Origin of the sequence: Sphingomonas sp. Leaf4, assembly GCF_920939515.1 — a bacterium.
GTDB lineage: Bacteria > Pseudomonadota > Alphaproteobacteria > Sphingomonadales > Sphingomonadaceae > Sphingomonas.
In genome coordinates this window covers 1-113349 of sequence record NZ_CAKLBB010000005.1, presented here as the reverse complement: position 1 = coordinate 113349, position 113349 = coordinate 1, and the positions used below count along the sequence as shown (strand labels likewise).

Below are 113349 nucleotides of genomic sequence, written 5' to 3'. Positions count from 1 at the left end.
ACCCCCAACCCCTCCCTTCCAGGGAGGGGAGCATCTTGGAGTGGCATTTCGCTGACTGTCGGTCCGGCCCCCGGGTTCAGGCGACCGCCGGCCGCCAGATCGCATAGACCTTCTTTACGTCCACCTTGCTGTCCCACGAACACTGCGCGCCATGTTCGAGCAGGAAGATGTCGCCCGTCGAAAAGGTCGCGCTCGCCCCGCTCTCGTCGACGAAGGTGACGCCGCCTTGCAGCAGGTGCATCAGTTCGTGATGACGATAGCGCATCGTCGTGCGGTGATAGGGGGTCGAATCCCACGTGCCGCAGATGAACACGCCGTCGCTCGACAGATAATCGGTATGGTTGCGGCACGACGGCGTCGGCCCGACCAGCAACTCGGCGAGCGGCGGGTTGGAGGGGATGAGCGCCGCCGCCGTATCGATCGGCACGACCGTGTCAGCGGCGGCGGTGCCGATCGCATGGCGCATCGTCAGCGCACGGGTTCCGGGCGCGGCCTGCCAGCCGAAGGCGATCCCGGCGGGAACCACCGCGCAGGCATCCGCCGCCAGCGTCACCCCGCCCAGCCGCAGCGATCCCGCCAGCACGATCACGAACTCGTCGCCCGGCAGCCCGTCGACCGTTCCCGTGCCACCGTCGAGCGCGAGCAGATCGACGCCGCACGGTCCCCCGGCCAGCGGCAGTGCTGCGCGGGCGGTGCGGTAGTCGCCGGTGGCGGGGGGTTGCGCGGTATCGGCGAAGGCGCGCAGGTCGACGAACGACCGGACCCGGGTGTCGCCCTCCACGCTCACAGCCCGACCAGTCCCGGCAGTCCGGCGATGCTCGGAATGTCGTTCACCTGATAATAGCTGTTGAGCGGTTCGTGGCCGCGGTTGACGAACGCCTTGTCCTTGATCCCCAGGTCGTACGCGGTCATCAGGTCGTAGCGAAAGCTGGACGAGACATGCAGGATGTCCTCGGGTCCACAGCCGAGCCGGTCGAACATATATTCGAACGCCTGCATCCGCGGCTTGTACGCCTGTGCTTCCTCGGCGGTGTAGACCGCGTGGAACGGCGCCTCCAGCCGCTCTACGCTGGCCGGGATCAGGTCGACCATCGAATTGGACAGGATGACCAGCGGATATTCGGCGGCGACGCGCTTGAGCGGTTCGATCACGTCCGGGTGCGGACCCCATGTCGGCACGGCGGCATAGACGTCGGCCGTGTCCGTATCGCGATATTCGATGCCCCAGCGTTTGCAGGTCCGGCGCAGCGACCCTTCGACGACGTCGCGATACGGCTTCCATGCGCCCAGCACCTCGTCGAGCCGATAGGCGGAGAAATCGGCGCAGAACTGGTCCATCGCTTCCGGCGCGATACGATCGGCGTAGAGTCGCCGGGCGACCGGCGCCATCTCAAAATAGATCAGCGTGCCGTAGCAATCGAAAGTGATGTATTTTGGACGAAGCACCGTCGGCCCCCTTGCCATGATGTTGAACAACGACCGCGATATTGGCGCCGTCCGGGCGGCAGAAGCACTTGATTCGCCGGAATCGAAAGCGTGGTCGCCACGACGATCCGCCCGCTCCGGCATAATCTGCCGTGCGATGCCGCGCCGGGCGGCGATATAACAGTGCCGTCCGGAATGTCGGATGTGACCGGCCGCGTCGCTGCGAACCGATTGCACCGTGCCGGGCCGTGCGGCGTGGCAGGAATGCCGTTTGCCCCGGCCATTTCGGAAGCGTCTGCCGGATATTGCGCATAGACTGAAGCGGACAATGGACCCGTTGCCGTCGGTGGGGCGGCACGGTTCCGGGTGGGGTGGGCATGACCGAGGACAGGACCGGATACTTCTACATCGGCGGCGACTGGCGGGAGCCTATCGCGCCGGCCACGCCGATCGCGGTGGTCGATCCGGCGACCGAAACGTCGATCGGCGCGATCGCCGCCGGGTCCGCCGCCGATGTCGACCGCGCGGTCGCCGCCGGGGTGCGTGCCTTTCCCGCCTTCGCCGCATCGCCGGTTGCCGACCGGATCGCGCTGCTTGGCCGGATCGCCGCCTTGCTGGAGGAACGCGCCGAGAGTTTCGCACGCGCGATCGCGACCGAGATGGGCGCGGCAATCAGCTTCGCCCGCGCGTCGCAGGTGCCCTTCGCCATCGCGCATGTCCGCGCGCAGATCGAGGTGCTGGAGCAGTATCACTTCGAACGGCCGGACACGGGGTTCACGACGGTCAAGGAAGCGATCGGCGTCGCCGCGCTCATCACCCCGTGGAACTGGCCACTGTACCAGATCACCGCGAAGGTCGCCCCCGCGCTTGCCGCCGGGTGCCCGGTGGTCCTGAAACCCAGCGAGGTATCGCCCTACAGCGCGCTGTTGTTCGCGCAGGTGATGCACGATGCGGGGTGCCCGGCGGGCGTGTTCAATCTGGTCAACGGCACCGGCGAGGTCGTCGGTGCGGCGCTGTCGGCGCATCCCGATGTCGCGATGATCTCGATCACCGGATCGACCCGCGCGGGCGTGCTGGTGGCGCAGGCGGCGGCGGTCAGCGTCAAGCGCGTGGTGCAGGAACTGGGCGGCAAGTCGCCCAACCTCTTCCTCGACGATGCCGATTTCGCCGCCGCCGTGCCGCGCGGGGTGATGGCGGGGATGCGCAACGTCGGCCAGTCGTGCAGTGCGCCGACCCGGCTGCTGGTGCCCGCCCACCGGCTGGCCGAGGTCGAGGCACTGGCGATCGAAGCGGCGGGGCAATGGCGCGTCGGCGCGCCGCTTGACGATACGACGACGATGGGACCGATCGCCAACGCCGCCCAGCATCGCCGGGTTCAGGCGATGATCGAAACCGGCATGGCCGAAGGCGCACGGCTGATCTGCGGCGGTCCCGGCCGCCCCGCCGATCTCAACCGCGGCTATTATGCCCGGCCGACGATCTTTTCCAACGTGACCCCTACGATGACGATCGCGCGCGAGGAGATTTTCGGACCCGTCCTGTGCATCCTGCCCTATGCCGACGAGGAAGCAGCGATCGGGATCGCGAACGACACCGTCTATGGCCTTGGCGCGCACGTCCAGTCGGGCGACCCGGCGCGCGCGCAGGCGGTGGCCCGGCGCATCCGCGCGGGACAGGTACATATCAATTCCCCCGCATGGACCGCGCACGCGCCGTTCGGCGGCTACAAGCAATCGGGCAACGGCCGTGAATACGGCGTCCACGGGTTCGAGGAATATCTCGAAACCAAGGCGATCCTTGCCTGATCCGACGAAGGAAAGAGACCGCGTGATACAGGACGAACCCATGGTTGCCCCCGCCCCCACCACCGATACCGGCCCGACGCTGGCGACGGTCGAGACGCCGTATCTCGTCCTCGACAGCGATCGCATGGACCGAAACATCGCCCGGCTGAAGGCGCATCTGGCGACGCTGTGCGTGACGTTGCGCCCGCACCTCAAGACCGGCAAGTCGGTCGAGGTCGCAGGCCGGGTGATGGAGACGCCCGAGGGACCGGCCACCGTCTCGACGCTCAAAGAGGCAGAGCAGTTCGCCGACGCCGGGGTGCGCGACCTGATCTATGCGGTCGGCATCGCCCCTGACAAACTGCCGCGCGTGCTGGCGCTGCGCGCGCGCGGCGTCGATGTCGCGGTGGTGCTCGACACGGTCGAACAGGGCCGCGCCGTCGCGGCGGCATCGCGCGCGGCGGGCGTGGCGATCCCCGCGCTGATCGAGATCGACTGCGACGGGCATCGCTCGGGCGTGTTGCCGGGCGATGGCGGCGCGCTGCTGGCGATCGCGGGCGCGCTGGTCGAGGGCGGCGACCTGCGCGGGGTGATGACCCATGCCGGCGGCAGCTATGCCGCGCGCGGCCATGACGAGCTGCGCCGCCTTGCCGAAGCGGAGCGCCGGAGCGTGGTCGATGCGGCGGCGACGCTGCGCGCGGCCGGCTTTTCCTGCCCGGTCGTCAGCATCGGATCGACCCCGACCGCGCATTTCGCCACCGACCTGACCGGCGTGACCGAGGTGCGCGCGGGCGTGTTCGTGTTCTTCGACCTCGTGATGCACGGCATCGGCGTGTGCGCGATCGACGACATCGCGCTGTCGGTGCTCGGCACGGTCATCGGCTTCCAGAAGGAAAAGGGCTGGATCCTGATCGACGCGGGCTGGATGGCGATGTCGCGCGATCGCGGCACCGCGAAACAGCCGGTCGATCAGGGCTATGGCGTCGTCTGCAAGGTGGACGGCACCCCCTTTCCCGACCTGATCCTCGCCGATGCGAACCAGGAACACGGCATCATCACCGTGCGCCCGGGATCGAACGGCACCCTGCCGCCGCTGGCGATCGGCGACCGGGTGCGGGTGTTGCCCAACCACGCCTGTTCAACCGCTGCGCAACATCCCGCCTATCATGTCGTCCATGGCGACGATCCGGCGGTCGTCGCGACATGGTCGCGCTTCGGAGGATGGTGATGGCCGATCGCATGATCCATCCGGTGCTGACCGCCGACGCCCCGTTGCCCGCCGGCCATTATGCGCAGGCCGTCCGCGCGGGCGATCTGCTCCATATCTCGGGCCAGTTGCCGATCCGCGCCGACGGAGCGCCGCTGGACGACATGACGTTCGAGGCCCAGGCGGCGCAGGCGATCGACAACCTGCTGGCGATCCTGACCGCCGCCGGGGGGACGCCCGCGCATCTGGTCCGCGTCACCGCCTATATCGTCGGCGTCGAGCATTGGCCGCGGTTCAACGCGGTCTATGCCGCGCGATTGGGCGATGCCCGCCCGGCGCGGAGCGTCGTGCCGGTGCCCGAACTCCACTATGGCTATCTGGTCGAGGTCGACGCGGTCGCGTGGCTGGCCGACGCCTGAATGCCAACTCTTGTAACGATGGACCCCGCCATGGCGAGCATCCCGACCGACGGTACTCTCTCTTCCGGCACCACCGGCCACCACGTCGCGACCGCGAAGCCGGCGGCGGGAGCCCGGCTGCTCAGCATCGACGCGCTGCGCGGGTTCGTCATGGTGCTGATGCTGCTCGACCATGTGCGCGAGGGGTTTTTCCTGTGGGTGCCGATCGGCGATCCGGTCGACGCGCTGACCGTCTCGCCCGCCAGCTTCTTCAGCCGCCTGACCAGCCAGATCTGTGCGCCGGTCTTTGTCGCACTCACCGGGCTGGGCGCCTATCTCTACGCGCAGAAGCACAGCACGTCGGAGACGACCGCCTTCCTGCTCAAGCGTGGGTTCTTCCTCGTCCTGCTCGAACTGACCGTCGTTAATTTTCAGTGGCGCGCGGAATTTCCGCCGACGATCGTCTATTTGCAGGTCATCTGGGCGATCGGCCTCAGCATGATCGTGCTGGCCGGGCTGATCCGCCTGCCGCATAGCGTGATCGCCGCGATCGGCGTGGCGATCGTCGCCGGGCACAACCTGCTCGATCCGATCGTGCTGCCGCCCGAACATCCCTTCTACGCCATCTGGTCGTTGCTGCACGAACGCGGCACGATCACCACCGGCGGACTGCCGATCCGGTTCAGCTATCCGGTGCTGCCGTGGATCGGTGTCATCTGCCTCGGCTGGACCGCCGGGCCATGGTTCGCGCGCCGCGACGTCGCGGCACGGGGGCGGACGCTGGCGCGCGCCGGCTTCGCCATGCTGGCGGCCTGCGTCGCGCTGCGCTTCGCCAATGTCTATGGCGACACGCCGTGGTTCGTGGTGCCGGATTCGTCACTGCGCACCGTGATGAGCTTCCTTGCGCTGACCAAATATCCGCCGTCGCTGCTGTACGTTCTGGCAACGCTCGGCTTCGGCCTGTTGCTGCTCGCGCTGTTCGACCGGATCGCCGATGCGCGGGTGACCGGATGGCTGGCGGTACTGGGCGGCGCGCCGATGTTCTTCTACCTGTTCCACCTCTATGTCCTGCGCGCGATGTATCTGGGCGCGCGCGCGATATGGGGCACGAACCACGGCGAGGTTTTCGGCCTGCCGTCGCTCGGGTGGGTCTGGCTGTTGTGGATCGCGATGATCGTGCCGCTCTATTTCCCGACGCGCTGGTTCGCGAACCTCAAGAAGCGTCGCAAGGACATTCGCTGGCTCAAATATCTCTGAGCCTGCCCCCCATCCCCGTTCTCTGCCGCTGGAGCCCGTTCGAATGCCCGCACCGCTGACGTTCGTCGATTCGACCCCCGACCTGCCCAACACCGCCGATGTGGTGGTGATCGGCGGGGGCATCGTCGGCAGCTTCACCGCTTATTATCTGGCCAAACGCGGGTTGAAGGTCGCGCTGGTCGAAAAGGGCCGGATCGGCGCCGAACAGTCGAGCCGCAACTGGGGCTGGTGCCGCCAGCAGAACCGCGACGCGCGCGAACTGCCGATGGCGACCAAGGCGCTCGACCTCTGGGAGCAGTTCGCCGCCGACTCCGGCGAGGCGACGGGGTTCAGCCGCTGCGGCCTCCTGTATCTCAGCGACAACGAGGCGGAGATCGAGGGCTGGGCGCGGTGGCGCGATTTCGCGCAGACCGTCGGCGTCGCCACCCACATGCTGTCGTCGGCGGAAGCGAGCGAACGCGGGCGCTTCGGCAACAAGCCGTGGAAAGGCGGGGTCTTCTCCCCCACCGACGGCACCGCCGATCCGTCGCGCGCCGCTCCGGCGGTCGCGCGTGCGATCATGGCGCTGGGCGGGACGGTGCATCAGAGGTGCGCGGTGCGCGGGCTGGAGACCGAGGGCGGACGACTGTCGGGCGTCGTCACCGAACGCGGGGTGATCCGCACCAAGGTCGCGGTCCTGTCGGCGGGCGCATGGGCATCGTCGTTCTGCTATCAATATGGCATCCGCTTTCCGCAGGCGACGATCCGCCAGACGGTGATGGCGGTCGGCCCGGGCGAGGACGTGTTTCCGCCCGCGATGCACAGCGACTTCGTGTCGATGACCAGGCGGGGCGACGGCGGCTATACGCTGTCGATCAGCGGCAGCGGCAAGGTCGATCCGACGCCGCAGTTCCTGCGCTTCTCGACCCAGTTCGTGCCGATGTTCCTGCGACGCTGGCGCAAGCTGTCGCCCGGCGGGCTGGAGGGGATGCGGTCGGGCCACGAGCGGGTCGCGCGCTGGAAGCTCGACCGGCCGACGCCGATGGAGGCGATGCGCATCCTCGATCCCGCGCCCGACAAGGCGACGGTGGCGCGCACCCATGCACGCGCGCTGGCGGTGATGCCGCGCCTTGCCGACCGTGCGGTGACGGGGGCGTGGGCGGGCTATGTCGACAGCACGCCCGATGGCGTGCCGGGCATCGGCGAGGTCGATACGCTGCCCGGACTGGTGCTGGCCGCCGGGTTCAGCGGGCACGGCTTCGGCATCGGTCCGGGGGCGGGGCATCTGATCGCCGATATTGTGAGCGGCGCCACCCCGATCGTCGATCCGCGCCCCTATCACCCCGACCGCTTCCGCGCGTCGGCATGGGGCAAGGTCGCGGATTTTTGAACGGTCTGAAAATGCGTTGAGACGCATTTCCGGACCGGCGCTATGCTCCGCGCAACCCGTGCTTCAGCCGCACCTCGCCCTCGCTCCACGACGAGGTCCATGTCGCGACGTCGCGTCCGCTGCCCAGCGAGCGCAGCCAGCCGTCGTACACGCCCTCCAGCACCGGGCGCATCACCGCTTCGGTCGCATGGCCCAGCACCGGCGCGAGGTTGCGGACCGCGCCGCTGTGGGTGATGAGGATGCCGTCCGCCGCCATGTCGAACTGCGCCTGCCCGCAATTGTATTCGAGCCATACCCGGTTCACGACCGTCGCCAGCCCCGACAGGTCGTCGACCATGTCGACCGGATGGATCGCGGCGATGCGCGCGCCGACCGCGCGGTAGAAGGCGGCCTGCTGTCCGCGCGGCGCGGTGGCGCCGATCTCGGCGGCGATCCCGCCGAGCAGCAGCGCGGAAGCACAGGTTTCGGTGGCGGTTTCGGTCGCCCACAGCGGCATGGCGGTCATCTGTCCCTTCCCAGCGACTGACGCAGCTCGAAGGTCGAGCGATATTCGTCATAGGTTCCGAACGTATTGACGCTGGCGGTGGCCCCCACCCGCGTGTTCGGCGTGATACGGTAATAGAGCGAACCGTCCGCTGCAAAGGCGAAACCGGTGACGCTCAGGCTGTCGTAATAGGATCGCACGTCGCTGTTGCTCGCCTTCAGCGCATCGAGTGCCGCCTGCGCCGTCGGATCGGTCGGATAGATCGGCGCCCGGTCCTGCTCGAAGCTCTGATAGCCCGGCGCGCCGCCCAGCCGCGCCTCCCAGCGATTGTCCGAATAGGTGTAGCGCAGCGGCAGGCTCATGCTCAGGAAACTCTGCGGGCTGAAATAGCCGCCATGGCCGAAGGTGAAGAAATTCTGGTTGTTGTCGAATGCCTGCCAGTTGATGTTGACGCCGCCGGTGAACGTCGAACTGCCGTCGCGGTAGAGCGGGAGATAGCCGCCGACATTCGCCTGATAGCCGCGATTGCCGCGCACATTGTCGCCGGCATAGCGAAAGCCCGAGATGTCGCCGTAGATGCCGGTGCCCTCGCGGTCCCACGACAGCGACGCGCCGCCGCCGGTGCGCATCACCTGCCCCCAGCGCGCGCCCGTCACCGGATCGCGCGTGCCGGCATAGGAGACGATACTGTCGCCCACCGCCTCGCTGCGGACCCAGCCTTGCGCCGACACGGTGTTCGACAGGCGCGGGCGGGCGGTGAAACCCCATGTCACCTTGGTATCGTCGAAGCCGAGCGGGGTCGTGCCAATCTCGATGCGGATGGCGGGGCTGTCGTAGCTCGCCTGCACCGCCACGCCCGAGGCATGTTGCGTCTCCGCCTGCGCGAGCCGCGAGGGTTCCTCGGCGACGATCGCCTCGGCCTCGGCGGTGGCGTTGCGGCCGAAGCGGGCCAGCGCCGATCCGGTCGGCCGCCCCGAATCGATCACCACCGGCGTGGCCGACAGGGCGATGCGCCCGCCGCCGACGCTGGTCGACACCCGCGCCGTACCCGACAGTTCGCGCAGGCCGCTCAGCCCCGTCTCGCCCGATCGTTCGCGGTAGCCGAGCGTCATTTCCGCACGCGGACCGCTGTCTCCGACCTGGCTAGCGATCTGTGCGCGCAGCCGGGCCAGTTCGGGATCGCCGATCGCCGCCGCCGGAACCGTGGCGGCGGGCGTCGCCATCACGCCACGCGGGGCGGCGGGGATCCTGCCGCCGCTCAGCGCGAACGGATTGGTCGCGACCGCCGGGGCCGCCGCTGCTTCCATCGCCCGGAACGGGTTGCTGCTGGCCGGGCCGCCCGCGAACGGATTGCCCCCGCTCACCGCCTGCCCCGCCCCGCCGCGCGCGGCATAGGCCGCCTCGCCGCGCCGCAGATAACGCCGCGCCGCGCCGCTGTCGCCGCGCGCCTGTTCCATCTGGCCCGCCGCCGCATAGATTTGCGGATCGTCGGGATAGGTCTGCAATGCCCGCTCGACCGTCGCGACCGCGAGATCGTGATCGCCCGCCGCCCCGGCCGCGCCGATCAGCCCGGTGAGCGCACCCTTGTCGCGCGGATTGCGCGCCAGCACCAGTTGATAGGTCTGTGCCGCCTGCGATGCCATGTTGCCCGACTGGTACAGTCGGGCGAGCGCTCCGAGCACCTCCGGTTCGTTGGGGGCGGCGGTCCATGCCTGCTGCAACAGGTCGAACGCCGGGGCATATTGCCCGGCGAGGCGCAGCCGGTCGGCCTGTCCCGCCGCCGCGATCGCCTGTAGCCGGGCGACTTCCGCCTCGCCGCCGGCCGATCCGGTGGCGGCGCTGCGCGCGCGGGCGATGGCGTCGGCGACCGAGGCATCCGCCCCACCACGCGCGAAGATACGGACGATCGGTTCATATTCGGCGGGACTGGCGGGCGTGGCGGCCAGCGCGCGCTGCGCCAGCGGCATCGCCCCCGCGCTGTCGCCTAGTTCGTCGAGTGCGCCCGCCACCCCGGAGAGCGATGCCGCCGACAGCCCCGGCGTCTCGCCGATGCCGCGCAGCGCCGCCACCGCCTCGCCATTCCGTCCCTGGCCTGCGATCGTGCGGGCGCGGGCGATGGCGGCGTCGACGGTCAACTGCCCCGCGAACCGGCGGATCGCGGCGGTGCGCTGCCCTTCGGGAATGCGGGCGAGCAGCGCGTTCGCCTGGGTCTGGCGGCCCAGTTGCGCGTGGAGCATCGCCGCCGCGTAATTGGCATCGCCCGACCCGATCGTCTGGAGCGACTGGATCAGCGAATCGGCCTCGGGTACGCGGCCGCGCGCCAGCAGGTAGCGGGCGAATTCATAGCGGATCCACGGATCGCTCTGGTCGACCTGCAGCCCGCGCTGGAACTGCGCCTCCGCCTGCTGCGTGTCGCCGCGCTGTGCCGCCTGCAACGCCTGATCGCGGGCGACGCGCACCTGCAACTGCGTCTCGCTGCCGCCGGCTGCACCCGCCTGGCGCGCGAGGTCGGCGGCATCGGCATAGCGCCCCTGCCGTTCGTAGATGTCGGCGAGCAGCGCCAGCGCCGGCCCCCGGTCGCGCACCGGCAGGCGGGCGAGCTGTTCGGCATCGGCCTGCGCGCCGGTCACATCGCCACGTTCCAGCTTGCCGCGCGCCTCGGCCAGCCCGGCGAAGAATCGCGCCGAATCAAGCGCCTCCGACCAGCGCGCCGCGTTGCCGCGCGACGATGCGCGCCCCAGCAACCGCGCGGCATCGGCGAAGCGCGACTGGCGCAGCCGGACGATGCCCAGCCCGCCCGACGCATCGCCGTCGTTGCCATTGGCCGCCAGCGCGCGTTCGAACAGCCGTTCGGCCTGCCCCAATTGCCCGGCGTCGAGCGCGCGGAACCCGGCAGCGCGCGCATCGCCGCCGCGATCGACGGGAGCCGGCGCGGCCCGGCGCGGCCCGGGTTCGGACACGGCGACCGGCGCGGTGGCCGGTTGCGGGCGGACCTGTGGTACGACGACGTTCTGCACCGGTGCCGGCGCAGGTGTGGGTGTCGTCGGCCCGCGCAGCGCGCGGCGTGCCTCCTCATTGCCCGGATCGAGCGCCAGCACCCGGCGATAGGCGGTGCGCGCGAGATCGGCGCGCCCCTTGCCCTGCCAATAGCGGCCCTGCTGCAACAGCGGGGCGACGCCGGGCTGGGCGATGGCGGGCATGCACAGCGCCGCCTGCGCCAGCAGCAGGCCGATGATCGCGCGGCGGATCATGCCTTGTCCTCCCCCAGTCGCTTGGCCTGTTGCCGCTTGAGCAGCAGGTAGAGCGGCCCGGCGAGCAGGATCGCGACCAGCAATCCGCTCAGCCCCATCAGCAGCGGCCGTTCGCTGAACCACCATGCGACACGCATCCATGCCGGCAGCGATCCGCTCCAGTAGCTCTGGCCGACCGCGAAGCTGCGCATCGTATCCCCCGTCGCGATCGACAGGTCGCCCTGCACCTGCGCATTGACGCGCTGATCGGCCAGCCCCTGCACCAGACCGGGCAGATCGGTCGGATCGGTCGCGAGCATTGCCACCACCGTCCGCCCCGCATCATAGGGCGAGCGGAAGCTGACGAAGCCGGTGAAGCGGTCGGCGGTCGTCAGATAGGCGTTGGTCGCATCGACATCGGCATCGCCATAGGGCGAGATCAGCCCGAAGATCCGTTCGACCAGATTGCGTTCGGTCACGCGGATGCGGCCGTTCTGCAAGCCGACCGGCGCACCGGCGAACAGGTCCGACAAATTGTTGCCGGGCGTGCCCACGACCAGTACGTCGCGCCCGGCCAGCGTATCGGCCGAGCCGGCACGCGCGACCGACACCGCCGTCGTCGCCGCGCCGGTCGCATCGCCGAACCGGCCCATCAGTACCAGATAGGCCTCGACCGTCGCCGCATCGACATTGGCGGGCAGCAGCACCGTCGTCTCCGCCAGATCAGGGCTGACTGTGAACGGATAGCCCGCATTGGCGAAGGTCGCGAGCGAGGGCATCCGCGCCGCATGATAGGCATGGGTCAGGTCGATCGCGCTGTCGGGGTCGATCGCCACCCGGACATTGTCGGGCAGCGTCCCCTCGCAACGCTTCTTGTTGGCGAGGATCAGATTATAGTCGAAAATCAGTTCGTTCTGGCCGAACAGATTGTAGCTCGGCAGGTCGACTTGCGCGCGGGTGACGTTGCTCGTCGCACCATCGCCCTGCCCCAGCAGCCGCTGCCACCAGCCCGCCCCGCCGAGCGGGAGGGTGCGCAGATACTGGTTGTTGATCGACACGTCGAGCCGCGAGCCGCGCCGGTCGAGCCACGACGCCGACGGATAGCGATAGTTGAGGTCCAGCCGTGCGCCCGATCGCGGCCAGAAGAACAGGTCGGGCGCGGCGCGGAATCCCGCCGTCAGTGGCCCCGGCGGCAGGCCCACGCCCTGAAGCGTCCGCGGATCGACCAATTCGCCCAGCTTCACCGGCCGGTCGGAGCGCAGCCAGCGCGGCGCGCCGTACCGCTCCCACGTCGGGATGCGCACGCCGTCGAACCGCGCGGTCGCGCCGCCGATCGTGCCACGCCCCACCGCCAGCGCGGCGGCGGCCTGTTTCAGCTCGCGCGCGTCGCGGCCCATCACCAGCAACAGCTCGCCGAACGGATCATATGGGTTGCGGATGACGATCGCCGAGGGTCCGGCGATGGTCGGCACGAAGCCGCCGATCCGCATCCCCGGTCGCATGAACACGATCGCATTGCCGCGCGGCACGCTGCCGAAGCTGGGCTTGAAGGTGAAGCCGCGATAGCTGGCAAGGCGACCGAACCACGACGCCATGCTCGCCGCCGCTTCCAGTTCGCCGTCGGTCGGTTGCCCGGCGAACACGAACGGCAGGCTGAGCGGCAGATTGTCCGCCCGGTCGAAGAACGGGGCGGGCAGCCGCGCCAGATCGGGGGCGAGCGGCAGCGTCTGGATCGTCAGGTCGAAGGCCGATCGCGTATTGCTGACGTTCGCCCACAGCGAACTGTGGAACGGGTCCTCGCAATCGCGCGCATAATGGCCGAGCATCCGCAAGTTCAACTGGTTGTCGCCGGGCAGGAACAGCGCGGGGTTGACCGGGATCGTCACCTGCTGTCCGCCGGCACCATCGGGTGACAGGCGGAAGGTCCGCACGACCTCGCCGTTCAGGATCACGACCAACTGGCTGAGATCGGCGAGCAGCGCGGGCGACCATGCGAAGGTCAGCGTCAGATTGGCGCCGGTCACGACCTCGTTGGCGCGCAGGCCGAACGGGATGGCGATCTCGCCGCGCGTGCCCGCCAGCCGGATCGCGCTGCGCACGCGCAGGTCGCGGAAGGTCAGCCGCTCCTGCCGCACGCCGCGCACGCCGGGCTGTGCCTCGGTCGTCTCCACCGTCTGCGCGATCGCCGCGCGCGGCGTAGCGATCGTCGCGCCGAGCGCGAGCAGCGCGGCGATCGCCGCCGCCTTCGCCGACGTGGCCAGCCGAGTACGCTCGCGCCGCCGTTCGGCACGGTTGAAGCCCAGCAGGCGCTTGAGCGTCAGCAGATCGACCTTCACAATATCCCCCAGCGATTGGAGCGTGGACACGGGTGCCCGTGGCGCGGCTTCGGCCCAGGCATCGCTGCGCCCCATCACCGCGCGGACCAGTTGGCGTTGCTGGAGCATGTCGAGTCCCTGGAATTGCAGGTTGGCCACCTGCCCGCCGATCCGCTGCAACCGGACCGGCAGCGTCAGCATCTCGTCACCCATCGGCAGCGCGACATGGGTGACTTCGCGTTCGCGCAGCGCCACGCCCTCGGGCGCGGCGATGGCGATGCCGCCCATCGACAGGTCGATGGTCTGCGCCTCGACGACATGCCCGTCGGCGAAGTACAGCGTGCCCGGCAGTTCCACCGGGATGCGGATGTGTTCGCGCACCTGCCGCGTCTCGCGCGCGACCGACACCGCCGCCAGCAGGATGACGAGGCTGAAAACCGCCCAGACGGTGTTGAGCAGCAGCGTATCGCCCTGGATGTTGAAGAGGTGCGGGAAGAACCACCATTTTACCACCCCGAAGGCGATGCCGAACAGGACGAGGCCGATGCAGATCAGATGCGGCCGGACCGTCGCGGTGTCGAAATGGGTGCGGTCGAGCAGCGACCCCTTGTCGGTCACGTTGAACTTGCCGCCGCGCGGTTTGAACATCGTCCACACCGTCGGCTTGGCGAGGTGGAAGGCGAGGATCGTCTCATACACCTCGCCCCACAGCGGCCGGCGATCGCCGCCCTGCAACCGCGCGCCCGACACCTGCGAGCAATAGAGATGCGCGGCGGCATAGGCGAAGATCATCGAGGCTGACGCATGGATGATGTTCTCGCCGAGGATCAGATAGGCGAGCGGGCTGGTGAGGAAGGCGATGCGCGGCAGCGGAAACTGGAAATGCAGCATTGCGTTCAGGTAGCAAAGCCGCTGCGCCACGCTCAGTCCCGGCCCGAACAGCGGATTGTCGATGCGTAGGATCTGGGTCATGCCGCGCGCCCAGCGGATGCGCTGGCCGATGTGCAGCACCAGCCGTTCGGTCGCGAGCCCCGCCGACAGCCGCAGGCCGAGATAGGCGGTCGACCAGCCCTTGCGCTGCAATTTCAGCGCGGTGTGCGCGTCTTCCGTCACCGTTTCGAACGCGAAGCCGCCGGTATCGGCCAGCGCCGCGCGGCGGATGATCGCGCAGGAACCGCAGAAGAAGGCGGCGTTCCACAGGTCGTTGCCGCGCTGCACCGCGCCGTAGAACAGGTCGCCCTCGCCCGGCAGGTTCTTCACCGACCCCAGGTTGCGCTGCACCGGATCGGGCGAATAGAAATGATGCGGCGTCTGGACGAGCGCCAGCTTGGCCTCTCGCTGGAACCAGCCGACCGTCATCTGGAGAAAGGCGCGCGTCGGCACATGGTCGCAATCGAAGATCGCGATCAGCGACCCGTCGGTGCGCGACATCGCGGCATTCAGGTTGCCCGCCTTGGCATGGTTGTTGTCCGACCGGGTGATGTAGCCGCAGCCGACCGACCGGGCGAAGGCACGAAACTCGGCCCGCCGCCCGTCGTCGAGGAGATAGACGCGGAACCGGTCGCGCGGATAATCCATGTCCATCGCCGCCAGCACCGTGTTGCGCACGATGTCGAGGCCCTCGTTATAGGTCGGGACATAGACGTCGACGGTCGGCCATTCGTCCGGGGCGCCCTGTAGTTCCACCGCCTGGCGTTCCATCGGCCATGCGGTCTGGGCGATGCCGATCGCGAGGATGACCCAGGCGTACAGCTCGGCAAGATACAGGCCGATGCCCAGCACCGCGCCGATCGGATCGTCGAACGACAGCGTCGTCGTCGTCCGCCAGAACAGATAGCGGGTGGACGCGATCAGCGACAGCAGCGCCAGCACCAATGTCGCGCGGCGCGACCGCATCCGCCCCAGCACGATCGCGCCGACGATGGTGACGCCGGCGAACATCCATTGCGACTGCAGGTCGAGCGGCACCGTCACCACGATCAGCGCCAGCAGGGCGACGAGCGCGAACAGCAACAGGTGCGGGATCGCCGCGAGCTTCACGCCGCGTCCTCCCGCGCCTGCAATCCGCACCGCGCCTCGACCGCGATCGCCAGTGCCGCGAGATCGGGCAGCACGACGCTCTGCGGCGCATAGCGGGCGATCGGCTGGAACGATGCCAGCGCCTCGTTCACCGCCTCGTCGCGGCGGATCGCGCCGATCATCCGGTCGCCGAACAATTCGCGCAGGAAAAGCTGGCTGTGGCGCGACAATTTGCGGGTATCGTCGACGCCGTTGAGCACGAAACCGGTCGATTCGACGTCGATCGCCGCCGTTCCCGGCCGCACCTGCGCCAGTCCGGCGAGCGATACCGGCTGCGGCATCAGCACGCACAGGTGCAACGCCGCCAGCGGCAGCAGCGCGTCGCGCGCCGTCAGATCGGCGGCGGCGACATCGGCCACCACCACCCGGTCGCCCAGCAGCGCCCCCTCGCCGCGCCCGCCGTGCCGCATCCGCCCGCCATGGACGAAGCCATGGCCCTGGAGCAGTTCGACGCCGTCGACGATGATGCCTTCGTCGTCGGCCTCGCCGATGTCGGGCACCGGCTGGGTCGGCAACATGCCGAAGAACAGCTTGAGCGCATCGGCATGGGTGAAGTCCACCGCCGCGACCGGATGCCCCCGCGCGGCAAGAGCAAGTGCGAGATGCGCGGCGACGAAGCTCGTCCCCACGCCGCCGGTGGGCGCATGGCACAGGATCAGCGGCATATCAGCGGCTACCCCGGTGATCGTCGGACAGGCCCGACAGGAAGGCGCGAAGATTGCGCGACGCCGCCGGTTCGTCCGGCGTCGCCCCGCGTTCGGACGGAGTCGCTCCCCCGTAGCGCGCGAACAGCGGCGCGCCCGGCGGCGGGGCCGCGCGCTCGGGAATTCGCTGCGGCCGGCCGACGACCCGCGGGTCCTCGAGCAGCGCCGCGAACAGCGGCCACGGTTCGAGGTCCGAGATCGGATCGGCAAAGGCCTCGTAGCGGAAATCCCGCCGGCCCAGCTTTTCGAGAAGCGCGGTAACGTCGCGTCGCATATCGGATCCTTCCGGGGACATGCTATGCACCGGATAGCGCTTACAGATGGTTAACGCGCTTCTGTTCCAGCAAAAACAGTCCCTTACCCCGCCGAATACCGGGCAACCGCCCAGCGGGGCAGCGCGATCAGTCAGGCAAGACCGTTGGCACCGGTCTTGGGGCTACAGGCCGAGGATGCCGGCCACCGCCTTGTTGCTGTGCCCCATGACCAGCAGGTCGAAGACCGTCCGCGCGCGGACGGCGCGCTGCCGTCGCGACCATGCGCCGCCCTCGGCCGCCCCCGCGACGATTGAGCCAGCCCCCTCTCCCGCATCCGTCACCGCTGCGCTATTGCCGGGCGATGGCGAGGAAGAAACGCTACCTGACCGCGACGATGGCCGATGGCTATGTGAAGACGATCGGCCCCACCGCCGCGCCGTTCACCCATTACTGGCGCATCGTCGCCCATCTGCACAACGGCAAGACCGAGGTGTTCTGGGGGCATGCCACCTCCGCGAAGGACGCCGTGGCCAAGGAAGCGCTGACCCGACAGACGGCGAAGCGGCACGGATGGAAAGGATTCGATTTCGAGGTGGTCGAACTCACCGAAGGCTGAGCGCGCACCGCTTCGTCGCTGGTACGGACGACGCTCCCATCGACCGTTGGCAGTATCATTCGGCACGAGCCCCCGGTCATCGATCGGCAAGCGCAACTGGCGGAACGCCGGTGCCGCTCCCGGCGGTCGAGGACGGCCGTACCGCAGTCGACCCGCTGTCGCTCCCCGCCTGCCGGTCGCGCGAAACGCCCGTCGGTACGCAGCAGCAGTTCCGATCCCGTCTCCATCGCTCCGACCGAGGATAATGACCGGCCAGACCGCGACGCTCGCCGGCCTCCGGCTCAGTCCGGTATCGCGCGGCGAATCGCTGCTCACGCATGTCCCTGGATGACAGGTACAGGCACGACGTCATCATCCGTCGAACGTCGTATCGGTGCGGGCCGGCGGCTTGAACAGGTCCGTCGCCGGCCTGTATGCGCTGTCGCCATGTCGTTGTCCCCCAAGAAGCACGGTGTCGGCGTTGATCGGATCGCGGACGCGCCCGACTTCGTCGTCATCGACGTCGAAACCGCCTGCTCGCGGGTCAGCAGCATCTGCCAGATCGGCATCGTCGGTTTTCGCGACGGGAGGATCGCGTTTGAATATGAAACGCTGGTCGATCCGCAGGAGCAGTTCAGCAGCTTCAACACGCGGATTCACGGCATCACCGCAGAGCATGTGCGGGGGAAACCGAGTTTCGCGGATGTGCATGACGTCGTCAGCCGCCACCTGGGCGGGCGGATCACCGTCGCGCATTCCTATTTCGACAAGGGCGCGATGGCCGCCGCGTGTCGCGTTCACGACCGGACGATGGTCGATACCACATGGCTCGACAGCGTGGGGGTGGCGAAACGGGCGTGGCCGGACCTGCCGAGCCACAAGCTCAATATCGTGTCCCGCCACCTCGGCATCCCGCTGAAGCACCACGACGCGCTCAGCGATGCGCGCGCCGCCGGCATGATCGTCGTGAAGGCCATCGAACATACCGGAGTGTCGCTGGCGGACTGGATGGCGCCGCCGGTGCGGTCGCGCGTTCCCGCTGCCCCGCCGCCGGCCGCGACGGGACCGCTCGCGGGCGAGCGGGTGGCGATCCTCGGCCAGCCCCGCAACGGTCCGCTCGCCCGGCGGATCGCGGCGAGCGGCGGTCGCGTCATGTCCGGGGTGGGCACCACGACCACGATCCTCGTCGTGACCGGGGACGAGCCGTTCGGCTATATTCGCTTCGACGCGCACTATCGCAAGGCGGAGGCGCTGCGGCAGTCCGGCGGCGCGATCAGAATCCTGTCCGAACGCCAGCTCCTCGATTTCCTCGGCACCTGACCGCCCCGTGGTTACGAGGCCGGGCGCGATGTCCAAGCGGATTGCGCCCGGACCATGGCGCGCCCTATCGAGGATTCCGTCGAACCGGTCAAAGGCGAGATAACGGGCGGCGCGTCGAGCCGAAGCCGATCGCCCCGGAAAACTGCCGGAAGACCGGCCGTCCTTACGATGGGCCTGCCGGGACGTGCCGGGGCTCATCGGATGGCTGACCGCACCCGTTGACGACCTGGATCGCGCCGATTTCAGAATATGCGGTATGATACCACGGACAAAGAAAACCCCGCCAAGTCACTGACTTAGCGGGGCTTTCCATGGTGCACCCAGAGCGATTCGAACGCCCGACCCTCAGATTCGTAGTCTGATGCTCTATCCAGCTGAGCTATGGGTGCCCGGTGGAGGCCGCCTGTTAGATGGGGAAATTCATGCTGGCAACCCCGTTGTGTCATTTTTTTATGCTGACTATCGAATATCCATGACCCGAGCCCGCATCCTGTCCGCCTTTCTTGCCCTCAGCGCCTGCGCCGCGCCATCGGGGGACTATCCCTCGCTATTGCCGCGCCCGATCGAGCGGATCAGCCTCGCTGAACCGGTCCGCCCGGTCGCGGTCGCCACGCCCGATGCGGCGCTCGATTCCCGGATCGCCGCGCTCACCGCAGCGGTCGCCACCGCCAGCGGCAGGTTCGACACCGCCGTCGCCCGCGCCCGCCCGGCGGTACGCAGCGGCACCGGCAAGGCCGAAGGCAGCGAGCCATGGCTCGGCGCACAGGTCGCGCTGGCCGGGCTAGACGTGGCGCGTACCGGGATCGATGCGCCGGTCGCCGATCTCGAACGCCTCGCGATTGATCGTGCCGCCGCCGGGCAGCCGCCCTATCCCGCGCTCGACGCCGCGCTGGAGCGCGCGACCCGCACCGCCACCGCCCAGCGCGCAACGATCGCAGCACTGACGGCCGCCCTGCGCTGACGCCGTGAGGTCTGGTCCAACGGGGTTGGATCAGTACGGCATCCGCCTGAGCGGATCGGACGTTACTGCAACGCCCGCAGGACGGGCAGGATCGACGCATAATCGTCGGTCCATGGCGAGGCATCGGACGGCGGCAGCGGCACCCAGTCGCCACCGCTCGCCAGCAATTCGGCAAGCACCTCCGGGTCGGGGGTGAGCGCGATCCATTCGGACCCGGTTTCGCCGTTCGCCTCGCTCGCCGGCTGGTACGACAATCCAGCCGCCATCCACCCGCCCGCCGTCGCCGCGACCACAGGTCCCAGATCGAGGTAGCGGTTGGAGATATGCACCAGCAGCAACCCCTTGGGTCCCAGTACCCGGCGATAGGTCGCGAACGCCTCGCGCGTCATCAGGTGCATCGGCACCGCGTCCGACGAAAAGGCATCGAGCACGAGCAGGTCGAGGCTGTTCGCCGGCTGATCGGTCAGCGACAGCCGCGCATCGCCCATCACGATCCGCGCGTCGGGCAGGCAGTTGCGCAGGAACGTGAACGCCCCCGAATCACGCGCGATCCGCACCACCGTCGGGTCGATCTCGTAGAAGCGCCATTGCTGCCCCGGCCGCGCGTAGCACGACAGCGTCCCCGTCCCCAGTCCGACGACGCCGATGCGCGCTTTCGGACCATAGATCATGGGGGCAGCGCGCAGCGCCTCGCCGACGCCCGATTGCGGCACGTAATAGGTCGTCGGCGTCCGTTCGCGTGCCGGCGATCCGGTCAACTGGATGCCGTGCAGCGTCGTGCCATGCTGCAACTCGCGCACGCCATTGCCGTGGGCCACGGTATAGACGCCGAAATAGCTGCGGGTCCTCGCCCCCGGCTCCAGCGACAGTTCGATCGCGCGATAGCCACCGAACAGATACAGCGCCCCGGCCAGCGCCACGACATAGGGCAGCCGCGCGCCGATCGCGAACAGCCCGATCGCGACGATCCCGAAGAAGGCGACGGCATCGGCCTTTGCGCCCAGCATCCCGGCCGGATTGGTCAGCCCCAGCACCACCAGCACGAAGACTCCGCCGATCGCCACGACCGACAGCACCGTCGCCCGCGCGCGCCACAGCCGCTCGGTTATCGGCAGCAGAAACGGCAGCGGCGCGAGCAACCCGGCGGAGAGGATCAGCAGCGGATATTCGTAGGTCCAGTCGAACACCACCGGCGCGACCAGCCCGGCGAACACCCCGCCCAGCGCGCCGCCGACCGACATCGCCAGATAAAAGCCGGTCAACCGCGCCGGGGCGGGGCGCAGCGCGTGCATCCGGGTATGCAGCGACACCGACACCGCGAACAGCAGCAGCAGCGCCGCCAGTGCGTTCAGCAGCGGAAAATCATGATGCCCGGCGATCATCATGCCGCCGAACACGAGGATCGTGATCGGCGCATAGCGGGTGATCGCCTCTGCCATCCCCCGCCGGTCGGCAAAGGCGACGGTGAAACTCAGCAGATACAGGCCGAGCGGCAGCACCCACAGCAGCGGCACCGCGACGATGTCGGTCGTCAGGAAGGTCGTCGTCGCCAGCATCAGCCCCGAGGGCACGAGCGCCAGCACGATCCAGTGCGCCACCCGCCGCACCCCCGGTGCCGGCCCCGGATCACCGACGACGACGGCGTCGCGCCGCAGCGGCAACAGCCAGCCGCAGGCGACGACCAGCAACAGCAGCACGCCATAGCCGATGCTCCAGCCCCAGCTCTGCCCTTTGAGCGACAGCAGCGGTTCGACCAGCAACGGATAGGCGATCAGCCCGGCGAAACTGCCGACGTTCGACGCCGCATAGAGCGCATAGGGATCGCGCCCCGGACAGGCGAACGCGAACCAGCGTTGCAGCAGCGGTGCCTGCGCCGACACCGCGAAGAACAACGGCCCGATCGATGCCGCCAGCAGCCACGGCGTCCACAGCACCGGTTCGGCCCCGGCGGGCACCTGCCCCGCCAGCACCCCGATCGGCAGCCATGCGGCGGCGAGCAACAGCAGGAGCAGATGCACCGTCGCCTGCGCCTTGGGCACCAGCTTGCCGAGCAGATGGGCATAGGCATAACCGCCGAGCAGCAGTGCCTGATACACCAGCATCGCCGAATTCCACACCGCCGGCGCGCCACCCAGTTGCGGCAACGCCATGCGCGCGACCATCGGCTGGACGAGGAACAGCAGGAACGATCCGGTCAGGATCGCCGCGACATAGGTCAGCCGGATCGGCAGGCCACCGCCCCGCCCCTCGCCTTCGCCATCGCTCACGGGCGCGTCTTCCAATAGGTGATGTGGCGTTTGAGCGGGCTGTCATCGGGCACCGCCGGATGGTCGAAATCCTCAGGCCGGCTGCGCACCATGCCGAGCCGCTCCATCAATCCCCAACTGCGTATATTGGTCGCGGCAGTGATCGCCCCGATGCGATCGACGCCCAGATTGGCGAACCCCCAGTCGAGACTGGCCATCGCCGCCTCGCGCGCCAATCCCTGCCCCCAATATTCCTTGCCGAAGCGCCAGCCGATCTCGACTCCGCCTTCCAGCGGCGTGTCTTCCGCGCCGGGTTTCAGCCCACAAAAACCGATCATCGTCGCGGTCGCCCGCGCCTCGACGACCCAGAAACAATAGCCGTGCGTCGCCTGATAGCCGTCCTGCCGGTCGATCGCGGCATCGACTTCGGCCGGGGTCATCGGCGCCGGGAAATAGCGCATCACCTCCAGGTCGGCGCAATGCGAGTAGAATATCGGCCGGTCGCGATCTTCCCAGCGGCGCAGCACCAGCCGTTCGGTCGCGATCATGGCTGGAGCAACCGCGCCGCATGAACCGCGTGATAGGTCAGCACCCCGCTCGCCCCCGCCCGCTTAAACGCCAGCAGCGTTTCGAGGACCAGCGCGTCACGATCCCCCGCGCCCGCCGCTACCGCCGCCTCGATCATCGCATATTCGCCCGACACCTGATACGCGAACACCGGCACGCGGAACTCGGCCTTCACCTTGGCCACGATGTCGAGATACGGCAGCCCCGGCTTCACCATCACGCTGTCCGCGCCCTCGGCCAGATCGAGCGCGACCTCGCGCAGCGCTTCCTCATGGTTGGCGGGGTCCATCTGATAGGTCTTCTTGTCGCCCTTCAGCAGCCCGCGAGAACCCACCGCATCGCGGAACGGGCCGTAGAAGGCGCTGGCATATTTGGCGGCATAGGCCATGATCTGGACGTTGTGATGCCCGTCCGCCTCCAGTGCGGCGCGGATGATGCCAATACGGCCGTCCATCATGTCCGACGGAGCGATGATGTCGCTGCCCGCCGCCGCCTGCACCCGTGCCTGCCGTACCAGTGCCTGTGCGGTCACGTCGTTCAGCACATAGCCCGCCGCATCGACGATCCCGTCGTGACCATGGCTGGTATAGGGGTCGAGCGCGACGTCGGTCAGCACGCCGATGTCGGGCACCGCCTCCTTGATCGCGCGGATCGCGCGGCACATCAGATTGTCGGGGTTATACGCCTCCTTGCCGTCGTCGCTGCGCAGCGCTTGCGGCGTATTGGGGAACAGCGCGACGACCGGAATACCCAGGTCGCGCGCCTCACGCACCCGCTCGACCAGCGAAGGGAGCGTCCAGCGGGTGACGCCGGGCAATTGCCGGACCGGCGTATCCTCGCCCTCGGTCACGAACAGCGGCCAGATCAGATCGGCGGGCGTCAGCAGCGTTTCGGCATGCAGACGGCGGCTCCAGGCGGACGCGCGGGTGCGGCGAAGGCGCAGCGCGGGGTAAGCGGCGGACATGGGCCGGACTTGTGGGCCAAGCACCGTATCGGATCAACCGAAAGTCGTGCGGCGATTTTCGTTACGGAGCGTTACCGACCGCATGACGCAGATCCGATCCGCCGCCATGATCGTCAACGCCCGGTCACGGCGTGGTCAGGCCCAGTTCGCCGAGGCCTGCCAGGCGATGCAGGGCCTGCCGTACAAGGTCGACGCGCATGCGGTGGAGAACCCCGACGACCTCGTCCCGCGGCTGAAACAGGCGCTGGCCGCCAAGCCCGATCTGGTGGTGCTGGGTGGTGGCGACGGGACGATCAGCAGCCTTGTCGATCATCTGCTGGGGCATGACGTGATCCTCGGCGTGCTGCCGTTCGGCACCGCCAACAGCTTTTGCCGGACGCTCGGCATCCCGCTCGATATTGCAGGCGCGGTCGACGTGCTGCGCACCGGTGCGCCGCGCCGGATCGACCTCGGCATGGTCGATGGCGATTATTACGCCAATTGCGCCGCGATCGGCATCTCGCCGCTGATCGCGCAGACCATTCCGCACGGCGTCAAGAAATTGTTCGGGCGCGCGGGCTATCTCAGTTGGGCGGCGCTCCAGTTCGCCCGGTTCCAGCCGTTCGAGCTGACCGTCACCAACGGCAGCCATGTCCAGCGACTGACCGCGACCGAAGTGCGCATTTCCAACGGCCCCTATCACGGCGGCACCGAACTGGTCGAAGAGGCGCAGGTCGACAGCGGCGAGATCGTCGTTCAGGTCGTGTGCGGCAAGGGCAAGCGTTCGCTGGTCCGCAACTGGGCAGCGGGGTTCTTCCGCCTCGACTCGCGCCGGGTCGATACCGTGTCGTTCCACGGGAAGTCGCTCAGGATCGAAACCGTGCCGCGCCTGCCGATCTCGATCGATGGCGAGGTGCTGGCCAAGACGCCGGTAACGGCGAAGATCGCCGCCGGAATCATCGAGGTGATGGCGCCGGCTTGACACCACTCTTCGTCATTCCGGCGCAGGCCGGAATCCATGGACACGGGCGCTGTCGATAGATGCGCCAACGTCACCCCATCCATGGATTCCGGCCTACGCCGGAATGACGGGAACTACCCCAACCGCCCCAACGCCGCGTGCAGCCGCGCCGCCTCGGCCATCTTGTCGGCATGATCGGCCCGCGCCTTGTCCACCGCCTCGGGCTTCGCGCGTTCGACGAAGCTGGCGTTGCCCAGCCGCCTGGCCAGCGCATCGCGTTCCTTCTCCGCCGCCGCGATCGCCTTGGTCAGCCGCGCGCGCTCCGCGTCGAGGTCGATCACCTCGCCCAGCGGCAGGACGAACGTCGCCTCGTCCACCACGATCTGGAGCGCGCCGCCCGCCGGTGCCTCGCCCTCGACCCGGTCGACCCGCGCGAGCCGCGCCAGCACCGCCGCCTGCGCGTCCAGCTGCTCGCCCGTCACGCCCGAGGCATCGCGGACATGGAGCGGCAGCCGCGCGCCGGGCGGCACGTTCAATTCGGTCCGCGCGGCGCGGATTTCGCTCACCAGCCGGATCAGCCAGTCGATCTCGGCGCGCGCGCCCGGATCGATCGCGCGCGCATCGGCCATCGGCCAGCGCGCGACGATCAGGTCGTTGTCGCGTTCCCCCAGCGCGTGCCACAGTTCCTCGGTGATGAACGGCATGAACGGGTGGAGCATGACGAGGATCTGGTCGAGCACCCATCCCGCCACCGCGCGGGTTTCCTCGGCACCCTCGCCACCGCCCTGCAACACCGGCTTGATGAGTTCGAGATACCAGTCGCAGAACCGGCTCCACACGAACTGATAGATGGTGTTGGCCGCCCCGTCGAAGCGCAGGTCGGCAAGTGCCAGGTCGAGCGCCTGTACTGTCTCGATCGTCTCGGCGATGATCCAGCGGTTGACCGCGAGGTCGGCCTTGGGTGCTTCCAGCGCCTGCGACGCGCCGATGCCGTTGGCCTGCGCGAAGCGAGTGGCGTTCCACAGCTTGGTCGCGAAGTTGCGATAGCCCTCGACCCGCTTCTCATCCATCTTGATGTCGCGGCCCTGACTCTCCATCGCCGCCATGAAGAAGCGCAGCGCATCGGCGCCATAGGCATCGATCAGCCCGAGCGGATCGACGGTATTGCCCTTCGACTTCGACATTTTCGCGCCATCGGCGGCGCGGACGAGCCCGTGGAGATACAGCGTCTTGAAGGGCACTTCCTTCATGAAGTGGATGCCCTGCATCAGCATCCGCGCATCCCAGAAGAACAGGATGTCGAAGCCGGAAATCAGCACGTCGTTGCTGTAGCGCCCGCCCAGCGTCGGGTCGGTGTTCTCCGGCCAGCCGAGCGTGGCGAACGGCCACAGCGCGGAGGAGAACCACGTATCAAGGACGTCCTCGTCCTGCTTGAGCGCAACGCCCTCCCCCGCTTCGGCCTGCGCTTCCGCATGGGTTTCGGCGACGAACACGCGGCCATCGTCGGCAAACCACGCCGGAATGCGATGCCCCCACCACAACTGCCGCGATACGCACCACGGCTGGATGTTCTCCATCCAGTTGAAATAGGTCTTTTCCCATGACTTGGGCACGATCTTCACCGCGCCCGACCGCACCGCCTCGATCGCCGGCTGGGCCAGCGTCGCGGCGTCAACATACCATTGGTCGGTCAGCCACGGTTCGATCACCACGCCCGACCGGTCGCCATAGGGCGTCTGGATACGACGCGGTTCGGCGTCATGCTCCACCCCGTCCTTGTCGACGTGCGGCACGAGGAAGCCCTGTTCCTTGAGCGCGGCGACGACGAGACGGCGAGCGTCGGCCGGAGCCTTCGGGTCATTGCCCGGCAGTCCGAGATACTCGGCCGGGATCAGCCCGTCGGCGGTCTGGCAGACCTGCGCCTTGGCATCGAGCATGTTGAGCATGTCGGCGGCCTTGAACCCGGCGCGCTTGCCGACCTCGAAGTCGTTGAAGTCATGCCCCGGCGTGATCTTGACCGCGCCCGACCCCAGTTCGGGATCGGCATGCTCGTCGGCGACGATCGGGATCAGCCGGCCGGTGATCGGCAAGCGAACCATCTGCCCGATCAGCGCGGTATAGCGTTCGTCCGCCGGGTTCACCGCCACGGCCATGTCGGCCAGCATCGTCTCCGGCCGGGTCGTCGCGACCTCAATAAAACCGCGGCCGTCTGCCAACGGGTAGCGCAAGTGCCAGAAACTGCCCTGCACCTCGCGCGTCTCGACCTCCAGATCGCTGATCGCGGTGCCGAGGCCCGGGTCCCAGTTCACCAGCCGTTTGTCGCGGTAGAGCAGCCCTTCGCGGTAGAGTTGCACGAAGACCTTCAGCACGGCAGCCGAAAATCCCTCGTCCATCGTGAAGCGTTCGTTCGACCAGTCCATCGAACAGCCCAGCCGCCGGAGCTGCCCGGTGATCGTGCCGCCGCTCTCCGCCTTCCATTCCCACACCTTGCCGACGAAATCGTCGCGAGTGAAATCGGTGCGCTTCTGCCCGGCCTGCGCCATTCGCCGCTCGACCACCATCTGCGTCGCGATGCCGGCATGATCGGTGCCGACCACCCAGCGTGCGTCCTTGCCCTGCAACCGCGCGTGGCGGACGAGAATGTCCTGCAACGTGTTGTCGAGCGCGTGACCGATGTGCAGGCTGCCCGTGACGTTGGGCGGCGGGTTGACGATCGTCCACGGCTGCGCGCCCGGCCGTTCGGAGCGGAACAGGCCGGCCTGTTCCCAGTGCGGATACCAGCGGGCCTCGATGGCGGCGGGGTCGAAGGTCTTGGGCAGTTCGCTCATGCTGCGGCGAATGGCGCGGAACCGGCGGGGTTGCAAGGGGCGGGTCGCCCCGTGCTGCTGCCGGGAAGGGAAGATTGGTTCACGCGAAGGCGCGGAGACGCGAAGGGGTTACGCCTAGGTCCGATCGACATTCCGTCGACCGTGACGCCAGCAAAGACCATTTCCGTCACCCCGGACTTGTTCCGGGGTGACGAAGAAGGGCGGCATTTTCGACTACGAACTGCACCGGAATGGCTGAGTGTCGATCGGCCCCAGGGCTGATCCACCCATCCCGAAACAAACGTCATCCCGGCGAAGGCTTGGATCTCCCGGGGAGTGCGCGCGACAGGAGCCGCTTGAGGCCCCAACCTTCGCCGGGGCGACGGTTCCGGGCGGGCGGATCAAGTTTCAGAAAGGGAAAGAGGATTTTCGCGCAGAGGCGCAGAGGCGCGAAGAATATCACGCCTGCCGCGACAGCGGCGCTTCAACTTCACCGGGGGCAGGCGAGAGGCTTCGCCGGAACGCCGACGGATGTTGCGCCCGCAATCCCCTCTGCGCCTCCGCGCCTCTGCGCGAAAACCCCTTCTGCTTTTTCTCCGCGCCTTCGCGTGAACCGGTCCTGCTTCTACCGCCCGCTGATCCGGGCGATTTCCTTGGCGACCATCGTCTCGACGATGCCGGGCAGCTTGGCGTCGAGCCATTCGCGCAACATCGGGCGGAGCATCTCGCGCACCAGCCCTTCGAGCGAATCGGTGCCCGGCGTCTCGGGCTTCACCAGCATCCGCGACAACTGGTCGAGCGAACCACGGCTCGCCTCGGCCGCGCGGTCGGAAACGATCGCCGGATCGATCGAGGGTGCGGCGGCGGCAGGCATCGGCGCAGGCTCCTGCACGGGGGGTTCGGGTTCGGCGACGACGCGGGGGGCCTCGGCGACGGGTTCGGGCGCTTCGGCCCGGATCGGTTCGACACGGATCGATTCGACCTTGGCCTGTTCGATCCGCGGCGGCGGTGGCGCCGCGACGCTGTGGTTCAGTTCGAGGATGTCGTCACGGTCGTCCAGCTCGCGCGGCTGCGCGGTGCGGATCGACTTGCGGCCACGAATGGCCTGTGCCGATCCTTCGCCTTCCTCGGCGATGATCCGTTTGATCGAGGACAGGATGTCCTCCATCGACGTATCGGCTCCGACATCCCCCATCGCCACCCTCATGTGCAAACGTCCCTGTAATCGCTCAGTTGTCGGGTCTGGCGGCCGGACTGTCAACGCCCGGTGTCACGCCATCGCCGCCACGACGCCGGTCCGGCGCGTCGAGCCCGTCGGTCGGGGTATAGGGATTGGCACTGCGCTGCAACTTCGGATCAAGCTCGCGCGTCACCGCCGGCGTCTGCGCGGGGGTGTTCACCGTGCCCGGCGCGACCGGTTTCGGCGCGGGGTCGTCGCTCCAGTCCCAGCTCTTGCCCCGTACCCGGTCGTAATTGGCGACTGGATCGTAGAGCGCGCCGCCGTCGAGTCCGAGGTCGCGCGCCTCCGCCCGGCCCATCGCCGCCAGCAGCGCGAAGCCCGCGACATAGGCGTCACGCCGCGCCGTCACCAACTGCACCTGCGAATTGAGCAGTTCCTGTTCGGCATCGAGAATGTCGAGGATGGTGCGCGTGCCGACGCTGTTCTCGGCGCGCACGCCCTCCAGCGACAGCTTGTTGGCGGTGATCTGCACTTCCGACGACTGGATCACCCGCAACGCCGATTGCCATGCGGCATAGGCGGAGCGCGCGTCGGACACGACGGCGCGCTCGGTCTGCGTCACCTGTTCGATCGCGACGCCCTCCAGCGCCTGCGCCCGGCGGATCTGCGCGGCGGGGCGGCCGCCCTGATAGAAGGGCATCGTCACCCGCACGCCAGCCTGCGCCTGTCCACCGTCCTGTTGCAGCACGATGCCGTCGATCGACTGCGCCGATCCGAGGAAGCTGGTATAGCTGCCGGTCAGGAACGCGCCGACCTGCGGCAGCCGGTCCGCCCGCGCGACACGGACATCGAACCCGGCGGCGTCGCTCGCCCGCTGCGCCGCGACCAGTGCCGGATTGTTGGCGACCGCGACCCGCACCGCGCCGTTCGGATCGGCGGGGAGGTTGGGCAGGCCCGGCGGTGGATCGAGCCGGCCGGCCGGGGCACCCGTGACCTCGACGTAATTCTCGCGGCTGGTGACGAGGTTCGCCTCGGCCTGCTGCAACTGCGCCTGTGCCTGCGCCAGCCGCGCCTCGGACTGGGCGACGTCGGTGCGGGTCAGGTCGCCGACCTGGAACCGGTCGCCCGACGCGCGCAGGTTCACCTGCAACACGCTGACATTCTGCTGGTTCAGCCGGACGATCGCCTCGTCGCGCAGCACGTCGTTATAGGCCGCGACGACGAGGGTGAAGACATTGGCCTCGGTGCTGCGCAGGCTGGCGCGACCCGCCAGCACCCGCGCATCGGCGGCGCGCACGCCGTTCTTCACCGCGCCCCCGGCATAGAGCGGTAGCGACGCGGTCGCCTGCGCCTGGCCGATGCGCGGGGCCTGCGTCACGCCGCGCGTCTGGGTGTTGAGTACCTGTTCGGTGACGGTGCCCTGCGTCGTAACCTGCGGCAGCCCCTGCGACCGCGCGATCGGCACGGTTTCGTCGGTGGCGCGCAGATTGGCGCGCGCCCCGGTCAACTGCGGGTTGGTCGCATAGGCGCGCACCAGCGCCTCGCGCAGCGTTTCGGCCCCCGCCGGTCCGGCAAGGAGCGCGACGAACGCGGCTCCCGCGGCAAACTTCCCCCCCCGCATCGTCTTCCTTACCTTGCGAACTGGAACGTCTTGGGACGGGCAAAGCCCGGCAGCACGACGCAATCGAGATCGGCGAACTCGGTCAGGCCAAAGCCGCCGCCGGTCTTGCGGCCGAGCGCCAGCCGGGTGACGCCGCGATCGACGATTCCGGTGGTCAGCCGCCCGCCCGGTGCCAGTTGGTCGACGATCGCGTCGGGCACCTGCTCGACCGCGCCGTCGATGATGATGACGTCATAGGGCGCGGCGGCGGCCCAGCCCTGCGTCAACGGTCCCTCGACCACTTCGGCACCGGCGACGGCGCCGCGCGCGGTCGCGACCATCGCCGCATCCTCCTCCAGCGCCACGACCGATCCGGCGATCCGCGCGGTGACGGCGGCCGAATAGCCGGTGGCGGCACCGATAATCAGCACCCGGTCGTCGGCCAGGACCTCGGCGGCGGTCAGCAGCCGGCCGAGGATCAGCGGCGCGTTGATCGCCCGGCCCCCGCCCAGCGGCAGCGCGGCATCGCGATAGGCCACGCCCGCCTGCGCGGCGGGGACAAACGCCTCGCGCGGCACGTCGCCCATCGCCTCCACGACGCGCGGATCGCTCACCGCGCTGGTGCGAAGCTGGCTGACGACCATCGCATGGCGCATGGCGTCGAAATCGGACGGGGAACGGGTCGTGTCGGTCATGGCGGAGTCCTGTCGCACAACTGTTTTAGGGGCGCAATACACATCGCGCGAATTCGCCGGCTGTCTATCGCGCCGGCGCACCGCCGCCAAGCGAGCAGAAACGTATATTTTGCCCGGAGGCGGTTGACACCGCGCCCTTGCCCGCGCATTGGCCCGCCTCCCACGACATCGAGGCGCGATGGCGGAGTGGTGACGCAGAGGACTGCAAATCCTTGCACCCGGGTTCGATTCCCGGTCGCGCCTCCAGTCGGTTTCCCGACATTCTTGATTTCTTAAGGGTGCAGCCGATGACCGCGCACGTCCTGACGCTGTCCTGCGCCGACCGGATCGGCATCGTCGCCGCCGTCAGCGGGCACCTTGCCGGCATCGACGGCTTCATCCTCGACAGTCAGCAATATGCCGATCTCGACGCCGGCCGCTTCTTCCTGCGCGTCGAGTTTCGCGGCGCAGGCCCCGCCTTCCCCGCCGCGGCCGATGCCTTGCGCGCCGGCTTCGCACCCGTCGCCGGGCGGTTCGGGTGCGACTGGTCGATCACGCCGCGCGACGCGCGGATGCGGATCGTCATCGCGGTGTCGAAGGGCAGCCATTGCCTCAACGACCTGCTCCACCGCTGGAAGACCGGCGACCTGCCGGTCGAGATTGTCGGCGTCGTCTCCAACCACGAAACCCTGCGCGCGCTGACCGAATGGCATGGCGTGCCGTTCCATCACCTGCCGATCGTCGATGGCGACCGCGCCGGCCAGGAAGCGGCGATGATGGCCGTGGTGCGGGACGCGCAGGCCGACCTGCTGGTCCTCGCCCGCTACATGCAGGTGCTGGGACCCGATCTGTCGGCGGCGCTCGCCGGCCGCTGCATCAACATCCATCACAGCTTCCTGCCGAGCTTCAAGGGTGCCCGCCCCTATGCCCGCGCGCATGATCGCGGCGTCAAGCTGATCGGCGCGACCGCGCATTACGTCACCGGCGATCTCGACGAAGGCCCGATCATCGAACAGGCGGTCGAGCGCGTCGACCACCGCGACACCGAAGCCGATCTGATCCGCATCGGCCGCGATGTCGAGGCACAGGTGCTGGCCCGCGCCGTCCGCTGGGCCGCCGAACGCCGCGTGTTCCTGAACGGCCACCGGACGGTGGTGTTTCGGTAACGCAAAATCCCCCCTCCCTGACAAGGGAGGGGCTGGGGGTGGGTTGGCTTGCGAGGAACGGTGACGCCCGCCACGGGCCGACCCACCCCCGCCCCCTCCCTTGTCAGGGAGGGGAGTATGCCCGCCCCCCGTGACGAAAAGTTCATGCGGCGCTCACCGCCCCGCCGCCCGCCGCCCCCTAAGCGCCGATCCGATGCAACAGGGACACCGGCGTTGAGCAAACCCATCTTCTTCGATCCGACCGGGCGGCGTGGCGTCCGGGCACGGCGCGGCGTCGCGCTGCTGATCCTCGCCGTGGTGCTGGCGGCGATCGCGTTCGCCACCACGCTCGTCGTGACGCCGCGCTCGCTCGGGCTGCCGCTGCCGTTCGCCAGGCGGCATGGCGAGGCGTTCGCGCCGCGCGATGACCGGCTTGCGCGCCCCGACCGCTGGTTGCCGCGCCGCGCCGTGCCCTCGCCCGACACGCCGCAGACGATCGGCTTCTACGCGCCCGACACCGACGGCGGCATCGCGTCGCTGCGCGCCCATGCCCGCCAGCTCGACTGGGTCGTGCCCGCGCTGGTCACGGTCGACGGCACCCAGCCCCACCCGATCGCCGACCGCCAGCTCGACCAGTTCCTCGCCACCACCCCCCATGCGCCGAAGCTGGTGCCGATGGTCCAGAACATCGTCGGCGACGGCTGGGACGGCACCGGTGCCGCCACAATGCTCGCCGACCGGGCAAAGCAACAGACGCTCATCGCCGCGCTCGCCACCTATGTCCGGCAGCAGCACGCCGGCGGCATCGTGATGGATTACGAGAGCATGCCCGCCGCCGCCGTCGCGCGCTATCCCGCCTTCCTCGCCCGGCTGCACGCCGCCTTGCCCAAGGGAGCCGAACTCGCCGTCACCGCGCCAGCGGGCGACGCCGACTGGAACCTCGCCGCGCTCGCCAAGGTCAGCGACCGGGTGATGCTGATGGCCTATGACGAGCATTGGGAAAGCGGCAGCGCCGGGCCGATCGCCTCGCAGCCGTGGTTTCTGGCGCAGGTCGAAGCGGCCATCGCCAAGGTCGGCCGCGACAAGCTGACCGTGGCGCTCGGCAGCTACGCCTATGACTGGCACGGCCGGACCGCCGACGCGCTGTCGATCGAGGAAGCATGGCTCGCCGCGCAGGATGCCGGCGCGGCCGTGGGCTTCGACCGCACCAGCGGCAACGCCGGCTTCGCCTATGACGACGAGGACGGCGCGCATCACCAGATTTGGATGCTCGACGCGGTGACAAGCTGGAACGAGATGGCGGCGCTGCGCCGGCTCGGGATCGACGACGTGGCGCTGTGGCGGCTCGGCAGCGAGGACGCCGGCTTCTGGAACGACCTTGCCGCCTTCCGCACGCCCGCAAAGGTGCCACGGCTCGAAGCGCCGCACACCGCGCTCAACGTCGATGTCGAGGGCAGCGGCGAAATCCTCAAGATCACCGCCCGCCCGACTGAGGGCCAGCGCGCGCTGACCTTCACCCCGCAGGGCGTCATCGCGAACGAGGACTATCGCCGCCTGCCGACCCCCTATGTCGTCCAGCGCGCCGGTGCCGCCGATCCAAAAGCGATCGCGCTGACCTTCGACGACGGCCCCGACCCCACCTGGACCCCGCCGATCCTCGACGTTCTGGAAAAAGCCAAGGTTCCCGGCAGTTTCTTCGTGGTTGGTGAGAATGCGCTCGAACATCCCGGCCTTCTGCAACGGATGGTCCGCGACGGTGACGAGATCGGCAACCACAGCTACACCCACCCCAATCTCGCCACCACCGGCGAGCACACGACGAAGCTGGAGCTGAACGCTACCCAGCGGCTGATCGAGGCCTATACCGGCCGGTCGACCACCCTCTTCCGCGCGCCCTATTTCGGCGACGCCGAACCGACGACGATGGACGAGATCGCGCCCGCGCTGCTTGCGCAGGATCTAGGCTATACCGTCGTCGGGCTGCATATCGATCCCAACGACTGGCAGCGGCCCGGCACCGACGCGATCGTGACCCAGGTGGTGAACCAGATCGCCGCCGCCACGCCCGAAAACTCGGGCAACGTCGTGCTGCTCCACGACGGCGGCGGCGACCGCGCGCAGACGGTGGCGGCGCTCCCGCAGATCATCGCCACGCTGAAAGCCCGCGGCTATCACTTCGTCACCGCCTCGCAACTGGTCGGCGTGCCGCAAGCGGTGGCGATGCCCAAGGTACAGGGCCGCGACCTGCTGGCGGTGCGCACCGACGTCGCTATCTTTATCGTGCTGGCGATCCTCTCGATCGTGCTGGCGTGGCTGTTCTATCTCGCCATTGCCCTCGGCATCGCCCGCGCGGTGCTGCTCGCCGGGCTGGCGTGGTTTCAGGCGCGGCGCCAACGGCCGGTGCCGCCGGTGTATCGACCCAGCGTCTCGGTCATCATCCCCGCCTATAACGAGGAGAGGGTGATCGCCGATTCGGTCGCGCGCGTGCTGGCCAGCGACTATCCGGGGCTGCAGGTCATCGTCGTCGACGACGGGTCGAAGGACGCGACCAGCACGGTGGTGCGCGAGCGCTTCTCCGGCGACGCCCGCGTCACGCTGCTGACGCTGGTCAACGGCGGCAAGGCGGCGGCGCTCAACCGCGCGCTCCGGGATGCGACCGGCGAGGTCGTGATCGCGCTCGACGCCGATACCCAGTTCGAGGTGACGACGATCGCCCGCCTCGCCCGCTGGTTCGCCGATCCCCGGCTGGGCGCGGTCGCGGGCGACGCCCGCGTCGGCAACCGGGTGAACCTCGTCACCCGCTGGCAGGCGGTCGAATATATCACCGCGCAGAACCTCGAACGTCGCGCGCTCGCCGGCTTCGACGCGATGACGGTGGTGCCGGGCGCGGTCGGCGCATGGCGGCGGGCGGCGCTCGATGCGGTCGGCGGCTACCCGGAGGATACGCTGGCGGAGGATCAGGACCTGACCATCGCGATCCAGCGTGCCGGCTGGCGCGTCACCTATGATCCGCGTGCCGTCGCGTGGACCGAAGCGCCCGAAAGCTTCAGGGCACTCGCCAAGCAGCGCTACCGCTGGGCGTTCGGCACGCTGCAATGCCTGTGGAAGCACCGCGCCATCCTGCGTACCGGCAAGCCCGCCGGCCTCGCCCGGATCGGCTTGCCGCAGGCGTGGCTGTTCCAGATCGCGTTCGCCGCCATCTCGCCGCTGATCGACCTCGCGCTGCTGCTCTCGATCACCGGCACCATCGTCCGCGTCGTCCAGCACGGCTGGGCGCAGACCAGCGGCGACGTCGGCACGATGGGGCTCTACTGGCTGGCATTCACCGCGATCGACGTGGCGTGCGGCTGGATCGCCTATCGCCTCGACGGCAACCGCGCGCGCTACCCCGCGCATCTGCTGGTCGCGCAGCGGCTGGTGTACCGCCAGATCATGTACTGGGTGGTGCTGCGCGCCATCGCCTCGGCGATCGGCGGGTTCGTCGTCGGCTGGGGCAAGCTGGAACGCAGCGGCCGGGTGGCGGCGGCGTGAGGGCGGGTGTGAAAACGCACGGCTGCGGGTTTGGCGGATCGACATTCAGTCGGCCGTGACGCCAGCAAAGACCACCTCCGTCACCCCGGACTTGTTCCGGGGTCCACCGTGCGGCAATCGAGGCCGATCGAGGCACTTGCGACAGCTTGCGCAGCTAGGTGGACCCCGGAACAAGTCCGGGGTGACGAAGGTAGGGTGGTGTTTTCGACTACGAACTGCACCTGAATAGCTGAATGTCGATCGGCCCCAAAATCTCACACGTTCGCGCGTTTCCAGACAGAATTTCAAAACGGCAGTTTCAGCCGCACCATCATCCGGTTGCTGACCACGCCGGGCGCCACCGTCGCCTGTTCCACCTCGGCGGCGGCACGCAGGTCGCCGACCACGCCGGTCTCCGCCTTCACCGTGTCGTCAAAGCGGGTCGGATCGACGGGGCGCAACCGGTAGCGTTCCTGCCGCACGTCGCCGCAGACAAGGATCTCGTCGTCAGAAACTGCCCCGCGACAGCGCGCCGGCGGCAACAACGGCGTCAGCTCGATCCGCCCGGGCGGCACCGCCACCGCCTGAACCAGCGACCATGCCCAGAACATCCGCCCCGCCTCCCCGTCGCCCAAGACGATGCCGGCGGATTGCGGCGCGACGACGGCAGGGCCGCTTCAGCGCACAGGCTCGGCCCCCAGCCGGTCGAGCCACGCCTGCGCCTGCTTCGGCTCGCCCACCGCCTGCGGGCCGACCGGTCCGCGCGACCGCAGGAACTGTTGTTGCAGCTCGAACGCCGGCAGGCCCAGTTGCTCGCGCGCCGCGTCGATCGCGTCGCCGATCTCGGCCAGATGGTCGATGACGGGGGCGGTCGCCGCGCGTACCCGGCGATCCGCCTGATGATCGAACAGCCCCGCTTTCCCGGCGGCCGTTACCCGCAGCGCCGCGATCAATGCCGCTGCATAGTCGGCTTCGAGTTCGATGCGGCGATCGTCGAGCCGGGCGAGACGTTGTGCTTTGGCCATGGCCGGGTCGTACCGCGCGGCAACGGGGCCGGCAACCGCCGCTACCGTTTCGCGTCGATCAGCACCGCCTGCTGCCACTTGCCCGGTGCCTTGTCGGTGCGGTGGATACAGCCGGGCCAGCAACACGGCCGCATCTTGCCCTCCCGCAACGATTCGACCGCCCGCCCGATCCGCCGCTGGCGGGTCGCGGCCTGCTTGGCATCCTCGATCCAGCACAGGAACTCGTTGCGCCCGATCGGCGTCAACGCCTGCCACCGCGCGAACACCGCCGGGTCCCCCTCGATCGCGGCCCGCACGTCCGCTGCCGCGTCATGAACCATTCCCTGCGCGAAGCCTTCACCCATGCGATCGTCCGATCGTCAGGCGCACCGCCAGCCCCGGCGCGGCATCCGCCAGTTCCAGCGTACCGCCATGCAAATGCGCCACAGCCGCCACCAGCGACAGCCCCAGTCCCGCCCCGCTTTCGTGCCGCGCCGCATCCAGCCGCCCGAACCGGCGCAGCGCCTCCGTCCGCCGCGCGGGTGCGATCCCCGGCCCTTCGTCACGCACGACGATCGCGACCGTCGCAGCCGTTTGCTCGACCGACAACCGGATCGTTCCCGCACCATATTTCAAGGCATTATCGATCATATTTGCCACTGCCTGTCCGATCATCTCGCGATGCGCCGGCACGACCATGGTCGGCGAGGGCACCACCGAAATCGCCATCCCCCGATCCTCGGCCAGCGGTTCGAACAGTTCGGCAAGTTCCTCCAGCATCGCAGCCAGATCGGTAGCGACGAACGCCTCGCGCCCGATCCCCGCCTCCGCCCGCGTGATCCTGAGCGCGGTGTCGAGCATGCCGAGCAACCGCTCGCCCTCGTCCATCGCGCGCAGCACCGCCAGCCGCCCCTCCTCGCTGTCGGCGGCGGCCAGCGCGCGTTCCAGCGTGGCGCGCAGCCGGGTGAGCGGCGAGCGCAAGTCGTGCGCCAGCGCATCGGTCGCCAGCTTCAGTTCGCCGACCAGCGCGGCGATCCGGTCGAGCATCGCGTTGACCGACCGCGCCAGCGCCTCGAACGCATCGTCGCCGCCGCTCAAGGCCACCCGCCGGTTCAGGTCGCCCGCCGCCACCGCCGCCACCGTATCGACGGTCCGCTCCAGCCGCTGGGCGATGATCCGCGCCGCGACCCATCCGGCAAGCCCTGCCAGCAGCAGCGCGACCGCCATCGCCGCGCCCATCGCCGCCTCCAACGCGCCGACGAACGCCAGCTCGCCCTCGATCACATGGCCGGTCAGCAGTCGCGTGCCATCGGACAGGTCGGTGCCGATCACCCGCATCCGTTCCGGCCGGTCGCGGTCGACGCGGAAGATCTCGATCGTGGTCGGCGGCCCCGCCACCACATCGGGCGGCCATGCCGCGACATTGCCGGCCAGCACCCGTCCGCCGGGCGCGATCAGCAGCACGACTGACTGCGGCCGGTCGCTCCGGTCGAGCCGCGCCAGCGCCGCGCGCGCCGCCCCGGCCTGTCCCCCCGCCGCCCATGCGTCGAGCAACTGACCGCGCAGCCGTTCGGCCTCGCCGGTCGCGGCCTGCGTCAACCGGTCGGCGGTGATCTGCCGCACCACCAGCAGCGTGACCCCGGCCCCGGCCAGTTGCAGCGCGAAGACCAGCGCGGCGAAGCGCAGCGTGGCCGATCGCACCCAGCGGCGCGTCAGGGCTCGATCCCCAGCTTGTAGCCCGATCCGCGCACCGTATGCAGCAGCCGGCGAGCCTGCCCGTCGTCGATCTTGCGGCGCAGCCGGCTGATATGCACGTCGGTCACGTTGCTGCCCGGATCGAAGTGGTAATCCCACACCCCCTCCAGCAACATCGTGCGCGTCACCACCTGTCCGGCATGGCGCAGCAGATATTCGAGCAGCCGGAATTCGCGCGGTTGCAGGTCGATGCCCACGCCGCCACGCTTCACCCGCCGCGCGAGCAGGTCCATCTCGAGGTCGTCGCACGTCAGCTTCGTCTCGGCGACCGGGGTGCCCGGCGCGGCGCGGCGCGCGAGCAGCGTCACCCGCGCCAGCAATTCGGCGAAGACGAACGGCTTGGTCAGATAATCGTCGGCGCCCGACGTCAGCCCGGCGACCCGGTCGTCGGGCGATCCCATCGCCGACAGGATCAGAACGGGCGTCGTCACGCCGCCCGCGCGCATGGCCGCGATCGCCGCCATGCCGTCCATCTGCGGCAGCATCCGGTCCATGACGATGCAGTCGTAGCCGCCGTCGATCGCATGGAACAACCCGTCGCGCCCGGTGCCGGCGCGATCGACCACATGGCCCGCCTCGGTGAGCCCCTTGGCGATATAGCCGGCGGTATCGTCGTCGTCCTCGACCACCAATAGTTTCACGCACCACCTCCGCCGCCGTGCAGTAGCAGCGTGCGGGCCTGCACGTCACCCCTTGGCCTGACGTGCAGCACCACCGCATGGGTCCCATGCGCCGCCGCCGCCAGCCGCGCGACGCCGGGATGCGCCACGCCGTCGACCTCGTCGACCACGTCGCCGACGCGCAGGCCCGCCCCTTGCGCCGCGCCGCCGCTGCGCAGGCTGGTGACGACCAGGCCCGCCGCATCGACCTGCCCCGCAAAGGTCGCCCCGCCGATCGCGATCGATCGCGGCCCGTCGGCCATCGCCGCTGCCACGCCGGCCACGGCAACCACGGCGACGCCCAGTATCCGCGCGATCGACATCGAAGCATTTCCTTTCGCCACCACCATGGCCCACGGCGCTTTGCGACGGCATGGCGGATACATGACGATCCTGTAACCGGCCCGGAAACCTGTTTGAAATTCGCGAAAGCGCGAGTTTCGCGGCGGTGCCGGCCCGCTCCCCCTACCGGCCACCCACACCAGTATCCTGATCGATGGTCGGGAGGAGCGGCGGGCCGGCACCGCGAAACGCGCAACCGCGCGGTTCCAAACAACCCCGCCAAGGTTGACACGCACGCCCGGCCATGGCCGAGATGCCGCGCATGCAGCCACCCCGGTCGCGCGGCCCCAAGCGCATTACCATCGTCGACGTCGCCGCGCGCGCGGGCGTATCCACCAAAACCGTCTCGCGCGTGCTGAACGGCGAACCGCATGTGAAGGAAGCCGTGCGCGACAAGGTGCGCGACGCGGTCCGCGCGCTCGACTATCACCCCAACGTCATGGCCCAAGGCCTCGCGCGGCAACGCTCGCACCTGATCGGGCTGGTGTATGAAAACCCCTCGCCCAGCTACACCGTCGAATTGCAGATGGGCGTGCTCGACCGGCTGCGCGGCGAGCCGTACCGGCTGGTCGTGTTGCCCGTCCGCTCGATCGCCGACCATGCCGACGAGGTCGTGGGCCTGCTCCGCTCGGCGGCGGTCGACGGCGTCGTCCTCGCCCCGCCGGCGTCGAACGACCGCCGCATTCTCGACGAGCTGGTCGGCATCGGCATGCCCTTCGCCCGGATCGCGCCGACCCGCTGGGACGATATAGTGCCGGGCGTCACGCTCGACGATATTGCCGCCGCGCGCGACATCGCGGCGCATGTGCTGGACCACGGCCACCGCCGCATCGCGATCATCAAGGGCGATCCGACCCATACCGCCAGCGATGCGCGGATGACGGGATACGAACAGGCGTTCGCCGCCGCGGGCGTCGCGATCGATCCCGCGCTGGTGCTCGACGGCCGCTTCACCTTCGATTCGGGTTTCACCGCCGCGCGCGCGCTGCTGGCGATGGATCAGCCGCCGACCGCGATCCTCGCCCAGAACGACGACATGGCGGTCGGCGCGCTGATGGCCGCGCGCGAGGTCGGCATCGAAGTGCCCGCCCAGCTCTCGATCGTCGGCTTCGATGATTCGGAAATCGGCCGCATCGCATGGCCGCGCGTCACCACCGTGCGCCAGCCGGTGTTCGAAATGGCGGTCAGCGCCACCGGCCTGCTGCTCGACCAGTTCGCCGGCGTGCCCGTGCCCGACGTCCTGCCGCACGACCACCGCCTGATCGAACGGGACTCGGTGCGAAAACTTGGATGACGCTTGTCTCGAAGGCGGTGCCGGCCCGCTCCCCCTCCCGGCCACCCACAGCGTATCCTGAATGGGTGGTCGGGAGGGGGAGCGGGCCGGCACCGCATCCACGTAAGTGGATCAGACCCTAGCGCGCACGCGATACAGTCAATACAGCGGCTTGTCTGAACCATGGTCCGGCCCCCGGCCCATGACCGACAGCCAGGGATCGGCCCGCGTCGCCCGCCACCGCGCGGTCGGGGCCACAGGGTAAGGAATGCGGCGAATGACCGACGATACGCAGATGATGGAAGCACTCGAGGCGCGGGTGCGCCGCCGCGAAGGGCGCCGCGACTTCTTCCGCACCATGGGGGCCGCCGCTGCGATCGGCGGCGGCATGGCGCTCACCTCGTGCGGCGGCAACGATGATTCGGGCGGATCGCCCACCCCCTCGCCGACCGCCACCGCCACCGCGACCCCCACGCCGACGCCCACCGCGACGTCCAGCAGCGGGCTGACCGATGGCGATTTGCTCAATTTCGCGCTCAACCTCGAATATCTCGAAGCGCAATTCTATGCCTATGCCACCACCGGCACCGGGCTCGACGCGACGCTGCTGACCGGTCCCACCGGCACCACCCCCGGCGCCGTTACCGGCGGCCGGCAGGTGACGTTCACCGATCCCGTCGTCGCCAATTTCGCGCGCGAGATCGCGGCGGACGAACGCGCCCACGTCCAGTTCCTGCGCGCCGCGATCGGCGCCACCGCCATCGCCATGCCCGCGCTCGACCTGTCGGCCACCGCGACCGGCGCCTTTTCGAACGCGGCGCGCGCCGCCGGCCTGATCGGCGCGGGCCAGGCATTCGACCCCTATGCGAACGAGAACGACTTCCTCCTCGCCGCCTATCTGTTCGAAGATGTCGGCGTCACCGCCTACAAGGGCGCGGCGGCGCAGCTTTCCAGCGCGGTGGTGCTGCAGGCGGCGGCCGGCATCCTCGCGGCGGAGGCGTATCACGCGGCGATGATCCGCACGACGCTGTATACCAAGGGGCTGATCACGCCGTCGCTGATCGACGCGACCGAAAAGATTTCGGACGCACGCGATTCGCTCGACGGCGCGACCGATCTCGATCAGGGCGTCCGCGCGATCGGCAACGTGTCGAACATCATACCGCTCGACGCCAACGGCATCGCCTTTGGCCGCACCCCGCAACAGGTGCTCAATATCGTCTATCTCAACAAGGCTTCGGTCAGCCTCGGCGGCTTCTTCCCCGCCGGGGTCAACGGCACCGCCAAGACCAGCGCCGCGAACTGAGCCCGGAGTATTTCACGATGACCAACGATCCGATCCTTCAGGTGCTCGAAGCCGCCGACGTGCGCCGCGCCCATCGCCGTGACTTCCTGCGCGCCGCCGGCGGCGTCTCCGCCGCCGTGGCCGGGGCCTCGCTCCTCGCCGCCTGCGGTGGCGGCAACGACAGCTCGCCCTCGCCGACGCCCACCCCCACGCCGTCGCCGACCCCCACGGCAACCGCCACCGCGACCCCGGCGACCGATGCCGATGTGCTGAACTTCGCGCTGAACCTCGAATATCTCGAAGCGCAATTCTACTCGTTCGCCGCCACCGGCGCGGGCCTGCCCAACACGTTGTTGACCGGCACCGGCACGCAAGGCGCGGTCAGCGGCGGGCGGCAGGTGAACTTCACCGACCCGCTCGTCGCGCAATATGCGCGCGAGATCGCTGCCGACGAACGCGCCCATGTTGCCTTCCTGCGCTCGGCGATCGGCTCGGCGACGGTCGCGCAGCCGGCGATCGACATCGGCGTGACCGCCGCCAGCGCCTTTTCGGCCGCCGCCCGCGCGGCGGGCATCATCGGCGCGAACGCGGCGTTCGACGTCTATGAGAACGACGAATCCTTCCTGCTCGGCGCGTTCCTGTTCGAAGACGTCGGCGTCACCGCCTACAAGGGCGCGATCGCCTTCCTGACCAACAAGACCTATATCGACGCGGCGGCGGGCATCCATGCGGCGGAGGCGTATCACGCCGGCCTCGTCCGCTCGGTACTGTACCGCAAGGGCATCGCCGCCCCGACGCTGATCGAACGCACCGAACAGATTTCGAACGCCCGCGATGCGCTCGACGGCGCGCTCGATCTCGATCAGGGGGTCCGCGCGGTCAACAACGCCTCGAACATCGTGCCGACTGACGGCACCGGCCTCACCTTCACCCGCACCCCGGCGCAGGTGCTGAACGTGGTCTATCTGACCAACCAGTCGGTCGCACAGGGCGGGTTCTTCCCGGCCGGGGTCAACGGTCTGCTCAAGACGAGCGGCGCGAACTGACCGATCACCCGGAGGGACCGACGATGGCACCGCCGCCCGCCGCGAACGATGCCGTGTCCGATCGCCGGCCCAGCCTCCCCGGTTCCTTCCGCACGGTCGCCGTGCCGGAGGGAGCCGGGCAATTCTGGCGCAAGCTCGGCGCGTTCGCCGGCCCCGGCTATCTCGTCGCGGTCGGCTATATGGACCCGGGCAACTGGGCGACCGACATCGCCGGCGGGTCGGCGTTCGGCTATACGCTGCTCTCGGTCGTCCTGCTGTCGAACATCATGGCGATGGTGCTGCAATCGCTCTCGGCGAAGCTCGGCATCGTCACCGGGCTCGATCTCGCGCAGGCGTGCCGCGAATATTACCCTGCACCCGTCCGCTGGGTGCTGTGGGCGTTATGCGAATTCGCGATCATCGCGTGCGATCTGGCCGAGGTGATCGGCACCGCCATCGCGCTGCAACTGCTATTCGGCATTCCGCTGGTGTGGGGGGTGTGCATCACCGCGCTCGACGTGATGCTGATCCTGCTGTTGCAACAATATGGCTTCCGCAAGCTGGAAGCGTTCATCGTCGCGCTGCTGCTCATCATCGCCGGCTGTTTCGCGGTGGAGCTGTTCCTCGCGCAGCCTTCGCTCGCCGGCATCGCGCGCGGGCTGATCCCCACGACCGAGATCGTCACCAACCCGGCGATGCTCTATATCGCGATCGGCATTCTCGGCGCGACCGTGATGCCGCACAACCTCTATCTCCACTCCTCGATCGTCCAGACGCGCAGCTTCGATCGATCTGCGGAAGGGCGACGCGAGGCGGTGAAGCTGGCGACGATCGACAGTTCGATCGCGCTGATGCTGGCGCTGTTCATCAACGGCGCGATCCTCGTGCTGGCCGCCGCCGCCTTCCACACCGCCGGGCGGACCGACGTGGCGGAAATCCAGGACGCCTATCAACTGTTGACGCCAATGCTCGGCGCCGGGGCGGCCAGCATCCTGTTCGCGGTCGCGCTGCTCGCCTCGGGTCAGAATTCGACGATTACCGGCACGCTCGCCGGGCAGATCGTGATGGAGGGCTTCCTCAACCTGCGCTTCCCGGCATGGCTGCGGCGGATCGTCACCCGGCTGATCGCGATCGTCCCCGCTGTCGTCGTCGCCAGCCTGTATGGCGAAAGCGGCACCGCGCAACTGCTGGTCGGCAGCCAGGTGGTGCTGAGCCTGCAACTGCCCTTCGCGGTCTATCCGCTGGTCCAGTTCACCGGCGACAAGGGCAAGATGGGGCCGTTCGCCAATCGGCCCGTTCTCGCGGTGGCGGCATGGACGATCTGCGCCGCGGTCATCACCCTGAACTCGATCCTGCTCTATCAGGTCATGACCGGCTGACCTGTCCTACAGCGGGCGATCGGGGTAGAACGCACGGGTGCTTTCGAGAGAATGCCGCCAAGTCCTTGTAGAACAACGACCGGCCCTTTCCCGTAGCACTGTGCGTAGTGTAAACTTTGTAAACTTCGCCATGGACAGTAATTCGGGTTGCGCTATGCAACGTATATGGCGCTTCCTACCCTGTTCGACCGGTTGGCCCTGCCCGTCGTGGCATCGCCGATGTTCATTCTGTCCGGCCCCGAACTGGTCATCGCCCAGTGTACCGCCGGCATCGTCGGCTCCTTCCCGGCGCTGAACGCCCGGCCGCAGAGCCAGCTCGACGAATGGCTGCACCAGCTCACCGAGGCGCTCGCCGCGCACGACCGCGCCCATCCCGACCGCCCGTCCGCGCCCTATGCCGTCAACCAGATCGTCCACCGCTCGAACGATCGCCTCGACGCCGATGTCGCGACCTGCGCCAAATGGCAGGTGCCGATCGTCATCACCTCGCTCGGCGCGCGCGAGGAACTGAATACCGCCGTCCATGGCTGGGGCGGCATCACCCTGCATGACGTGATCGACGACCGCTTCGCCCATAAGGCGGTGGAAAAGGGCGCCGATGGGCTGATCCTCGTCTGCGCCGGTGCCGGTGGCCATGCCGGCCGGCTGAACCCCTTCGCCTTCACTCAGGAAGTCCGCCGCTGGTTCGACGGGCCGCTGTTGCTGTCGGGCGCGATCGCCAACGGCGGCGCGATCCTCGCCGCACAGGCCGCCGGCGCCGATCTCGCCTATATCGGCTCACCCTTCATCGCGACCGCCGAGGCCCGCGCCGTGCCCGCGTACAAAGATGCGATCGTCGCCGGGCATGCCGCCGACATCGTCTACACCAGCGCCTTCACCGGGGTGCATGGCAATTATCTGCGCGGCTCGATCCTCACCGCCGGGCTCGACCCCGACGTCCTGCCCGAACGCGACGCCACGACGATGGACTTTGCCGCCAGCACGGCCAAGGCATGGAAGGACATCTGGGGCGCCGGCCAGGGCATCGGCGCGGTCGACGCGGTGGTTCCGGCCGCGACCCGTATCGCGGCGTTGGCGGAAGAATATCAGGCCGCCCGTGCCCGGCTAAGCCTATAACGCCAGCGCCAGCCGGTCGAACATCGCCCGTGCCGGACTGGCCGGCGGCGGTCCCTCATGCGCCCGCTCGATCCGCTCGACGCGGCGGTACAGGTCGATGCTGGCGGCCACCAGCGTCCGGGTGCCGTTTGGCATCGCCTGCAACACTCGCTCCTCGGTCCGGGGCGCCGGCCCCAGCAGCCGCGCCGGATCGCGCGCCGCGACCGCGCTGATCTCGCCCGCCGCCACCGCCCGCTGCGTCAACAGCCACGCGATGACATGCATCAGCCGCGTCGTGATCTTGAGCGACTCGCACGAAAACACCACCCGCGTCATCGGATCGAGCATCGCCCGCTCGCCGCGCCCGCCATCGTCGAAATAGGCGCGCGCCTCGTCGGCCAGCACCATCGCCTCGACATAGAGCGAATCGACCAGACGCCGCTGAACGACGGCCGAGCTGCTGTGCGTTTCCATGGGTCGAAGGATGGCATGCCGGCCCCCGCCACGAAACGATTCGATCGGTGGGCCGTCGGCGCCAACTGTCCCCGAACGTGACGATCAGGCGATGATGTCAGGGATCAACTGGTCCTCGATCGCCGCGATCTCGTCGCGCAGCCGCAGCTTGCGCCGTTTCAGCCGGGCGAGCTGCAACTGATCGGCCGCCCCGGCCCCCGCCAGCGCGGCGATGGCATCGTCCAGGTCGCGATGCTCGACACGCAGCACCGCCAGCCGCTGTTCAAGGTCCGATTCGTCCATTGCCGATCCGTCACTCCATTGGCCCCGCGCAACACTCTATCCGCGATTCCTGCACGTCGCACCGAAAATGGCACCGACGATGGCGACAATCGTCAACTCGTGTGTTTTACTCCATGCCCCATCAAGCAAGCAGGAGAATGGATCGATGCAGACCGGCCACCTCAACGCTCTCGAAGCGAAGCACGCCACGCTCGACCGCCAGATCGCAATGGAAACCCAGCGCCCCTCGCCGGACCAGAGCCTGTTGTCGTCGCTCAAGAAGCGCAAGCTGATGGTAAAGCAGGAGATGACGTCCATCTGACGCCATCGGCGCGGGACCGCCCCGGTCCCGCGTCCATACTCCCTATTCTTCCCGCGAAACCTTTTCCTGCCGTTCGTGGCGGCTCTGCGCCTCGACGGTCATGGTTGCGATCGGACGGGCCTCCAGCCGGGCCAGCGCGATCGGCTCGCCGGTGACTTCGCAATAGCCATATTCGCCATCGTCGATCCGACGGATCGCCGCCTCGATCTTGGAGATCAGCTTGCGCTGCCGGTCGCGGGTGCGCAGTTCGATCGACCAGTCGGTTTCGCTCGACGCACGGTCGGTCAGGTCCGCCTCGCGCAGCGATTCGTTCTGGAGATGCGCCAGCGTTCCCTGCGCCTCGCGGTGGATCGCGTCCTTCCACGCCAGCAGCTTGGCCCGGAAATAGGCCTGCTGCCGCGGGTTCATGAACGGTTCGTCGTTATGCGGACGATAACCGCTGCCGTCGTCGTTCACCGGCGGCGGCATATCGAGTGGTTGTGTCGTATCGCTCAAAGCCGTTGCCATCCCCAGTCTCCGCTCCGGTATGCCGCCGAACGCCACCGGCGAAGGTCCCGACCCGTCTTTTCCCGCGGGCCTATATCGGGCGGGGCGTTCGACCACAAGCCGCGCAGAACGCACGGGAATGATCGCCGGCCGACTCGTCGCCGCCTGGCCCACCGTTTGTCGTGGTCGATCACCCCGAGTCGAAGCGGCGGTATGAAAACCGCTCTATTCCCATGTCTCTTTACGGTACGTTAACCATTACAACCCGCTGGCAAGGCGGGGACGTCCATACTAACGACGCCTGATCGTGGTTAAGGGTGTTGAACTTTACGCTTTGTTTCGTCTTGGTGAGCCATGGCCGCAAGGGTCATGGAATCGCCGCGGTCACGGGGCGGGTAGGGAAAGAGTGGAACGGCATGTCGGTTAAGATGGCATTGGCAAAGCTCTGCGCTTGCGCTTGCGGTGGCGCCGTCATCGGCGGCGGTGCGGTGCATGTCGCCGAATCCTCCCCCCATCGCGAGATTACCAAGCGGGCGATCACCAAGCGCGTCGTGACCAAACGGGCGGTGGCACAGCGTCAGGCCCGCCAGCGCGTGGTCCGCCGCGTCGTCACCCGGACGCAGACGACCTGCGCCCCGGCGGTCGTGACCGTCGCCAGCCAGGGCGCGCCCGTGCCGCTGCCCCCCGCCTTCCTCGGTGCGGAAATGCCGATGCTGTCGGGCGGCGGTGGCGGCTTCGGCGGGGCCGGCCCGGTGCTGGTCGGCGGCACCGGCGGCGGTGGCTTCGGCGGTGGCGGCTTCTTCGCGGGCGGGTTCTTCGGCGGCGGATCGTCGGGCGGCGGGTCGAGCGGCATCGTCGTCTCCTCGACGTCGAGCACCAGCGGCGGGTCATCCTCGACCTCCTCGGGTGGCTCGTCCAGTTCAACCTCGTCGGGTGGGTCGGGCGGATCGTCGACCTCCTCCGCATCGGGCGGATCGGGCGGCTCCGGCGGTTCGTCGACCAGCACCGGCGGCGTATCGAGCACCAGCAGCACGTCGTCCGCTTCCGGCGGGAGCAGCGGCAACATATCGTCCGCATCGGGTGGCAGCAGCAGCAGCGGCAATGTGTCGTCCGCGTCGGGCGGCAGCAGCGGCAACGTGTCCTCGGCATCGGGCGGGAGCAGCGGGAACGTCTCGTCCTCGTCCAGCGGCAATGTCTCATCCTCGTCGAGCGGCAACGTTTCCTCGTCGGCTTCCTCGAGCGGCGACGTATCGTCGTCGGCCTCGTCCAGCGGCGACGTGTCGTCCTCGACCTCCAGCTCGTCGAATGGATCGTCGACCAGCACCTCGTCCTCGTCGAACGGCTCGTCGACCTCGACCAGCACGTCCTCGTCCTCGAATGGATCGTCGAGCAAGGGCTGGAGCTCGAACGGCGGGTGGAGCTCGAATGGCGGCAGTTCGTCGCACGGTGGCAGCTCGACGAGCTCGGGCGGGCCGACCCCGGTTCCTGCTCCCCCGATGCTGCTGCTGTTCGGTGCCGCCGCCGCCGCGCTGGTCGCGCGCAAGCGTCTCGCGAAGTCGAAGACGTCGACCGCCTGAGCCGCACCGGCAACGGGATCGAACGGGCCGCGCGAGTGATCGCGCGGCCCGTGTCGTATCGGCCAATACCAAGCCTTGGCCGTCGTTCCGGCGCAGGCGGGCACCCATCAACGCATCGGCTTAGATTCGATCACCGCCGTCGGCGTGTATGGATTCCCGCCTGCGCGGGAATGACGAGAAGGTTCGAGGGCAAATTTCCCCTGTCGAAGCGGAATGGCTTCCCAATCTGCTCCCCTCCCTGACAAGGGAGGGGAGCCGCCAGGAGCCATCGTCTGGCTAAATGTCGATCGGCCCTAGGCGTTGGTGAGCAGCTTCTCGATCTGATCGACCGGATGGCCGGTCAGGTCCTTATCCAGCTCGCCCGCCAGCCGGGCGCTGACGCTCTGGTGATAATGTTTGCGCATCTCGCCCAGCGTCTTGGGCGGCGCGACGACGATCAGCGTCTCGAACTCGTTGGCGAGCGCGCGGCGCTTAAGTTCCTCGGCGGCCTGCGCCGCGAAACGGTCCTCGGCCTGCTGGTGATAGTCGGTCTCGCCGATGCTGCCGCCGCCGCTGGCGAAATTGCCGCCGCGGATCGACGATCCCTGTCCGGCGGCGTCGGTCTTTTGATGACGGTCGGCGGGATTGGCCTGCTGCTGCTGATCCTCGACGATCAGGTTCGGCGCATCGGCATCGCCCTTGTTGCGGAAGAACAGCATCTTGCGCCCGTCGGCGACCAGCACGCAGGCGTCATGGGGAATACGCATCACTCTCGCTCCTCTTGTGGCTTCGGGTGGGGGAACGCGCCGGGGGCGATACCGGTTGCGGCTTGCATGGGTGGGGATCGCCAGCCATAGCCCGGCGCATGCACGACATTCGCCTGATCCGCGACGATCCCGCCGCCTTCGACGCCGCCCTCGCCCGCCGTGGCCTTGCCGGCCGATCGGGCGAGCTGGCGGCGATCGACGAGCGACGCCGCGCGCTCCAGACCGAACTTCAGACCGGACAGGCGCGCCGCAACGAGGCGTCGAAGGCGATCGGCGCGGCCAAGGCCCGCCGTGACGAGGAAGCCGCCGCCGCGTTGATGGGCGAGGTCGCCGCGCTCAAGGACCGCATGCCCGCGATCGAGGCCGAGGAAGCGGCACTCGCGCAGGAGCTGACGCACGCGCTCGAAACCATCCCCAACCTCGCCCTCGCCGACGTGCCGCAGGGCGCGGACGAGGACGACAATGTCGTCGAAAAGACCGTCGGCGATCCGGCGAGCTTCGCCTTCACGCCGCGCGAGCATGACGCGATCGGCCCGGCGATCGGCCTCGACTTCGAAACCGGCGCGCGACTGTCGGGCGCGCGCTTCACGCTGGTGCGCGGCGCCGCTGCGAAGCTCCACCGCGCGCTCGGCCAGTTCATGCTCGACACGCTGACCGGCATCCATGGCTATGAAGAGGTCGTGCCGCCGGTGCTGGTGCGCGAGCCAGCGCTCTATGGCACCGGACAGTTGCCGAAATTCGCCGACGACCTGTTCCGCACCACCGACGACCGCTGGCTGATCCCCACCGCCGAGGTATCGCTGACCAACATCGTCGCCGGCCAGATCCTTGCCGAAAAGGAACTGCCGCTGCGCTTCACCGCGCTGACGATGTGCTTCCGTTCCGAAGCAGGGGCGGCGGGCCGCGACACGCGCGGCTTCATCCGCCAGCACCAGTTCGAAAAGGCCGAGATGGTGTCGATCACCACCCCCGACCAGTCGGAGGCCGAGCATGAGCGGATGACGCAGGCGGCCGAGGATGTCCTGAACCAACTCGCCCTCCCGTTCCGGCGGATGAAACTGTGTACCGGCGACATGGGCTTTTCGGCGGCGCGGACCTATGATCTCGAAGTCTGGCTGCCGGGGCAGAACCGCTACCGCGAGATTTCGAGCTGTTCGACCTGCACCGATTTCCAGGCGCGGCGGATGAACGCGCGCTACCGGCCCGAGGGGGAGAAGGCGACACGCTTCGTCCATACCCTCAACGGCTCGGGGCTGGCGGTCGGCCGCACGCTGGTGGCGGTGCTCGAAAATTACCAGCAGGCCGACGGGTCGGTCGTGGTGCCCGACGCGCTGCGGCGCTATGTCGGGAGCGAGGTTCTGACGCCGGCCGGCTGACGCCGACGCGAACCGGAGGGGTCATGGGGGGACCAATGCAGCCAGTCACCAAACGCATCGCCGCGCTGTCGTTGGCAGCCGCGCTCGCCGGCTGCATCCCGCCCGGCCCCGACCGGATGGACCCCGGCGTGCCGCCACCGCAGCGCGGCCCCCTCGCCGCGCCCGGCACCCCGCCCGCCACCGAATCGAAGGGCGACGGCGTCACCGCGCTCCCCTCGCCCCCGCCGGCATGGGAGGCGCGCCGCGTTGTCGCCAGCGCGCGCACCGTCGCGAATGGCAGCTATGTCGTGCGGCCGGGCGATACGCTGCGCGGCGTCGCCAACACGACGGGGGCCGGATCGGAAGCGATCGCCCGCGCCAACAATCTGCCGCCGCCGTTCACCATCCGCGTCGGCCAGCGGCTGACGATCCCCGGCGGCCGCTATCACGGCGTCCGCGAAGGCGAGACGGGCATCGCCATCGCCCGCGCGTACGGCGTCGACTGGTCGCGGATCGTCACCGCCAACGCCCTTGCCGAACCCTATATCCTGCGCACCGGCCAGCGCATCCTGATCCCCGGCGACGCCGCGCCGCGCTCCGCCGCCGAACGGGCCGCCGCCTTCCGGCTCGACATCGACGACATCCTGACCGGCGGCGAACCCGCGATCGAGGCGGGCGAGCGCCCCGTCCGCCCCGTCACCTCGCCGCGCCGCGTCCTGCCCTCCACCGCCGTCGTCGCTGCGCCGAGCATCACGCCGGGCGCTTTCGCTTGGCCGGTCGACGGGCGCGTCCTGAAACGCTTCGGCGCGGGTGACAGCGGCGAACGGACCAACGGCATCAAGATCGGCGTGCCGCTCGACACGCCGGTCACGGCGGCGGCGGACGGCACCGTCGCCTATGTCGGCACCGGCGTGCCCGGGCTGGGCGGCGTCGTCATCATCCGCCACGGCGGCAACCTCGCCACCGTCTACGGCCATGCCAGCCAGTTGCTGGTCCAGCGCGGACAGGCGGTGAAGCGCGGGCAGAAGATCGCGCTGTCGGGCGATTCGGGCTATGCCGACCGGCCGCAGGTGCATTTCGAGATCCGCAACGGCCGCACCCCGGTCGACCCGCTGGCAAGACTGCCCCGGCGATGATCCGCGCCCGGGGAAAGGCGATCCTGCGCCAGTCCTCGCCGCTCCCGGTCTGGGCATCGATCCTGTGGCGGGTCGTCGCGGTGCTGACGCTGGTCGGCATCGCGGTCGGCGTCCACTGGTTCGATCGCGCCGGCTTGCGCGACACGTACGACGGACAGGTCAGCTTCGTCGACGTCATCTATTTCACGATGATCTCGATCACGACCACCGGCTATGGCGACATCGCACCCGTGAGCGAACGCGCCCGGTTGTTCGACGCGCTGATCGTCACGCCGATCCGGGTGTTCGTCGTGCTGCTGTTCATCGGCACCACCTATCAATTCGTCCTGCGACGTAGCTGGGAGCGTTGGCGCATGGCCCTTCTGCAACAGAAACTGACCGGCCACATCATCGTCGCCGGCTTCGGCCGGACCGGCGCGGAAGCGGTCGACGAACTGATCGCGCGCGGCGAGGAGCCGCGCCGCATCGTCGTCATCGATCCGCTGGCCGCGAACATCGCACGCGCGCAGAAACTCGGCTGCATCGTGCTGGAGGCCGATGCGACGCGCGACGCGACGCTCACCGACGTGCGGATCGCCACCGCCCGCGCGCTGATCGTCGCCACCGGCCGCGACGATACCTCGATCCTGGTGACGCTCACCGCCCGCCACCTCGCCCCCGACGTGCCGATCAGTGTGATCGTGAAGACCGAGGACAATGAGTTTCCGGCGCGCGCCGCCGGGGCGACCACGGTCATCAACCCGGTCAGCTTTGCTGGGCTGCTGCTCGCCGGATCGTGCCGCGGGCCGCACATCGCCGATTATCTGCTCGACCTCGCCTCGATCGGCGGCACGGTCGCGCTGGCGCAGCGCCCCGTCGCCGAGCATGAGATCGGCCAGCCGCTGTCTGCGATCACCACCGGCATCGGCCTGCGCGTCTATCGGGGCGGGGGCGCGGCGCCGCTCGACAGCGTCGAGGCACGGCACCTCGAACGCGGCGACATGATCGTCGAAGTCGTGAAGCGATAATCCCCGCCGCCGGGCGCACGTTCTTCCCGTCGGGGCGAGAGGTTCCGCCGCCCCCTATTATTTTTCGGCGAAACGCTTATGTGCCCATGCGATCATGGCAACTCGACTTCCCTCGCCCCCCCGTGTCGGGATGGTTTCGCTCGGCTGTCCGAAAAACCTCGTCGACAGCGAACGCATCCTGACGAAACTGCGTAGCGACGGCTATGCGATGTCGCCCGACTATGCCGGGGCCGACGTCGTGCTGGTCAACACCTGCGGCTTCCTCGATTCGGCCAAGGAGGAATCGCTCGAAGCGATCGGCGAGGCGATCGCCGAGAACGGCCGGGTCATCGTCACCGGCTGCATGGGACAGGAGGCGGAGACGATCCGTGCCCGCTTTCCGCAGGTCCTGGCGGTCACCGGCGCGCATCAATATGAACAGGTGGTCGAGGCGGTGCATGAAGCCGCCCCGCCGATCCCGTCGCCCTTCGTCGACCTCGTCCCCGAAAGCGGGCTGAAGCTGACGCCGCGCCACTACAGCTATCTGAAGATTTCGGAGGGCTGCAACCACCGCTGCTCGTTCTGCATCATCCCGTCGATCCGTGGCGACCTCGTCAGCCGCCGGCCCGACGCGATCCTGCGCGAAGCCGAAAAGCTGGTCGCCGCCGGCACGAAGGAACTGCTGGTCATCAGCCAGGACACCTCGGCCTACGGCATCGACATCCGCCGGACGCCGCGCCCATGGAAGGGGCGCGAGGTCGTGCCGCACATGACCGATCTGGCGCGCGAGCTGGGCCAGATCGCGCCATGGGTGCGGCTGCATTATGTCTACCCCTACCCGCATGTCGATCAGGTCATCCCGCTGATGGCTGAGGGGCTGGTCCTCCCCTATCTCGACATTCCGTTCCAGCATGCCGCGCCGAACGTCCTGCGCGCGATGAAGCGTCCGGCGAACGACGCCAAGGTGCTCGAACGGCTGCGCGGCTGGCGTGAGGTCTGCCCCGACATCGCGATCCGCTCGTCGTTCGTCGTCGGCTTTCCGGGCGAGACCGAGGCGGACTTCCAGTATCTGCTCGACTGGCTCGACGAGGCGCAGCTCGACCGCGTCGGCGCGTTCCGTTTCGAACCGGTGGAAGGGGCCGCCGCCAACGCGCTGCCCGATCCGGTGCCCGAGGAAGTGAAGGAAGAACGCTACGCCCGGATCATGGAGCGGACCGCCGCCATCTCCGCCGCGAAACTCGCCGCGAAGATCGGCCGGACAATCGACGTCATCATCGACGAGGTCGGCGACGAAGGCGCCACCGGCCGCAGCACCGCCGACGCGCCGGGCATCGACGGCGAAGTGTTCCTGCGCGACGCCGCGCATCTGACCCAAGGCGACATCGTGAAGGTCGAGATCGAGGACGCCGACGATCACGACCTCTATGGCGTGCCCGTTACGCAGTAATGGCTGGTTCCTCGAACCAGAAGCGTCGCCCCAGCGGAGGCTGGGGCCTCCAGCGGCTCCTACTGTCTGCTGTCACGGGGAGATCCCAGCCTTCGCTGGGATGACGTGCTTCAAACAGTATGAATCAAACTTCAGACTGACCAGCATCACCAGCGAAATTGCTCCCCTCCCTGACAGGGAGGGGCCGGGGGTGGGTCGGCCCGCGAGGAACGATATGCGTTCCACGATCGCCCCCGGCCTGTCCCACGCTTGCGCGCGAGGGCACCCACGCCCTACATCGCGGCGATGACACCGACGATCATCGCCGACCGGGGGCAGGACGCCCACGCCATCCATCTGATCGACCGTAGCGGCTTCGACACCTGGCTCGCCCGGCAACCGTCGCGTGTCCGCGCCGCCGCCGCCGCGCAGCAACTGGCCGCCAAACCGGGCAAGACCGCGATCCTGCCCGGCGAACAGCCCGACGACTGGTCGGTCGCGACCGTCGTCGCCGATAGCACGGCGCTGTCACCATGGTGCCTCGCCCATCTGCCCACGCTCCTGCCGCCCGGCCACTACCGCCTCGCCGGTGGCACCCCCGGCGCGGCGAAGCTCGGCTGGGCGACCGCGCAGTACCGTTTCACCCGCTATCGCAAGGCCGAGGACGATGCCTCGCGCATCCTCCTGTCGAGCGAACCCGCGCATATCGACGAAGCGCTGCGACAGGCACGGGCGACCGCGCTGGTCCGCGATCTCGTCAACACCGCCGCCGCCGATCTCGGCCCCGCCGAACTCGCCGCCCACGCCCGGCAACTTGCCGACCGTCACGGCGCGACGCTCACCGTCACGCAGGGCCGCGAGCTGGAGTCGGGCTATCCGATGATCCACGCCGTCGGCAAGGCGGCGGCGAAGGGCCGCGACCCCCGCCTGATCGAAATTACATGGGGCAATCCGGCGCATCCCCGTGTCGCGATCGTCGGCAAGGGCGTGTGTTTCGACAGCGGCGGCCTCGACATCAAGCCGTCGGCGGGCATGCGGCTGATGAAGAAGGACATGGGCGGCGCGGCCCACGCACTGGCGCTCGCCTCGCTGGTGATGGAGACTCATCTGCCCGTCCGGCTCCACCTGCTGGTCCCGGCGGTCGAGAACAGCGTATCGGCCGACAGCTTCCGCCCCGGCGACGTGCTGAACAGTCGCAAGGGACTCACCGTCGAGAACACGAACACCGACGCCGAAGGGCGGCTGATCCTCGGTGACACGCTGACGAGAGCGTGCGAGGACACCCCCGAGCTGCTGATCGATTTCGCCACGCTGACCGGCGCGGCGCGGGTGGCGCTCGGCCCCGATCTGCCCGCCACCTTCGTCAACGACGACACGCTCGCCGCCGACCTGCTGGCGGCGGGCATCGCCGAGCACGACCCGTTGTGGCGGATGCCGTTGTGGGACGGCTATGACGACATGCTCAAGTCCGACATCGCCGATATGGTCAACGCGCCCGAGGGCGGCATGGCCGGCGCGGTGACGGCGGCGCTGTTCCTCCGCCGCTTCGTGGACCCGGGCGTGGCCTGGGCGCATCTCGACACCTTCGCATGGCGCGCCGCCGCCAGGCCGGGTCGCGCGAAGGGCGGCGAAGCCTATGGCCTGCGCGCGGCATGGCGGTTGTTGCGGGATCGCTACGCGCGACCATAAGACCTCCCCTCCCTGACAAGGGAGGGGCCGGGGGTGGGTAGGTGTGGGGCGGACGCCAACGGTCCCTCGCAACCCGACCCACCCCCAACCCCTCCCTTCCAGGGAGGGGAGCGGTTAAGCCGCTTCCGCCGCCTCCGTCGTCCAGCCCAGATGCGGCAGCGCGATCGATCGCTTCCCCGCCAGATCGATCCGGCTGACCATCAACTCACGCCCCTCGATATAAGCGAGCAGCCGCTTCACCCGCCCCATCGAACTGGTGCCATAGGTTCGCGCGATCTCCATGTCGCTCGGGCACGGCCGCCCCTCGCGCGCGGCGCGGGCGATCAGCATGAACGCGCCGAGCATGTCGTCGGGCAGCACCTCGGCGATTGCCAGCGCCTGCGCCCATTCGTTCTCGGGCGCAGCGAAGATGCCCGCGCGCGCACACGCCAGCCGCCGGGTGAATCCGGGCAGGTCGAGTGGCGGCCGCGCCAGCCCGACCATGCGACAGCGCACGTCGAAATCCTGATACAGCACCGCCGCCGCGCGCGGCTGATCGCCCTCGTCCTCGACCAGCGCCTTCAATACCTCGGCGACGATCGTGTCGGTTTCGTCGGTCGATCGCTCGGGCAGGTCGGGCGCGACCACCGGCCGGGGCGGCGTGGCGATCGCCGCGATCACGTCTTCCGGCGGCGCGACATGGCGGATCGGCGGTCCGAGCGGCAGCATCGCCTCGACCGGGGCCATCAACAGGTCCTTGATGTCCGCCACCGGGCTGCTGGGCAGCGGGGTCAGCTTCGGGCTGCCGCTGCGTGCCGAGGTCTGCACCGCGCCGATTTTGATCGACAGCGGCCGCCTGGACACCGCCGGCCCCAACGCCAGGAAATGCCCACGCTGCAAGTCGCGAATCGCCTCCGCCTGCCGCCGCTCCATCCCCAGCAGGTCGGCGGCGCGCGCCATGTCGATGTCGAGGAAGGTGCGCCCCATCAGGAAATTCGACGCCTCGGCCGCGACGTTCTTGGCCAGCTTCGCCAGCCGCTGCGTCGCGATCACGCCGGCCAGGCCGCGCTTGCGCCCGCGACACATCAGGTTGGTCATCGCCGACAGCGAGGCACGGCGGACGTCCTCCGCCACCTCGCCGCCACCGGCGGGGGCGAACAACTGCGCCTCGTCGACCACCACCAGCGCGGGATACCAGTGTTCACGCGGCGCATCGAACAGCGCGTTCAGGAAGGCGGCGGCGCATTTCATCTGCCCCTCGGCCTCCAGCCCCTCGAGGCTGAGGACGACCGAGGCGCGGTGTTCGCGCACCCGCGTCGCGAATCGGGCGACCTCGCGCTCGCTATGGTCGGCGGCCTCGATCACGACATGGCCGTAGGTGCCCGCCAGCGTCACGAAATCGCCTTCGGGGTCGATCACCACCTGCTGGACATGGCCGGCGCTGCGTTCGAGCAGGCGACGCAACAGGTGCGACTTGCCCGAGCCCGAATTGCCCTGCACCAGCAGGCGCGTCGCGAGGAGTTCTTCCAGATCAAGGGGAACGGTCTTGCCCGCCGGGTCCGTCCCCATATCGACGTTCACGGTCATCGCGGGTCCTTACGCGCGCGCGGCGCTTCGGGGCAAGCAGTTGCGTCGCGGCCCGCCGCACGGCAGGACGGCGTCGAGGGGAACGAGCGATGCGACTGCACCGGGGATATGCGCTGGCAACGATCGTGCTGCTGATCGTCGAGATTGGAATCGCACTGTTCGTCCGCGACCGGATCGTCCGCCCCTATGTCGGCGATACGCTGGCGGTGATCCTCGTCTACACGGGCTTGCGCGCCATTACCCGGCTATCGGTGCCCGCCGCCGCGCTGACCGCGTTCGGCGTCGCGGTCGTGATCGAATTCGGCCAGTATTTCCACGTTCTCGACCACATCGGCCTCGGCGAAAACCGGCTGGCGCGCACCGTGCTGGGCAGCGGTTTCGACCTCCACGACTTCATCGCCTATGCCGCCGGCGCGCTGATCGCCTATGCCGTCGACTATCGCCGCGCGTCGCGTGCCCCCGCCGGCACCCGCACGCGCAGGCCATCGAGCGACTCGTCGAGCACGATCTGACACGCCAGCCGGCTGGTCGCGACCGCGCCGGCTGCGAAGTCGAGCATGTCCTCCTCCTCCTCGCTGGGTGCGGGCAGTCGCGCATGATCCGCCGGATCGATAATGACGTGGCAGGTCGAACACGCCATCTGCCCGCCGCACGTCCCCTCCAGCGGAAAATCATACGCCTGCGCCAGATCGAGCAGCCGGTCGCCCGTCGCCCCGCGCACCGCCTCGCTTCGCCCGTCCGGCCCGGTCAGGTGGACGATCACCGCCACTGGCTCCGCGCTGCTAGGTCGATGGTTTCCAGCGCCATCACCAGTTCCTCTTCACTCGTATAGCGGCCGAAGCCGATGCGGATCGACGATCGCGCCTCGCGCTCGGTCAGCCCCATCGCGCGCAACACATGGCTGCTGCGCCCCGATCCGCTGGCACAGGCCGATCCGGCCGAAAACGCCAGCGTGCGGCACTCGCTCATCAACCGCGCCACATCCAGCCCCTCCATCCGCACGTTCAGATTGCCGCGATAGCGCGCATCGGCATCGCCGTTCAGCACCCACTCAGGCCCCAGCACGTCCCGCGCCACGCGCCACAATCCCTCGACCCGCGCCGGATCGTCGTCCTTGAGCAGCACCGCCGCCGCACCGAACCCCGCGCACAGCGCCGGGCTGAGCGTGCCCGATCGCAGGCCACCCTCCTGCCCCCCACCATGCAGGATCGCCGCCGGCTCCGCCCCCGCCCGCACCCACAGCGCACCGATCCCCTTGGGACCATAAACCTTGTGCGCCGACACCCCGATCAGGTCGCAGGCATCGACCGGCAGCGGCACCCGCCCGAACCCCTGCACCGCATCGCAGAGCATCACCGCGCCGGCCGCACGCGCCAGTTCGCCCAGCCACGCGATCGGCTGCACCACGCCCACCTCATTGTTGACCAGCATCGCCGCGACCAGCGCGGTGCGGTCATCGATCGCCGCCTCGGCCACCTCCCGATCGACCAGCCCGTCGCGTCCCACCGGCAGCACCACGACCTCCGCGCCCACCGCCCGGCAGGTGTCGAGCACACAGGCATGTTCGGTTGCGATCGTCACCACCTTCGGCCGGTCCCGCCCGATCCGCGCCATCGTCCCTGCGATCGCCCAGTTCGCCGCCTCGGTAGCACCACTCGTAAAGAACAACCGCCCCGCCGCCGCATCACCGCCCAGCGCGCCCAGCACCTGCCCACGCGCCACCTCGACTGCTGCCTTGGCGCGTCGCCCCTCGCGGTGCGGCGAATGGGGGTTGGCATGGTGGTCGCGCAGCCACGGCACCATCGCCTCGAACGCTTCCGGCGCGAGCGGCGTCGTCGCCTGATAGTCGAGATAGGTCATGCCATCGCCTTCCACGCCGCCGCGAACCGCTCGATGTCATCGGCGGTCGTCGTCCAGCCGAAGCTGACGCGGATCACCTCGCTCGCCGCCTTCGCCTCGATCCCCATCGCGCCCAGCACATGGCTGGTCTTGAGCGTCCCCGACGAACACGCGCTCCCCGCCGACACCGCGAACCCCGCCGAATCGAGCCGCATCAACTGCGCCGCCGCCGATCGTCCGGGCAGGCGATAGGCGGCGATCGTCGCGATGCGGGGCGATGCGTCGGCGATCACCTCGCCGCCGTTGTCGCGCACCACCGCGTCGAGGTCACGCCGCAGCGCCACCGCCCGGTCGAACCAGTCGCGCGGCGCCTCCAGCGCGGCGGCAAAGCCCAGCGCCGCGGGCAGATTCTCGGTCCCGCCGCGATAGCCCTGTTCCTGCCCCCCGGTCGGCGTCAGCAACGACAGGTCGCGCACCAGCAGCGCACCGATCCCCGGCGGCCCGCCCAGCTTGTGCGCCGACACCACGATCAGGTCGGCTGGCGGCAGCGGCAGCTTGCCCGCGCTTTGCGAACAATCGGCCAGCAACGTGATGCGCCGCCCGATCCAGTCCTCGCGCCGCCGCGCGTCGATCACGTCCAGCGGTTGCAGCACGCCCGTCTCACTGTTCGCCGACTGGATGACGAATCGGTCGGTCGCCTCCAGCGGATCGAGCGCCGCCAGCAGCCACGACCGGTCGCGGGTGTCGACAAGTCCGTCGCCGCCGACATGGATCCGGTTATTTCCCTCCGCCACGCGGAACACCGCGTCATGCTCAACGGTCGTCACGATCGTCTCGTACCGACCGGCACCGCGCAGCGCGATCGCCAGCGCCTCGCTCGCCCCGCCGGTCAAGATCACCTCGCCGTCCCAGTCCAGCGCCGTCGCGATCCGCGCCCGTGCCTCCTCCAGCGCCCGCCGGGCGGCGCGCCCTTCGGCATGCGGGCTGGACGGATTGGCCCAGCGCGCCATGCCGTCGATCACCGCCGCCACCGCCTCCGGGCGCATCGGCGTGGTCGCGGCATGATCGAGATAGATGCGCTTCGTCAAAACGGGGCCGTTCCGATTGCTTGTGGGATCGTTGGTCCTATATAGCCGCCAACCATCTTTGCGCCATCGCCGCCCCCCCGCATCTACAGGACGTCCCATGCCCGAAGTCATCTTCCCCGGTCCCGAAGGTCGACTGGAAGGCCGTTTCGCTCCCGCGCCGCGCCCGCGCGCGCCGGTCGCGATGATCCTCCACCCGCACCCCTCGTCGGGCGGCACGATGAACAACCGCATGGTGCAGGAACTCTACAAGACGTTCCAGCGGCGCGGCTTCGCCACGCTGCGCTTCAATTTCCGTGGCGTCGGCAAGAGCCAGGGCACGTTCGACAACGGCGTCGGCGAATTGTCGGACGCGGCCTCGGCGCTCGACTGGGTGCAGAGCTTCCACCCCGAAGCGCAGACGACATGGATCGCGGGCGTCAGCTTCGGCGCGTGGATCGGCATGCAGTTGCTGATGCGCCGCCCCGAAATCCGCGGTTTCATCTCGATCGCGCCGCCGGCGAACATGTACGACTTCACCTTCCTCGCCCCCTGCCCGTCGTCGGGCATCATTATCCAGGGCGATGCCGACGAGGTGGTGACTCCCGCCGCCACCCAGAAGCTGGTCGACAAGCTGCGCACCCAGCGCCACATCACGATCCATCACGACACCATTCCCGGCGCGAACCACTTCTTCCAGAACGAGATGCCTGAACTGATGGGCAGCGTGGACCGGTATCTGGACATGCGGCTGGACCCGAACTCGCCGATCAAGTGAGGCTCGCCGCAGCGGATTAGCGTTGCTAATCCGCGCGCCAGCGGCGAGCCCGGCCGGCGGCACGACCGTGCCGACCGACGGCGCGGCTTCGCCGCGCCGCCACCCGCTATCAATCTTGCCATATTCTTTGAACGCCCTACGGTAGCCGGCAACATTCCGTTACAGGAACTCGCCATGCTGACCGTCCTGTTCCTCGCCGCCGCGCTCCAGACCGCGCCCGCGCCGCCGCCGGAAAAAAAGATTTGCCGCCGCGACGTGGCGACCGGGACGATCATGCCCAGGCGCACCTGCCGCACCCGCGCCGAATGGGCACAGATCGACGCCGCGACCGCGAACCTGACCGACCAGACGATGCGCCAACGCGCCACCCAACCGAGTTCGCTACGCGAGTATTGAAACCAAGTCGTATCAGCCTGATGCGAGGCGCTCGACTTCTCCCCTCCCTGACAAGGGAGGGGGCGGGGGTGGGTTGGTCGGTTGTGGAACGCGCCCTTTTTCTCGCGAGCCGACCCACCCCCAGCCCATCCCTTGTCAGGGAGGGGAGCAATGTCGCTGTCAGTTCGACGTAACCGTCGATCGAACCCTACACCGTCCAGATCGCCACATTCGCCACCATCACAACCGCGCAGGTGAACATCAGCGCGCCCTTGCCGCGCTCACCACGCCGCCACAGCTTGAACGCGCCGACGCACAGCAGCAGCGCGGCGATCATCACGATCGACAGCAACGTGCCCGCCTGCCCCCCGCTCATGCCGCCAGCACCTTCGCATAATCGACCATGTCGACGTTGCCGCCCGACAACAGCACCAGCATGCCCGGCTCCACCGCCACCTGCTCGGTCAGGATCGCCGCCAGCGCCACCGCCCCGCCTGGCTCGACCACCAGCCGCAGGCGCTTCGCCGCCCAGCGCTGCGCCTCGGCGATCGCTGCCTCGCTGACGGCCACCCCGGTCGCGCCGCGCGCCGCCAGTACCTCGAACGTCCGTTCGGCCACCCGGGTCGTCTGGAGCGCATCGCACGCGGTCGGCGGCGGATTGACACCGACCGGTTCGATCGCCCCGCCCGCCAGACTACGGCGCATGTCGTCCCACCCCTCCGGCTCGGCGACGGTGATCCGGGCATCGGGCAGCGCCAGCGCGATGCCCGCCGCCAGCCCGCCGCCGCCGCACGGCACCACCACCCGGCTCGGGGCGGGCAACCCGGCGGCGGCCATCTGCTGCGCCGCCTCGATTCCTGCCGATCCCTGCCCCTCGATCACCCACGGGTCGTCGAAGCTCGGCACCAGCACTGCGCCCCGCGCATGCGCCAGATGCGCCGCGATCTTCTCGCGACTCTCGCTCGCCCGGTCATAGCGGACCACTTCCGCTCCCAGCGCCATCGTCGCCTCCAGCTTCACGCGCGGCGCATCCGCCGGCATCACGATCGTGGCGGGCATCCCCAGCCGCTTCGCCGCCCAGGCGATCCCCTGCGCATGATTGCCCGAGGAGAAGGCGACGACGCCGCGCGCCCTCGTTTCGTCGCTCAAAGCGGTCAACCGATGCCACGCCCCGCGCAGCTTGAACGCGCCGACAGGCTGCAAGGATTCCGCCTTGAACGCAACCGATACCCCGTTGATTTCGATCGTAAAAAGCGGCGACGGCGGCAGAATGGCCGCGATCTTCGCGGCGGCGTCGCGCACCCCGGCGCGGGTCGGCTGTCGTAAAATCGTCATAAACTGCTCTTTCCGTCGCAGAACCACTTTACATCATGGGACCGGGGTCATAGATCGCGCCTCCGCTGCCCCATGGGACTTCCAACCGCAAGGCAGCTTTTGTCACCGTATGCCGAAAGGCAATTGGAGGTCCCTTGAATTGGCCAAGCACTATAGCGCGCTGGGGCTAGCTGCCCCCTTTATCGCCCGTGACTCCTCGTTCGAGCGCGGGATCGACATCGCAGAGCGCCGACCGGTCGAACCGGTCACGCTCGTTCGCCCCCACGCCGCCGCGCGTGCCGCCCGATTCTTCGTCGAGAAGTTTCCGGGCCGCTCGATGTATGCGGTAAAGGCGAACCCGTCGCCCGATCTGCTCGTGGTCCTGTGGGACAACGGCATCGAACATTACGACACCGCGTCGATCGGCGAAGTGCGACTGGTGAAGTCGACGCTGCCGGACGCGACCTGTCACTTCATGCACCCGATCAAGGCCCCGGAAGCGATTGCCGAAGCCTATTTCGAGCATGGCGTGCGCACCTTCTCGCTCGACAGCATGGACGAACTGCACAAGATCGTGGCCGCCACCAACGGCGCGACCGATCTGACGCTGTGCGTGCGGATGCGCGTGTCGTCCGAATATGCCAAGCTGTCGCTCGGCTCGAAGTTCGGCGTGGGGCCAGGCGAGGCGCGCGAGCTGCTGATGGCGACCCGTCAGGTCGCCGACGCGCTCGGCATCTGCTTCCACGTCGGCAGCCAGACGATGTCACCTGACGCCTACAGCAACGCGATGGAGCGCGTCCGCGCCGCTATCGTCGATGCCGGCGTCACCGTCGACGTGATCGATGTCGGTGGCGGCTTCCCGTCGCGCTATCCCGGCATGACCCCGCCGCCACTGGAGCGTTTCTTCGAGACGATCCACCGCGCGTTCGAAAGCCTGCCGGTCAGCTATTCGGCCGAACTCTGGGCAGAGCCGGGCCGCTCGCTGTGCGCGGAATATGCGTCGGTCGTCGTTCGCGTCGAGCATCGCCGCGGCAACGAGCTGTTCATCAACGACGGTGCCTATGGTTCGTTGTTCGATGCGGCGCACATCGGCTGGAAATATCCGGTGCAACTGCTCCGCCAGCCGGAATCGGACGCGCGCGACATGGACTTCAGCTTCTGGGGTCCGACCTGCGACGACATCGACCAGATGAAGGGTCCGTTCCCGCTTCCGGCCGATACCCGCAGCGGAGATTATTTCGAGATCGGCATGCTCGGCGCCTATGGCTCGGCGATGCGTACCGCGTTCAACGGCTTTGGCAACGGCGAGACGGTCGTGACCGACGACGAGCCGATGGAGTCGATGTACATCGAACTCGAAGCGATGCCGGCGTTCGTCGCGAACAACGTCGTCAAGCTGTAACCGCTTCGTTCTAACCAGATGCCTCCCCCTTCCCGCGCCGTGCGGGAGGGGCCGGGGCTAGGCTTTGCATGGCATTGGCGCTATGCGGCCCGCTCTGGCTCCTTCCCCATGCGCGGGCAGGAGGCCACCCGGGTTTCCGCGTCCCCTTAACGACGACGGCTTATCGATGATGATGGGACCATCATGACCGACACGACGATCAACGACACCCGCAAGGCCGAGCTGCTCTCGACCACCGTCGAACATATCGACATCACCACGTTCGACGCGCGCCCGATCATCGACGCCATGGGCAAGATGAGCTTCACCAGCCGCGACCTCGCGCGCGCCACCGGCATCTACAACCAGATGCTGGAGGACAAGGACTGCTCGATCTTTCTTGTCATCGCCGGCTCCACCTCGGCGGGCGGCTGCATGGACCTGTACGCCGAACTGCTGCGCTCGAACATGATCGACGGCATCGTCGCCACCGGCGCGTCGATCGTCGACATGGATTTCTTCGAAGGGCTGGGCCACAAGCACTATCAGGCGCTGGAAATCCCCGACGACAACGTGCTGCGCTCGCTCTACATCGACCGCATCTACGACACGTACATCGACGAGGAACAGCTCCAGGATTGCGACCACACCATCGGTGAAATCGCCAATTCGCTCGAACCCAAGCCCTATTCGTCGCGCGCGTTCATCCGCGAGATGGGCAAGTATCTCGTCGAGCATGGCAAGAAGGACAACAGTCTCGTCAAGCTGGCCTATGAGCATGACGTGCCGATCTTCTGCCCGGCGTTCGTCGACAGCTCGGCCGGGTTCGGTCTGGTCAAGCACCAGGTCGAGCGCGCCAAGGAAGGCAAGCCGTACATGGTGCTCGACGCCATCGCCGACTTCCGCGAACTGACCGACATCAAGATCAAGGCGGGCACCACCGGGCTGCTGATGATCGGCGGCGGCGTGCCGAAGAACTTCATCCAGGACACCGTCGTCTGCGCCGAAATCCTCGGTCACGACGATGTCGAGATGCACAAGTACGCGGTGCAGATCACCGTCGCCGACGTGCGCGACGGCGCCTGCTCGTCGTCGACGCTCAAGGAAGCGGCGAGCTGGGGCAAGGTCGACACCACGCTCGAACAGATGGTGTTCGCCGAAGCCGGATCGGTCATGCCGCTCCTCGCCTCGGACGCCTATCATCGCGGCGCGTGGAAGGACCGTCCGAAGCGCGCATGGGGCAAGATCTTCAACGACTGATCCGTCGAAGAAGTCTGGACCAAGGAAACGGCGGGGGAGCGATCCCCCGCCGTTTCTCGTTCGCGCGTCGGCTACAGCTTGAACCCGTAGCGTGCATATTCGCGGTCGATCGTCGGCGAAAGCCGCCGGGCGATCGCCAGTTCCCCCGCCGCCTCGCCGTCGCGCTTCGTCGCCTTCAGGATCGCCGCGCGCAGATAGCGGGTCGACGCATGGTCGGGATGGTCGGCCAGCACCGTGTCGACATCGGTCATCGCCTCGGCATAACGGCCTAGCCGGTACCAGACCATCGCCCGGCTATCGAGCGCGGCAGCGGTGTCGTCGCTTAGCTCGATCGCGGCGGTGCAATCCTTCAATGCGGTATCGAGCATCACCGCGCGCGTGCCCTTCACCCAGCAGCGGCCGTTGAGCAGCAGCGGCGACCCCGGCTTCTCGCCGATCAGCGTATCGTAGAGCGCCACCGCCTCCGCCGCCGCGCCGAAATCGCCGAGCAGCGTCGCCTTCATCCGGCGCAGCGGAACACGCGATTCACCGCCCAGCGCGATCCGCTGGTCGAGCAGCGCCAGCCCGCCGGCAAGGTCGCCCGATTCCGCCTTCATCTGCGCGACCTGCCCGATCGCGGTGAACGACGCGGGGTCGATCGCCCGCGCCCGTTCGGCATCGGCCAGCGCCTGCACCGGATCGCCCAGCCTGGCATGGACCTGCGAGCGTTGCAGATACAGGTCGACCGACGGCTGGATGCCGATCACCTTCGTCAGATCGGCCAGCGCCGCGCGGCGGTCGCCGATCGCGCTCTCGAACGTCGCCCGGCTGGTATAACCGCTCGGTTCCTCGACATCGTCGGCGATCGCCTTGGCGAACACCGCGCGGATCGCCTTGACCTGCCCCGATCCCTCGATCGCCGCCGGGGTCAGCGTCCAGCGGCGCGGCGTATCGGCCGGGGCGACCAGTTGCGGCAGTTGCGCGCGCATCGTCGCCACCGCGTCGCGCTCGGCGGCGACCTGCGCGGCGGGAATTTCGCCGCCGGTCGAATCGACCCGCTCGTCGATGGTCAGCACCCCGTTCGACAGCCGCGTGGTGCGCTTCACCACGAACCCCGCGACGCGCAGGTCGGCGTCGCCCGTCCCCTCCAGCGTCATGCCGCGCCCACCCTCGGGCAGCTTCACGCGCAGCAGGCTGTGGATGCCGGTCGGGGCGGGCACCACCACCGGGATGCCGGTCCATTCCGGCCGGCTCCGATCGGGCGCGAAGCCGAAATTCGCGTAGCGATAGGTGAGCGAACGCTTGCGCCGCCGGTCCTCGCTGCGCCACGGCGTGGTCGTGACGCCGGTCGCCCTGACCACCATGTCGCCGCTCGGCCCGTCGGCGGTCAGCGTCACATCGGCGAACTGCCCCTCGCCGATCCATTGCTGCAACATCCCGTTCAGCAGGTCGCGCTGCTCCTCGGCGCCCAGTTGCGACTTCGCCATCCGCAACATGCTGGCCAGTTGCCCGTGGATCGTGGCGGTGATCGCCAACGGGCTCGGCAGGTCGACCGCGCCGCTCTCGTCGGCATCGATCGTCAGGTCGATCATCGGCCGGGCATTGGCGCGGGTCACGATCCGCTCGGGCGTCGCCCCACCGGCGCGAAGCGGCAGGACATAACCGGCCGGCGGTGTATCGCGGATGTCGGCCATCCGCGCGTTGCTGCCGGTCCCGTCGAGCCACAAAGACTGCCCGTCGATCGTCGCGCGCACGAACACATGGTTGAACGCGGCGGCACTCGGCAGGCGTTCGGGGACGAAGTCGCCCTCGCCGACATTGGCGACCACCGCCTCCGCCTCGATCCCCATCGCCTTGAGCATGGCCAGCAGCAGCAGCGTCTTGGCCTTGCAGTCGCCATAGCGCACGTCCCACGTCCGCGCCGGCTTCTGCGGCACGTAATTGCCGCCGTCCATGCCGACCGCGAGATAGCGGATCTTGTCCTGCACCACCTCCAGCGCGCGTTGCGCGCGGCCGATCGGCGTCGCCTCCGCCGTCTGGATCGCCGCCACCTCTCCGGCAAGCGCGCTGCCCGGCGCGATCAGCCCGTCGGAGGCATAGAGCGACGCGAACGTCCGCGACACATCGGCCCAGTCGGCAAAGGTCGCCAGCTCGATCAGCGGCGGATGGCGATAGCGGCTCGGCGCATCGTCGGGCATCTCCTTGGGCTTCGCCAACGGCAGCGCGATGGTCAGCTCGGTATAGGCACCGTTCTTCACCGGGGTGGCGGTCACGCCATCGGCGAGCAGCTTCCATTTCGGCGCGGCGGCGGTCGGCCATGAAAAACGCACCCGCCCCGCGCCGATCCGCGCCGGCGCGGCGATCAGCGGGGTCACGTCCTGCACCCGCCCGCCGAGCGCGCGGTCGCGCTCGGTCGTCGAAAAGCCCAGATCGAGCACATCGCCGACCTGCAACCCCTCGACCGCCATCGTCGCGGTCAGGATGCCGGTCAATTCGCGCTGTTCGAGCGATTCCTCACGGCGCAGCACGGTGAATTTCTGCCCCTGCGCCAACAGGTCGATCCGCTTGCCGTCGCGCAGGATGGCAAGGTCGTGGACGATCAGGTCGCCCTTGTCCGGCGCCCATGGCAGCGTCAGCGTCGCCGCCTGCGACAGCATCTCGCTGGTCGCGATGCGGGTCTGCTGACGGGCATAGCTCCACAGTCGGCCGTCCTCGATCCGGTGCTGCATATCGACCAGCATGACCGGCGGGCTGCCCTCGCCGGTCGGGGCGGCCGGTGCCGCCGCGATCCATGCCGGCGCGGGCTGATACAGCGGCGTCTCGCTCGCCCGTGCCGTCGCCGCCGTCGTCAAAACCGTCAGGGCGCACCCCGCCCATAGCATCCGCCGCACCGAACCATCCCCCCGTATCGCCGGTCCCCACCGGCATGTGCCAAAGGTCTATCGCACCCACGGCGATTGTCGAGAGCGATCGAGACGCTTTGACCCCCGCGCCGCAACCGATACAATCGGCGGCAAAGCGACATAGCGAGAGGGACCATGCCATGACGATCGACCGGCGCACCATCTTGGGGGCGGCCATCGCCCTGCCCGTCGCCGCCCGTGCCGCCACGGTGCAGGGTGGCGAGACACCGACCGCGTGGCCACCGCGCGAACATTTCCGGCTGTGGCCCGGCCGCCCGCCGGGCAGCCCGGCGACGCTGCCCGCCTATGCCCCGTCGATGAACGGCCGGCCGGGCGCGCGCGAACTGTGGCTGCGCGGCGTCGCCGAACCGGTCGTCGGCGTGTTCCGCCCCGCCCGGCCCAATGGCATCGCCGTCCTTTCGATCCCCGGTGGCGGCTATGGCTTCGTCTCGATCGAGAATGAGGGGATCGATGTCGCCAAGGCACTGAACCCGGCCGGAATCACCGTGTTCGCGCTCGCCTATCGCCTGCCCGGCGAAGGCTGGGCGCAGCGGCAGGACGTGCCGCTACAGGATGCGCAGCGCGCGATGCGGCTGATCCGTGCCAATGCCGCCCGCTATGGCATCGATCCGGCCAAGCTCGGCGTCTGCGGTTTCTCGGCGGGCGGGCACCTCGCCGGGTCGGTCACGGTGGCGCACGACGACCGGGTCTATGCGCCCCTCGACACAGCGGACCGCCAGTCGGCGCGCCCCGCCTTCACCGGCCTCGTCTATCCGGTGACGAACATCGGCACCATGTCGCACCGTGGATCGCGCGACAATCTCGCCGGGCCGAACGCGGAGGACGCGGTCTATGCCCGCTATGACATCCCTGCGCGCGTGACCACGCAGACCCCGCCGGTGTTCCTCGCCCATTCGATCGACGACGGCACCGTGCCGGTCGACCAGTCGCTCGACATGATCGCCGCCTGTCGCCGCGCGAAAGTGCCGGTGGAAGCGCATCTGTTCGAGAACGGTGGCCATGGCTGGGGCGCGCTGCACAGCCCGGCCGACAGTTCGCGCCGCACCTGGACCGACAGCTTCATCCGCTGGATCGGCGAACGCCGCTGACGCCCCCGCTGTCCTACACCACGCCACCTGAGTAGGATCGCAACCCTCTCCCCTCCCTGACAAGAGTTTCGGGTGAACAGTGCGAAGCACTGTTCACCCGAAACTGGGCCGGGGGTGAGTGGGTCGATGGCAAGCGCAACACCTGCTGCGAACACGCCGTTAGTGTAAACTTTGTAAACTTTGGAGGGAATTAAAGCTGACAGATCATGCAATCATCCGCCTGCAACCCCCTGTTTTCAAACGAAAAGCCGCCTCGCGCTCCGCTCCAGCATCACCAACTGCCACAACGTCCGGCCGTGTTCGGCGCGCCCGCTGCGATGGTCGGCCGCCAGCCGCTCGATCATATGCGGATCGAACCACGCCGCCAGCACCGGCGAGCGCGCCAGCCCCGCCGCCTCGTCGGCCAGTGGCCCCCGGAACCACGCGCTGATCGGCGTCACGAACCCCATCTTCGGCCGATAGAGGATCTCGCGCGGCAGCCATGGCTCCAGCGCCTTCTTCATCAGCCACTTGCCCTCGCCGCCGCGTAACCGCATCGCGGAAGGCAGCGTGGCGCAGAACTCGACTAGCCGGTGGTCGAGCAGCGGCTCGCGTGCTTCCAGCCCCACCGCCATGCTCGTGCGGTCGACCTTGGTCAGAATGTCACCGGGCAGCCAGTGGCGGAAATCGGCATATTGCGCCCGGTCCAGCCCGTCGCGCGCCGGTGCCTCGCGCATCGCCGCGACATAGCGTTCCTCGGCGCGATAGCCGCCGATCGCCTGCGCGGTGGCGGCGTTGTACAGCCGCTGGCGCACCGCCGGCGTCGTCACCCCGACCGCCCGGGCATAGGCCGCCTCGCCCCCCTCGGCCAGCGCCAGCAGCGTCGTCCTGGCACGCAGCGGGCGCGGTGCCCAGTCCGCCTTGGGCCAGATCCGGCCGAGCGTCCCGAACACCGATCCGCGCACGCCTTCGGGCAACAGCGCACGGACGCGCTCCTCGGCGGCATGGAATCGATACCGCCGATACCCCGCCAGCGCCTCGTCCGCCCCGTCGCCCGACAGCGCGACGGTCACATTCTCCCGCGCCAGCGCACACACGCGGTAGGTCGCGAGCGCCGAGGCATCGGCGAACGGCTCGTCGAAGGCTGCTACCAGCGGGTCGATCAGCGCGAAGTCGTCCGACGCGACGGTGCGGACGCGGTGCTCGGTCGCGAAGCGCCGCGCGACCAGTTCGGCCGGCCCGCGCTCGTCATGCCCCGCCTCGTCGAAGCCGATGGTACAGGTCTTGACCGGTTGCCGGCTGGCCTCGGCCATCAGCGCGACCACCGCCGAACTGTCGACCCCGCCCGACAGGAACGCGCCCAGCGGCACGTCGGCGACCATCCGCGACCGCACCGCCTGCCGCATCAATTCGGTCAGTTCGGCCGAGAGCTCGCGCACGCTGCCCTTCGCCCGGTTCGAGAAGTCGATGTCCCACCAGCGCGTCGGGGCCGGCACCGGCTTCCCCCGTTCGAGCCGCAGGAAATGCCCGGCGGGCAGCTTGCGCACTCCGGCGACGATGCTGGTGTCGTCGGGCACATAGCCGAACGCCATATAATCCTCGATCGCCGCGACATGCGGCGTCCGCCGCACCAGCGGATGCGCGAGCAGTCCTTTCAGTTCGGAGGCGAACGCCACCGCCCCGTCGCTCAGTTCGACATAGTGGAGCGGCTTCACCCCCATCCGGTCGCGGGCGAGGAATAGCGAGCGCGAGCGCGCATCATAGAGCGCGAAGGCGAACATGCCGTTCAGCCGCGCCAGCATGTCCGGCCCCCACGCCGCCCAGGCGTGGAGCAACACCTCGGTATCGCCCTGCGTGACGAACACCGCCCCCTTCGCCCGCAGTTCCGCGCGCACCTCGGCGAAGTTGTAGATCTCGCCGTTGAAGGTCACGACCGTCGATCGGTCGGGCAACGCCATCGGCTGCGGACTGCCCGCGACGTCGATGATCGACAGCCGCCGATGGCCAAGCCCGACGCCGGCATCGGTCCACACCCCCGATCCGTCGGGCCCGCGATGCGCCTGCACCTCGCACATCGCCGCGATCCGGGCGGGATCGACCGGCTTGGGGGTGACGGGATAGAACAGCCCGGCGATACCGCACATCTCAGCGCATCCCCGCCGCTTGATCGGCAATCGCCTCGACCGGCCCCGCCGCTTTCAGAAACGCGGAAATCGCGGCACGTGGCTCCTGCGCACCCTTCTGCGCCGACAGCAGTATCGCGACGCCACGCTGTGGCCCGCCCAGCAATCGCACCTTCAACGTCTCCAGCTTCACCCGGTCGGGATCGCCGGTGACGATGTCGCCCACGCGATACCATGTCGCCGTCTCGCGCTCGACCGGCCCCGGCGCGGCCATCCTCAGCGCCGCACCGCCCGCGATCGGCGCAGTATCGGCGACACGGACCCAGCGGTCATTCTCACGGATCGCACCCTGTCCGAAACCCACCAGTTCATGCCCCTCGCCCTGCGATCCATAGACCGCAATCGCCATGTCGACCTGCCGCCCCTGCCCATCGCCATAGCGCCCGATCAGGAAATGGTCCGCACCGGGATAATGGGGCACCCATGGCTCGCCGGTGATCGCCACCCGCTGCCAGCCCGGTACGGCGGGCAGCTCGATCCGCTGCGGCAGCGGCTGCGCCCGCGTGTCGATCACATGCCCCCATGCGGCAAAGGCCACCGCGATGCCCAGCACCGCGCCGGCCGCCAGCGACCGGTCGATCGGGCGCATCGGCAGGTCGGCCAGCCGCACGGCATCGAACCACGGCGCATCGGGATCGCGATCGAACCAGCGCCAGCCGAGCGCCAGCACCGCCGCCATCGTCAGCGCGAAGAACACCCAGCCATAGACGATATGATCGAACCCGGTCGCCGCCTCGACCGAGGTCAGATGCGCGGCATAGATCGTCCCCGCCGCGCGCAGGCCGTTGGCGAGGATCGGCACGACGATCGCCATCGCCATGAACCCCGCCCGCCGCCGCCAGTCGACATAGCAGACGTTGGCGACCAGCGCGCCATAGGCCACCATCGCGATCAGGAACTTGGCCCCGGAACACGCCTCCGCGACTTCGAAATAGCCGCCCGGAATGGTGATGAGCACCCCGTCGACCCGCGCCGGCACACCCAGCAAATGCAGCAGCGGCATCGTCATATCGACCGTCGCCGCCTGCAACCGCGGTTCGAGGAAGTCACCGAACGGCACGAGGAACGCCATATAGGCCAGCGGAAACGCCAGCCCCTGCGCGACCCGCCGCCCGAGCATGGTGATCGCCGCGCCCTGCAGCAGCAGCACCAGCCCGGCATGGCGGAACAGCGCGACCGCCGCCGCCTCGCCGATCAGCCAGATGAACCCGCCGCCCGCGACCCAGAACAGTCCCGGTGCCCATGCGGCGGGCCGCACCTGCGCAAGATCGGCGCGGCGTTGCCACACCAGCCAGCCGAGGATCGGCGGTACGAACAGGCAATGGCCATAGGTCGTCGAATTCCACCAGATGCCGACGACATCGCCGACATCGCGGCGGAACAGCAGCAACAACGCCACCCACAGTCCGGCAAGCGCCAGCAGACTCGCCCGCCACGCCGCATCGGCGGTGCGCGGTTCGGCCGAGCCAGAGGAAAGCGCGATCGTCATGCCGCGATCCGGTTGCCAGCCGGCGGCAGCCCCATCAAGCCGCCAAGCGGCGCAAGACACGCATCCCAGCCATAGCGCGCGATCACCCGCGCCCGCGCCGCCGCGCCGAGCGCATCGGCCGCGCTCCGATCGTCAAGGAGATGTACGACCTCGCCGGCATGAGCGGCGGCATCGGCCGCGACGCGCAGCGTGCCGCCATGGTCGATCCCTTCGGCCGCCGCCGTCGACGCGACGACCGGGCGCGCCATCGCCATCGCTTCGAGCACCTTGTTCTGGATGCCCCGCGCCAGCAGCAGCGGCGCGACGACGACACGGGCGGCGGCGATCCAGCCGCGCACATCGGCGACCTCGCCGGTCACGATCACCGCGTCGCCGGCCAGCGCCTGCACCGCCGCCGTCGGCTTGCGACCGACGATGGCGAAGCGGGCCGTCGAATGCGTCCGGCGGATGATCGGCAACACGTCCTGCGCGAACCAGCGGACGGCATCGATATTCGGGCGATAGTCCATCTGCCCGGTAAAGACGATCAGCGGCGTATCGCTCGCGACCAGCTCGACGATCGCCGGATCGAAGAAGCCGGTGTCGATCCCGTTCTCGATCGTGACGACACGCTCGCCTGCGCCGAACAGGTCGGCCTCGGCCCGGCTGACCAGCAGCGTCGCCATCGCCCGCTCGGCAACCGTCTGCTCAAACCGTCCCAGCAACCGCGCCTCGCGGGCGAGCATCCAGCGCAGCGGCGGCCGGGCGCTGTCGGCATAGCCGGCGAACTTGGCCGAATCGACGTCGACGAAATCCATGACGAAGCGCGCGTCGCCCGGCAGATACTGCGCCATCTGCCCCGAATAGACATAGATGCCTGCATAGCGCCGGGCGGCCAGCAGCCCGGCGACGGCGCGCCGCATCGCCGCCGCATCGAACGCGGTCAGCGACACCGGGCGGCCGGTCGCCAGCGCCTCGAGCGCGGCACGCGGATTGCCTTTGGTCCGGCGGATCACCTGCGCGCTCGCGCACCATGTCCCGAGCGCCGCCTCATGACCGAGGTCGCGGTCGTCGTCGGCAAAGGTCGCCAGATGCACCCGGCCGAGAGTCGACAGATGTTTCAGGACATGGTGGCTGCGTACCTTGTCGCCGCGATCGGGGGGATAGGGCGTGCGATGGGTGAGGAACAGGATGTCGCTCACCCCAGCCCCTTTGCGATCCACGGCCCGATGCGGTTGGCGATCGGCAGCGGCAGCTTCTGCCACGCCGCGATCTTGGCCCGGTAGCGCGGGTTGAGCGGGCTGGCATCGCGCGGTGCCGCCCCCGAAGCCGTCCATGTCGGATAGCCGAGCGGCTCGCCCACGAAGCCCCAGTTCTTCTTGTAGGCCGCCGGCCCGGTGCCGACCTTCGACCGGCCGAAGTCGAACCGGGTACACCCCTTGGCACGGGCATGGCGCATCAGTTCGAAATACATCCGCTCGTTCGCGCGCAATCCCCGCGCCGCCGCCGTACCGCCGCCCCAATAGGGATAGACCATGCCGCGCCAGTAAAGCGACAGGACGCTGGCGACCGGCTGGCCCTTACGAGCGATGGTCAGGATGTCGGCACGCTCGCCGAAGCGGTCGAGCACTTCGGCGAACAGGCGTTTGGGGAATACCGGCGTGCCGAGGTTGCGGACCGAGGTGGCATAGACATGGAAATGCTCGGACCGCGCCGTCGCATCGCGACCGATCGCGACCGCGAACGGCATCGCCAGCGCCTTGCGCACGTCGGCACGCTGTTTGCGGGGGACGGCGAGCAGTTCGGCATCGTCATCGGCGGCAAGATCGCGGACGAAGCCGAGGTAGCGCGTATCGTCGAAGCTCCATCCCGCTCCCGCCGGTGCCGGCCCGCCGCGCAGCTCAATCGTCGGCACGGTCAGCTCGGCGGCGAGCGATACCGCCGCATCGGCCAGCGCCTGCGCCGCCGCCGGATCGATCGCGAGCACACCGCCGCCGACCGCGAACCCGGTCGATACCAACGCCGCACCGAACAACGGCGAGCGGACATGCGTCAGCGGCAGCAACCCCAGCAAGGCGCCGTCACCACCCTCGACCAGCAGCATACGGAACGACTGGCCGCAGCCCGCCGCCGTCGCCTCGCCCCATTCGGGCAGATGGAACGGTGTGCCGTCGGGATGCGCCGTGATGAACGCATCGATCCGCGCGCGTTCGGCCGGATCGGTCAGCGCGGCGGTGCGAACCGTCTGGACGATGGTGACGGGCGCGTTCACAGGCCGGCCGCATGCGCGGCGACGATCCGGTCGCTGCGATCCCATTGATGCTCCGCGAGCAGCCGCCGCAGTTTCCCCGCCATCGCGCCCAGCCGCGAATAATGGCGGATGCGCGACCGGAGCGGCGCGCGCGCCACGCGCGGCTGGCCGGGATCGATTTCCCATGGATGGAAATAGAACATCGCCGGGTGGCGATCGTCGCCATTGCTCCGCTCGACCGCGCGCTCGACGATACGGTTGGGCAACAGGCGAAAGAAGCCGCCTCCCGCCGGCACGTCGCGTCCGGCGACGCGCGCGAGCGTGATCGGCCATTCGATCAGTTCGGCATCGGCGAGCGGACGATGGATCGCGCGCGGGCTGCCCTGCCAGCCATAGTGGTCGTGGCGTACCGGCGCGACCGACGACGAATAGGCATAGCCCGCTTCCGCCAGTATCCCATGCGCCCATGGCGTGCGCGTATCGATCGAGAAGCTCGGCGCGCGATACCCCGCCACCGCCTGTCCCGAGGCATCTTCCAGCGCGGTGCGCGCCTTCGCCAGATCGGCACGGAACTGGTCGGGGGTGAAGGTGAATACCCGCGCATGGTCATAGCCATGGCTCGCCACCTCATGCCCACCCGCGACGATCCGCCGCATCAACGCGGGGAAGCGATCGGCGACCCAGCCGAGCGTGAAGAACGTCGCCTGCACATCTGCTTCGGCGAACAGGTCGAGCACCGCGTCGGTATTGGCCTCGACCCGGTGTTCGAGGCCGTTCCAGTCGCGACGGTCGATCACCGTTTCGAACGCCCCGACCTGAAACCAGTCCTCGACGTCGACCGACATGGCGTTGCGCATCGAGGTCAGCTCGCCGCGCGCAGGCCGGACAGGTCGGGTCGGCGCTGATCGCTCTCGACCCAGTCGACCAGCAGCGTCAGCACCCGGCGCAGCGCCGCTTCCTGTTCCTCCAGCCGGGTTTCGAGCATGGCGATACGCTCGTGCAGCGCCGCAGCGTCCCCGCCCGGTGCATCGGCCATGAGGGCAGGCGGAGGCGCAACCGGCATGTCGATCGTCACCACCGGTTCGACCGGCGGCGCGCGATACTCGGCACGCGGCGCGGCTGCGGCATCGCCGTCGTACCAACTGTCCCGGGTGTCGGGCAGCGCATCGAAATCCTCGTCATCGCGATCGAGCAGCGGCGGCGTGTCCCATGCCTGCGCCGGCACGACCGACAGGTGGATCGGACGCGGCGGCATCGGCGGCGGCGGCGGGGTCATCGGCAGCGGTTCCGGTTCGACCGCTTCCGGTTCGATCGTGGCAGGCTCGATCACCGGCGCCGGCGGGGCAACCGGTTCGGGCGGCAGTTCGGCGACGGGTTCGGCCACGGGTTCGGCCACGGGTGGCGCAACGCTCTCGGGTTCGGGCGCGACACGCGGCACGGCATCGCGCATCACGCTGCCAAGGCCGTCACCGTCGAGATCGTCGATCACCTGTTCGACATGGCGGCCGACGAAATCATCGACCCCCTCGATCGCGCCGAACAGCATCACCCGTCCGGTCAACTGGTTCAGCCGGCGCGGGATCCCCCCCGACCAGCGATGCAGCGCCGCGATCGCGTCTTCTGCAAAACTCGGCCGCCCGGTCCAGCCGACGATGCGCAGCCGGTGTTCGAGATACGGCCCGACCTCCTCGACGCCCATCGGGTCGAGGTGGTGCATCGCGATCACCCGCTGGCGCAACTGTTCCAGCCGGTCCGATCCGTGAAGCCGCTGGCGAAACTCGGGCTGGCCGAGCAGGAAGATCTGGAGCAGCGCATAGCCGCCCGCCTGAAAGTTCGACAGCATCCGCAGCTCTTCGATCGACGCGACGGGGAGCGACTGCGCCTCGTCGATCACCAGCAGCGTCCGCCGCCCCGACCGCGCGACAGTGTGCAGCCCGCGCTCGATCGCGGAAAGCAACTGCGCCTTGGTCAGCCCGCCATGGTCGACGTCGAGCCCCGCCGCGACCAGCCGCAACAGGTCGTCGGCCTCGATCTGGGTGGTGACGATGCGGATCACGTTCAGCCGCTCGGCATCGATCGTCGCCATCAGATGGCCGACCAGCGTCGTCTTGCCGGTGCCCGGATCACCGGTGATGACGATGAACCCCTCGCCTTGGCTCAGCCCATAGCCGAGATAGGCCATGGCTTTGCGATGCGTCGCGGTATCGAACCAGAACGCCGGGTCGGGCGTCAACTGGAACGGGCGTCCGCTCAGGCCATAATGATCGTCGTACATCATCGTCTCCGTGGGGCGCATCGCCCCGCTCACACGGTTCAGAACCGGATACCCATCGCCAGCAACGCCTGGGCGATCACATCGGCGTCGCCCCCCTCGACGTCGAAGCCGTAGACGCCGGCCGACAGGCTGCCATAGGCGCGCCCGAACGTCCGGTAATAGGACCCCTGCGCCCCGCCGCCCCACGCATCGGGCGCACCCTCGATCCCGCTGCTGAAATAGTTGCCATAGAGATCGGCGGTCAGCCCCGACCGGCTGTCGAGCGCCCATTGCCCGAAGCCCTGAACGTAATAGCTCTGATCGTTCGCGCGATAGACGACCGCGCCGGGCACCGGCGGCAAATAATAGCGGCGGTTGGCATAGCCCGCTCCGACACCCAGCCGGGTGCCACCGTGCGTGACCGAATAGACCGCATCAACCCCGCGCGCACGATAGGTCGCGCTGCTGATCGACTGGAACACCGGCGTCAGGCACCCGCCGGGGGCAGGCGCGCCATCGGGCGAGCTGCCGCCGCCGAAGGTGCAGCCGCCATAGCGCGATCCGAACGGATCGTTGCCGCCGAAAAAGCTGGTCGGCAGTTGCGCCAGTGATCCGGTCAACTGCCGACCAAAGGTGGTGACGCTGTCATAGACGCCGACCTGCACCCCCGCCCCCGGGCCGCTGGCCCATGAGAAGGAGCCGATGTAGCTCATCGTACCGTAGCGCCGCCCGATCCGCGCCTCCAGCGTGGTGCGCGGTGACGGCCGCCACAGCACGCCCGCATCCCAGATGATGCCGTCGGTATCATAGGCAAGGCGGGGCGCGGACGCCGGATCGGTGACATAGCGCCCCGCCCCGTCGAGCACCGGGGCGCCGGTCGCGTCGAGCAGGGGATCGCGCTGCGTCGCCTCGATCTTTTCATAGCCGACACCGCCGATGACCGCGAGCGTCGGCGTGACCGGCAGCACCGCATCGACCCGGCCATAGGTGCCCTCGAACTGCTGGTCGAGCTGACCGGCGTCCTCGCGGGTCCATGCGCCCGACACGGTGAAACCGATCGGCAGAAGCGTGCCGGCGCGCGTGCCGATGCTGCCGAACACCAAATGGCTGGTCGCCTCGTCATAATAATCCAGCCGACGCTGGCCGGCGGGCAGATCGACGAAGCCCGGTACCTCGGCCTTGGTATAGCCGAATTGGTAGGTCGCGTTGACCGCGAACGGCCCCGCCCGTGTCGCAAGTGTCGGTCCGGCATACAGGCCATAGACCTGCGAACTGTTCACGTCGCTGCGGTTGACGAACGGGCCGAAGCCCCCGCCGCGAATGTCCGAGCGCGAGCGGGTGGCGATCGCCCCGCCCTCAAGGCTCAACCCGCGCAACAGGTTCACATTGGCGCGCGCGAGGCCCGAATGGACATCGCTGTCACCGACGCCGCGTTCCCATTCGAAGAAGCGCTGATACTGGTAATTGGCCTGCACCTGGACCCGCTGCGTCGTGACGGTCGCATCGACGCCCGCCGTCAACTGAGTAAAGGTGACGACGTCGCCGTTGGTCAGATCGGCGGCGACGACCTGTCCGGCCTCCAGATAGGGCGAGACGTCGACGCGCTGGGCATAGGCGGCGGTCGCCCCCATGCCCAATGTCATCGGAAGCGCGATCCAGCGCATCATGCCTGCTCCTGTCCGTAATAGCCAAAGCGTGCGCCATCGGCGCGGTAGGTGGTAGCGTTCAGCAACAACTGGATTTCCTCGCAACCGTCGAGCAGCGTGACCGCTTCGCGCAGGTCGCTCTCGCTGCTCTTGTCGGCGCGGACGACCAGCATCGTCTGCCCGACCAGCGTCGCCAGCACGGCGGCGGGCGACGCCGCCAGCGCCGGCGGCGAATCGAAGATGACGATGCGGTTCGGATCGGCGGCCAGCAACGATGCCACCACCTGCCGTGCCCGGTCGCTGCGCAGCAGTTCGGTGTCGGCATGGCTGCGGGTTCCCGCCGGCAAGATCGACAGTTGCGGCACGTCGGTCGCGATCACCAACGCCTCCGCATCCACCGCCGGATCGGCCAGCGCATCGAGCAACCCGCGTTCCCCCTGCAGCCCCAATCGCCCGAGAATGTCGGGCTTGGCAAAGTCCGCATCGACCAGCAGGATTTCGACATCGCGTTCGGCCGCGAGCGAGAGCGCCAGATTGATGGCGCAAAACGTCTTGCCGTCGCCCGGCTGCGCTGAACAGACGAGGATCATCCGCGCGGCATCGGCATCGCGCTTCGCGACACGGTCGGCGGTTGCGAGCAACTGACGCTTCACCAGCCGGAATTCCTCGGCAAGCGCCGTCACCGGTCCACCGGGGACCAGCATGCCGCGATCGGCCAGCAAGATACGATCGATCGGCACGATGTCGACGGGGCGACGGCGTGCCGAGGGCACCGCCGGCTTGCGCGATGGCGCTGTGGGCGCCGGTGCGGGCACCGGTTCAGGAGCGATCGCATCCGCCGGTACAGCCGGCGCGAACGTCCAGCGGTCGGCGGCACGTTCCAGCAGCGACGGCCGCACCGGTCGGGGAGAATAGTTCATCGGGTCCTTCTCCGTCACGCAACCAGTCCGCGCTGGGCGAACTCGAGCCCCAGCAACAGCACGAACGCGACCCCGAGCGCGCCGGCCCCGCCCGCGAACAGCTTGAGCCGCCGGGCACGACCGGCCTTCACCGCATCGGTCACGACCTCGCCGATCGATCCGAGCACCGGCATGCCGCTGACTTTCTCCAGCTTGCCCGCCGTCGCGAAGCTGGTCCTGAGCCGGCTGAGCGCGAAGGCGGCCGCCACCCCCGCCCCCAGCCCGACGATCAGCACGCCCAGCAGCAGCAGCGGCCGGTTGGGCGCGGTTGGCGCGCGCGGCTGCGTCGGTGGATCGATCACGCTGAACTTCACCGCATCGGTATCGGTCTGCACGCTGCTTTGCAGGCGGACCTGTTCGCGGTTCTGGAACAGCGTATCGTACTGCGTCTTGAGCGAGGCAATGTCGCGATCGAGCTGCGACTGCTGCGCCGCTGCCTGCGGATCGGCGGCGATGCGCGATTGCAGCGCGTTCAACTGTCCGTCGATCAGGCTCTTGCGCTGGTTGAGTTCGGCGACGCGCGCCTGTCGTTCGGCCTGCGCGGCGCGCAATTGCAGGTAGAGCGGGTTGGGCGATGCCGCCGTTCCGCCGCTGACGCTGGTGCCCTCGCTCCGCGCGGCGCCACGCGCGCTGGCGAGCTGGCGGTTGAGCGCGACCATGTCGGGGTGCGAGTCGGTCCAGCCCCGGCTGCGCCCCTCGGCGATCTGCCCCTCGATCGCGCTCAGCCGCGCACGCGCCGGCCCGGCGATGGCCGAACCCGCCGTGCCCGGCAGCGTCGCCGCCGTGCCCGCCATCTGGGCATTGGCGGCGTTCAGGCTCGATTGTGCGGCGGCGAGATCGCCCTCGATCTGCGCCAGTTGCTCGCGCGCGCCCGACATGCGGTCGTCGACCGATCCGGTGCCGGGCAGCAGCGCCATATATTGCTGCTCGAACGCCTGCCGCCGGCTTTCCGCATCGGCAAGCTGCTTCTGGCGCTGCGCGATCTGCTGGTCGAGGAAGCGGAGCGACTGGCTGGTCGCGTCGCGATCGCTGCTGAGATTATCCTCGACGAAGATGTCGATCATCTTCTGGACGATCTCGCGCGCCAGCTTCGGACTGCCCGAGGTCGCCGAAATCTCGAACAGATTGTCCTGCTGCGCGGTCAGCTTGATCGCGTTCTGGAGCGAGGCGACACGGTCGGCGACATCGGCGTCGCTGGACACGCTGTCGGCCATCGACGTGCCGCGCACGACCTTTTCGAGATTGACCGCCGAGGTCAGCGTCTGGCGAACGCGGTCGATGTCCTTGGCCTGTTCGTTCTGCGCGACCTGCGCCTCGGCACCGGGCAGCACCTGGCGCATCTGCACCAGCACGCGCGCGGTCGATTGATAGCTGTTCGGGATCTGGCTGACCGCCAGCCAGCCGCCGAGGCAGACCACCCACGCGATAGCGAGCGCGATCCAGCGCCGCTGCCAGATCGCGTGCAGCGACAGCCGCAGTTCGTCGTACAGCCCGTCCATCTCAGAACATGCTCTCGGGGATGATGATGACGTCGCCCGGCTGCAACCGCACGTTCGCGCTCGAATCGCCGTTCTTGAGCAGGCTGGAGATGCGCAAGCCGAATTCCGACTGCTGGCCCGATGCGCGATCGTAGCGCACGAGACGCGCGCGGTTGCCGGCGGCGAATTCGCTCAGGCCCCCGACCGAGATCATCGCGTCGAGCAGCGTCATGTTCGCACGATACGGGATCGAGGCGGGCTTTTCGGTCGCGCCGACCACGCGCACCTGCTGACTGAACGTGCCCGAAAAATTCTCGACGATGACCGAGACGAGCGGGTCCTTGATATATTCGCCCAGTGCCAGCTTCAGGTCGTCGGCCAGCATCGCCGGTGTCTTGCCGGTGGCGGGCATGTCGTTGATGAGCGGCGTGGTGATGCGGCCGTCGGGGCGGACCTGGACCTTCGCCGACAATTCGGGATTGCGCCACACGAAGATGTTGAGCTGGTCGAGCGGACCGATGACATAATCCTCGCCCGGCGCCTCGCGCGCCTGAACGAACGGTGCCGGGGGCAGTTCGGGACGCGCGCCGCCGGAGCAGCCACCCAGCAGCGCCGCGATGCAGACCCCAAACCCCAATTGCCGCTTACCGCGCATACCATACCTCATCCAAACAAGCGCGACCGCAGGAGCGACCTGACGCGGGACTGCCAACGACCATGAAGGTTAAGGGGTAAAGATAGGGTTGCCTTGCGTAGCGCCGCAACCGCCCTGCCCCGGATCGGGACGGTTGGGTACGTTCAGACCAGCAGCTCGCGCGCCGGGGGGTGGCCGAGAAACGCCTGCGGGCTGGCGGTCGCGCCATAGGCTCCCGCCTGAAAGATCGCGATGGTGTCGCCGACCGATACCGCAGGCAAGGCGATCCGGTCGGCAAGGCGGTCGAGCGGGGTGCAGAGGCAGCCCACGACCGACGCGGTGATTGCCGGGTCGGCATTCATCCGGTCGGCCAGCGCGACCGGATAGTTTCGGCGTACCACCGTGCCGAAATTTCCGCTGGCGGCCAGTTGGTGATGCAATCCGCCATCGACGACGACGAACCATTCGTCGCCGCTTCGCTTCACGTCGACGACGCGCGTACAGTAGACCCCTGCCTCGCCCACCAGATACCGGCCGAGTTCGATCGCAAAGCCGGTTTCAGAGAGGACCGGGTCGCGAGCGGCAAGCGTATCGCCCAGCGCCGCACCGATCGCGGTAATGTCGATCGGGGTGTCGCCGGGGAAATAGGGGATACCGAACCCGCCGCCCAGATTGACGAACGCCGGGGCATGGCCGGCCTCGTCCGACAGGCGCGCGGCGAGCGTGACGGTCGCCGCCTGCGTCTCGATCAGCGCGGCGGTGTCGAGCGTCTGCGATCCGGCGAAGATGTGAAAGCCGTGCCAGTCCGCGCCGGCCGCGACGATATGGCGGACGAGTGCCGGGACTCGCGCGGCATCGACGCCGAACGGTGAGGCGCGTCCGCCCATCCGCATGCCCGATCCGCGCAGTTCGAAATCGGGGTTCACCCGCACCGCGATGCGCGGGGTCAGCCCTAGGCGATCGGCGATGGCAAGCGTGCGCTCCACCTCGCCTTCCGATTCCGCGTGGAGCGTGGCCCCAGCCCGCAATGTCGAGGTCAGTTCGTCGTCGCGCTTGCCGGGTCCTGCGAAGCTGACCGCCCGCGCCGGCTTGACCGCAATCGCCTTGACCAGTTCGCCACCCGAAGCGACATCGAGGCCGTCGACCAGCGGTGCGATCAACGCCAGCACATCGGCATGCGGATTGGCCTTGATCGCATAATGAATGCCGACCGACGGCGGCAGCGCGGCGCGCAAGGCCGCGACCCGACCGGCGATCGCCGCACCGTCGTACAGGAACGCGGGCGTGTCGCCGGCCCGCGCCAGCAACTCGGCGAAGTCGACTCCGCCGACATGCAACCGCTGCTGTCCGGCAAAGGCCGGCGGGATCGGTCCGATCGGCTTCATGCGTCGCGCTCCAGCGCCAGCGCGCGCAGGCCCGAGCGATCGAGCTTGCCATTGGCGTTGCGCGGCATGGCATCGACCCAGATATAGCGTGTTGGCTGCTGGAACATCGGCAGGTCGCGGCGCAGGCGGGTGCGGACGCGGTCCTCGGCATCGGCGACCAGCGCGCGGGCGACGACGGTGATCGCCTGCCCCTGCCGGGAATCGGGCACGCCGATCGCCACCGCCTCCGCCACTTCGCTGCCCGCCAGCACCGCTTCCTCGATCTCGGTCGGGCTGATGCGGTTGCCGGCGACCTTTATCATCTCGTCGGCGCGCCCGACGAAGCGCAGCAGGCCGTCGCTCCCTTGCGCCACGCTGTCCCCCGACCAGACCGCGGTGCCGCCGCTTTCCATCCAGTCGGGCGCGGGGCGGAAGCGCTGCGCGGTGCGTGGCGCATCCCGCCAATATCCCTGTGCGACCAGCGGCCCGGCATGGACCAGCTCGCCCGCCTCCCCCGTCGCGGCGCGGCTGCCGTCGGGGCGGACGACGGCGACCTCGGCGAACGGGATCGCGCGGCCGATCGCGTCGGGGTTGGCATCGATCAGCGCCGGATCGAGCCAGGTCGAGCGGAATGCTTCGGTCAGGCCGTACATCGCGTAGAGATCGGCCACCGGGAACCGGCCGCGCAACGCCCGGACAAGGGAAGCGGTCAGCGCCCCCCCCGAATTGGTCAGCAGCCGCAGCCGGCCGGCGACCGCGTCGTCCCATCTCGTCTCGATCAACTGGGTCCATAGCGGCGGCACGCCGGCCAGCGTGGTGATGTCGAAGCGATCGACCGCCTTCACCACATCCCGCGCGGTCAGATAATCGAGCGGGACGACGCTGCCGCCCGCCGCCCATGTCGAGAACAACTGGTTCTGGCCATAGTCGAAGCTGAGCGGCAGCACCGCCAGCACCCGGTCGTCCGGCGTCAGGCACAGATACTGCGCGACCGAGATCGCGCCGAGCCACAAATTCGCATGGCTGAGCATCACCCCCTTGGGCCGCCCGGTCGAGCCCGAGGTATAGAGGATCGCGGCCAGCGCATGACAGTCGCGCGCCGGATCGGCACCGATCGCATCGCTCTCGGGCGGCTCGACGATGACCGCGCAACCATCGGGCACGTCGCCATCGGCCAGCGTCGCCGCACGCCCCGGCTGGGTCAGCAGCAGCGCCGCGCCGCTGTCGTTCAGGATATGCGCGACCTGCGCCCGTTTGAGCGCGGGGTTGACGGGTACGTGAACCAGTCCGGCCCGTGCCACCGCCAGCGGCAGGACGCAGGCCAGCCGCGTCTTGGGAAGCCACGTCGCGACCCGGTCGCCGGGACGCAGGCCCCGTGCCCGCAGCCCGCCGGCGATGCGGGCGACGCGGTCCTCCAGACCGGCATAATCGAGCGTCCCGTCCCGGTCGCGGATCGCGACCGCGTCCGGCTGCCCGCGCGACGGCAGCATGTCGATCGGCAGCGGGACGGGATCGGGGAACGGCATCGCCCGCCTTTACCCGTTCGGGACGGGCTGTACCAGCGCGTGGCTTGGCAGCGCACGGGCTTGCGCGTACATCCGCCGAAACGGTCCGGCGGACAGGCCGGCGACAGGGGGTATGCGTGGTTCCAGAGGGCAAGACCGAGATCGAGACCACCGTGCGGGCGGTATTGCGCGACGTGCTGGGCCTGTCGGACGATCGGGTCGCCGCGTTCCGCGACGATACGCCGTTGTTCGGCGCGCTGCCCGAACTGGATTCGATGGCGGTGGCGGGTGTGCTTACCGAACTGGAAGACCGGCTCGGCATCCTGATCGAAGACGACGACATCGACGGCGACACGATGGAAAGCTTCGGCTCGCTGGTCCATTTTGCCAGCGGCAAGGCGCTCGTTTGATCGACCGCTACGACTGGGCCGGGGGGCAGGAAGCGCTGTGGCGCTTCGGCCCGGCGGACGGCCCGGTCGTGGCGCTGGCGCTGCCCCCGTTCGAGGAAGCGAACCGGACGCGGACCTTCGCGGTCGGGCTGCTGCGCGCGCTGGCCGAGCGCGGGGTCGGATCGATGCTGCCCGATCTGCCCGGACAGGGCGACAGCCTGATCCCGACCGAGGCGGCGAGCCTTTCGGACTGGCGCGCCGCCTTCGCCGCTGCCTGCGCGACGTCCGGGCGACCGGTGATCGCCGCATCGATCCGGGGCGGCGCGCTGATCGATGGCGAGGCCGACGTCGCCGGGCGGTGGCAGTTGAGCCCACAGCCCGGCGCGCGGCTGGTCCGCGAATTGCACCGCGTGGCGAAGACGGCGGGCGAGGCCGACAGCGGCGAGGCGGTGGTGATGCTGAGCGGCAACCGCATCGCCCGGCCCCTGCTCGACGCACTGGCCGCCGCCGTGCCGGCCGTGACGCATCCGGTACGGGTAGTCAGGCTGGGCACCGACCCGGCGCCTGCCGACCTGCGGATCGACGCCGCGCCCCTGTGGCGGCGGGCCGAACCCGGCGACGACCGGGTGCTGGCCGAGGAACTCGCCGACGACCTCGCCGCATGGAGCCGCGCATGCGCCGGCATCTGACGTTCCCCTGCATGGGCGAGACGCTGGCCGCGACGCTGGACGAGGCGGCGGGCGATACCGGGCTGCTGATTGTCTCGGGCGGCAACGAGCTGCGCATCGGCGCGCATCGCGGCATGGCGCTCGCCGCCGCCGCGATCGCCGCGCAAGGCTTTCCGGTGTTTCGCTTCGACCGGCGCGGGATCGGGGAATCGGGCGGGATCAACCTCGGCTTCCGGTCGAGCGGACCCGATATTGCCGCTGCCGCCGCTGCCTTTCGTACGCAGGCGGGGGTCGGGCGGATCGTCGCCTTCGGCAATTGCGATGCGGCGACCGCGCTGGCGCTGTTCCATGAGGACGCAGGGATCGATGCGTTGCTGCTCGCGAACCCGTGGATCATCGAGCCGATCGACGAGCTGCCGCCCGCCGCCGCGATCCGGGCACGCTATGGCGAGCGGCTGCGTTCGCCCGCCGAATGGTTACGGCTGGTCCGCGGCGGGGTCGACCTGCGCGGAGTCATCGGCGGGGTTCGCAAAATCATCGCCGCGAAGCACGAGCGGTCGCCGCTGATGGCCGCGTTCGTCGCCGGGCTGGAGCAGGGAACGCCGACGCGCATCCTGCTGGCCGAGGGCGACAATACCGCCATCGCCTTTGCCAGCGAATGGCGCGGCGAACGCCTGTCGCGGCAAGTACCAGTCGTATCGCGGCCGACCGCCAGCCACAGCTTCGGACGCGAGGGTGACGCAGCATGGTTGCGCGAGCAGATGCTCGCAGCGCTACGCTGAGCCCGCCGCCCTTTCGTCCGTAACGACGCAAGGGCGGAACGGGCGCCAGTTATTCGGCAGCTTCGGCCAGATCGGCGAATTCGGCGGCCTGCAGGAAGCGTTCGGCGTCGAGCGCGGCCATGCAGCCGGTCCCGGCCGCCGTCACCGCCTGTCGATAGACCTTGTCCATCACATCGCCGCAGGCGAAGACGCCGGGCACGCTGGTGCGGGTCGATCCGGTTTCGACCGCGATATAGCCATCGTCGTCGAGCGCGATATGACCCCGGAACAGCTCGGTCGCCGGATGGTGGCCGATCGCGACGAAGCCGCCGTCGACCTCCAGCGTCGATAGCTCACCGGTCACGGTGTCCTTCAGTTCGATCGCGACGAGGCCGTGCGGGGTGCCGCCGCCGACGAACCGCTCGACCTGCTTGTTCCACAGCACGCTGATCTTGTCGCTGGCGAACAGACGCTGTTGCAGGATGCGTTCGGCGCGGAAACTGTCGCGACGATGGATGATCGTCACGTCGTCGCTGTGGTTGGTGAGATAGAGCGCTTCCTCGACCGCCGTATTGCCGCCGCCGATCACCGCGACCTTCTTGCCGCGATAGAAGAAGCCGTCGCAGGTCGCGCAGGCCGACACGCCCTTGCCCTTCAACAACTCCTCGCTGTCGAGGCCCAGCCAGCGCGCCTGTGCGCCGGTGGCGATCACCAGGACCTCGCCCTCATACACATCGCCGCTGTCGCCGGTCAGGCGAAACGGACGGTTGGTCACGTCGACATCGACGATCGTGTCCCACATCATCCGGGTGCCGACATGCTCGGCCTGTGCCTGCATCTCGCCCATCAGCCACGGACCCTGCACCACGTCGCGAAAGCCGGGATAATTCTCGACATCGGTGGTCGTCATCAACTGGCCACCAGGCTGAATGCCCTGCACCACGATTGGCTCCATTCCCGCGCGCGCGCCATAAATGGCGGCGGAAAGCCCTGCCGGTCCCGATCCGAGGACGAGCATGCGGGTGGTGTGGGTAGCGGCCATGACATTCTGTTCCGTTCGATTGATCGCGCCGTCTAGGACGAACGCGCTGTCGAACGCAACATGGGGGATTAAGCCGTCGCAGCAAGGCGTCGTGCCCAACGCATCAGAAGATCAGCGCAAGGATTCCCACCCAAATCGGCACCGCGACCGCCATGCAAAGCAGCAGGCCTGTGGGATTGGGAACCCGATCAATACCCGACAGGCGATGACGGGTGGAGGCGCCAGCGACTTTGGCCATGACAGTCCATCCTCTCGTTATATTATTCTGTTTTGAAGCCAACGAACGACAGAGGATTATGTTCTACCAAAAAATCGGTGAACGTCACATTAATCAGCGGAGGATGTGGATGGCGCTGGGCGCATTGCGACGTCGGCTATCGGACTGTCGCGGGTGGTAGCGAAGGAGGGATTTGAACCCCCGACCCCAGGATTATGATACCGCACTAGGGCATTGTCAAAATTGGTGTTTCCCCCAAACCGGGGAACAACACGGGTGGAAAAATCAAACACTTACGGGGGTTTTGCAAACCGCGCCGCCTCGACGTTCGGCAGCATCGCGGCGCAAATCCTGAGCCGGACGCCGGGTGCCCGCAAAGAGGGTGCAGCGACTGATCCCGTCCGCCGCGAAAGCTACCACGAAGCGTCGGCGAAGGCGCAGCCGTGGCGCATCCATCGCTTGGGTGGCGGAAGCCGCAAGCATTGGAGCGCGATCAAGGGCGCGGCCCTCGGCGCGTTCGACCGCCTGTACCGGACCCATTGCCTCGACCTGACCAAAGCCCGCGCCGATCGGCGCGCTGGGCTTCGTGACGACGTGCCACACGCGGACGATCGCCTGCACGGCGATGATCGCCCGGTGCTGTGGTACATGCTCGATCGCTACAACCACATGACCGGCCAGTTGTACCCGACCTATGCCACGATCGCGACCGAGACTGGAAAGAGCGTGGGGTTCGTCAAGGCTTCGCTCCACCGGCTGCGCCGGTTCGGGTTCATCTGCTGGGTACGCCGGACGAAGACCAAGGAAGGCACCGAAGGGCAAGCGGGGCCGCAGCTGGAGCAGACGTCCAACGCATACTTCTTCGCGTGGGCGGAGCAGCTGGTCGCCGAGGCAAAGGCAACATTCCAGAACCTCCTGACGATCGCGACCAAGAAGCTGCGCGGCGACGTGAAACCGTCGCGGCCGACCGTGCCCAGCGACCCGGTCCTTGCGGCCACCCTTGCCCGGATGAGCAGCACGATCGACGCCCGCGATGCAGCTATGCCTAGCGCGAGTTCATAGTCTGCCGACTACCCTCGGATAGAATGAAATATGAAGAGGAATCGCTACGCGATACGCTGATTTGATTGTCCCCTACCCTTCAAGCGTTGCCGCCACACGGGCCCGATCGCCCAGCGGCGACTGTCGGTCGTGGCGGCTTGCGCCGCCCAGTGGGCTTAGCGACGGGGACGAGCAGGACCCGTGCCAGTCAAATCGCACTGTTGCTCTCGCGGATAAGCTGGCTGCGTCGTTTTGCGTCGCGATCAGCACCCGAATCACGCCCCCGCTCTCGGTGTATTTCCCCCTTAGCCGATGGGTCGGATTGCATGCGTCTCTAGCGCCACGAAAAGAGCGCGGGCGAGGCGGGGGTCTCTGCGCGTTTTTAAGGTGCTAACTGGAGGCACCGAAAACATTGGAACTGGTACCCTTGAAAACACCGATTGTTCGTCGACGATTTATGAGCACGTTGTGCTTTCAGAACACGACGCTAGGCTGATGCATAGATCGAGCGAGGGTAATTATGAAAGTAGCATCAATTCACTTGCGTAATTTTCGTGGGTTAGCCCACGCCAGTCTCGCAGACTGCGCCGCATTGAATGTTCTGATTGGTAGGAACAACGCGGGTAAATCAAGTGTAATTGCCGCACTCGAGATTGCCTTTCGACATTTCTCAACAGGCCGCGTAGCCACGATCTGGCAAACTAAGAACCGCCCTGTTGACGAGTTTACTAACCGAGAAACGAATGAACCACTGCAAATTGGCTTATCATTTTTCTTGAGTCCAGAAGACGGTGAAAGTATCCGTTCGGATGTAATTGCAAGCGGTACCGGCCTAGAGATTGCCGTTGAGCAATTGAAAAATGCTGAACTTATCTCCGTAATCTGTGCAGGAATTATAGACGGAGACAATGCGGTTTTATATGTTCAGGAACTTGGCATTGGTCCAATCGACGCGAAGAGCCAAAGGTTAAGAATTCCCGCCAAGCGTCTTCTAGTTATTCCCGAGGCCGTTGCTCGGGAACTAGCAAATCGTGAGCGTGCAATGGCCACGACTAGAAACGATATCAAAACACTTGATCAATTTGACCGTTCGATTCTAGATTTTGTTTACCGGGATGGTAGCCCGAATAGAGTTCGGCGCTTCAGGGAAATACGAAGCCAGAGCAACTTTGGAGGATTGCAAACTAAAATTGACGAAATGCTGAATAAAAATGAAACTATAGAAGAATTTAACAACGCAGTTGAGCAACTAAAAAGCTCTATTGAGTTCGACATATCAGAGTTAGACTCTAGCCCTACATCGGAAACTTTCCAATCCTTCGCTGGACACACAAATGTTTTCCCGGAATACGTAAGCAAGGCGCTTTTGAAATTTGGGGAGACGGAGATAATAAGTTTCAAAGAAATAAGAAACGCGGTTGGTCGAGACGAGGCAGCACAAATACTGAGACTTAAAACAAAAAGGGGTGGCGCTGAAGCACTAGCTCACGTTCAAACTACTGTAAAATCCCTACTCGGAGTACAAGTAGACGCCTTTGAACCGGAACTCGACACAATAAGCGCCTTACGTGGGCGACGAAGCAATCGGAACGCTGACGCGGAGATGGACGTCGATAATTTTCTAGTAGAAGCAAATGGAGCAGGAATAAGAGAAGCTCTGCGCATCATTTTGGATCTGGAACTTAAAAAACCCAACATTGCTTTTATCGAAGAACCGGAGGTTCACCTTCATCCGGGTTTAGAAAAGGTACTGCATAACTACCTTGTGAAAAAAAGTGAAACTATACAGCTATTTGTTGCAACTCACTCAACGAATTTTATTGATGCGTCATCAAGGCAGAACGTTTACCTTGTATCAAAATCAAACTGCTCAAATTCAACCATTTCTAAAGTTGCATCTGAAGGAGACTTACTGAGGCTTACGGAGGAGGTAGGATTAAAACCGAGCACGGTATTGATGTTTGATCGACTGGTATTTGTTGAGGGGCCAAGTGATGAGGATGTGCTCACTGAACTCTCTACCAGAATGGGTTTAGATCTTTCTGCCTCCAGTACAGCATTTGTACAAATGGGGGGAGCGTCACGGTTTGCTCACTACGCTGCCAAAGCTACATTAGATTTACTGAGCCGTCGGCAACTTAAAATGTGGTTCGTAATCGATCGTGACGAAAGGAACGATCTCGACGTTAAAAATTTACTGGACGTTTTGGGGGACAAAGCCCAACTTACTTTCCTAAATCGTCGAGAAATCGAGAACTATCTTCTTATTCCAGAAGCTATACATTCAGTAATTTTAGAAAAACTATCGACCTCGGAAAACAAAGCAACACCGACTGTAGCGGAAATTGATGGACTTTTGAAGAGCGTCGCAGAGTCTCTGCTTGAAAGGGCCGTCGCGCTCAGGATCGCGAAAACGACATTAAAGCCAGTTTATGCAAGTTACGGTGGCTCGAATCCACGCGAACGCTTAGAAGCAATGCGGAACGCTATCTCAGAACGCATTACTACTCTCGAAAAAAACGAAGTTAGTATCAGAGCTGAATTAGAAAGTTGCTGGGAACAGGGCGCAATCAAACTCGCACCAGGATCTGAGATATTGGACGGAGTATTCGGTCATTACGGGCTTAACTACAAAAAAGAAATTGATGGACGTAGATTGGCTTCCAAAATCAATGTTGCAAAACTAGACGCAGAGTTGGAATATTTCCTACGGGAAATTGCAGCCGTGCAAACAGATATTTGATATCTGCTTGTTGATCCATGCCGTGCTAGAAATTACGGCATGGATCATATGAAAAATTCAGTCTGTGACGTCGATAAGTTCGATCAATTTACAAACGTTACAGTTCTTAGTAAGCAGCGTTAATAAGCATAGTAGTCCAGTTCGGCGTCATCGATCATGGCATGCACGTCGCCTTCGACCTGCGCCTTGCCCAGATACGCTCGTACCTCGTCGGCGCTGCCGACGCGCGGGAACGACCGATCGCGCCGGGCCTGCTCGGCCACCTGATCGACCCAGTCCCCGCGATCCCGCTGCAAAAGAAGCCATGCCGCGAAGGAAGGACGCGGCTCTCCGTAACGATCGGTCTGCATGTGCGACTCCGCCTGAACGTTGCCGCTCCGATATAATCGTTCCTACTATGTTCCGCAATCATCCGCGTGACGGAACACCTCGAAAGCGGCGGCCGAATGGACGGCCGCCGCCTTGCGATCACGGGTCGTTCGCCGGCGGCTGTGCCGTGAACGCCGGCCCGGTGTCGTAGTTGGCGACGACCAGTTCGCTAACGCTCTTGGCCGCCCCTGCCCCGACCGTATAGGTCACCGGCAACGTCACCTGATGGAAGCGCCCGAACACCCTGCGCGCGCCGGGCGTGTCGTTGATCGATAGGATGAACCGCCCCTTGATCGCCGCCAGCTGGTCGGCGAGCGCGGCGAAGTCGTCGCGGCCGAACACGTCCTGCCCATAGTCCGTCTCGCAGCCCCAGTAGGGCGGATCGAGATAGAACAGCATGCCAGCGCGATCGTAGCGCCGAATGAAATCGGCATAGCCCAGCTGCTCGATCACGACGCCAGTCAGTCGGTCATGGATGTCGGCGAGCATCGGCTCCAGCTGCGCGACGTTGAACGTCGACACGCCGCCGCGACTGATGCCAAAGTTCCGCCCCTCAACCTTCCCCCCAAACGCCAGACGCTGGAGGTACAGGAACCGCACCGCCCGTTCGAGGTCCGTCAGTGTGTGGGGTGGCGTCGCTTTCAACCGTTCGAATTCCGACCGGCTCGCCACCCGGAACCGCAGCATGTCGATGAAATAGGGGTAGTGGCGCTGCACCACGCGGAAGAACGTCGCGACGTCGCCGCTGATGTCGTTGATGACCTCGACCTTCGGCCGCGACCGGCGGCGCAGGAAGATGCCACCCATGCCGACGAACGGCTCGGCATAGCCGTCGTGCGGCGTCGCCTCGATCAGCTTGGTCAGCCGCGAGGACAGGTTGCGCTTGCCGCCGATGTAGCCGGCGGCAGGCGCGACAGGACGGACCGAAAAAGAACTGGTGGACATGTTGGATTTACTCGCCTTCTAGGAACCCCGCCCGGCGCATGCCGGGTGCGGGACGGCCGATGGGCCGATTGGTCGTGGCGAGGTTCAGTCTCGTCGGTGTGGCGGATGGCAGTCCGTCGCACCCCCGCCCGGCTTGTCACCGGACGGGGTATCTGGTCACGCGGCGTTGGCCGGTTCCACTTCCGCTTCGAACACCACGGCCTCGACGCCGATCGCGGCGTTCAGATCAAGGAACGCGCGCCGCAATGGGCGGAGTTCGTTGCGATTGAACATCGCGGTCGCGTCGGTCGGATTGCCGAACGCAGATCCTTGCGCCGGCACGATCCCCAGCAGCTGGGGCGGCACGCGATGCGCCGCCATGATGTCGGCCTGTGTCGCCCCCTTGATGCCGATAAATTCGTCCTTCGCGCCGGCCTCGGCGATCGGGATGATCTTCAGGCCGCTATCCTTGCCACTGGTCCCGCCGGGGGTGTGGAAGAACAGCGACCGGAAATTCCCCGGCCCCTTCGATCCCTTCATCGCCTCTTTCAGCTTGGCGACGTCACCGGCGTCCATGTCGCCCGACGCCCACATGATGTAACCCGCATGCGCGCCATTGAGATAGTATTTCCGCCGGAAAAGGGTGGCCGCTTCGTTCAGCAGCGCCGCCTGCAGCGCGCTGATATATTCGGGCACGCCGTAGATTTCTTGGTTCACGTCCGACTGCATCAACTGCACGACGCTACCCGGCTTGAACGGCGTCTCTTTCTGAAAGCCGGGGACGTAGAAAAACGTGCCCGGCACAACACCTCGCCGGGTATATTTCGCTGGGGTATAGTCGAGCCGTAGCACCGTGCCCGCAAGGCTGCGGACGACGACCGCATAACAGTCGCCGAACACCAGATAATCTTGCACCAGCTTTTCGAAGGTCGACCGGCTCAAATAGGGGTTCGGCACGAACGCACCGGTCAGCAAATTGCGCTTGAAGATGATCGCGCTCGAATGGTGCGGCGACACCCGGAAAGACCGCGCCAGCCCATCGCGCGAAATCGGCGGCTCGTACCACCGCCCGTTGTGCGGACACTCGATCATGTCGAGCAGCTGGCGGCGATCGAGCACCGGCTCGGGATCGCCGAAGCTAAAGGCGTCCACGACTGCGCCGCGATCGGCGGCGGCATCGGCCGGGACGATCGCGCCGGCCGAAGCGGCGCGCGATTCCTGCCGCGACATCCGTCGCGCGCTTTTCCTGCTCATTCGATGATCTCCAAGGTGCTGACCGGCTTTTCCTTGCCGTCGAGCGGTTCGTTGCTGAGGACGTGCATCGCGGCCCACGCGATGTCGGCGTGACCATCGTCACCCCCGCGCCCGGCCTTGAAGGTGATATTGCGCCCGCTGTCGGTGATCGTGCGCTTGATCGAAACAAAGCTGCTGACGATGTCCATGTACGCGCTGTCGAACGCGAGGCGGCCCCGGCGCACGACGTTCTGCGCCTTCATGACCAGCCCCTGTTTGACCTCCAGCGAATATTCGATTTTCGTCACGCCGCCGATCTTAACGTCGGGCTTGGCGAGCAGCTGATAGACGCCGGCGCCGACGCCGGTCGCGTCAATCCCGAGATAGGTGACATTGTAGCGCGACAGCACCGCCTTGATGAATTCGGCCTGCTGCTCGAAGTCGAGGCCGCGCAGCTGGTGCCGCTCAAGGATGCGGAAGGTGCCGCCCGGCGTGGTCGGCGGGGCCATGATGACCAGCCCGGCATTGTCGCCATTCTCGGAATTCTGCGGATCATACCCGGCCCACACCGGGCGATTGCCATAGGGCCGCGCCGCCTCCGGCTCGAAGTCGGTCCATTCGACCAGGCTGTCGCAGCCGAGCCGGATCAGGTCGTTGAATTTGAACGCCGACAGGCTGTCGTCGACGAACACGCACCCAAACAGGTTGGCGAATTCGTCCTCGGCATATTCGTCCTGAAGCTCGTCGAGGTCGACAAGATCGAACCCTTTGGCGATGGCGTCGTGGACGGTGACGATCTGCCGCCACACGCTGTCCTCGCATAGCCGGCCGTCCTTCAGCGCGGCATGGCTGACGTCGATCTCGATCCGGTCGGCCTTCGCCTTGCGACGGTTAGGTTCGCCCACCACGTCTCCTGATAGCCGAACAGCTGCTGAAGGAAGATTTCCTTCAGATTGGCCGCCTGTTCGGCGGTGAAGTGGTTCGACTTCGCCTTTTCCTTGCGCGGCCCGCTGTTGCGGTTCGCGACCTTGTCGTTCAGGTCGCCTTCGTGGCCGCCCGGTTCCTCATACCGGCGGACCTTCGCCAGCGCGGCGATCTGCCGCCCCAGCAGGTCGATTTCCTTGTAATCCTCACCGGTCTTCTTGACCTTGGCGATCAGCACCATCCAGCGCGCTTCGAGGCAGTCCTCCATCCGGCGGATGCTGGGCGCATCGTCCCACTTGCCCCGGTCCTTCCACGACTGGACGGTGGTGCGCGGCACCTGAAGGTCGCCCGCGATCTGGCTGACCTCCCAACCGCGCCAGTACAGGCTGCGCGCCGCGCGCCGGCGGTCCTCGACCGGTAGCGTCAACGGGTCGGCGTGGAGCGCCAATGGGTTCGCAAGGATCGACATGACGCCGCGACCCTAGTCACGCCGCCCGCCCCGATCGGAGCGCGCGCAATCGTAGAGACGCACTCTACGATTGCCCATGCTTGAGAAGCGCCCCGGCTTGCTCCCCTGTCGTGCTTCCAGTCCGGCGGCGATGCCCCGGCAGCATCGAACCGAACCCGAACCGGAGCGCCTCATGGCCAAGAGCAAGTTCTTCCGCGCATTCGTCGCCGGCAACACGATCAGCGACGGGCGCGTCATCACCCCGGAGATGATCGACGAGGTCGTCGCCACCTTCAGCGTGGAAAACTATGCGCCGCGCATCAACGTCGAGCACGTCACCGGCTATTCGCCGGAACCGCCGTTCAACGGATACGGCACCGTCATCGCGGTGAAGGCGCAGGACGACAAGTTCACGATCGACGGCAAGGAAGAGACGCGCCGCGCGCTTTACGCGCAGGTCGACGGCAACGATCAGCTGGTCGCTCTGTCGAAGCTGGATCAGAAGCCGTTCCCCTCGGTCGAACTGACCGACAGCTATGCCGGCACCGGCAAGGTCGGGCTGGTCGGCCTCGCCTTTACCGACCGCCCGGCCTCGATCGGCACGCAGGCGCTGAAGTTCTCGCGCTCGGCCCCCGGGACCGTGTTCGCCACCGGCGACGAAGCGCCGACCCTCGCGTTCGAAGCGGGCCCGGTCGACAGCAAGGGCATCACCGCCGCCATCGCCAGCGGCTTCGCCACCGTCGCCGCGCTCTTCAGCGCGCAGAAGCCGACCACCCCGGAGCCGGTCACGCCGCCCGCGCCGACCACGCCGCCGACCTCGGCCGCGAACGACAATTTTTCTGTGTTCGCGACCGCGATCGGCGAACAGCTGACGACGGCGCTGAAGCCGATGATCGACGCACAGGCGGCGACCGTCACGAAGTTGATGCGCTGGAGGAATTCGCTCGACTTCTGGATGACCTCTTCGAGCTTTTGCTCGATCGCCGGTGCGACCGAGAATTGCGCCTTCACGTCGTCGGCCGCGACGCCGTTGAGGCGCGCGACCTGCCCGGCGAAGGCGTTGAACAGGGGGCGGGTGGCGTTGTGCATGGTGGTCTCCGGGAAAGGTCAGGCGGGGCGGCGGTGGATCAGAATTCCGTGAGCAGCTGCCCGCCGCCGCCGGTTGCCGGGGTGCGCGAGAAGGTGTCGGGGGCGGGGGTCGCTTCGAGCTTCGCCTCGATCGCCGAAAACCGCGCGTCGGTCGCCGCACAGGAGGGCGAAAAGGTCGGCGTGGGCGTTACCCGCCCGATCGCGAGCCGCACCCGGACCGATCCGAAGACCGGCAAGCGCCGCATCGCCACCGATCCGACCGAAACCGGCGATCGGGGTCGCTATCGCTGCGAAATCACGCACAGTGATGTCGGCATCCGATATTCGAAGCTGGACCAGTGGCGGCACCGCCCCGAGTTCCAGCAGCTGATTTCCGAAGTGATCGTCAAACAGCACGGTCGCGACCGGATTATGATCGGGTGGAACGGTGTCGCCTGCGCCGAAAATACCGATATCGAAGCTTTCCCGCTGTTGCAGGACGTCAATTACGGGTGGCTCTACAAGATTCGCACCCACGCCGACGAACGGGTGCTGGCCGATGGTGATCTGACGACCGGAGCGACCAAGGCGATCTATGTCGCATCGGGCGAAGGCATTGAACTGGTCAACGCCGACGCATCGAACACCGCGACCGCCAACGCCGATTTCGCAAACCTCGACGCGGTGGTCTATGCCGCGACCGAATTGCTGGACGAATGGAACCGCGACGATACCGACCTGGTGGTGATCGTAGGCCGCGATTTGGTGCACAGCCATTTCGCCAACTTCATCAACACCGCCGGCAACACCCCCACCGAAGTCGAGGCGCGCAATCGCATCCTGACGCTGCCCAAGCAGGTCGGCGGCAAGCAGGCGATCATGGTCCCGTTCTTTCCGGCTGACGCGCTGCTCATCACCCGGCTCGATAACCTGTCGATCTATTCGCAGGAAGGCACCCGCCGCCGCCAGCTGCGCGACGAACCCGACTACGAACAGATCGCGGACTATCAGTCGGTCAACGAGAGCTATGTCGTGGAAGACTACGGCATCTGCGCGCTGGTCGAGAATATTCGTCTGCGCAAGAAGCCGGCGGCCTGATCGGCCGGACCGACTGCACCTGACACGTCGCCCATAGGATCAGCGCCATGAGCCTTGCTCGCCGTCATCGGGACAAATGTCTCGCTGCACAATCAGCGCTCGTATCCACGGGCGACGTCGCCGCCACCGGTTCGCCGGTGGCGGCCCCCATCATGTCGCGCGCCGCCGCGACCGCCGCCGCACAGGTCGCGGCGCGCCTGACCTTCGACCTTCGTCGCCTGAAGGAAATCAAGGCGGTGTCGCGCAAGATCGACGCCAAGCGCCAGATGCTACCCGAATACCGGTCGTGGATCGACGGGCTGATGTCCGGCGCGCTTCAGGCGGGCGCGGGCGCGTCGGGCGACGTGCTGCCGACCATCATGGTCTGGTATATCGACGTCGGCGATTATGCCGCCGCGCTGCCGCTGATCGAGCATGTCCTCGCCCACAAGCTGAAGATGCCCGCGCGCTACGTCCGCGACGCGCCGACCCTGATCGTCGAGGAAATCGCAGTCGCCGCGATGAAGGCGCAGTCGGCGGGCGATCCCTTCGACCTCTCCCTGCTCGAAACCGTCGAGGCACTGACCGCCGACGATGACATGCACGATGAGGTCCGCGCCAAGCTGCTGAAGGCGATCGGCTACGAACTCGACCGCACCGCCTATGCCGCTGCCCAGACCGGCGGCGACGCGCTGGGGCTGTTGTCGCGGTCGATCCTCGCCCTTCGCACCGCGCAGGACCTGAACGCCCGTGTCGGCGTGAAAACCTTCATTCGTGGCGTCGAGAAACGCATCGCTGCCGCACAACCCACACCCCCGGAGGCATGACATGGATTGGCCGCTTGCCGCCGTTCTCTGCTGTCTGATCGTCTCGGTCGCAACGGTAGTATGCCGACTGTTCGGTCGGCCCATGATCGACCTCGATCCTGCGCCAACCCGCCTTTTACCACCGCCGCCCCGCGCCTGCTCGGCGGCTCCCCCACCCCGCCCCAATCGGGGCTGACCAAGCTCGCCCCCGGCGCTGGGGGCGGATCGCACGACGCGGGAGGGCCTTCGGGCTGTGGGCCGCGATCCTCCGATCCCCACCCCCAGAATACCAAGGATCGCCCGATGTCCGACCTCGCCCTGTTCTTCAGCCTCGGTGCCGCCCTGATAATCGGCGCGCTGCTGACGGTCGCCGGCGCGGTCGGCTTGGCCGGCATGCCGATCACGCAGATCGCCGGCGGCTTGGAACGTGACATCCGTCCGATCGCGGCGGGCATCGGCGCGTTCGGCCTGATCCTCTTCATGGCTGCCGCCAGCGCCGCCCTCGCCCAGATTGCGACGCCGGTATGAACGGCTTCAGCGGCTTCAACGATTGCCTCGGTTCCGTCGTGCAGCCGGCCGTGCCCACGGTCGAAGCGCCGATCGTCGACGAATGGTATTGTTCGTCAGGCAGATATCAGCTGTGGCGAATGCTCTGCGCCGACATGGGACCGCAGGCGATATGACCGCCCCCCGCCCCACCATCGGTCAGATCGCCCGCCGTATCGGCCTGCTGCGCACTGGCGTCGACTATCTCGGCAAGGAACGCGCCGCTGCCGCCCTCGGCATCGAGCCTCGGTCGCTACGCGCCAAGCTGGAACCCGCCCCGTCACCCCCGGGGCACCGCCATCGCATCGGGTATGAGCAGGTCGGCCCACACCTGCATCAGCCGCCGGCGCGGCCCATACTGGATCGAGCGATTATAGGCGCGCTCCACCTTGATATTGACCTCGACCTCCTTGCGGGGCGCATGGCCCAGGGCGCGATCGATCGTCACCCGTTCGGCTGGGAATTTTTCGTTCAGGATCGTCGAGAAGGTCGCGCGCCATCCGTGCGGCACATGGCGGCCGGCGAAGCCGGCACGACGGTATAGCGCGCCGATCGCGCTCTCGGCGATCGGCGCGCCATGGTCGCCTCGGCCGAACACCAAGACGACGTCGCTGCCCGGCAGCGCGCGGACCGCGCGCAGGACCTCGACAGCCTGACGCGACAGCGGCACTACATGGTCATTACGCGGATCGAGCTTCTTCGCCTTGGCCAGCTTCATCCGCGCGGCCGGCACGCGCCACACCGGCGCGACTGGGCCGATCGCTTTACCGGTCCAGTCGACGCCCTCGACCTCGTCCCAGCGCATGCCGCGCAGCGTGCCCTGGCGCACGCCGGTCAGCGCCAGAAAGCGCGACGCCAAATCGACGATCGCCGGGCCGCCGGCGGCGGCCGATGCCGCCAGCAGGTCGCGCGCATCGTCGAGCGTCACCAGCGCGAGCTGTTCGCCGCCGATCGGCGCGGCGGCGAGCGCGATGCGCACCTGCATCGCCGGATCGGTCGAGCCCCAGTCATTGGCGATGCCGAAGGCGAACACCTTGGAGATCCGCTGCCGGATACGCCGGGCGGTCTCGATCGCTTCGCGCGCCTCGATCGCGCGCAGCAAGTCACGGACGTCGGCCACGCCGATGTCGTCGAGATCGAGTGCGCCGATCGCGGGAAAGACGTCGCGCTCAAGGCTGCGGATTACGTCGACCGCGTGAACCTCGGTCCACCGGTCGCGGTAGTGGGCGTGCCACTGGCGGGCGACGCCGGCGAAGCTGCGATCGATCGCGGAACGCGCTGCGCGCTCCTCGCGCGGATCGCGCCCGGCGCGCAGCGCCTCCCGGGCGTGGTCGGCCGCAGCGCGCGCAGCGATCAGATCCATGTCGGGATACTGGCCGAGCGTCAGCAGCAACTCGCGGCCATTGAGGCGAAAGCGCCAGCGCCAGGACCGAAGGCTGGACGGTGCAATATAAAGGTGCAGGCCGAGACCATCCGATAGTTTATAAGCGCGCGGCTTTACCCGCGCGGCTCGTACCGCGACGTTTGTAAGCATAAAATGTTCATAATCCCGAACTAAGTGCCTGCCACGCTTCGGAAAAGGGGGTGGCGACAATGGAAGAGGGAGAGGCCGAGGAAGCTATGACGGCCGCAAATGGATTTCTTCGAACAGGGCACGCCGTGTTCCTCGGTTCCGAAGGGCCGGACCTGCTCACGAGGATCGAAGAGGCGATCGTTGTTGGGAAATCGGGAACAGTGTTCGCCGTCGAGTTCGGTACTGGGCGTACCCTTATTTTCCAAAGCTCGCGGTTGGAAATGCACAGCGCACGGGCGACCGGTTCAATTTTGGAAAAAGTTAAGTGGCGGCGCGCGTTGTCTGTCAAAAGGCAGAATGCACTGTGCGATTATTCTGAAGCAGCCTTCATCAAGGCAGATGTTTCGAAGGAGCCCAGTGTGTGTACGGTATCCGCCCTTGCGGCAGGCATACTCGAACGGCAGAGCAACGACGCAGTTTGAAGCAACCGCTCCCTTCACAGTGATGGTTGCTTCGGCTGCCCGCCAGCAGTGTACATTCCCTTGTCGCCTGCTGGCGGCTTCCATTTTGCGATGACATTTTTGGATCGTCGCGGCGGACAATCCGTCCGCCTCCACATCGTGTAAAGGCGCGGAAAACCGTCAGTCTGTGACCCTACACAGGCCGACGATACCCGCGCGATACCCGCGTCCGCCTATCGCTCCGCCGCCTTTTCGATTACCGCGACGGTACGGTCGGCATGCCGAAGCGCCGCCGCCCGCGTGGCGACGTCAACGGCCACACGCGCGATCTGGAGCAGCTCCTCGGCCGCGACGATCGCGCGCTCGATCCGCGCCGCCCGGTCCGGCGCGATCGCCGGCAGGATCGTGGTGCGGATCAGCTCGAGGCGATCGAGCTGCTGTTGGACGGTGTCGATTGTGGCGCCGGCGGTCTCGAGGCGGACGCCGCCGGTACAGCCGGTGGTCGCCAGCGCCATGGCGATCACGACGGGCGCGAAGGGCCGCACTATCACAGGCCCCGCAGGCAGATCGCCCGCTCCCGCTCCCGCCGCAGCGTCAGGCCGCGCACGACCTTTCCGCCAGCGCGATTCCACATCAGGATCGCATCACACCCCTGGCGCCATCGCCCGGCGCGGAAATGCCGGGCCATCGACGATCCACATGCCCCCGACGTGCCGATGTTGTACGCGAGGCTGACCGCCGCCCAGCGCTGATAGTCCCGGCCGGGTTGGCCAAGCTGCGGAATGCACGCCATCACCGGCTCGGCATGGGCCAGGAGCTGACGCTCGAGCCGCGCCTGGCACCCGGCGCGCGTCTCGACCTGCCCGACCTTCACGTTGGCGGTATCGCCATCGCAGATCGTCAGGACGCCGACGATGTCGCGATAGGCGGTGCGATGCTCCGGGCCGCTGACGTGCGTCGTGACGACGTCGCCGGCGGCGCTCACCTCGGCACGCTGGACGCGCCCACTTTCCTCGAGCGGGACCGAGACGAACAGACCGGTCGCGGCGATCGCGCCGACCAGCGCGACGAGCAGCCCGCCCTTGCGGGGCTTCTGCACATTCTGCACTTTACTGGTCATCGGGCACCTCGGCGGGCTGTTGCTGGACGAGGCGCGCGCCGATCGTCAGCGTGAAGAGGATCAGCGGCACGATCGCGACCAGGCGCTCGGGCAGCAGGGCGACGACATCGGCCGGCAGCGCCTGCCACACGGCCAGCAGCGTGTCGGGCGACGCCAGGGCGAAGGCGCAGAGCAGCGAGCCGAGCGCCGACAGGCGCACGGACCACCAGCGCCACGCCTGACGCCAGTCAGGGGTGAGCTTCATTTGGGGGATGTCTCCGATGGAGGTGGCGGCGTCCGGCCGCCGGCGGGTCAGGGGTGAGGCGCGGAGCGCGGCGGCGTCAGCATTTCAAGCTTGGTCTCGATCCGGGCGAGGCGATCGATGATCTGCGTCTGCTTGTCGGCCGCCGGCTGTTGCTGCTGCTCGAGCTGCTCGATCCGCCGGTCGTGTTCGTCGACGCGACGCTCGGTCTTTGCATCGGTGCGGATCACGCCCGTCGCGATCGCGATCGGGCTGACGGCCGACAGGACGATCGACGCAAGCGCGATCCATTGGATTGGCGCGCGAGGCGGCGTGGTGGTCGTCATGCCAGCGCCGCCAGCATGCCGCGCACCTGATCGTCGGTGAAGGTGCCGCGCCGGTAGCCGACGAATTCGACCGCAGCGTCCGGTTGCGACCCGCCCGGCGGACCAGCCCCCGGTGCAAAAAGGGTCATGGGCGGGACACCGACGATTGCGCTCTCCGAGCCAATTTTCGCTTCGCCGTTCGAATTGCGACCGAAACACACATATCTTCCACCTCGACGACGAAGGCCGACGACATAGCGACCCGGTCCGACCTGAAGCACGCCGGGGTCCGACATGGCGGTGAAGATGTTCCCGATAACGACCGCCGCAGCCAAGGAACCGTTCTGATTACGGCCCACAAACAGACGAGACTGTTGAAAAACTCGGCAAGCAGGCAGTGCGACGACCTCGCGCGTAATATGACTGCGTTGAGGTGACCAATTCTAACAAGAAGTTGCAAAGATAGGCATGATACGAGAAGAATATTGCCCTGACCGACGCCTCTTCCGAGCCGAAGCAACTTTTTCAACAGCCTAAGACGATTTGCCTGCGTCCCGTCGCTGACGAGAAGAGGCCGCTCGACATACTCAAGCGTCGCCGAAGTTCGAGCGACCGCAGATGCGATAATAACCCAATCTTCGTCCAAGGGGGTCGGCCCCGTGACGCGCATATCGTCGTTTCCGCTGGAGATAGGGCCATTCGAGGTAGCGACATACGGCCCGGTTATCGGCGACCTGACGAGAGATGGTGCAGACAGGCGCATCGTGAAATCGTAGGTTTCGTCTTGCCGAAGGCTGATCGACAAGAACATCCACATCCGGGCGCTGTTCGTGGACGGCAGAGCCGTCGTCGTTCTCGATACGCGAGGCGGATTCGCTTGGATTACCCCGCCGTCCACCAATGGCACGTTGAAAGACACGCCGATTGCGTTGCCTTCGTCATTCCTCGAATCGAGGGTCAGCACGATGCGCGTCGTGCCCAGGACCGCTCCCGGCAAGATTCTGAAGCCCAACTCGGCAGTCCAGATTTCGCCGGCAACGGCCGAAGGGGCCTCCGTGGCTGCTGAATGGGACAGCATCGGATAAATGGGCACAGTGGCGCTTGCCGTGCCGAAGAACCGATAATCGATGTAGGGGATGCCGGTCGTCGGATCGGTGCCGGTCGCCACGATCTGCCTGGTGATACCGTTGCTAAGGGTGCCGGTGCCAATCTGCGTTTTCGTCGGAGGTGTCCCGGGATTGCCAGCGATTGCCCCTGCAAAATTGCTGTTGTTAACGGCGTTGGCTTTCGATCGCCGCGCAATATAGCCGACGCCCGGAAAGATCGCCGGAATGCCGGCCGCGACCGGCAACAGCCCGCCACCGACATCCTCGAATTTCGCGCCAGTCCGCACGAAGCTATACCCCGGCAGCGCCGCCGGATCGCGCGTGACGACACCGCCCGAGCGATACCACCCGGCGCGGAAGTCCATGCCCAGCTCGAAGCCGGCGAGCGGAAGCGCGCTGCCGAACAGCGCGGATCGAAGTCCAGCGTGCATCAGCTCCGCGCCCCCTCGATCATCAGCGCGAACGTCTCGCCGGCGACGGGCGTGTACGCCCCGCGCGCCTCGATCAGCGCCCACAGGCTGCGCTCCTTGCCGACGACCGCGCCCGTCTCGCAGGTGATCCCGCCGCCGCCATTGACCAGCCCGACGCCGATCGCGCCGATCGCCGCCGCGCGGTCCATGATGATGTCGGCCGCGTCAGCGAGGCGGACACGACGGTCAGCCCGCCGGGCATGTAGGCCGGGAGCGGTGTCGCCGGCGACACCGCGGTCGCTTCCCCTTTGATCGGGCCAAAGATGATCGCCGATGCCGGCACGAAGCCAGCGGGTGCCAGGATGTCGGGCATGTCAGATCCTTTCGGGGGAGTGCGTTACCAGGTGGCGATCGCGACGCGTCGCCACTGGTTCGCGCCGGTGCAAAGGTAGTGATACGAGGCGTCCCAGGCGCTCTGGCCTTCGATGCCGGGCGACGTCGCGGTTTCCGGCACGGCGACGCGCTGGATGAGCAGGCTACCGTCCGTCTCATTCGCCGGATTGGCTCCCGGCTTGGTGTATATCCGCCCGCCGACCGACCAGAAGCGCAGCGTGCCATTGAGCAGCAACGGGCGCTGCCAGTCGGTCCCGAGGGCCTCGGCATTGCCGTTCGTCACCTTGGCGAGATCGATCAGCGCTGGACCCGAGGCGTCGCCGTGCATGCGGATTTGCATCGCCAGCGCGACGTTCGCGAGATCGAGCCCGCGCACGCGCAGCGGCAGCTCGTACACGTCGTCATTGCGCCACACCGTAATGGGCAGCGAGGCGGTGGTTGCCATGGGCGTTTCCTTGGATTTGGGAGCGCGCGACCTACTGGTCGGCTTCCTCGAGCTTCTTCACGCGGCCGCTGACCGCCTCGATCGTCGCGGCCTGCGCCGCGACCAGCGTTGCCTGTTCGGTCAGCGTCTGCTGCTGCGCCTCGATCAGTTCGGCCTGTGCCGCGACCGTCTCGGTCAGGGCAGCGACCGGCTGCGGCACCGCGTCGTCGTAGGCTTGCGTGCCGCCCAGCGCCGGCGTCGGCGGCACGGTGCCGGTCTGGCTGAGCGCGAAGGCATGCTTCGCGGCCGTCTCGCCGATCAGCACGAATTGCACCGTCATCGTCGCCGGATCGAGCGTCCGGCGCAGGATCACGCACGGCGTCGCTGGCAGGCCGTCCTCGGGCAGGTCGACGATGACCAGATCGCCCGGCCCGTAGCGCCGAAGGCGCGGTTTGCAGGTCAGCACGATCTCACCCAGCTCGCGCGCATCCCACAGCTCATAAGCGGCGAGCTGCGCCACCTGGTCCGCGCTCTGGACCAGATTCCACTGGCGCTCGTCGCCCTTCTCCTCGCCATCTTCGGCAAGGAACGTCGCCACCTGCACCGGCTTCGTCGGCACATATTCCCATTTGTGAGCGGCCGATCGGAATTTGGGGGTCAGCGTGTTGATCCGCTGCTCCCACCCCTGCATCGCCCCGACCTCGACGTCGTCGGTCGCCAGATCCTCTTCGGTGATCGTGTCGATGGCGACGCGCGGCGCGCTGAGCTTCAGCGCAAGGCGGCCGCCGACCCAACACCGCTCGGCACCGCCGGCGGCGAGGATGTTGTTCAGGTTCTCGTTGCGACTGCCTGGCTCGAAGATCGTCCCGTCGACGTGCCAGCCATTGGCATCGCAGACATTCGCCAGGGCGACGAAGTCGGCGATGCGGATACCATCCCACGGAATGCCGATGCCGAAGGTCTTGAGATACGGATCGTCAGCTTTGGTCTCGTCCCGCTCCCACGTCCCCAACGCGTAGCGCAGGCCGTGCAGCCCCGGGCAGCGCGTCCATTCCCAAGTCGCCTTCGCAGCAGCGAACGCGACCTTGTCGGACGGGTCCGCCCAGCGGTGCGACCCGACCCCGCCCGGGTAGGTCGAATCCTTGCGCGGGTCATACGCCTTGACCCCGCGCCAGACCGCCCCGGTTGCCGGGATGCCGGCGGAGAAGATCTTGGCATCCTCGTCGAAGCGCAGGCACCACGAGATCGCCGCATAGGACGACAGCTTGTAATCCGCGCCCCAACCGGGGGCGGTCGTCCAGTGGACCGCCAGCGCCGCCGGCTCCGGCGTCTGCCCGAGCTGGCCGTAGCTGTAGAGGTGATTGGCCGCATAGCCCGTCGCGCCATTGCCGGACATCGGCAGCTCGACATAGTCGAGATAGCGCGCCACCAGGCCCTCGACCGGCCCCGCGCCAGAATAGACGTCGACCATCAGCAGGTAGGGATTCTCGACCCCGCCGACCTTTCCGCCGTAGCCGGTCCAGTGCCGCCGATTGCCGGCGTAATAGGTTTCGCCGATGAGGTACGGCCTCGGCTGATTGGCCCCGATCGTCGTTTTATTGACGGACCCGGTCGCGACCGGCGCCGGCTTCTTGGCGAGCAGCGCGCCCCCGATATTCGCCGCGACGGCGACAGCAGCGGCAATTGGCTGGATCGGGCTTGGCACCATGGCGACGATGCCAGCGACCGCACCGACGACGCGCAGGACACCGCTCACAGTCGCCACGCCCCGATGAAGTCGCGCGCCTCGATGTTGACGACGCCGCGGCGCAGCTCGTCGGAATGATAGCCGGCCATCAGCCGCCCGGCCGACACGACGATCGCGTCGAATTCACCGTCGCCCTGCATCAGCGCCAGATCACCGACCCACATCGCCGCCGGCGCGATGCGCGGCAGCATCGAATCGAGCAGGCCGGCGAGATCCGCGTGACCCGTCGCCATCAGCGCCCGACGCGCGCCGATCGCCGAACGGAACCGCGGGATCGGCGGCGGCCGGTAGCCCAGCGCCCGCATCTGCGCACGCGCGAGGTGGATGCAGGTGCCCGCCGTCGCCCAACCGAACGGGCGGACGCGGAATCGATCGACGACAGACTGCGTCGCCTCGGCCCGCTCGGCCAGATCGCGCATCATGCCGCCTGTACCCCGCGCGGCGGCGAGGCGACGCCCCATGCCACCTCGATCTCCATGCCGAGCGCGTTGTCGTGGCCACGTTCGCCAGGGAACAGCCGCTGGTGCCCCGACGTCGACATCGCGTTGCCATCGTTGCGCACCAGCAGCCGCTGCGAGCGCGACACGCACACCATCTCGAGCGAGCGCGGCACCTCGCCGCCCCGGCGCAGGATGGTGCGGTCGCTCTGCCAATCGGCCATCGTGTCGGGCTCACCAATCGGCGCGCCGGTCGCCTCGTCGATCTCGGCGATCCACATCTGGACGCGCGACCCCTGAAATCCCGGCCGCGACAGATCGATCGCAGCCGCCAGCTCGGGCGGCAGGAAGGTGATCTTGCCGGCGGGCAGCTCGTCCCCGGTTCCCTCGGTCAGCGCCTCGAGGACACCGATCGTGCCGAACACAGGATCGAGCGAGAGATATTCTTCGTCGCCCCAGCGGACATAGCCGCCGTCGCACAGCAGCACGTCGCGCGTCGGCAGCGAGATCTTCACCAGCCCGGCCAAGGTGACAGTCTGCATCAGGCCGCCTCCTCCAGCACGAAGCTGATGCCGGTATTGTGATCGATGGCGAGCTCCCACGACAGCTCGTCGCCATCGATCACGCCCTCGATCATCGGCCGCGCGATATGGACGCGGCATCCATCGGCGAACGGACGGCGCAGCAGCGTGTCGGCCACCGACAGCGTCGCCTTGCCCGCCGCGTCCGCCATCACCTCGGCACCGATATTGTGCAGATAGTGCTGGCCGCTGGCGTCCTCGATCGACATCCAGAAGCCCTCGCGCACCACGCCGCCGCGCGGCAGGCCGCGCACCTTCAGCTTGTCGCCCGCCTGTCCGCCGCCGTCGACGACGACGCTCCACCCGCACCGGCCCTGGTCGACGCCCAGCAACGGATACGGCATGCGCAGCCCCATCCGCTTGGCGCGGATCAGCCGCGAGACGAACACCCGGGCGCGGTCCTCGTCATCGAGCGGCGGATAGGTGATCGAGATCCGGTAGTGGTTGCCGAGGCGATTGACCCGGATCGCGCTCGCGCCGCGCATCACCCCGCCCCGGTCGACCAGCGCCGGGGTCGCGGCGTTCGGCGACGGGCGCGGCGGCAGCTCGATCATCGTCATCGGACCGTCTGCCGTGCGGTCATCGCCGACCGGGCGTTATTCTGCCGCACGCTGCGGGTCGTGACGGCCCCGCTGATTCCCGTCACGCGCGGTTCGAACATCGCGCCCTCGTCCATCACCAGGTGGACGACTGCCGGAGCGCCGGCCGGACCATTGTCATTGCCGTGGCGGATGTCGACCATCTCACCCTTGGTGGCGCGGAACGCGACGATATTCGCATCAATCCCGGAGCGACCGCCGACCTTGAAGCCGCCACCGGTCTTGAACCCGGGCAGTTTCGGCGCGGCGGCACCGCCGCCCGACTTGCCACCGAAAAGGCCGGTCAGCGCATTTCCGATCGAGCCGAGAATATCACCACCGCCCCCGCCACCGCTCAGCTTGCCGAGCAGGTCGCCGAACAGGTCGGCGAGGCTATTGAGCGCGTCCTCCATCCCCTTGGCGACGCGGTCCTTCCACCAGCCCGAGATGAAGCCCTTCAGGTCGCCGTCGAGCGCGGCGCGGATGCCCGCACCTTCTGAAGATCGACCCGCTGCTGCATCATCACCATGCTGCCTTGCTGCCGTCCGGGCTGACATAGCGCGGCGGATTGGAAGGGGTGCGACACTTGCCCCGGGCGGCTTCATCGAGCCGACGGGCGATCCCACGCGCTTCGTCCGCAAGCACCTCGTACAGCCCTTGGCTCGGGGTGGCAGTGCGACCGCGCGCGATGGTCCGGTCCAGGTCGTCGGACAGACGCTCAAGGGCGTCGAGGAGCGGCACGGTATCGGCCATGGCATCCTCCCGAAAACGACGACGCCCGCCTGCCCGGGGATGGGCGGCGGGCGGCGGACGCAAGTATCGCGGGGTCGGATTTGGCCGTTTCGTGGCCACTTTGGCAGTGGCGAAAATGTGGGCGCGTCAGGAAATCGCAGCGTGGAAGAGCGTCAGCGTCTCCTCGGTTACGACGTGCCGGCCGTGGCTCAGGAAGCGCGGCCATGCGTCCAGCGCCGCAATCAGCAGCCGCTTCGCGCGACGATTGTGCATATTGTACCGTTTGGCGACGACGGTGAAGCCGATCGTATCGCCCACAATCATATCGAGCACGGCCTGCACCGGTCCCTCGATCGCCTCGCGCCAATAGGTATAGGCGACTTCGTGCTGCACGCGGGAAAGCGCTTCATAGAACGTCCCGTCCCCGCGCCGCCCGGAATCGATGCGTGTCTCGAGGCTGGCGGTCTTCACGGTGACGTCGGCGCCGATGCGCTCGGAAACCGTCGCGATCTCGACGGCATAGGCAAGCTGGTCCGCCGTGATGCCGCCACTCGCATAGAGCCGGGCAAGCGCGCCCTGGTGAACGCGGCCGGCGCGCTCGTGCGTCTCGGCGGTGCCGTCGCCACGCTTGGCCCACCGATCAATCATCACCGCGCGCTCCTTGCGGAACGCCCGCTCGGCGCGCGCTGCCTCGGGATGCCGGGCGGCCCAATCGCGCTTGTGGTCCAGCGCGCGCGCCGCCAGCGCTGCCTCGACCGGTGATGGCTTGCGCCGCTTCGGGGCTTTCGTGGACCAGCTCACCGTCGACGGCGTCGGTGCGGTCGCCGCAGCGTGCGCGGCCTGCGCGTCGCGGCGTTCGGCAAGCGCGGTGCGGTGCTCGCGCGCAACGATCGCCCGCATCACCTTTGCCTCAACCGCTGATTCCTGCTGCATCGCTATCCCACCCCTCGACATCCGCGATGTGGTCCAGCGCGGCAGGAATAGGCAGTGGCGATAATGTGGGTGGTATCAGCTCGCGAATCTCTGCGTTGATCCGCCATCCGACTTGGCGAAGCGCAGCCAGCACGGCTTCCTCCTCGGTCGGCAGCGTGATCGAGCGAGGGACGCCACGCTGCTGGTTGACGATGCCCGCCTTGACCAGGCTTTTTACCGCTTCGCGCGCTCGACCATGATCCGCGCCGATGCCGGCAGCAATTTCACCGTAGCTCGGCGAGCAATTGTTGGTCGACCAATAGCTTTTGATGAACCGGAGCGCCAATTGTCGCCGGCTCACCATTTCAGCACTCAGACGATCGTGCGTGTCCATTCCAGTATTAGCCAACCCCCGGATCAATATAAGCAAAATCGTCCCAATTGCCACGGCTCGTCTGACCGACGGCTCCGCCGGTCGTCACAGCCGCTCCTGCTGGGCCGGCGGCACCGGTGGGCGATCGGGGGCCTCGGCGCGGTGGATCGCTTCCATCAGCGGAATGGACGCTTCCCACCCGAACGCGCGAAGGATGCCGTGCCAATGGGCAAGCATGTCATTTCGCCGGATCACAAGGCACGTCGTCTCATTCTCGATCGGCAGACGCGGGCTGGTCGCCGCTTTCCAGAAGCCGTCGAACGGATGTCGCTCCCCGTCGGACAGAGCGTGTAGCAGCGCGAGGATAGCCCGCAGTTCTCCCGCCTTCGGGTACGGATCCGCGGTCGCACCGACAAACTTTCGATGCAGCACGGCAAGACCGATCAGGATGCTACGGGTCGGCTCCATGTGGAACATGAAGCGAACCAAATCCAACATTGCAAGCGCGCGGGGCGGAGCTACCCTCCGCCCCGCATCAGCGTTTCTGCGACCTAATGCGAGCTTGATACCCGCAACGAGATGATCTGATACCCGCAACATCCGCTAACGCCCCGATTGCGGACCTCCGGCCGCGCACTATTACGGTGTTATGACCCATGATGATCTGGACGCGATTGAGGCACTCGAACGCGCAGCGTCGCGCGGACCGTGGCACGTGCGCAAGCTAGACGATGAACTCCGAATGGGCGCATTCGCTGTTTCTGTCGCGCCTGACACCGGGACAAACGAAGATATGAGATCTGGCACTTGGCCCGGTTCGGAGATCGTCGCGGCCTGTCTTATTCAGTCGCCGCCCTATGTTGTGCCAGCAGACGACCGCCACGAGGATAACGCCAGACTTATAGCCGTAGTTAGGACAGCACTTCCTGAGTTGTTGCGCCTCGCGAGGCTTGGATTGGCACGGTAGTCACAATGTCCGCTTCCGACGAAACGCGGACATTACCGCGACGGAGGATCCCTCCGCCCTGCCCACGTATTTCTGCGGTCCAGCGCGCTGTCGATACCCTCAGATGCGTAGTACAATACCCGCGACGTCTGCTCACGCCCAGTGGCCGACGCTCGTATTTTCGCCTAGCGGTATGGCTCCCTTAGCTAAGCCGGTGGATCAGACTTGGCGAGGGGATCAGCCGGGGCCTTGCGAGAGGCAGACGAGTTTCCACCGCTCTCCCGGCACCAACGCCGCCAGCCACCACTACCGGACATTACCGCGGCAGAGGCACCCTCCGCCATGCCCACGCTTTTCTGCGGGGAAGCGCACCGCTGATACCCTTAGATCCGCGGTACGATACCCGCGATGTCTGCTCACGCCCGATAGCGGACGTTCCGGTTCACGATCGGGTCTCCCGGTAACGGCCGTTCGCTCAGATGACAGGACACCGCCGGGAAGGCGGCGATCAACCTTGCAGATGTTCCGTCATGCGATGCATCGCCGCGGTGATCTCGCTATACTGCGCGGGCTTGGGGAAAAACTCGGCGCGCACCGGCAGGGTCAAGTCGGCTTCCAGGAAGAAGGCGCCCGTCAGGATGATCTCGATCGGCGGCCAGCGGTCGCGGATACAGGCGGCGATCTCGATACCCTTGATCCCCCGTGGCATGTCGAGGTCCATGTAAACGATGCGAATGTCCGGCCGCTCGGTCAGGATGCGGATCGCATCCTCGACGCTCGTCGATTCGACTGGTTCGAACCCCGCTTCCTCCACCATGTCGAGCGCATCAATCCGCAGGATTGGTTCGTCCTCGACGACGAGCACGGGCAAACGTTGCAAAGGCTGTGACTGACCCATGTGTTCCTGGCGCCTCAGGCTTGCTGAAGCTGGTGAAGAGGCGCGCTTGCCTCCACGACGAGGCCGCTTGTACCGTAGTCGAGCTTAACGCCGCCCGAACCGGTTAGACCCATGCCGATGAGCCGGGAGCCGAACCCCTTGCGGGTCGGCTCGATCGCCGGCGGGCCACCCCTCTCCCGCCAGGACAAGTGCAGGACGTCTTCGGTGCCGGCTTGCCGCAGCATCCACTCGACGGTGACCGCACCGTCGGGCACGCTCAGCGCGCCGTACTTGACGGCGTTTGTGGCCAGTTCGTGCAGCATCAGCGACAGTGCCAGCGCCGCGCGTGGTCCCAGTTCCACGCGCGGTCCGGACAGGTCGAACCGGTCCTGTCCGAACGTCGCCAGGGCCCGGCGGGCCAGTTCGTCCAACGTCGCCGTGGACCAGCTATGGGCCGTCAGCAGATCGTGGGAAGAGGCCAGGGCAGAAAGACGTTCGCCGAAGACCCGCATCGCGTCCCCGTCGGCGACCTTGCCGATGGTCTGGTTGGCGATCGCCTGCACCACGCTCATGGTGTTCTTGATGCGGTGAGCCAGCTCACCGTTGAGCAGTTGCAGCTGCTCGCGAGCTTGGGCCAGTTCGGTCACGTCGCGTGAGACCGAGAGGATGCGGCTGGTCCGGCCATCGGAGTCCACGATCGGGGACACCGACACCGACCAGGATTTCAGGGTACCGACGAACGTGTCGGCCTGCGTCAGGAAATGGCTCGACCGCCCCTGCCTTGCGGCTTCCAGGGCCTCGCGCGCCAGGTCGGGGCCGTCCTCCTTGAAGAAGTCGGGCCAGGGACATCCCCTGACGTCGTTGAAGTCGCTGATGTCCATGACGCGCATGCCGCCCTCCGTCATGAAGGACAGTTCGCCGGTCAGCTCGACCACCTTGATGCAGTCGGTCGAAGCCGTCAGGACACTTCTGTTGAAGGCTTCGCTCTCGCGCAGTTCGCGAAGGGCGTTGTCCCGTTCGCGCCGGGCGATCACCCGTCCGCTGACTTCCAGCGTCACGTTGAGCAGTCCCGCGACCGCACCCTGCTCGTCATGGAGCGGGGAGTAGGAGAAATCCCACCACGTTTCCTCGTCGAAGCCGTTGCGCGTCATGGTCAGCGGCATTTCTTCGAACGTGACAGTCTCACCCGAGAAGGTGCGGGCCACCAGCGGCGCGATGTCGCTCCAGACATCTAGAGCAGATTCCGTTCAGTACGCATCGTATCCGGCAGCGGCGAAGTAGTTGGCGCACTCAGCGGGCGTGTAGGTGTCGATGGCGGCGCCGATGGCGCGGGACAGGTCGTCGACGGTGCGCGCAGC

109 protein-coding genes, 2 tRNA genes and 2 pseudogenes are annotated in these 113349 nt (G+C 67.6%); 39 read left to right on the top strand and 74 right to left on the bottom strand.

The features are described 5' to 3' along the window. Positions 1-76 precede the first annotated feature (76 nt). Positions 77-781 (bottom strand): cupin domain-containing protein, encoded by a 705-nt coding sequence (locus LRA89_RS08820; protein ID WP_230769861.1) that lies wholly within the window; start codon positions 779-781, stop codon positions 77-79. A gap of 2 nt (positions 782-783) precedes the next feature. After that, entirely contained in the window at positions 784-1446 is a 663-nt protein-coding gene (locus LRA89_RS08815) for a haloacid dehalogenase type II (RefSeq protein ID WP_230769860.1), read from the bottom strand. A gap of 356 nt (positions 1447-1802) precedes the next feature. Between LRA89_RS08815 and LRA89_RS08810 the strand changes: the two genes are divergently transcribed. Genes LRA89_RS08810 through LRA89_RS08790 form a run of 5 tightly spaced genes read left to right on the top strand, consistent with a single transcriptional unit; the run spans position 1803 to position 7440 of the window. After that, positions 1803-3230 carry an aldehyde dehydrogenase family protein gene (locus tag LRA89_RS08810; RefSeq protein ID WP_230769859.1) on the top strand — a complete coding sequence of 476 codons (1428 nt, stop codon included), beginning with the start codon at positions 1803-1805 and terminating at the stop codon, positions 3228-3230. Positions 3231-3270: 40 nt separating this feature from the next. Then, positions 3271-4437: an alanine racemase gene (locus LRA89_RS08805; RefSeq protein ID WP_230769858.1), complete on the top strand. Its 1167-nt coding sequence runs from the start codon at positions 3271-3273 to the stop codon at positions 4435-4437. After that, positions 4437-4835, top strand: a complete 399-nt coding sequence (locus tag LRA89_RS08800) for a RidA family protein (protein ID WP_230769857.1) — start codon at positions 4437-4439, stop codon at positions 4833-4835. Before LRA89_RS08805 ends, LRA89_RS08800 begins: the two co-directional genes overlap by 1 nt. 30 nt (positions 4836-4865) lie before the next feature. Continuing rightward, on the top strand, positions 4866-6071 hold the full coding sequence (locus LRA89_RS08795) for a DUF1624 domain-containing protein (RefSeq protein ID WP_230769856.1): 1206 nt from the start codon (positions 4866-4868) through the stop codon (positions 6069-6071). A 43-nt stretch (positions 6072-6114) separates the two neighbouring features. After that, positions 6115-7440, top strand: a complete 1326-nt coding sequence (locus tag LRA89_RS08790) for an NAD(P)/FAD-dependent oxidoreductase (RefSeq protein WP_230769855.1) — start codon at positions 6115-6117, stop codon at positions 7438-7440. A 40-nt stretch (positions 7441-7480) separates the two neighbouring features. Here LRA89_RS08790 and bcsD read toward each other — a convergent pair whose 3' ends face one another. From bcsD to LRA89_RS08760, 6 genes are all read right to left on the bottom strand, one after another. Then, positions 7481-7945: a cellulose biosynthesis protein BcsD gene (gene bcsD, locus LRA89_RS08785; protein ID WP_230769854.1), complete on the bottom strand. Its 465-nt coding sequence runs from the start codon at positions 7943-7945 to the stop codon at positions 7481-7483. Continuing rightward, positions 7942-11175, bottom strand: coding sequence for a cellulose biosynthesis protein BcsC (locus LRA89_RS08780; protein WP_230769853.1), 3234 nt, complete (start codon positions 11173-11175; stop codon positions 7942-7944). The genes bcsD and LRA89_RS08780 overlap by 4 nt, the downstream gene beginning before the upstream one ends. After that, the gene (bcsA, locus tag LRA89_RS08775) at positions 11172-15509 is read right to left on the bottom strand and encodes a UDP-forming cellulose synthase catalytic subunit (protein WP_230769852.1); all 4338 of its coding nucleotides are present in this window, start codon (positions 15507-15509) and stop codon (positions 11172-11174) included. Before bcsA ends, LRA89_RS08780 begins: the two co-directional genes overlap by 4 nt. Beyond that, positions 15506-16213 carry a cellulose synthase operon protein YhjQ/BcsQ gene (locus LRA89_RS08770; protein WP_055756444.1) on the bottom strand — a complete coding sequence of 236 codons (708 nt, stop codon included), beginning with the start codon at positions 16211-16213 and terminating at the stop codon, positions 15506-15508. Before LRA89_RS08770 ends, bcsA begins: the two co-directional genes overlap by 4 nt. Position 16214: 1 nt before the next feature. Then, a complete protein-coding gene (locus LRA89_RS08765) occupies positions 16215-16526 on the bottom strand; it encodes a hypothetical protein (RefSeq protein WP_230769851.1) in 312 nt (103 codons plus the stop codon). Positions 16527-16688: 162 nt separating this feature from the next. After that, the gene (locus LRA89_RS08760; protein WP_230769850.1) at positions 16689-16847 is read right to left on the bottom strand and encodes a hypothetical protein; all 159 of its coding nucleotides are present in this window, start codon (positions 16845-16847) and stop codon (positions 16689-16691) included. A gap of 20 nt (positions 16848-16867) precedes the next feature. Here LRA89_RS08760 and LRA89_RS08755 point away from each other — a divergent pair, with 20 nt between their 5' ends. After that, positions 16868-17122 carry a hypothetical protein gene (locus LRA89_RS08755; RefSeq protein WP_230769849.1) on the top strand — a complete coding sequence of 85 codons (255 nt, stop codon included), beginning with the start codon at positions 16868-16870 and terminating at the stop codon, positions 17120-17122. Positions 17123-17548: 426 nt separating this feature from the next. Then, complete coding sequence (locus LRA89_RS08750) at positions 17549-18421, top strand: exonuclease domain-containing protein (RefSeq protein ID WP_230769848.1); 873 nt, start codon at positions 17549-17551, stop codon at positions 18419-18421. Positions 18422-18733: 312 nt separating this feature from the next. Here the strand turns inward: LRA89_RS08750 and LRA89_RS08745 are convergent. Continuing rightward, a tRNA-Arg gene (locus LRA89_RS08745) sits at positions 18734-18810 on the bottom strand. An 83-nt stretch (positions 18811-18893) separates the two neighbouring features. Here LRA89_RS08745 and LRA89_RS08740 point away from each other — a divergent pair. Further along, entirely contained in the window at positions 18894-19382 is a 489-nt protein-coding gene (locus LRA89_RS08740) for a hypothetical protein (protein ID WP_156349162.1), read from the top strand. A gap of 62 nt (positions 19383-19444) precedes the next feature. On the opposite strand, the gene LRA89_RS08735 is transcribed toward LRA89_RS08740, so the two are convergent. Genes LRA89_RS08735 through hemB form a run of 3 tightly spaced genes read right to left on the bottom strand, consistent with a single transcriptional unit; the run spans position 19445 to position 23159 of the window. Next, on the bottom strand, positions 19445-21649 hold the full coding sequence (locus LRA89_RS08735; RefSeq protein WP_443024952.1) for a spermidine synthase: 2205 nt from the start codon (positions 21647-21649) through the stop codon (positions 19445-19447). After that, on the bottom strand, positions 21646-22176 hold the full coding sequence (locus LRA89_RS08730; RefSeq protein ID WP_230769847.1) for a GNAT family N-acetyltransferase: 531 nt from the start codon (positions 22174-22176) through the stop codon (positions 21646-21648). The genes LRA89_RS08735 and LRA89_RS08730 overlap by 4 nt, the downstream gene beginning before the upstream one ends. Further along, positions 22173-23159 carry a porphobilinogen synthase gene (gene hemB / locus LRA89_RS08725; protein WP_230769846.1) on the bottom strand — a complete coding sequence of 329 codons (987 nt, stop codon included), beginning with the start codon at positions 23157-23159 and terminating at the stop codon, positions 22173-22175. The genes LRA89_RS08730 and hemB overlap by 4 nt, the downstream gene beginning before the upstream one ends. Positions 23160-23241: 82 nt before the next feature. On the opposite strand from hemB, the gene LRA89_RS08720 reads away from it, so the two are divergent. Continuing rightward, entirely contained in the window at positions 23242-24120 is an 879-nt protein-coding gene (locus tag LRA89_RS08720) for a diacylglycerol/lipid kinase family protein (RefSeq protein WP_230769845.1), read from the top strand. A gap of 113 nt (positions 24121-24233) precedes the next feature. Here LRA89_RS08720 and LRA89_RS08715 read toward each other — a convergent pair whose 3' ends face one another. The 4 genes from LRA89_RS08715 to LRA89_RS08700 all read right to left on the bottom strand — a co-directional run bounded on the left by LRA89_RS08715 (position 24234) and on the right by LRA89_RS08700 (position 30381). After that, the gene (locus LRA89_RS08715) at positions 24234-26927 is read right to left on the bottom strand and encodes a valine--tRNA ligase (protein WP_230769844.1); all 2694 of its coding nucleotides are present in this window, start codon (positions 26925-26927) and stop codon (positions 24234-24236) included. A 604-nt stretch (positions 26928-27531) separates the two neighbouring features. After that, positions 27532-28101: a DUF2497 domain-containing protein gene (locus tag LRA89_RS08710; protein ID WP_056494637.1), complete on the bottom strand. Its 570-nt coding sequence runs from the start codon at positions 28099-28101 to the stop codon at positions 27532-27534. A gap of 34 nt (positions 28102-28135) precedes the next feature. Then, on the bottom strand, positions 28136-29707 hold the full coding sequence (locus LRA89_RS08705) for a TolC family outer membrane protein (protein WP_055756464.1): 1572 nt from the start codon (positions 29705-29707) through the stop codon (positions 28136-28138). An 8-nt stretch (positions 29708-29715) separates the two neighbouring features. Then, positions 29716-30381, bottom strand: a complete 666-nt coding sequence (locus LRA89_RS08700) for a protein-L-isoaspartate O-methyltransferase family protein (protein WP_230769843.1) — start codon at positions 30379-30381, stop codon at positions 29716-29718. A 172-nt stretch (positions 30382-30553) separates the two neighbouring features. Here LRA89_RS08700 and LRA89_RS08695 point away from each other — a divergent pair. The 3 genes from LRA89_RS08695 to LRA89_RS08685 all read left to right on the top strand — a co-directional run bounded on the left by LRA89_RS08695 (position 30554) and on the right by LRA89_RS08685 (position 35036). Next, positions 30554-30627 (top strand) — tRNA-Cys (locus LRA89_RS08695). Between the two features lie 41 nt (positions 30628-30668). After that, the gene (gene purU / locus LRA89_RS08690; RefSeq protein WP_230769842.1) at positions 30669-31526 is read left to right on the top strand and encodes a formyltetrahydrofolate deformylase; all 858 of its coding nucleotides are present in this window, start codon (positions 30669-30671) and stop codon (positions 31524-31526) included. 213 nt (positions 31527-31739) lie between these two features. Then, complete coding sequence (locus tag LRA89_RS08685) at positions 31740-35036, top strand: glycosyltransferase (RefSeq protein ID WP_230769841.1); 3297 nt, start codon at positions 31740-31742, stop codon at positions 35034-35036. Positions 35037-35320: 284 nt separating this feature from the next. On the opposite strand, the gene LRA89_RS08680 is transcribed toward LRA89_RS08685, so the two are convergent. From LRA89_RS08680 to LRA89_RS08655, 6 genes are read right to left on the bottom strand one after another with little or no spacing between them, the layout of a single operon-like run. Continuing rightward, positions 35321-35650 (bottom strand): hypothetical protein, encoded by a 330-nt coding sequence (locus LRA89_RS08680; RefSeq protein ID WP_156351306.1) that lies wholly within the window; start codon positions 35648-35650, stop codon positions 35321-35323. 42 nt (positions 35651-35692) lie between these two features. Beyond that, complete coding sequence (locus tag LRA89_RS08675; protein ID WP_056494624.1) at positions 35693-36040, bottom strand: hypothetical protein; 348 nt, start codon at positions 36038-36040, stop codon at positions 35693-35695. A gap of 41 nt (positions 36041-36081) precedes the next feature. Beyond that, positions 36082-36384: a YdeI/OmpD-associated family protein gene (locus LRA89_RS08670; RefSeq protein ID WP_230769840.1), complete on the bottom strand. Its 303-nt coding sequence runs from the start codon at positions 36382-36384 to the stop codon at positions 36082-36084. Continuing rightward, positions 36377-37720 (bottom strand): sensor histidine kinase, encoded by a 1344-nt coding sequence (locus LRA89_RS08665; RefSeq protein WP_230769839.1) that lies wholly within the window; start codon positions 37718-37720, stop codon positions 36377-36379. Before LRA89_RS08665 ends, LRA89_RS08670 begins: the two co-directional genes overlap by 8 nt. 11 nt (positions 37721-37731) lie before the next feature. After that, the gene (locus LRA89_RS08660; RefSeq protein ID WP_055756478.1) at positions 37732-38415 is read right to left on the bottom strand and encodes a winged helix-turn-helix domain-containing protein; all 684 of its coding nucleotides are present in this window, start codon (positions 38413-38415) and stop codon (positions 37732-37734) included. Beyond that, on the bottom strand, positions 38412-38756 hold the full coding sequence (locus tag LRA89_RS08655; RefSeq protein WP_230769838.1) for a PDZ domain-containing protein: 345 nt from the start codon (positions 38754-38756) through the stop codon (positions 38412-38414). Before LRA89_RS08655 ends, LRA89_RS08660 begins: the two co-directional genes overlap by 4 nt. A 281-nt stretch (positions 38757-39037) precedes the next feature. Between LRA89_RS08655 and LRA89_RS08650 the strand changes: the two genes are divergently transcribed. From LRA89_RS08650 to LRA89_RS08630, 5 genes are all read left to right on the top strand, one after another. Further along, on the top strand, positions 39038-40069 hold the full coding sequence (locus tag LRA89_RS08650) for a LacI family DNA-binding transcriptional regulator (RefSeq protein ID WP_230769837.1): 1032 nt from the start codon (positions 39038-39040) through the stop codon (positions 40067-40069). Positions 40070-40325: 256 nt separating this feature from the next. Further along, positions 40326-41354, top strand: a complete 1029-nt coding sequence (locus tag LRA89_RS08645; protein ID WP_230769836.1) for a ferritin-like domain-containing protein — start codon at positions 40326-40328, stop codon at positions 41352-41354. A 17-nt stretch (positions 41355-41371) separates the two neighbouring features. Continuing rightward, positions 41372-42379 (top strand): ferritin-like domain-containing protein, encoded by a 1008-nt coding sequence (locus LRA89_RS08640; RefSeq protein WP_230769835.1) that lies wholly within the window; start codon positions 41372-41374, stop codon positions 42377-42379. A gap of 23 nt (positions 42380-42402) precedes the next feature. Continuing rightward, positions 42403-43737 (top strand): Nramp family divalent metal transporter, encoded by a 1335-nt coding sequence (locus LRA89_RS08635; protein WP_230769834.1) that lies wholly within the window; start codon positions 42403-42405, stop codon positions 43735-43737. Positions 43738-43902: 165 nt separating this feature from the next. Next, on the top strand, positions 43903-44853 hold the full coding sequence (locus LRA89_RS08630; RefSeq protein WP_230769833.1) for an NAD(P)H-dependent flavin oxidoreductase: 951 nt from the start codon (positions 43903-43905) through the stop codon (positions 44851-44853). Here LRA89_RS08630 and LRA89_RS08625 read toward each other — a convergent pair. Next, a complete protein-coding gene (locus tag LRA89_RS08625; protein WP_230769832.1) occupies positions 44848-45306 on the bottom strand; it encodes a DUF1465 family protein in 459 nt (152 codons plus the stop codon). The genes LRA89_RS08630 and LRA89_RS08625 overlap by 6 nt on opposite strands. 84 nt (positions 45307-45390) lie before the next feature. After that, on the bottom strand, positions 45391-45588 hold the full coding sequence (locus LRA89_RS08620; protein WP_055756491.1) for a DUF465 domain-containing protein: 198 nt from the start codon (positions 45586-45588) through the stop codon (positions 45391-45393). A gap of 79 nt (positions 45589-45667) precedes the next feature. Between LRA89_RS08620 and LRA89_RS08615 the strand changes: the two genes are divergently transcribed. Further along, positions 45668-45889 (top strand): YdcH family protein, encoded by a 222-nt coding sequence (locus LRA89_RS08615; RefSeq protein WP_329958509.1) that lies wholly within the window; start codon positions 45668-45670, stop codon positions 45887-45889. Between the two features lie 42 nt (positions 45890-45931). Here the strand turns inward: LRA89_RS08615 and dksA are convergent, their stop codons facing one another. The 3 genes from dksA to LRA89_RS08600 all read right to left on the bottom strand — a co-directional run bounded on the left by dksA (position 45932) and on the right by LRA89_RS08600 (position 48698). After that, on the bottom strand, positions 45932-46357 hold the full coding sequence (dksA, locus tag LRA89_RS08610; RefSeq protein ID WP_230770007.1) for an RNA polymerase-binding protein DksA: 426 nt from the start codon (positions 46355-46357) through the stop codon (positions 45932-45934). 595 nt (positions 46358-46952) lie between these two features. Further along, positions 46953-47918: a hypothetical protein gene (locus LRA89_RS08605; protein ID WP_230769831.1), complete on the bottom strand. Its 966-nt coding sequence runs from the start codon at positions 47916-47918 to the stop codon at positions 46953-46955. A gap of 327 nt (positions 47919-48245) precedes the next feature. After that, on the bottom strand, positions 48246-48698 hold the full coding sequence (locus LRA89_RS08600; protein WP_055756495.1) for a host attachment family protein: 453 nt from the start codon (positions 48696-48698) through the stop codon (positions 48246-48248). Between the two features lie 98 nt (positions 48699-48796). On the opposite strand from LRA89_RS08600, the gene serS reads away from it, so the two are divergent. The 5 genes from serS (at position 48797) to LRA89_RS08575 (ending at position 55290) form a co-directional block, all read left to right on the top strand. Further along, entirely contained in the window at positions 48797-50074 is a 1278-nt protein-coding gene (gene serS / locus LRA89_RS08595) for a serine--tRNA ligase (protein ID WP_055756496.1), read from the top strand. Positions 50075-50109: 35 nt separating this feature from the next. Continuing rightward, complete coding sequence (locus LRA89_RS08590) at positions 50110-51189, top strand: M23 family metallopeptidase (RefSeq protein WP_230769830.1); 1080 nt, start codon at positions 50110-50112, stop codon at positions 51187-51189. Beyond that, a complete protein-coding gene (locus tag LRA89_RS08585) occupies positions 51186-52196 on the top strand; it encodes a potassium channel family protein (protein ID WP_230769829.1) in 1011 nt (336 codons plus the stop codon). Before LRA89_RS08590 ends, LRA89_RS08585 begins: the two co-directional genes overlap by 4 nt. Positions 52197-52290: 94 nt before the next feature. Then, the gene (gene rimO, locus LRA89_RS08580) at positions 52291-53622 is read left to right on the top strand and encodes a 30S ribosomal protein S12 methylthiotransferase RimO (protein WP_230769828.1); all 1332 of its coding nucleotides are present in this window, start codon (positions 52291-52293) and stop codon (positions 53620-53622) included. A 285-nt stretch (positions 53623-53907) separates the two neighbouring features. Then, positions 53908-55290: a leucyl aminopeptidase family protein gene (locus LRA89_RS08575; RefSeq protein ID WP_230769827.1), complete on the top strand. Its 1383-nt coding sequence runs from the start codon at positions 53908-53910 to the stop codon at positions 55288-55290. A gap of 114 nt (positions 55291-55404) precedes the next feature. Here the strand turns inward: LRA89_RS08575 and LRA89_RS08570 are convergent, their stop codons facing one another. Then, positions 55405-56856 (bottom strand): ATP-binding protein, encoded by a 1452-nt coding sequence (locus tag LRA89_RS08570; RefSeq protein ID WP_230769826.1) that lies wholly within the window; start codon positions 56854-56856, stop codon positions 55405-55407. 89 nt (positions 56857-56945) lie between these two features. On the opposite strand from LRA89_RS08570, the gene LRA89_RS08565 reads away from it, so the two are divergent. Further along, positions 56946-57368, top strand: a complete 423-nt coding sequence (locus LRA89_RS08565) for a ribosomal maturation YjgA family protein (RefSeq protein WP_230769825.1) — start codon at positions 56946-56948, stop codon at positions 57366-57368. Here LRA89_RS08565 and LRA89_RS08560 read toward each other — a convergent pair. Genes LRA89_RS08560 through LRA89_RS08550 form a run of 3 tightly spaced genes read right to left on the bottom strand, consistent with a single transcriptional unit; the run spans position 57293 to position 59783 of the window. Further along, entirely contained in the window at positions 57293-57619 is a 327-nt protein-coding gene (locus LRA89_RS08560; protein ID WP_230770006.1) for a 2Fe-2S iron-sulfur cluster-binding protein, read from the bottom strand. The genes LRA89_RS08565 and LRA89_RS08560 overlap by 76 nt on opposite strands. Then, positions 57616-58716 (bottom strand): cysteine desulfurase family protein, encoded by a 1101-nt coding sequence (locus tag LRA89_RS08555; RefSeq protein ID WP_230769824.1) that lies wholly within the window; start codon positions 58714-58716, stop codon positions 57616-57618. The genes LRA89_RS08560 and LRA89_RS08555 overlap by 4 nt, the downstream gene beginning before the upstream one ends. Beyond that, on the bottom strand, positions 58713-59783 hold the full coding sequence (locus LRA89_RS08550; RefSeq protein ID WP_230769823.1) for a cysteine desulfurase family protein: 1071 nt from the start codon (positions 59781-59783) through the stop codon (positions 58713-58715). The genes LRA89_RS08555 and LRA89_RS08550 overlap by 4 nt, the downstream gene beginning before the upstream one ends. Positions 59784-59880: 97 nt before the next feature. Here LRA89_RS08550 and LRA89_RS08545 point away from each other — a divergent pair, with 97 nt between their 5' ends. Both LRA89_RS08545 and LRA89_RS08540 read left to right on the top strand, forming a co-directional pair. Continuing rightward, complete coding sequence (locus tag LRA89_RS08545; RefSeq protein WP_055756512.1) at positions 59881-60537, top strand: alpha/beta hydrolase; 657 nt, start codon at positions 59881-59883, stop codon at positions 60535-60537. Positions 60538-60711: 174 nt separating this feature from the next. Further along, positions 60712-60933 (top strand): hypothetical protein, encoded by a 222-nt coding sequence (locus LRA89_RS08540; RefSeq protein WP_230769822.1) that lies wholly within the window; start codon positions 60712-60714, stop codon positions 60931-60933. A gap of 187 nt (positions 60934-61120) precedes the next feature. Here the strand turns inward: LRA89_RS08540 and LRA89_RS08535 are convergent, their stop codons facing one another. Continuing rightward, positions 61121-61288, bottom strand: coding sequence for a hypothetical protein (locus LRA89_RS08535; RefSeq protein WP_156351303.1), 168 nt, complete (start codon positions 61286-61288; stop codon positions 61121-61123). Further along, the gene (locus LRA89_RS08530; RefSeq protein WP_230769821.1) at positions 61285-62247 is read right to left on the bottom strand and encodes a threonine ammonia-lyase; all 963 of its coding nucleotides are present in this window, start codon (positions 62245-62247) and stop codon (positions 61285-61287) included. Before LRA89_RS08530 ends, LRA89_RS08535 begins: the two co-directional genes overlap by 4 nt. Positions 62248-62386: 139 nt before the next feature. On the opposite strand from LRA89_RS08530, the gene LRA89_RS08525 reads away from it, so the two are divergent. Both LRA89_RS08525 and LRA89_RS08520 read left to right on the top strand, forming a co-directional pair. Beyond that, positions 62387-63628, top strand: coding sequence for a type III PLP-dependent enzyme (locus LRA89_RS08525; RefSeq protein WP_082448342.1), 1242 nt, complete (start codon positions 62387-62389; stop codon positions 63626-63628). A 183-nt stretch (positions 63629-63811) separates the two neighbouring features. Beyond that, positions 63812-64867 carry a 1,9-bis(guanidino)-5-aza-nonane synthase gene (locus LRA89_RS08520; RefSeq protein WP_055756521.1) on the top strand — a complete coding sequence of 352 codons (1056 nt, stop codon included), beginning with the start codon at positions 63812-63814 and terminating at the stop codon, positions 64865-64867. Positions 64868-64938: 71 nt separating this feature from the next. Here the strand turns inward: LRA89_RS08520 and LRA89_RS08515 are convergent, their stop codons facing one another. Continuing rightward, the gene (locus tag LRA89_RS08515) at positions 64939-67728 is read right to left on the bottom strand and encodes a DUF3857 domain-containing protein (RefSeq protein WP_230770004.1); all 2790 of its coding nucleotides are present in this window, start codon (positions 67726-67728) and stop codon (positions 64939-64941) included. Positions 67729-67889: 161 nt separating this feature from the next. On the opposite strand from LRA89_RS08515, the gene LRA89_RS08510 reads away from it, so the two are divergent. Then, a complete protein-coding gene (locus LRA89_RS08510) occupies positions 67890-68858 on the top strand; it encodes an alpha/beta hydrolase (RefSeq protein ID WP_230769820.1) in 969 nt (322 codons plus the stop codon). A gap of 236 nt (positions 68859-69094) precedes the next feature. Here the strand turns inward: LRA89_RS08510 and LRA89_RS08505 are convergent, their stop codons facing one another. The 12 genes from LRA89_RS08505 to LRA89_RS08450 all read right to left on the bottom strand — a co-directional run bounded on the left by LRA89_RS08505 (position 69095) and on the right by LRA89_RS08450 (position 84600). After that, complete coding sequence (locus LRA89_RS08505) at positions 69095-70981, bottom strand: XrtA/PEP-CTERM system amidotransferase (protein ID WP_230769819.1); 1887 nt, start codon at positions 70979-70981, stop codon at positions 69095-69097. Between the two features lies 1 nt (position 70982). Continuing rightward, positions 70983-72509 (bottom strand): exosortase A, encoded by a 1527-nt coding sequence (gene xrtA / locus LRA89_RS08500; RefSeq protein ID WP_230769818.1) that lies wholly within the window; start codon positions 72507-72509, stop codon positions 70983-70985. Next, positions 72506-73690, bottom strand: coding sequence for a TIGR03087 family PEP-CTERM/XrtA system glycosyltransferase (locus LRA89_RS08495; RefSeq protein WP_230769817.1), 1185 nt, complete (start codon positions 73688-73690; stop codon positions 72506-72508). The genes xrtA and LRA89_RS08495 overlap by 4 nt, the downstream gene beginning before the upstream one ends. Continuing rightward, positions 73687-74760: a FemAB family XrtA/PEP-CTERM system-associated protein gene (locus LRA89_RS08490; RefSeq protein ID WP_230769816.1), complete on the bottom strand. Its 1074-nt coding sequence runs from the start codon at positions 74758-74760 to the stop codon at positions 73687-73689. The genes LRA89_RS08495 and LRA89_RS08490 overlap by 4 nt, the downstream gene beginning before the upstream one ends. Next, positions 74757-75596: an XrtA system polysaccharide deacetylase gene (locus LRA89_RS08485; RefSeq protein WP_230769815.1), complete on the bottom strand. Its 840-nt coding sequence runs from the start codon at positions 75594-75596 to the stop codon at positions 74757-74759. The genes LRA89_RS08490 and LRA89_RS08485 overlap by 4 nt, the downstream gene beginning before the upstream one ends. Positions 75597-75601: 5 nt before the next feature. Next, positions 75602-77014, bottom strand: coding sequence for an AAA family ATPase (locus LRA89_RS08480; protein ID WP_230769814.1), 1413 nt, complete (start codon positions 77012-77014; stop codon positions 75602-75604). 38 nt (positions 77015-77052) lie between these two features. Further along, entirely contained in the window at positions 77053-78660 is a 1608-nt protein-coding gene (locus LRA89_RS08475; RefSeq protein ID WP_230769813.1) for a hypothetical protein, read from the bottom strand. Continuing rightward, complete coding sequence (locus LRA89_RS08470) at positions 78657-79559, bottom strand: AAA family ATPase (protein WP_230769812.1); 903 nt, start codon at positions 79557-79559, stop codon at positions 78657-78659. The genes LRA89_RS08475 and LRA89_RS08470 overlap by 4 nt, the downstream gene beginning before the upstream one ends. Before the next feature lie 14 nt (positions 79560-79573). Beyond that, the gene (locus LRA89_RS08465; protein WP_230769811.1) at positions 79574-81097 is read right to left on the bottom strand and encodes an XrtA system polysaccharide chain length determinant; all 1524 of its coding nucleotides are present in this window, start codon (positions 81095-81097) and stop codon (positions 79574-79576) included. 1 nt (position 81098) lies between these two features. Further along, positions 81099-81731 carry an XrtA/PEP-CTERM system exopolysaccharide export protein gene (locus tag LRA89_RS08460; RefSeq protein ID WP_230769810.1) on the bottom strand — a complete coding sequence of 211 codons (633 nt, stop codon included), beginning with the start codon at positions 81729-81731 and terminating at the stop codon, positions 81099-81101. A 143-nt stretch (positions 81732-81874) separates the two neighbouring features. Then, entirely contained in the window at positions 81875-83095 is a 1221-nt protein-coding gene (locus LRA89_RS08455; protein ID WP_230769809.1) for a pyridoxal-dependent decarboxylase, exosortase A system-associated, read from the bottom strand. Next, entirely contained in the window at positions 83092-84600 is a 1509-nt protein-coding gene (locus LRA89_RS08450) for an AMP-binding protein (RefSeq protein ID WP_230769808.1), read from the bottom strand. The genes LRA89_RS08455 and LRA89_RS08450 overlap by 4 nt, the downstream gene beginning before the upstream one ends. A gap of 116 nt (positions 84601-84716) precedes the next feature. Here LRA89_RS08450 and LRA89_RS08445 point away from each other — a divergent pair, with 116 nt between their 5' ends. From LRA89_RS08445 to LRA89_RS08435, 3 genes are read left to right on the top strand one after another with little or no spacing between them, the layout of a single operon-like run. Next, a complete protein-coding gene (locus tag LRA89_RS08445) occupies positions 84717-84989 on the top strand; it encodes an acyl carrier protein (protein ID WP_055756552.1) in 273 nt (90 codons plus the stop codon). Continuing rightward, entirely contained in the window at positions 84986-85657 is a 672-nt protein-coding gene (locus tag LRA89_RS08440) for a hypothetical protein (protein ID WP_230769807.1), read from the top strand. Before LRA89_RS08445 ends, LRA89_RS08440 begins: the two co-directional genes overlap by 4 nt. Then, the gene (locus LRA89_RS08435; protein WP_230769806.1) at positions 85642-86418 is read left to right on the top strand and encodes a hydrolase 1, exosortase A system-associated; all 777 of its coding nucleotides are present in this window, start codon (positions 85642-85644) and stop codon (positions 86416-86418) included. Before LRA89_RS08440 ends, LRA89_RS08435 begins: the two co-directional genes overlap by 16 nt. Before the next feature lie 49 nt (positions 86419-86467). Here the strand turns inward: LRA89_RS08435 and trxB are convergent, their stop codons facing one another. Next, complete coding sequence (gene trxB, locus LRA89_RS08430) at positions 86468-87439, bottom strand: thioredoxin-disulfide reductase (RefSeq protein ID WP_230769805.1); 972 nt, start codon at positions 87437-87439, stop codon at positions 86468-86470. Between the two features lie 103 nt (positions 87440-87542). Beyond that, on the bottom strand, positions 87543-87677 hold the full coding sequence (locus LRA89_RS20485) for a hypothetical protein (RefSeq protein WP_268934905.1): 135 nt from the start codon (positions 87675-87677) through the stop codon (positions 87543-87545). Between the two features lie 225 nt (positions 87678-87902). Between LRA89_RS20485 and LRA89_RS08425 the strand changes: the two genes are divergently transcribed. Then, a complete protein-coding gene (locus LRA89_RS08425; protein WP_329958510.1) occupies positions 87903-88718 on the top strand; it encodes a helix-turn-helix domain-containing protein in 816 nt (271 codons plus the stop codon). Between the two features lie 499 nt (positions 88719-89217). Next, positions 89218-91440, top strand: a complete 2223-nt coding sequence (locus LRA89_RS08420) for an AAA family ATPase (protein WP_230769803.1) — start codon at positions 89218-89220, stop codon at positions 91438-91440. 119 nt (positions 91441-91559) lie between these two features. Here LRA89_RS08420 and LRA89_RS08415 read toward each other — a convergent pair whose 3' ends face one another. The 5 genes from LRA89_RS08415 to LRA89_RS08395 all read right to left on the bottom strand — a co-directional run bounded on the left by LRA89_RS08415 (position 91560) and on the right by LRA89_RS08395 (position 95359). Next, entirely contained in the window at positions 91560-91790 is a 231-nt protein-coding gene (locus tag LRA89_RS08415; RefSeq protein WP_230769802.1) for a YozE family protein, read from the bottom strand. A 118-nt stretch (positions 91791-91908) separates the two neighbouring features. Then, positions 91909-92754: a DNA adenine methylase gene (locus tag LRA89_RS08410; protein ID WP_230769801.1), complete on the bottom strand. Its 846-nt coding sequence runs from the start codon at positions 92752-92754 to the stop codon at positions 91909-91911. A 156-nt stretch (positions 92755-92910) separates the two neighbouring features. Beyond that, entirely contained in the window at positions 92911-94065 is a 1155-nt protein-coding gene (locus LRA89_RS08405) for a phage portal protein (protein WP_329958508.1), read from the bottom strand. Next, complete coding sequence (locus tag LRA89_RS08400; RefSeq protein ID WP_230769800.1) at positions 93984-94871, bottom strand: phage terminase large subunit family protein; 888 nt, start codon at positions 94869-94871, stop codon at positions 93984-93986. Before LRA89_RS08400 ends, LRA89_RS08405 begins: the two co-directional genes overlap by 82 nt. Continuing rightward, positions 94802-95359 carry a terminase gpP N-terminus-related DNA-binding protein gene (locus tag LRA89_RS08395; RefSeq protein ID WP_230769799.1) on the bottom strand — a complete coding sequence of 186 codons (558 nt, stop codon included), beginning with the start codon at positions 95357-95359 and terminating at the stop codon, positions 94802-94804. The genes LRA89_RS08400 and LRA89_RS08395 overlap by 70 nt, the downstream gene beginning before the upstream one ends. 76 nt (positions 95360-95435) lie before the next feature. Between LRA89_RS08395 and LRA89_RS20620 the strand changes: the two are divergent. After that, positions 95436-95993: pseudogene (locus LRA89_RS20620) on the top strand (GPO family capsid scaffolding protein); the annotation flags it as partial. Positions 95994-96301: 308 nt separating this feature from the next. Here LRA89_RS20620 and LRA89_RS20615 read toward each other — a convergent pair. Continuing rightward, a pseudogene (locus LRA89_RS20615) lies at positions 96302-96427 on the bottom strand (phage major capsid protein, P2 family); the annotation flags it as partial. Positions 96428-96475: 48 nt separating this feature from the next. On the opposite strand from LRA89_RS20615, the gene LRA89_RS08385 reads away from it, so the two are divergent. The 3 genes from LRA89_RS08385 (at position 96476) to LRA89_RS08375 (ending at position 98817) form a co-directional block, all read left to right on the top strand. Continuing rightward, positions 96476-97504 (top strand): phage major capsid protein, P2 family, encoded by a 1029-nt coding sequence (locus tag LRA89_RS08385; protein ID WP_230769797.1) that lies wholly within the window; start codon positions 96476-96478, stop codon positions 97502-97504. Between the two features lie 137 nt (positions 97505-97641). Continuing rightward, entirely contained in the window at positions 97642-98310 is a 669-nt protein-coding gene (gene gpM, locus LRA89_RS08380) for a phage terminase small subunit (protein ID WP_230769796.1), read from the top strand. Positions 98311-98592: 282 nt separating this feature from the next. Beyond that, on the top strand, positions 98593-98817 hold the full coding sequence (locus tag LRA89_RS08375) for a hypothetical protein (RefSeq protein WP_230769795.1): 225 nt from the start codon (positions 98593-98595) through the stop codon (positions 98815-98817). Positions 98818-99115: 298 nt separating this feature from the next. Here the strand turns inward: LRA89_RS08375 and LRA89_RS08370 are convergent, their stop codons facing one another. After that, positions 99116-100369, bottom strand: a complete 1254-nt coding sequence (locus tag LRA89_RS08370) for a tyrosine-type recombinase/integrase (RefSeq protein WP_230769794.1) — start codon at positions 100367-100369, stop codon at positions 99116-99118. A gap of 50 nt (positions 100370-100419) precedes the next feature. Between LRA89_RS08370 and LRA89_RS08365 the strand changes: the two genes are divergently transcribed. Next, a complete protein-coding gene (locus LRA89_RS08365; protein WP_230769793.1) occupies positions 100420-100830 on the top strand; it encodes a hypothetical protein in 411 nt (136 codons plus the stop codon). A gap of 212 nt (positions 100831-101042) precedes the next feature. On the opposite strand, the gene LRA89_RS08360 is transcribed toward LRA89_RS08365, so the two are convergent. From LRA89_RS08360 to LRA89_RS08275, 19 genes are all read right to left on the bottom strand, one after another. After that, entirely contained in the window at positions 101043-101354 is a 312-nt protein-coding gene (locus LRA89_RS08360) for a hypothetical protein (RefSeq protein WP_230769792.1), read from the bottom strand. Positions 101355-101356: 2 nt separating this feature from the next. Further along, complete coding sequence (locus LRA89_RS08355) at positions 101357-101929, bottom strand: lysozyme (RefSeq protein WP_230769791.1); 573 nt, start codon at positions 101927-101929, stop codon at positions 101357-101359. Then, the gene (locus LRA89_RS08350; RefSeq protein WP_230769790.1) at positions 101919-102173 is read right to left on the bottom strand and encodes a DUF7940 domain-containing protein; all 255 of its coding nucleotides are present in this window, start codon (positions 102171-102173) and stop codon (positions 101919-101921) included. Before LRA89_RS08350 ends, LRA89_RS08355 begins: the two co-directional genes overlap by 11 nt. A 47-nt stretch (positions 102174-102220) precedes the next feature. Continuing rightward, on the bottom strand, positions 102221-102496 hold the full coding sequence (locus tag LRA89_RS08345) for a hypothetical protein (RefSeq protein WP_230769789.1): 276 nt from the start codon (positions 102494-102496) through the stop codon (positions 102221-102223). After that, positions 102493-102624 carry a hypothetical protein gene (locus LRA89_RS20480; protein WP_268934904.1) on the bottom strand — a complete coding sequence of 44 codons (132 nt, stop codon included), beginning with the start codon at positions 102622-102624 and terminating at the stop codon, positions 102493-102495. The genes LRA89_RS08345 and LRA89_RS20480 overlap by 4 nt, the downstream gene beginning before the upstream one ends. Beyond that, complete coding sequence (locus LRA89_RS08340) at positions 102621-104012, bottom strand: hypothetical protein (RefSeq protein WP_230769788.1); 1392 nt, start codon at positions 104010-104012, stop codon at positions 102621-102623. Before LRA89_RS08340 ends, LRA89_RS20480 begins: the two co-directional genes overlap by 4 nt. After that, on the bottom strand, positions 104012-104200 hold the full coding sequence (locus LRA89_RS08335) for a hypothetical protein (protein WP_230769787.1): 189 nt from the start codon (positions 104198-104200) through the stop codon (positions 104012-104014). Before LRA89_RS08335 ends, LRA89_RS08340 begins: the two co-directional genes overlap by 1 nt. 188 nt (positions 104201-104388) lie before the next feature. Further along, a complete protein-coding gene (locus tag LRA89_RS08330; protein WP_230769786.1) occupies positions 104389-104829 on the bottom strand; it encodes a hypothetical protein in 441 nt (146 codons plus the stop codon). Between the two features lie 31 nt (positions 104830-104860). Beyond that, complete coding sequence (locus LRA89_RS08325; protein ID WP_230769785.1) at positions 104861-106564, bottom strand: hypothetical protein; 1704 nt, start codon at positions 106562-106564, stop codon at positions 104861-104863. Next, positions 106561-107016 carry a DUF6950 family protein gene (locus LRA89_RS08320; protein WP_230769784.1) on the bottom strand — a complete coding sequence of 152 codons (456 nt, stop codon included), beginning with the start codon at positions 107014-107016 and terminating at the stop codon, positions 106561-106563. Before LRA89_RS08320 ends, LRA89_RS08325 begins: the two co-directional genes overlap by 4 nt. Next, on the bottom strand, positions 106974-107534 hold the full coding sequence (locus LRA89_RS08315) for a hypothetical protein (protein ID WP_230769783.1): 561 nt from the start codon (positions 107532-107534) through the stop codon (positions 106974-106976). Before LRA89_RS08315 ends, LRA89_RS08320 begins: the two co-directional genes overlap by 43 nt. Continuing rightward, on the bottom strand, positions 107534-108133 hold the full coding sequence (locus tag LRA89_RS08310) for a hypothetical protein (RefSeq protein WP_230769782.1): 600 nt from the start codon (positions 108131-108133) through the stop codon (positions 107534-107536). Before LRA89_RS08310 ends, LRA89_RS08315 begins: the two co-directional genes overlap by 1 nt. After that, positions 108130-108708 carry a hypothetical protein gene (locus LRA89_RS08305; RefSeq protein ID WP_230769781.1) on the bottom strand — a complete coding sequence of 193 codons (579 nt, stop codon included), beginning with the start codon at positions 108706-108708 and terminating at the stop codon, positions 108130-108132. Before LRA89_RS08305 ends, LRA89_RS08310 begins: the two co-directional genes overlap by 4 nt. Next, on the bottom strand, positions 108674-108904 hold the full coding sequence (locus LRA89_RS08300; protein WP_055756612.1) for a hypothetical protein: 231 nt from the start codon (positions 108902-108904) through the stop codon (positions 108674-108676). Before LRA89_RS08300 ends, LRA89_RS08305 begins: the two co-directional genes overlap by 35 nt. A gap of 126 nt (positions 108905-109030) precedes the next feature. Continuing rightward, a complete protein-coding gene (locus LRA89_RS08295; protein WP_055756614.1) occupies positions 109031-109783 on the bottom strand; it encodes a hypothetical protein in 753 nt (250 codons plus the stop codon). 10 nt (positions 109784-109793) lie between these two features. Next, positions 109794-110189: a hypothetical protein gene (locus LRA89_RS08290; protein WP_156349172.1), complete on the bottom strand. Its 396-nt coding sequence runs from the start codon at positions 110187-110189 to the stop codon at positions 109794-109796. An 84-nt stretch (positions 110190-110273) separates the two neighbouring features. Next, positions 110274-110645, bottom strand: a complete 372-nt coding sequence (locus LRA89_RS08285) for a hypothetical protein (protein ID WP_230769780.1) — start codon at positions 110643-110645, stop codon at positions 110274-110276. A 977-nt stretch (positions 110646-111622) separates the two neighbouring features. Continuing rightward, entirely contained in the window at positions 111623-111979 is a 357-nt protein-coding gene (locus tag LRA89_RS08280; RefSeq protein ID WP_230769779.1) for a response regulator, read from the bottom strand. 47 nt (positions 111980-112026) lie between these two features. After that, positions 112027-113196 (bottom strand): sensor histidine kinase, encoded by a 1170-nt coding sequence (locus LRA89_RS08275; protein ID WP_230769778.1) that lies wholly within the window; start codon positions 113194-113196, stop codon positions 112027-112029. Positions 113197-113349 lie beyond the last annotated feature (153 nt).

What these genes read in the sequence shown, in the direction of transcription:
- LRA89_RS08570 (WP_230769826.1), bottom strand. Translation starts at nt 56,856, where the DNA reads ATGACCGTGAACGTCGATATGGGGACGGACCCGGCGGGCAAGACCGTT.
- LRA89_RS08575 (WP_230769827.1), top strand. Translation starts at nt 53,908, where the DNA reads ATGACACCGACGATCATCGCCGACCGGGGGCAGGACGCCCACGCCATC.
- LRA89_RS08435 (WP_230769806.1), top strand. Translation starts at nt 85,642, where the DNA reads ATGCGCCGGCATCTGACGTTCCCCTGCATGGGCGAGACGCTGGCCGCG.
- LRA89_RS08370 (WP_230769794.1), bottom strand. Translation starts at nt 100,369, where the DNA reads ATGCTTACAAACGTCGCGGTACGAGCCGCGCGGGTAAAGCCGCGCGCT.
- LRA89_RS08530 (WP_230769821.1), bottom strand. Translation starts at nt 62,247, where the DNA reads ATGACGATTTTACGACAGCCGACCCGCGCCGGGGTGCGCGACGCCGCC.
- LRA89_RS08750 (WP_230769848.1), top strand. Translation starts at nt 17,549, where the DNA reads ATGTCGTTGTCCCCCAAGAAGCACGGTGTCGGCGTTGATCGGATCGCG.
- LRA89_RS08540 (WP_230769822.1), top strand. Translation starts at nt 60,712, where the DNA reads ATGCTGACCGTCCTGTTCCTCGCCGCCGCGCTCCAGACCGCGCCCGCG.
- LRA89_RS08730 (WP_230769847.1), bottom strand. Translation starts at nt 22,176, where the DNA reads ATGATCGCGACCGAACGGCTGGTGCTGCGCCGCTGGGAAGATCGCGAC.
- serS (WP_055756496.1), top strand. Translation starts at nt 48,797, where the DNA reads ATGCACGACATTCGCCTGATCCGCGACGATCCCGCCGCCTTCGACGCC.
- LRA89_RS08375 (WP_230769795.1), top strand. Translation starts at nt 98,593, where the DNA reads ATGTCCGACCTCGCCCTGTTCTTCAGCCTCGGTGCCGCCCTGATAATC.
- LRA89_RS08790 (WP_230769855.1), top strand. Translation starts at nt 6,115, where the DNA reads ATGCCCGCACCGCTGACGTTCGTCGATTCGACCCCCGACCTGCCCAAC.
- LRA89_RS08515 (WP_230770004.1), bottom strand. Translation starts at nt 67,728, where the DNA reads ATGCTATGGGCGGGGTGCGCCCTGACGGTTTTGACGACGGCGGCGACG.
- LRA89_RS08590 (WP_230769830.1), top strand. Translation starts at nt 50,110, where the DNA reads ATGCAGCCAGTCACCAAACGCATCGCCGCGCTGTCGTTGGCAGCCGCG.
- LRA89_RS08345 (WP_230769789.1), bottom strand. Translation starts at nt 102,496, where the DNA reads ATGACGACCACCACGCCGCCTCGCGCGCCAATCCAATGGATCGCGCTT.
- LRA89_RS08650 (WP_230769837.1), top strand. Translation starts at nt 39,038, where the DNA reads ATGCAGCCACCCCGGTCGCGCGGCCCCAAGCGCATTACCATCGTCGAC.
- LRA89_RS08460 (WP_230769810.1), bottom strand. Translation starts at nt 81,731, where the DNA reads ATGCGCGGTAAGCGGCAATTGGGGTTTGGGGTCTGCATCGCGGCGCTG.
- LRA89_RS08510 (WP_230769820.1), top strand. Translation starts at nt 67,890, where the DNA reads ATGACGATCGACCGGCGCACCATCTTGGGGGCGGCCATCGCCCTGCCC.
- LRA89_RS08755 (WP_230769849.1), top strand. Translation starts at nt 16,868, where the DNA reads ATGGCGAGGAAGAAACGCTACCTGACCGCGACGATGGCCGATGGCTAT.
- LRA89_RS08335 (WP_230769787.1), bottom strand. Translation starts at nt 104,200, where the DNA reads ATGGACCGCGCGGCGGCGATCGGCGCGATCGGCGTCGGGCTGGTCAAT.
- LRA89_RS08780 (WP_230769853.1), bottom strand. Translation starts at nt 11,175, where the DNA reads ATGATCCGCCGCGCGATCATCGGCCTGCTGCTGGCGCAGGCGGCGCTG.
- hemB (WP_230769846.1), bottom strand. Translation starts at nt 23,159, where the DNA reads ATGTCCGCCGCTTACCCCGCGCTGCGCCTTCGCCGCACCCGCGCGTCC.
- LRA89_RS08710 (WP_056494637.1), bottom strand. Translation starts at nt 28,101, where the DNA reads ATGGGGGATGTCGGAGCCGATACGTCGATGGAGGACATCCTGTCCTCG.
- LRA89_RS08600 (WP_055756495.1), bottom strand. Translation starts at nt 48,698, where the DNA reads ATGCGTATTCCCCATGACGCCTGCGTGCTGGTCGCCGACGGGCGCAAG.
- LRA89_RS20480 (WP_268934904.1), bottom strand. Translation starts at nt 102,624, where the DNA reads ATGACCCTTTTTGCACCGGGGGCTGGTCCGCCGGGCGGGTCGCAACCG.
- LRA89_RS08450 (WP_230769808.1), bottom strand. Translation starts at nt 84,600, where the DNA reads ATGCCGTTCCCCGATCCCGTCCCGCTGCCGATCGACATGCTGCCGTCG.
- LRA89_RS08625 (WP_230769832.1), bottom strand. Translation starts at nt 45,306, where the DNA reads ATGGAAACGCACAGCAGCTCGGCCGTCGTTCAGCGGCGTCTGGTCGAT.
- LRA89_RS08355 (WP_230769791.1), bottom strand. Translation starts at nt 101,929, where the DNA reads ATGACCAGTAAAGTGCAGAATGTGCAGAAGCCCCGCAAGGGCGGGCTG.
- LRA89_RS08340 (WP_230769788.1), bottom strand. Translation starts at nt 104,012, where the DNA reads ATGCACGCTGGACTTCGATCCGCGCTGTTCGGCAGCGCGCTTCCGCTC.
- LRA89_RS08810 (WP_230769859.1), top strand. Translation starts at nt 1,803, where the DNA reads ATGACCGAGGACAGGACCGGATACTTCTACATCGGCGGCGACTGGCGG.
- LRA89_RS08415 (WP_230769802.1), bottom strand. Translation starts at nt 91,790, where the DNA reads ATGCAGACCGATCGTTACGGAGAGCCGCGTCCTTCCTTCGCGGCATGG.
- LRA89_RS08700 (WP_230769843.1), bottom strand. Translation starts at nt 30,381, where the DNA reads ATGACCGACACGACCCGTTCCCCGTCCGATTTCGACGCCATGCGCCAT.
- LRA89_RS08465 (WP_230769811.1), bottom strand. Translation starts at nt 81,097, where the DNA reads ATGGACGGGCTGTACGACGAACTGCGGCTGTCGCTGCACGCGATCTGG.
- LRA89_RS08420 (WP_230769803.1), top strand. Translation starts at nt 89,218, where the DNA reads ATGAAAGTAGCATCAATTCACTTGCGTAATTTTCGTGGGTTAGCCCAC.
- LRA89_RS08320 (WP_230769784.1), bottom strand. Translation starts at nt 107,016, where the DNA reads ATGGGGCGTCGCCTCGCCGCCGCGCGGGGTACAGGCGGCATGATGCGC.
- LRA89_RS08410 (WP_230769801.1), bottom strand. Translation starts at nt 92,754, where the DNA reads ATGTCCACCAGTTCTTTTTCGGTCCGTCCTGTCGCGCCTGCCGCCGGC.
- LRA89_RS08615 (WP_329958509.1), top strand. Translation starts at nt 45,668, where the DNA reads ATGGCGACAATCGTCAACTCGTGTGTTTTACTCCATGCCCCATCAAGC.
- LRA89_RS08770 (WP_055756444.1), bottom strand. Translation starts at nt 16,213, where the DNA reads ATGCCGCTGATCCTGTGCCATGCGCCCACCGGCGGCGTGGGGACGAGC.
- LRA89_RS08565 (WP_230769825.1), top strand. Translation starts at nt 56,946, where the DNA reads ATGCGACTGCACCGGGGATATGCGCTGGCAACGATCGTGCTGCTGATC.
- LRA89_RS08630 (WP_230769833.1), top strand. Translation starts at nt 43,903, where the DNA reads ATGGCGCTTCCTACCCTGTTCGACCGGTTGGCCCTGCCCGTCGTGGCA.
- LRA89_RS08555 (WP_230769824.1), bottom strand. Translation starts at nt 58,716, where the DNA reads ATGACCTATCTCGACTATCAGGCGACGACGCCGCTCGCGCCGGAAGCG.
- trxB (WP_230769805.1), bottom strand. Translation starts at nt 87,439, where the DNA reads ATGGCCGCTACCCACACCACCCGCATGCTCGTCCTCGGATCGGGACCG.
- LRA89_RS08295 (WP_055756614.1), bottom strand. Translation starts at nt 109,783, where the DNA reads ATGCGGGCGATCGTTGCGCGCGAGCACCGCACCGCGCTTGCCGAACGC.
- bcsD (WP_230769854.1), bottom strand. Translation starts at nt 7,945, where the DNA reads ATGACCGCCATGCCGCTGTGGGCGACCGAAACCGCCACCGAAACCTGT.
- LRA89_RS08805 (WP_230769858.1), top strand. Translation starts at nt 3,271, where the DNA reads ATGGTTGCCCCCGCCCCCACCACCGATACCGGCCCGACGCTGGCGACG.
- LRA89_RS08290 (WP_156349172.1), bottom strand. Translation starts at nt 110,189, where the DNA reads ATGGACACGCACGATCGTCTGAGTGCTGAAATGGTGAGCCGGCGACAA.
- LRA89_RS08475 (WP_230769813.1), bottom strand. Translation starts at nt 78,660, where the DNA reads ATGATGCGCTGGATCGCGCTTCCGATGACATTGGGCATGGGGGCGACC.
- LRA89_RS08655 (WP_230769838.1), bottom strand. Translation starts at nt 38,756, where the DNA reads ATGTCGATCGCGCGGATACTGGGCGTCGCCGTGGTTGCCGTGGCCGGC.
- LRA89_RS08305 (WP_230769781.1), bottom strand. Translation starts at nt 108,708, where the DNA reads ATGTCAGCCCGGACGGCAGCAAGGCAGCATGGTGATGATGCAGCAGCG.
- LRA89_RS08620 (WP_055756491.1), bottom strand. Translation starts at nt 45,588, where the DNA reads ATGGACGAATCGGACCTTGAACAGCGGCTGGCGGTGCTGCGTGTCGAG.
- LRA89_RS08480 (WP_230769814.1), bottom strand. Translation starts at nt 77,014, where the DNA reads ATGTACGACGATCATTATGGCCTGAGCGGACGCCCGTTCCAGTTGACG.
- xrtA (WP_230769818.1), bottom strand. Translation starts at nt 72,509, where the DNA reads ATGACGATCGCGCTTTCCTCTGGCTCGGCCGAACCGCGCACCGCCGAT.
- LRA89_RS08545 (WP_055756512.1), top strand. Translation starts at nt 59,881, where the DNA reads ATGCCCGAAGTCATCTTCCCCGGTCCCGAAGGTCGACTGGAAGGCCGT.
- LRA89_RS08635 (WP_230769834.1), top strand. Translation starts at nt 42,403, where the DNA reads ATGGCACCGCCGCCCGCCGCGAACGATGCCGTGTCCGATCGCCGGCCC.
- LRA89_RS08520 (WP_055756521.1), top strand. Translation starts at nt 63,812, where the DNA reads ATGACCGACACGACGATCAACGACACCCGCAAGGCCGAGCTGCTCTCG.
- LRA89_RS08310 (WP_230769782.1), bottom strand. Translation starts at nt 108,133, where the DNA reads ATGACGATGATCGAGCTGCCGCCGCGCCCGTCGCCGAACGCCGCGACC.
- LRA89_RS08765 (WP_230769851.1), bottom strand. Translation starts at nt 16,526, where the DNA reads ATGCGACGCGACGTTACCGCGCTTCTCGAAAAGCTGGGCCGGCGGGAT.
- LRA89_RS08315 (WP_230769783.1), bottom strand. Translation starts at nt 107,534, where the DNA reads ATGCAGACTGTCACCTTGGCCGGGCTGGTGAAGATCTCGCTGCCGACG.
- LRA89_RS08395 (WP_230769799.1), bottom strand. Translation starts at nt 95,359, where the DNA reads ATGTCGATCCTTGCGAACCCATTGGCGCTCCACGCCGACCCGTTGACG.
- LRA89_RS08715 (WP_230769844.1), bottom strand. Translation starts at nt 26,927, where the DNA reads ATGAGCGAACTGCCCAAGACCTTCGACCCCGCCGCCATCGAGGCCCGC.
- LRA89_RS08585 (WP_230769829.1), top strand. Translation starts at nt 51,186, where the DNA reads ATGATCCGCGCCCGGGGAAAGGCGATCCTGCGCCAGTCCTCGCCGCTC.
- LRA89_RS08505 (WP_230769819.1), bottom strand. Translation starts at nt 70,981, where the DNA reads ATGTGCGGTATCGCCGGGCTGTTCTATCCCGTCACCCCCAAGCCGGTC.
- LRA89_RS08645 (WP_230769836.1), top strand. Translation starts at nt 40,326, where the DNA reads ATGACCGACGATACGCAGATGATGGAAGCACTCGAGGCGCGGGTGCGC.
- LRA89_RS08350 (WP_230769790.1), bottom strand. Translation starts at nt 102,173, where the DNA reads ATGAAGCTCACCCCTGACTGGCGTCAGGCGTGGCGCTGGTGGTCCGTG.
- LRA89_RS08640 (WP_230769835.1), top strand. Translation starts at nt 41,372, where the DNA reads ATGACCAACGATCCGATCCTTCAGGTGCTCGAAGCCGCCGACGTGCGC.
- LRA89_RS08720 (WP_230769845.1), top strand. Translation starts at nt 23,242, where the DNA reads ATGACGCAGATCCGATCCGCCGCCATGATCGTCAACGCCCGGTCACGG.
- LRA89_RS08670 (WP_230769840.1), bottom strand. Translation starts at nt 36,384, where the DNA reads ATGGGTGAAGGCTTCGCGCAGGGAATGGTTCATGACGCGGCAGCGGAC.
- LRA89_RS08675 (WP_056494624.1), bottom strand. Translation starts at nt 36,040, where the DNA reads ATGGCCAAAGCACAACGTCTCGCCCGGCTCGACGATCGCCGCATCGAA.
- LRA89_RS08485 (WP_230769815.1), bottom strand. Translation starts at nt 75,596, where the DNA reads ATGCGCAACGCCATGTCGGTCGACGTCGAGGACTGGTTTCAGGTCGGG.
- dksA (WP_230770007.1), bottom strand. Translation starts at nt 46,357, where the DNA reads ATGCCGCCGCCGGTGAACGACGACGGCAGCGGTTATCGTCCGCATAAC.
- LRA89_RS08795 (WP_230769856.1), top strand. Translation starts at nt 4,866, where the DNA reads ATGGCGAGCATCCCGACCGACGGTACTCTCTCTTCCGGCACCACCGGC.
- LRA89_RS08535 (WP_156351303.1), bottom strand. Translation starts at nt 61,288, where the DNA reads ATGAGCGGGGGGCAGGCGGGCACGTTGCTGTCGATCGTGATGATCGCC.
- LRA89_RS20485 (WP_268934905.1), bottom strand. Translation starts at nt 87,677, where the DNA reads ATGGCCAAAGTCGCTGGCGCCTCCACCCGTCATCGCCTGTCGGGTATT.
- LRA89_RS08300 (WP_055756612.1), bottom strand. Translation starts at nt 108,904, where the DNA reads ATGGCCGATACCGTGCCGCTCCTCGACGCCCTTGAGCGTCTGTCCGAC.
- LRA89_RS08285 (WP_230769780.1), bottom strand. Translation starts at nt 110,645, where the DNA reads ATGTTCCACATGGAGCCGACCCGTAGCATCCTGATCGGTCTTGCCGTG.
- LRA89_RS08330 (WP_230769786.1), bottom strand. Translation starts at nt 104,829, where the DNA reads ATGGCAACCACCGCCTCGCTGCCCATTACGGTGTGGCGCAATGACGAC.
- LRA89_RS08800 (WP_230769857.1), top strand. Translation starts at nt 4,437, where the DNA reads ATGGCCGATCGCATGATCCATCCGGTGCTGACCGCCGACGCCCCGTTG.
- LRA89_RS08470 (WP_230769812.1), bottom strand. Translation starts at nt 79,559, where the DNA reads ATGAACTATTCTCCCCGACCGGTGCGGCCGTCGCTGCTGGAACGTGCC.
- rimO (WP_230769828.1), top strand. Translation starts at nt 52,291, where the DNA reads ATGGCAACTCGACTTCCCTCGCCCCCCCGTGTCGGGATGGTTTCGCTC.
- LRA89_RS08740 (WP_156349162.1), top strand. Translation starts at nt 18,894, where the DNA reads ATGACCCGAGCCCGCATCCTGTCCGCCTTTCTTGCCCTCAGCGCCTGC.
- LRA89_RS08705 (WP_055756464.1), bottom strand. Translation starts at nt 29,707, where the DNA reads ATGCGGGGGGGGAAGTTTGCCGCGGGAGCCGCGTTCGTCGCGCTCCTT.
- LRA89_RS08455 (WP_230769809.1), bottom strand. Translation starts at nt 83,095, where the DNA reads ATGAAGCCGATCGGACCGATCCCGCCGGCCTTTGCCGGACAGCAGCGG.
- purU (WP_230769842.1), top strand. Translation starts at nt 30,669, where the DNA reads ATGACCGCGCACGTCCTGACGCTGTCCTGCGCCGACCGGATCGGCATC.